The organism is Agrobacterium sp. CCNWLW155 (assembly GCF_036888815.1).
In the GTDB taxonomy this organism is placed as follows: domain Bacteria; phylum Pseudomonadota; class Alphaproteobacteria; order Rhizobiales; family Rhizobiaceae; genus Agrobacterium; species Agrobacterium radiobacter.
Genome location: NZ_JBAKFW010000001.1, coordinates 1,400,942 through 1,513,326, shown reverse-complemented (window position 1 = coordinate 1,513,326; position 112,385 = coordinate 1,400,942). Strand labels below are relative to the sequence as shown.

The following is a 112,385-nucleotide window of genomic DNA, read 5'->3' as shown; positions in this document are numbered from 1 at the left end:
ACCTTGCAAATCTTTAATATCCTTTTGGCATGATTGGAATGTTATGTTTTGAGAATGAAAGCGCGGTGCGTCCTTCCGGACGCCGATGCGCCGGGGTTGCGGAGGCGGGTTGATGCGGATCGGGCGGCGGAATTTTCTGGGTGGTGCGGCAAGCGCTGGCCTGCTGCATGCCGTGGCCGGCCCGGCCTTTGCCGCGCAGAAGAAAGCCACGATCAAAACCGCCCCATATGGCGCGGCCGTCTACCTGCCTGACCTCACCGCCGATAGCCGCATCGGCGAGGCGGTGGTGAAATATTGCTCGCGCATCACCCCCGTCACCGAAATGAAATGGGAGGTTCTGCGGCCTTCGGCTGAAGCGTTCGATTTCACCGCTGCGGATGCAATCGCCAACTTCGCGCGTCAGCACAAGCTTTCCATGCATGGCCATCCGCTGATCTGGTATGCCTCCAACGCGCCCTGGCTTGCGAGCATCGGCGGCGGCATGAAGGTCGAAAAGCTGATGGAGACCCATATCGTTACCGTGATGGAGCGATACAAGGACGTGATCCACAGCTGGGACGTGGTCAACGAACCGATCCCCGACGTGCCGGGCAATGTGCGTGCGCGGCGTGATGCCTGGTATTATGGCGCGGGGCCTGATGCCATCAAGAAGGCTTTCGAGATCGCCCATGCGGTCGATCCGAAGGCGCAGCTCGTGCTCAACGAATATGACGTCGAATTTGCCGCCGAGAAATCGCCGGCCAAACGCGCCGCTTTCCGCAATCTCATCCTCGAACTGCTCGAAAAGGGCGCGCCGATCAACGCGATCGGCCTCCAGGGGCATTTGCGCGGCGGCTGGCCGATCGCCAAGGACGAGCTTGCCGCCTTCACGACGGAAATGCGCAGTTATGGTCTTGCCGTTCTGGTGACGGAACTTGACGTGATGGACCAGACGCTGCCGGCGCCGGAGGCCGAGCGCGACATGCTGATCACCGGCCAGGTCCGCGAGTTTCTGGAAGCAGCTTCTGCAGGCGGCCCGCTTTCCTCCATCACCACATGGGGCATTTCGGATCAATATAGCTGGATCCGCTGGGCCTATCCGCGCCGCGACGGCACCGCCAACCGGCCGCTGCCGCTCGACTGGAGTTTCAACGAAAAACCCATGATGGCCGTCATCAATGAATTCCGGAACCGTGGTGCATGACTATGAATGCTGAAATGCCGCTTCCTCCCGTGCAAAAGGCGCTGCAAATCAACCTCCATCCCTTCGATGCTCCGCATGCGGCCCTGACCCTGCCGCATCAGCTCAGGGTCTGGGGCGGACAGGTGGATCGCATTCTCCTGACCGTCGATACGGGCCAGGTGGGGGCAGGCCGCTACAAGGGCAACGGTTTTGATGCGGCGCGCCAGCGTCTCTTCGACATGCTGGAGGAAATGCAGACCAACTATCCGCATCTGCATGTGGATATCGTCGATTACAGCGATGCGGCGCGCAGCGCGGTGACGCAGACCTTCTTTTCCCGCTCACCCATTCCCTATCCCGCCAAGGCTTTCGACGGCGGGCCCTTCCATGTCTATTTCCATGGTATCAAACGCGCCAATGCCCGTTATGTGCTGCATATGGACAGCGACATGATGTTCGGCGGCGGCAGCCAGAGCTGGTTCGCCGAGGCGATCGCGCTGCAGAAGGCCAATCCGGATGCGCTGTGCATCACGCCCTTTTCGGGGCCGCCGACGGTGCGTGGCGATCTCGATATTTCCCGCCATGTCGGCATGCCCGGCGTGAAGAACATCCCTGAGCCGCGCAAGTTGCCGTCACGCATTCCCACCTGGCGTTTCGCCACGGTGTCCACCCGCCTTTTCTTGATCGACATGGATCGTTTTGCGAAGCGGATCGGTTCGCTGGAGTTGCTGCGGCCCGATGTCAAACGGCGCATCCGCTCCTATGCCTATAACCAGCAGCCGGTCTCCATGCCCGCCGAGGAAGTGCTGAGCACCAACATGATGCGCAGCGGCGTCCACCGGCTCGATTTTCTCGGCACGGGCAAGGGCATGTATTCGCTGCATCCGCCCTATCGCTCGCCGGAATTTTATGCGGCACTCGCCTCCATCGTCGAGCGCATCGAAAAGGGCGATATTCCCGAGGGACAGCTCGGCGATTTCGATATCAACGGGTCGATGGTGGACTGGACCAGCGCGCTGGCTGCCAAGACGCGCTCCAAACGTTATGCGAAAGCGCTGCGCCATCTCATCTCGGCCAATGTCGGGCGGTTCAGCTAGGCTTGAGGGTGCCCGGTCGGCGCTCCGTCCCGTTGCCGGGTGGAGGCCTCAATAGTCTGTTATGAGCTTGCTCCAGCTTTCAGAGCACAGCCCGCCAATATAGATATCGCCGGCCAGCGCTTTTTCCCTCAGCTCGTCATCCCGGGTCGCCATGCAGAAATAACCGTCATGGCGGAAGCTCATGTGGTTCTGGCGGTAAAGCGCGTTGATGAGAAACGGCTGCGACATGCCGGTGACATGGGCATAGTTCTCGTCATCGAAATGGCGGAACAGGGTGTTGAGCACATCGTTTTCGCAGCCGGCATCGCAGACGAGATTGAGCACATAGGCCGTTCGTCCCCGCTGGCCGAAAAACAGCGCGGCGCCCATGGCATGGCCTTCGGCATTCTCGATCATCACGCCCTTCAGTTCACCGAGGCTTTCATTGGCCCTGCTCATCTCTATCAGCCAGTGGAATTCCTCGTGAGACCATTCCGGGCGAATGGAAAAACGCTCGATCATGGTGAGCGCCCTGCGGCGGAAGGTTTCGTAGTCAACGGTTTTTACCGTGGCGCCGGCCGCCTCCTGCGGTCTCAGACCTTTTTTCCAGCGTCTGAGGATTCCATCCACAAAACCGAGCGTGGTCAGGGCAAGTGTGGTTTTGGCCAGTTTGGAACGGCGCGGCATGCGCAGGGCAATGGTGCAGAAGGGCTTGAGCGCCTTGTGCCATTGCAGGCTTTCAATCGGCAACATGTTGCCCCCGGTCGCCACCCAGTGATCGGCGCTAACGGGTGAAGCCGTGTCCGAGAACAGCATGTCGTGTTTGGATGCCCGCATGCCCCGAGACAGGCGCGCCGCGCCGAGCGCACCCTGTTTCCCATCAGATGCGAAGGCGCAGAGCAGCCTTGCGGTAATGGTTTTCCCGTTCGCGACGAAACGCATGGGCACGGCGAGGATGACGCTTGTGACCCTGTTCTCCCCGGCGTCGTAGACAACGCTGCCGTTCTCCGGGCTGAAGGCGGGACTGCCGAAAAACAGTTTCTCGATATAGGAGCGGAAATTGAAGTTCCGTTCTTGCCCGTTCTTCTTGAAAGCGCTGTTGAGCACGGCCTCGACTGCGGGAACGTCGTCCCTGCGCATGGGGCGAACACCGGAGACACCTGGCTGAACCGGGCGTTGTGGCGACTGCCCACTATCGCCATCGCCCATATTGGTGTGTATCGGAACGTCCACCCTCGGCCTCCAGCTTTCGCGCATTGATGAAATCAACCATAGGAAGCGTATATTTGAATGTATTAATATAGATATAAAACCGGCAATCCACTTGGTCCGGAAATGTTCGTATTAAGATAAAATGTTATTATATCAGCCTGTTACTTTGCTGGCCCTGCCTCATTTGAGGTTAACAAAATATACTTAGTTAAGCAACCGAAGGATGAAATATGGACCAATTTTCGCGGACGCTTTTTTGGGTTTTGAAGTTTAACTTTTAAAAATGACTGTCTTGTCCTTTGCCTCCCGCTTTCGGTTTCCTGAGAAAAAAGCGGACGATCGCGGTGCTATTTGCCCGTGCATCACGGATAACTAAAAAATAGGATTTGCGGGGGATATTCGTATTATCGAATATGAGAAGCACGAGTTTTAATGCGGGTGGCTTCAGGAAAGAGGGAGAGAAAAACCCCTTATGGATGCAGCGCATGAAGAACAGCGGCGGGGCTATTGGCGGGACGCGTTGTTTTACGTGACTTTCCTGTATTTCACGGTCGGCTTTTCGCCCTATATCTCGCTCTCATCGACCTATCAGGGCTCCGCCATGGCGGCCGGGTCCAACCTGCTCAACCAGTTGACGGCGATCATCCTGTTTTTCAGTTTCCTGGCCTTCATGGCGAAGGAGCGGTCGTTTTCCATCCTCTTCATGCCGCGCCTGCTGATGGCGGCGATTTTCGGCTGGTTTGTCCTGACTTCGGTGGCGGGCGAAGCGCCGCTGTTTTCGCTCAGGCGGCTTGTCATGTGCGCCATTATCTGTGTGCTTGCCGGCGGTTTCCTGCAATTGCCGCGCACGGAGCGGCATTTCACGACGCTGCTCGCCACATGCGCGCTGATCATATTGTTCCTGTGCTATTTCGGAATCACCGTGTTGCCCTCGCGCTCGATCCACCAGGCAAGCGATGCGCTGGAACCGCTTCTGGCGGGAGACTGGCGCGGGGTTTTCCGCCACAAGAACGAGGCCGCCTCGGTCATGGCGGTGTTGATCATCGTCGGCATTTATCTCAGCAAGCGCTGGTCTTTCATCGGCGGGCTGTCGGTGCTGTTGCTGTCGCTGGTCTTTCTGGTCAAGTCCGGCGGCAAGACCGCGCTTGGGCTGATGCCGATCATCATTGCGACAGGCTGGTTCATCCTGCGCTGGCCCCGCTGGCGCTACCCGGTCGTAACCCTGTTTCTGGCGGTCTTCGCGCTGGTGACCGTCGGCACCACGGTTGATCCCGTCTTTTCGCAGATGCTGACGAAGCTGGGGCTTGATGCCAGCTTTACCGGCAGAAGGGATATCTGGACCGTCGCCATCGACTATATCAGGCAAAGCCCGCTCCTCGGATATGGCTATCAGGCCTTCTGGCGCAGCGACACCCTGATGTCGAGTTTTACCGAGAACAATACCTGGGCGACGACCGCGCCGGATTCGCACAATGGTTATTTCGACCTTCTGCTGGCCGGCGGCGTGCCGGGTCTGATGCTGGTGATGGTGTGGATCTATCTCCTGCCGCTGCAGTATCTCGGCAAAATGAATGACGCCACGCGCAACAGTCCGCTGACGCGGCTTTATGTCGGTGTATGGCTTTACGTGCTGCTCTACGGCTTTCTGGAAACGCTGTTTTTCCTCAGCACCGGGTTCGTCTGGTTCTTCCTCATCGTGGCGGTGATGGGCCTGCATCTGCAGGCCAATGCCAGCCTCGTGGAGGACGAGGCGGAGGGGGAACCGGACAGAACTGGGGCGGCCCCGATACCCCAACGGCGGCAGGTTTCCCCGGTTGTTCGTTCCAGGTGATATTTTGAAATGATTTTTCGTTGCGAATATGTAAAAGAGCCGATTGTTGCGCGCGTCTGTAGCTATTTTCGCTAAACATGCGCGGCTCAAGTCTTTGTTATTGTGCAAGTCGCATCGCAAACCCCGGGGGTATCGACGCGGCGGCACTAAAAAACGGATCGGCTAGGTCAATCGATGGCAGATACAGGCGCCTGCGCGCTCGAAGCGGATGACATCCACAAGAGCTTCGGCACGCATGAAGTTTTGAAGGGCGTTTCGTTGCAGGCCCATAAGGGCGATGTCATCTCGATCATCGGGTCTTCCGGTTCCGGCAAAAGCACCTTTCTGCGCTGCATGAATTTTCTCGAAACGCCGGATCGCGGCCGTGTCATCATCAATGGCGAGGAAATCGCCACAAAAACCGGCCGCGACGGCAAGGCCGTGCCGAAAAGCTGGCGGCAGGTGGAAAAATTGCGCACCGGTCTCGGCATGGTGTTCCAGAATTTCAATCTCTGGGCCCATCGCACCGTTCTGGAAAACGTCATCGAGGCGCCCGTTCATGTTCTCGGCGTCAAGCGGCAGGAGGCGGTTGAAAAGGCCGAAGCCCTGCTGAACAAGGTCGGGCTCTACGACAAGAAAAACGCCTATCCGGCATTCCTGTCCGGCGGACAGCAGCAGCGCGCCGCCATTGCGCGTGCTCTCTGCATGGAACCGGCGGTGATGCTGTTCGACGAACCCACCTCGGCGCTTGATCCGGAACTGGTGGGAGAGGTTCTGAAGGTCATCCGCGATCTGGCCGAGGAAGGCCGCACCATGCTGCTCGTCACCCACGAGATGCGCTTTGCGCGCGATGTGTCCTCCCAGGTCGTGTTTCTGCATCAGGGCCGGGTGGAGGAGGCGGGCCCGCCGGCGCAGGTGTTCGGCAACCCCACGAGCGCCCGTTGCCGGGAATTCACCGGCGCGCTGGCCAATTGACCCATTTGCCTGACAGTCCGTTTTAACAGGAGAGACTTGAATGAAATTCTTCGCCACGCTGCTTGCCGGAACGGCATTTGCGTTTTCCGCCTTCACGGCCAGCGCCGACGTGCGTTTCGGCATCATGAACGAAGCCTATCCGCCCTTCTTCGCCAAGGATGCCAGCGGCAAGTGGCAGGGCTGGGAAATCGACCTCATGGACGCCGTCTGCGCGGAAATGAAGGAAAAATGCTCGATCGTGGAACTGTCCTGGGATGGCCTTATCCCGGCGCTGCAGACAAAGAAATTCGACGTCATCTGGTCCTCCATGTCGAACACGGAAGAGCGTCAGAAGATCATCGATTTCACCGATAAATATTACAACACGCCGAGCAAGCTGATCGGCGCCAAGGGCGAAAAGGCGGGTGCGACGGCCGAGGACGTCAAGGGCAAGACCATCGGCATTCAGGTGGCGACGATCCAGTCCGAATATTACAAGAAATATTTCGCCGGTGTCGCCGATGAGAAGACCTACCAGACGCTGGACGAGGCGTTTCAGGATCTCGCGGCCGGCCGTATCGACTATGTCTTCGGCGATTCCATCGTCCTCGACGCTTTCGTGAAGAGCGATGCGGGCAAGGATTGCTGCGCCGACATGGGCGATGTCGCCGACGACAAGGAAATCCTCGGTCTCGGCGTTTCGGGCGGCCTGCGCAAGGAAGACACCGAACTCAAGGCCAAGCTGAATGCGGCAATCGCCGCCGTACGCGCCAGCGGCAAATATGACGAGATCAGCAAGAAGTACTTCAGCTTCAATATTTACGGGCAGTAATTCGATCTGATCGGTCACGCATATGGCAAGCCTTGAAACCACGTTGCAACTTCTGTCTCCCTATCCTCCGGGATGGGGCGGCACCCTGTTGAAGGGTGCGGCATCGACGCTTGCCATTTCCGCCGGCGCCTATCTGATCGGCCTTGCCATCGGCATGGCCGGGGCGCTCGGCAAGCTTTCGGGCAACAGGCCGCTTGGCCTGCTGCTCAACCTCTACACCACCGCGATCCGCGCCGTTCCCGAGCTGATCCTCATCGTCGGGCTTTATTATGCCGGTACTGACGGTCTCAACCGGCTGCTGCTGCTGGCTGGCATGCCGCCGCTGGAGGTCAACGGTTTCGTTGCCGCCGTTGCGGTTCTGGGTTTCGTGCAGGGCGCCTATATGACCGAGGTGCTGCGCGGCGCGATCCTTGCCATTCCGAGCGGGCAGATCGAGGCGGCGCGCGCCTTCGGCATGTCACCCGCCCTACGGTTCCGCCGGGTGGTCTTGCCGGCGCTTTTGCCCAACGCCTTGCCGGGGCTTGGCAATCTCTGGCTTGCGGTGACCAAGGACAGCGCCTTGGTGGCGGTCGTCGGTTATCAGGAACTGGCGCTCGCGACGCGGCTGGCCGGGGCCAGCACCAAGCAATATTTCCTGTTCTTCCTTGCCGCCGCCCTGCTTTACCTTGCCATCACGCTCGTTTCGAACCTCGTTTTTTCGCTGGTCGAACGCCGCGTGCGGCGCGGCCAGCCGGCCCTGGCCTGAGGAGGGGACGGCATGGATTTTTCATGGGTCGCGAAATATTGGCCGCTTCTTCTTTCGGGTGCATGGCAGACGGTGGCGCTGCTCGTCATCTCCGTCAGCATCGGGTTTCTTCTGGCCATCGGGCTCGCCTTCGCACAGGTGAGCGGCGGGCGGATGACGAAAATCCTGGCGCGGGCCTATTGCACCTTCTTCCGGGGCACGCCACTGCTCATCCAGCTCTGGCTGCTTTATTATGGCGTCGGCTCGCTTCTGCCGATGATCCCCGGCATCAGGCAAAGCTTCATGTGGCCGGTGCTGCGTGAAGGGTTCTTCTTCGCGGCCGTCAGCTTCACGCTGAATTATGCGGCTTATGAGGCGGAAGTTCTGCGCGGCGCGCTGCTGGCCGTGCCGAAAGGCGAGCTGGAGGCGGGCAGGGCTTTCGGCATGGGCCGCTTCACCCTCATTCGCCGCATCTGGCTGCCGCGCGCCATCCGCATCGCGCTGCCGACCATTGCCGGCGAGGTGGTGATGCAGCTGAAGGCGACGCCGCTTGCTTTCACCGTGACTGTCATGGATCTCTACGCCGTCGCCTACAAGGTGCGGCAGGACACGCTGCTCGTCTATGAGCCGCTGATCGTCGTCACCGTCTTTTATCTCATTCTCACCGCCATCATCGCCCGCTGTTTCGGTCTCGTCGAACAGCAGGTGCCCGTCCGGCGATAAATATTCAGGGAGTTATGACCATGAGCACAATCCGTATCCTCGACGGCGGTATGAGCCGCGAATTGCAGCGGCTCGGCGCCGTGCTGAAACAGCCGGAATGGTCGGCGCTGGCGCTTATCGACGCGCCTGAGATCGTGCGGCAGGTGCACCAGGAATTCATCGAAGCCGGTGCCGATGTCGTCACCACCAATTCCTATGCGCTGGTGCCCTTCCACATCGGCGAAGAGCGTTTCCAGAAGGACGGCGCATCGCTGATCGCCCTTTCGGGTAAGCTGGCGCGCGAAGCGGTGGATGCCTCCGGCCGCAAGGTGCTGGTGGCGGGTTCGCTGCCGCCGATCTTCGGATCCTATGAGCCGCAGAATTTCGATGCGGGCCGGGTGCAGGCCTATCTGACGGTGCTGGTCGACAATCTCGCGCCTCATGTCGATGTCTGGCTCGGCGAGACGCTCAGCCTGATCGCCGAGGGCGAGGCGGTGCGTGAAGCCGTTGCCGCGACTGGCAAACCGTTCTGGATTTCCTTCACGCTCAATGATGATGCGGCTGCGACCGGCGGCGAGCCTGCGCTTCGCTCCGGTGAAACGGTCAAGGCGGCCGCCGAATGGGCGGCGCAATCGGGCGCGGCCGCCCTTCTGTTCAATTGCAGCAAGCCGGAAGTCATGAAAGCCGCGGTTGAGACGGCCGCCGCCGTCTTCGCGGAAAAGGGTGTGTCACTGGAAATCGGCGTTTATGCCAATGCCTTTGAAGGCGAGCAGGGTGATTCCGCCGCCAATGAAGGGCTGCATGACACGCGCGCCGATCTGACAGACGATGTTTATTCCCGTTTTGCCTGCTCCTGGGCGGATGCGGGCGCGACCATGATCGGCGGCTGCTGCGGCATTGGTGCGGCGCATATCCACAAGGTTGCCACAGCGTTGCGGCGCGCGGCCGCCTGAAACGCCCGGCGTCGCATTTAACGCCACCATCATAAATCAAAGCGGCAGTTTCAAAACCTGCCGCTTTTTTTGTACGCGGCTATTGACCTCAACTATAGTTGAGGAATTATCAGGACATGGAACACTGTTGAAGGACGTTCCATGAGCGATGATACACTTTCCATACGGATCATATTTGGCAGCGCCCGCAACCCGCGCTTCTGCGATGTTGTCGGCCAATGGCTGCTTGACCAGCTGAGGGCTCTGCCGGGACTGGAGCTGGCGGTCATCGACCCGCGCGAACTCGATCTGCCGCAGGACCACGCGCCCGAGCGCGCCTCGGTGCGGCAGCTTCGGCAAAGCCTCGATGGCGCCGACGCCTTCATCGTCGTCACCCCGGAATATAACCGCAGTTACCCCGGCGCGCTGAAGGTGCTGATCGATTCCGCCTATGACGAATGGGGCGCCAAGCCGGTGGCCTTCGTGTCCTATGGCGGGATTTCCGGCGGCCTGCGCGCCACCGAGCAGCTTCGCCCCGTCTTTGCGGAACTGCATGCGGTAACGATCCGCGATGTCGTCAGCTTCGCCAATCCCTGGGATCGTGTCGATGCCGCCGGCCAGCTCGATGCCGGCGCGGCGGCGGCAGGCGCGCTGGAGACGATGATGAACAAGCTTGGCTGGTGGGCGCGGGCGCTGAAACAGGCGCGGTCCGCAACACCTTACAAGGGGGCGTGAGAATGACCGAAAAATCCTTCGCGTTGAAAGTGACGCTCCTGTTCGTCGCCACGCTCACCATTATGGCCGGAACCACGGTTGCACCTTCGCTGCCGGCCATCGAGCAGACTTTCCTGTCGACGCCGCATGTGGATATCATGAGCCGAATGGTGCTGACATTGCCCTCGGTTTTCGTGGCTTTCTGCGCGCCCATTGCAGGTGTGCTGGCGGATCGCTTCGGCCGCAAGCGGCTGCTGCTCGGCGCTATCCTGCTTTACAGCCTTTCCGGCATGTCCGGCCTTTTTGCCGAAAGTCTTGCCGGCCTGCTCGTCGGGCGCGCCTTTCTTGGTCTGGCGATCGGCGCCATCATGACGATCGGCACGGCGCTGGTGGGTGATTATTTCGAAGGCCCGGCGCGGGAGCGCTATCTCGGCCTGCAACAGGCCTTTACCCAGATCGGCGGCGTGGTTTTTGTGGTGGCGGGCGGTTTGCTGGCGGATCTGCACTGGCGCGCGCCCTTCGCGGTCTATGCCGTCGCCCTACTCATTCTGCCGGCGGCCGTGTTTTTTCTGACGGAGCCGGTGAGGAACGATGGCGGGATCAAAGCCGGTGGCGAACAGGAGTTTGCGGTCAACTGGCTGCTGGTGGGTGTGCTGGCGCTGGCAGTATTTCTCGTCAATGCCCTGTTTTACACCATCCCCTCGCAGCTGCCGTTTTTCCTGCGGGAGCTTGGGGTGTTTTCCGGCAGCATTGCGGGATACGCCATCGGCATTTTCAATCTGGCCGGGGCGTTGGCGGCGCTCAATTTCGGGCGATTGCGGGCAAGGGTCAGCGTGACCGCCATCATTGCCGCCGGGCTGGTATTGATGGCGGCGGGTTTTGCGCTGCTTGCCATGGCCGAGGGGCTGGTTGCCATGCTGTCATCGCTTGCGGTGGTGGGGTTTGGCCTCGGTGTGGTGATGCCGGGCATCATGTCCACGACCATCATGCTGGCGCCGCTCAGCCTGCGCGGGCGCATCGCCGGCATCGTCACCGCTTCGATGTTTCTCGGGCATTTCATCTCGCCGCTGGCAAGCCAGCCGTGGATTGCCCGGGTCGGTTTTGCAGGCGCCTATCGCGACATCGCCATGATATTCGCCGCCATGGCCGGGCTTGCCCTTGTCGCCCTGATCTTCCAGCGACGGAGCGACGCACGAAGATCGCGTTCTTTTGCCTCGAGCCGCTGACACGGGTGGTCGTGAAGGAATTATAAAGTTTTTGACTATAATCATTTTTCTGGAAAACAAACGGAAGGTGCACCGGCTGAAGAACCGGTTGATTTCATTCCCTTCCTCGAAATTCGGCGTGGCGTTTCCGCTTTGCTTGCGGAGCCGCCATGCCATCTAGGGCGGCGCGGCCTGTCCGTATTTGAAGGGACAGGCGGCTTTCCCGGCGCATGCATGAAGCAGATGCGTTGAGAGCCGATGATACGGCTAGCGGAGCTTCGATGATCGAGGCGCTTGACGTGCAATGTCAGTCTTGCCGAACACCTCCGGCACGGGGAAGGAGCGGTTTTTCAATGACCTGAGGTTCCCGTGTCTTTTCTTCAAAACGCCAGTATCCGCATCAAAATCCTGTCGCTCATTCTCCCGCTCTGCATTGTCGGCCTTGGCGCCACAGCCTTCATGTCCATGCACTACAAGCGGACGGACACGGCCTATTCGTATTTTATTGCCAACGACAACGCCGCTCTGGTGGAGCTTTCGCGGGCAAACCGCAACCTGCAGGCCATGGCTTATGGCGCCTATCAGGTCATGGCTTACGACACCAACATTCCTGACTTCAAGATCGTCAAGCACGAATACGAGACAGACAAGGTGGCTTTGATATCGCGCCTCAACCATGTCAAAACCATTTTTCCGGAGGAAGCTGCGGGGCTGGACAAGCTGTTGGGCCAGGCTCAGGGCATAATCACCTCGACCGACAAAGCCGTGGAATTCGGTTCGACCGATCGCAACAAGGAATCTGCCGCTGAACTTATGAAGGCCGACGCTTTGATCCGCTCGACCGGGAATGAAATCTCTGCCCTTCTGGACAAGCTTGCCAAGGGTGTTGTCAAGGGAAGCGACGATCTGACCGACAAGACCAATTCGACCATCTTCACTTCCCTGGTGGTTGTCGGCATTGCTTTTGCGATCGGCATCATTCTGGCGCTGTTCGTGGCGTCTCGTGGTATCACAACGCCGATTGCCCGTCTGCGCGAGCGCATGGTGTCGCTTGCCGGCGGTGAAACGGCCTCGGAGATTGACGGCACGGCGCGCCGGGATGAAGTGGGCCAGATGGCGAAAGCCGTTCAGGTGTTCCGCGAAAACGCCGTCGAGCGCATTCGTCTCGAGCAGGAAACCGAAGCCAATCGCAGCCTCTCGGAGAAAGACCGGATCGAGCGGGAGCAGCAGAAGGCAACGGAGGCGGCCGATGTCAAATTCGCCGTCGACAATCTCGCAGCCGGCCTCTCGAAGCTTTCGGAAGGCGATGTTTCCTATCGCATCGGCCAGCCTTTTACCGCGACGCTGGATGGCGTTCGCAACGATTTCAACACGTCCGCCGAAAAGCTGCAGGCGGCATTGACCAAGGTGGCGCAGAACGCCAGCGGCATCGGTGCGGGCGCGGACGAGATCAAGTCTGCCGCCGACGATCTGGCCAAGCGCACCGAGCAGCAGGCCGCAGCCGTGGAGGAAACAGCCGCTGCGCTTGAAGAAATCACCACGACGGTCAGGGATTCCACCAAACGCGCGCAGGAGGCGGGCCAGATCGTCAGCCGCGCCAAGGCGGGCGCCGAACAATCCGGCCAGGTGGTGCGCCGCGCCGTGGTCGCCATGGAGCAGATCGCCAAATCGGCCAATGAGATCAGCAACATCATCGGCGTGATCGACGAGATCGCCTTCCAGACCAACCTGCTTGCGCTGAATGCCGGTGTGGAAGCCGCCCGTGCGGGCGAGGCCGGCAAGGGCTTTGCCGTGGTGGCGCAGGAGGTGCGTGAGCTTGCCCAGCGCTCCGCCAACGCGGCGAAGGAGATCAAGGCCCTGATCACCACATCGAACGACCAGGTGCAGCAGGGCGTGCAGCTGGTCGGTGACACCGGAAAGGCGCTGGAGACCATCGTTTCTGAAGTGCAGGAAATCAACCGGCACGTCGTCTCCATCGTGGAGGCTGCGCAGGAACAATCCTCCGGCCTGCAGCAGATCAATACGGCCGTGAACCAGATGGACCAGGACACGCAGAAGAACGCGGCGATGGTGGAAGAAACCAATGCCGCGAGCCACAGCCTGGCCAAGGAAGTGGCGTCGCTCAACCAGCTGCTCTCCCAATTCAGGCTCGCCGATGGCGCTTATCAGCAAAAAAGCCAGCCTGCTCCGGTTCGCAGCGCCGCCGGCAACGACAAATATGTGGCATCCCCCGTCCGCGCGCTGGGTCGCAAGATCGCCTCGGCGTTTTCGGGCAACGCCGCTGTCGATACAAAGGGCGACTGGCAGGAGTTCTGATCGCTATTTCAGGGCGCTTCCATGGTCCTGGCGCCGGGTTGTGTATGACTGGGGTTGGCGGGCCTGATATCGCCCGCCCGCCTGAGAACGAAAAATGCCGCACGGGCCTGATCTCCCGCGCGGCATTTTTTGAGCGCTGCATGTCGGAATTATTTACTTTTCCGCAGACCGCCGTTCCTATCCGAAAGATTTGCCGGATCGGAAATTATCTGGCCTGCATGGCGCGAATAAAGGCTGGGCTTCCGCTATCCAAATCGTTGTATGTAATTCGCTTGCTTGCGATGGCGTCGATTAATCGCGTGCAGAAGATCATGTCGACGTTGCTGTTCGGGCTGACATTCATGGCTTCAGCCACGGCAATCTTGGAACTCTTGGACTTTTTCTTGGTTGTTTCATAGCAATTTTGAACCGCCCTGCGTTTGACGGCGGGACTTCCTCCTATGACTTCCTGATCCCTTTCGAAACTGGGGTTCGTCTGGCACCCTGAAAGGATGAGAACTGATACGGATACAGCAATAATTGCCTTGATTTTCATGGATTAACTTTCCCTTTTACCCCGCCAGATGGCTCATGCTGGAGCAACCCAACCAGACCCGTCGATCAGGAGTATTGCAGCCATATTGCGGCAAATACATCCGGGTGATTACAGGAATATGTTCACAGAACCCGCGCCGAAGGGGTTAGTCGCTTTGGAAGACAGGCATAAAGCTCTATGCAGCCTTCTAAGTGGAGGATTGCCATAAACGATGTCAGGGTAAGATAAATGGCGCACCCGACAGGATTCGAACCTGTGACCTTTGGAATCGGAATCCAACACTCTATCCAGCTGAGCTACGGGTGCAGCAGTCACGCTTGAATCGCGTGCAGCGGTTGGTTCATACCCCAGCTTTGTTTCCGCATCAACGTCTAAAAATCAAAGATTTGCGAAAGTTAGCCTGTTTTCGGGCGGGGCCGGGCGTGAGGGCGTGTTGTGAGGTCATCGCACGCTTTTCCGCGGCGGCGGGGCGTTACGTCGTTTGACGTATTGTGTTTTTACCGGAATAGATTTTCCCTTATAAGTAGTATGTTATCGCCGAGCCAGACCGTTGTCCTGCCCTATTATCGAAATGGTGGCCGGATTGCGGCAATGTCCTTCAAACACGGCGCAGGAGGCGATTTTAGCCCCTCAAAATTGGCGGGTAAATAGTCATACTTTTTCTGTTTTGCCAACCGCGATCCGGAGTCCGTGGTTGCTTCGCCGGCGATTAACTGTCAAATTATTATACAATATTAGTATCATCTACATTTATTTGGGATACAGTTTCGCAACGTTGTCGGTTATGATTTCGGCAAGGTAAAGGAACGAATCAGGCGGGGGATCGGATGGCTTTGCGATTGGCACACAGCAACGGGCCGCGAACGGAAAAGGCCGAAAGCGGCAGCGCGGAAGCGGCGCACCTCACGGCGATCGACTATGGGTTGCTGACGACTGCGATCAGCTATCACTTGCGGCACTCGCAACTTGCCGTGGCAAATGGCTTTGCCGATGTGCTGGCCGAGCAGGGATTGCGGCCCGCCGATTTTTCCGTGCTCGTCATCGTCGGCGGTAATCCGGGCCTCAAACAGAGCGATGTGGCTGAAGCGCTCGGCATACAGCGGGCCAATTTCGTCGCGATCGTCGACAGCATGGAAGAGAAGGGGCTGCTTGTCCGCCGCAAATCGGAAGAGGACAGGCGCGTTCATTTCCTCGACATGACGGAGGAAGGCAGCAGCCTTCTCGACCGGCTTTCCAATACCTGGCGGGACCGTGAGGAAAAGCTGATCGACCGGATCGGCGGCAAGAAGGCGCGCGATCAGCTTCTGGCTCTACTTGGACGCCTGCGCGACTGAACCGTCGAAGAGAGCGTCGGGCAATCAGAGTAGTGCCGGGCGGCTGCGGGGTGCGGCCTGCGCCCGGATGTTTCTGTCGTCCATTGTCTGCGACATCGGCACCATCTTCTTCCCGCTGGTCTTTCACGGCAGCCTGAGCGGCGGCGGGCCGAATTGCGTTGCAATTTTTCTGTGAAACCGCCAAGACGCATAAGCATCTTCACGTCTTGTGGCGCGGAGCCGCAATCATGCGATCGACTGGAAAGGCCCGGGACGGGAACGCCATGCTGAATATCGATACGAGTCATCCGCTTTATCGTCCCCTGTGGGTCCGGTTGCTCATTGTCGGCTTTTGCGCCGCCTGGGCCGTCATCGAATTCGTCAATCGCGAGTTTTTCTGGGGAACCATCGTAGCCGGCATCGGGGCTTATGCGGCCTATGAATTGCTGCTGAAGTTCAAACCCGCAAGCGATGCCGCCAAAAGCGGGAACGGCACGGATGAGCCCGCCGCCGAAAGCGCGCCCACCGATAAGAACGATGCGGGCTGAAGCGCCGCCTATCTTCCGTTTTATATATTTCCCGAGATAAATCGGCCCGGCATTTTCAGCGGAAATGCTCGCGCGTTCGCAACATCCGGATCGCCTGGTCGATCAGGAGATTGGCCGCCGTCATGCGCAGCGTCGCATTATGCCGGAATTGCGGCTTCACCCGGTCGGGATGATTGAGGCGGGCAAAGGCGCGGCGCTTTTCCGCAAGCGTTGCGGCCGTGTCGGTGTCGTGGATCGCCAGTTCCGCGGAGACATCGGCAAGCGAGGTCTTTTCGAGGTGGGCCGGCATCGCTTCCGGCTCGGGCTCCGGTTGAGGTTCCGCGGGTGGCGCGGGCTCAACCATGAAGGCGAGATAGGCATCGAGATTGCCGTTCGCCGGTGGCGGCGTTTCAATATGCGTATCGATGACAAAGCCCGAGCTGAAACCGGCAATACGATGACCGGCCGGCGGTGGCGGCTCCACGCTTTCTTCTTTTTCCAGTTTCAGTCGTTCAACAACCGACTGGAAGACGGATTGTCCGAAGAGCATGCGGCTTTTCCCTCGCCGGTCTGACTATCCGGCCTTTATGGATCATGAAGGTGGTGTCTGGCTTGCCGCCCTCACGGGCCGGTCAGCTTGCGGCTCTCATCCAGAACCAGATCGTAGAGCAGGCGGGCGCTGGGCGGCAAAACCCGGCCCTTGGTGGTGATGATGCTGTAGGGCTTCACGACGAGTTCGAAATCCGTCGGCAATATGCGGGTTCGGCCGATATCCGCCTGCTGGCCGGCAACGAATTCGGCCATGTCCTGGGCGATCGGCGCAATAGCATCGGTGTTGCAGATGAGGGCGAGCGTCAAAAGCATGGAGGGCGTGTTGATGATGTTGCGGGGCATGGTGACGCCGTGGGTCAGGAAGACATCCTCCATGGTTCTGCGCAAAAGCGCGCCGGGCGGCTGGAAAACCCAGTCGTAACCGGAGAGATCCTGCAGGGTCACGGGCTCGCCGCGCAGCAGGGGGTGGCCTTCGCGCACCACCAGACAGGCGCGCTCGATGCCGATTTCATGGATGGAGAAGAGGCCGGGGTCGAAATCATCGGGAATGCGGCCGATGATGAAATCGTGGCGCGCGGCCAGCAGTTCGCGCGCCAGCACGTTGCTGCTTTCCACCTGCACGTTGATTTCAATGCCGGGATAGGTGTCCATGGCGCGCCTTATGGCGGGAACCACGAGGCTGATGGCAGGCGCGGTGACGGCGCCGATATAGACCGAGCCGCCGCTGCCTGACTTCATCTGGTTGAGCTCGCGGCTCGCCTCGCGCAGTTCCAGCAGGATGGTGCGTGCCCGGCGCGCCAGCGCCTCGCCGAATTTCGTCAGCACGACGCCGCGCGAGGCCCGCTGACAAAGGGGTGATTTGACGATAGCCTCCATTTCCGAGAGCATGCGCGAGGCTGCAGGCTGCGTCATGTTCATGGCGGCGGCCGCTGCGCTGACCTGCCCGTGCTCTTCGATCATGACAAGCATGCGCAGGTGGCTCATCTTCAAACCGGCCCGCAGCAAAGGGTTGTCTTCAAAGACGAAAACTGCGTCCGTTGTTTGCGCCTGCTCATACACTTTTTGGTTGTTCATTCGTGGTTTTATACCCCTCATCGGTTTTTGTATCGATTTAATATATCATAATTGATATATGGAAACTGATTTATTCTATTTGACAGTTATATGGATTCAGAACAATTTGCGGAATGCCGGGGAGGAGCGGCAGCTGTTCCATTTCGCATGTGCGAAACGGAATGAGCGCAACGCGGCTTCTTCCTCTGACGGCATGAATTTCATGGTGCACCGCAGCATGCGGGCTCCAGAGAAGGGCTCAAGGGAGAGAGTTAATGAAGTCCATTATTTCGCTGATGGCGGCTTGTGCCATCGGTGCTGCTTCTTTCGCAGCGCCGGCTTTCGCGCAGGACAAGGGTTCCGTTGGTATCGCCATGCCGACCAAGTCGTCCGCACGCTGGATCGATGACGGCAACAACATCGTAAAGCAGCTTCAGGAAGCCGGTTACACGACCGACCTGCAGTATGCCGATGACGATATTCCGAACCAGCTTTCCCAGATCGAAAACATGGTCACCAAGGGCGTCAAGGTTCTCGTGATCGCATCGATCGACGGCACGACGCTGTCGGACGTCCTGAAGCAGGCTGGCGAGCAGGGCATCAAGGTCATCGCTTATGACCGCCTGATCCGCAACAGCGGCGACGTCAGCTACTACGCAACCTTCGACAACTTCCAGGTTGGCGTTCTGCAGGCGACTTCGATCACCGACAAGCTTGGCCTGAAGGACGGCAAGGGCCCGTTCAACATCGAGCTGTTCGGCGGCTCTCCTGACGACAACAACGCGTTCTTCTTCTATGACGGCGCAATGTCGGTTCTCCAGCCTTACATCGACAGCGGCAAGCTCGTCGTGAAGTCCGGCCAGACCGGCATGGACAAGGTCGGTACGCTGCGTTGGGATCCGGCAACGGCCCAGGCCCGCATGGACAACCTTCTTTCCGCTTATTACACCGACGCCAAGGTTGACGCTGTTCTGTCGCCTTACGACGGTCTCTCCATCGGCATCATCTCCTCGCTGAAGGGCGTGGGTTATGGCACGAAGGACCAGCCGCTGCCGGTCGTTTCCGGTCAGGACGCTGAAGTTCCCTCCGTAAAGTCGATCATTGCAGGCGAACAGTATTCCACCATCTTCAAGGACACCCGCGAACTCGCCAAGGTGACCGTGAACATGGTCAACGCTGTTCTGCAGGGCAAGGAGCCGGAAGTGAACGACACCAAGACCTATGAAAATGGCGTCAAGGTCGTTCCGTCCTACCTCCTGAAGCCGGTTGCCGTTACCAAGGAGAACTACAAGCAGGTTCTCGTCGATGGCGGTTACTACAAGGAAGACCAGCTGAAATAAGCTGAAGACACATGCGGGGATGACTTGGCGTCATCCCCGTTTTTCCATAAAAATAAAAACGCCGGAATTAATCGGGCGCTGGATTGCGATATGGCCAATACCATTCTCGAAATGCGGAACATCACCAAGACGTTTCCGGGCGTGAAAGCGCTTGAGAACGTCAACCTCAAGGTTAAGGAGGGTGAGATCCACGCACTCGTCGGTGAGAACGGCGCGGGGAAGTCGACCTTGATGAAGGTCCTTTCCGGTGTTTACCCCGCCGGCACCTATGAGGGCGAAATCCACTATGAAGGCGCAGTGCGGAATTTTCGCGCCATCAACGACAGTGAAGATATTGGTATCATCATCATTCACCAGGAGCTGGCGCTCGTGCCGCTTCTGTCGATTGCGGAAAACATCTTCCTTGGTAACGAGGTCGCCTCGAACGGCGTCATCAGCTGGCAGCAGACCTTCAACCGTACCCGCGAACTTCTAAAGAAGGTGGGGCTGAAGGAATCGCCGGAGACGCTGATCACCGATATCGGCGTTGGCAAGCAGCAGCTGGTCGAAATCGCCAAGGCGCTGTCGAAGAGCGTGAAGCTGCTCATCCTCGATGAGCCGACGGCTTCGCTCAACGAAAGCGATTCCGAGGCGCTGCTGAACCTGTTGATGGAATTCCGCAAGCAGGGCATGACCTCGATCATCATCACCCACAAGCTCAACGAAGTGCGCAAGGTGGCCGATCAGATCACCGTGCTGCGCGATGGCATGACGGTGAAGACGCTCGACTGTCACGAGGAAGAAATCAGCGAGGATGTCATCATCCGCAACATGGTGGGGCGCGATCTTGAAGATCGTTATCCGCCGCGCGATGTGCCGATCGGCGAGACCATTCTCGAAGTCAAGAACTGGAACGCCTATCACCAGCAGCATCGCGACCGTCAGGTTCTGCATGATATCAACGTCACCGTGCGCAAGGGCGAAGTGGTCGGCATTGCCGGTCTGATGGGGGCAGGGCGCACCGAATTTGCGATGAGCGTGTTCGGCAAGTCCTATGGCCACAAGATCAGCGGCGAAGTGCTGATCGACGGCAAGCCCGTTGACGTCAGCACCGTGCGCAAGGCGATCGATGCCGGTCTTGCCTATGTGACGGAAGACCGCAAGCATCTCGGTCTCGTGCTCAACGACAACATCCTGCACAATACCACGCTCGCCAATCTGGCCGGCGTATCGAATGCCAGCATCATCGACGACATCAAGGAAATGAAGGTGGCGAGCGATTTCCGCACGCGCCTGCGCATCCGCTCGTCGGGTATCTTCCAGGAAACGGTCAATCTTTCGGGCGGCAACCAGCAGAAGGTGGTGCTCTCCAAGTGGCTGTTCTCCAATCCTGACGTGCTGATCCTCGATGAACCGACCCGCGGTATCGATGTCGGCGCGAAATACGAAATCTACACCATCATCAACCAGCTCGCTGCCGACGGCAAAGGCGTTCTGATGATCTCATCGGAAATGCCCGAACTGCTCGGCAATTGCGACCGCATCTACGTCATGAACGAAGGCCGCATCGTCGCTGAATTGCCGAAGGGAGAGGCGAGCCAGGAAAGCATCATGCGCGCTATCATGCGCTCAGGGGAGAAGAACTCATGAGTTCGGCAAACACCACAAACGAAGAAAGCAACGTCATCTCGGTCGGGTCGTATATTCGCTCCAATATCCGCGAATACGGCATGCTGATCGCGCTCGTCGCTATCATGGTTTTCTTCCAGTTCTACACCGGCGGCATCCTGTTCCGCCCTGTGAACCTGACCAACCTCATCCTGCAGAACTCGTTCATCGTCATCATGGCGCTGGGCATGCTGCTCGTCATCGTGGCCGGGCATATCGACCTTTCGGTCGGTTCCATCGTCGCCTTCGTCGGTGCGATCGCGGCCATATTGACCGTGCAATGGGGCATGAACCCGTTTCTTGCGGCGCTGATTTGTCTCGTTATCGGCGGCATCATCGGTGCTGCCCAGGGTTACTGGATCGCCTATCACCGCATTCCGTCTTTCATCGTGACGCTGGCGGGCATGCTGGTGTTCCGCGGCCTGACGCTGTTCGTGCTGGGTGGCAAGAACATTGGCCCGTTCCCCACCGATTTCCAGATCATCAGCACCGGCTTCCTGCCTGATATCGGTGGTATCGAAGGTCTGAACACCACCTCGATGATCCTGACATTGCTGATTACGGTCGTGCTGTTCTATCTGGCCTGGCGCCGTCGCGTGGTGAATGTGAAGCATGGCATCGACGTCGAGCCGTTCGGTTTCTTCATTGTGCAGAATCTGCTGATATCAGGTGCTATCCTGTTCCTGGGTTACCAGCTGTCCACCTATCGCGGCCTGCCGAACGTTCTGATCGTGATGCTGGTTCTGATTGCGCTCTACAGCTTCGTGACGCGCCGCACGACCATTGGCCGCCGCGTCTACGCCATGGGCGGCAATGAAAAGGCGACCAAACTTTCCGGTATCAACACCGAACGCCTGAGCTTCCTCACCTTCGTCAACATGGGCGTGCTGGCCGGTCTTGCCGGCATGATCATCGCGACCCGCCTCAACTCGGCAACGCCGAAGGCAGGCGTGGGCTTCGAGCTCGATGTGATCGCGGCCTGCTTCATCGGTGGTGCTTCTGCCTCCGGCGGCGTTGGCAAGATCACCGGTGCGGTCATCGGCGCGTTCATCATGGGCGTCATGAACAACGGCATGTCGATTGTCGGCCTCGGCATCGATTTCCAGCAGATGGTCAAGGGCCTCGTGCTACTCGCCGCCGTGTTCTTCGACGTCTACAACAAAAACAAGGGCTGATCGGCCCCAACCCTATCGCAGTCAAAAAAGTGGCCGGTTTCCGGCCACTTTCATAAGATGCAGGCGTTATGCGCCGCGTAGAAGAGACAAGGCGCTTTGCGCCGGAGGAAGGAAATCCCGTGCTCATTTCACAGATCAAAGATGCCAGTGGCAAAATCACCGTAGCGGTTCGCGAAGAGGGCGGGCAGGCGCAGGCCGTCAAAGGTGCGGAGTCGGTTTATGCGCTCGCCATGGAAGCCGCCAATGGCGGCAAGAGCCTTGCCGATGTCATTTCCGCCCATGGTCTGGGCGATGCTGTCGATCTTGAAAAGGCCTATGCCGAAGGTCGCTTCCTGCCGCCGATCACCCATCCCGATCCGGCGCACCTGCATCTGACCGGTACTGGCCTTACCCATCTCGGTTCGGCTGCGACCCGTGACAGCATGCACAAGAAGACCACGGAAGCCGCCGAGGAAAGCCTGACGGATTCCATGAAGATGTTCCGCATGGGTCTCGAAAACGGCAAGCCCAAGGCCGGCGAAAAGGGCGTTCAGCCCGAATGGTTCTACAAGGGCAACGGCCATGTGGCGGCGGCACCGGGCGCGGCTCTCACCTCTCCTTCCTTCGCGCTTGATGGCGGCGAAGAGCCGGAAATGGCCGGCATCTACGTGATCTCGGACAAGGGTGAAGCGGTGCGCATCGGCTTTGCCGTCTCGAACGAGTTTTCCGATCACGTCACCGAGCGGATCAACTATCTCTACCTCGCCCATTCCAAGCTGCGCCCGGCAAGCTTCGGCCCGGAAATTCGCGTCGGCGCTCCGCCATCGGATATTCGCGGCACCTCGCGCATCCGTCGTGGCGACAAGGTCATTTTCGAAAAGCCGTTTGTTTCGGGTGAGGACAACATGTCCCACACCTTCGCGAACCTCGAATATCACCACTTCAAATACGGCCTGTTCCGCGCACCTGGTGACGTCCATGTGCACATGTTCGGCACCGCGACGCTCTCTTTTGCGGAGGGCATCAAGCCGGAAGCGGGTGACGTGTTCGAGATCGAGGCCGCCGGTTTCGGCCTGCCGCTGAAGAACCCGCTTGCGGTTGATGCGGAAGAAGAGATCATCGTTCGGCAGATTTGATCTGCGGGCTGTGTGTGGAATGGTCGGGGGTGGGTCATCCCTCCCTCGACGTCATCCTCGGGCTTGTCCCGAGGATCTGCGACCGATTGATTTTACGCGACGTGGATAGATCCTCGGGACAAGCCCGAGGATGACGCAAGATGATAGCTCTTTCATCCCATTGTCCCTTTCGCGTCGGGTAACTTTCAGGCGCTTGCCTTATCCGAACCCCCACAGCTTGCCTTCACCCACCTCCACCGAATTGCCCGCGGGATCGCGGATGTAGACGGAATAGCTGTCATTCGGCCAGCGGTGATAGTGCTCGACGGGAATTCCAAGCGCTTCGAAACGAGCCTTCCAGCCGTCCACTTCCGACTTGTCCTTCGCGTAAAAACAGAAATGGCCTTGCCCCACCGCACCGTGGCGGGGGATCGGATTGTCGGGGTCGGCCCGGCGGGATTGCTGCGGGTCGAAGATCAGCAGCATCTGCTGCCCGCATCTGAAGAAGATGAATTGCCCGGGCAGCCTGCGCACCACCTCCAGCCCGAAGACATCCCGATAAAAGGCCTCGGCGGCATCGAGATCGTCGGCGTAAATCGCGGTTTCCATAAGGGCGGCTGGTGGGCGCATGGTTTCCTCCGGTAGTCCATGGGCTGTCCGGCGCGGGGACAGACGGCTTTAAATTTTCGCGCTGTAGGTGAGCACCGTCAGATCGTGTTTGCCGACACCACGTTCCAGAACGGTCCAGCCGCAACCGGTGTAATAAGTTTCCAGATCGCGCTGGCAGCAGAGATAGCTGGTCTCGTGGCCGAGTTCGGCGGCCCTTTGTGTTGCCGCCTGCATGAGCGCCCGTGCCACGCCTGAGCGCCGGCGATCTTCCTCCACCCAAAGGGCGGCGACCCAGGGAAGATATTGCGGCCGCTCTTCCAGATCGCAATGGATGAGGAAGGCGGAGCCGACATAGTCGTCGCCGTCATGGGCAACGAAACCGGTGGGCAGCGTATGGGGGTTGGTCATGTCTTTCAGGTGTTCGGCGACGTCGCCCACCTGAAGACCGCTATCCTGCCACCATGCCGTCCAGATCCGCTTGGCGATGACGGGTCCATGCGACTGGCAGTCGCGATAGTCGGAAATGCTGTACAAGGCCGTCTCCCGGCCGGCTTTCCTCCCGCGGGCGGAAGCCGGATCATGCTTTCAAATCGATGCGGAGATTAAACCGGGTAGGAAGGGGTTTCGCAACCGCCAACTTGTCGCGCCGGATCAGGATTTCGTTGCAGTCACATGCAGCCATGCGGTCGGGAGATTGTCGTAACCGCTGCCCTGCCGCGCCTCAATCTCCACCGCCGTCCAGTCAAACTGTCCGTAAACGTCTTTCAGCCAAGGCTTCGAAGGATAATTGTAATAACGGCCGAACATGTCGCGTCCTTCCGTCTCTCCCGCCTTGAAGCTGGCATAAAAAACGCCGCCCTGTTTCAGCGCCGTGTGGATGCGGCCGATAATGCCCGGCAGGGCGGGACGGGGCACATGCAGCAGGCAGGCATTGGCCCAGACACCGTCATATCGCTCACGCTCATCGATATTCTCGAACAGCAATGTCCTGACGGGAATGCCGAGCCGGGTTTCCGCCGCTTTCGCGATGTCAGGCGTTCCATCGGTGGGATGAACGTCGAAACCGGCGGCCAGCATGAATTCGCTGTCCTGACCACCGCCGCATCCCAGTTCGAGAATGCTTGCGCCCTCTGGCAAGCGCGCCAGAAATGTCTCCAGATGCGGGCGGTCCGCCGCCTGTCCCCGTGATGTATAGGCTGCGGCGTTATCAGTATAAAAGCCGATTGTATCGTCGTCCTTGCCGGCCATCATCTCAGCTCTGTGACTGGCTCTGGCTCTGCGACTGCACGGTGACCGAAACGCTCAGCGTCTCGCCCGCCGGGCCGATGCGCATGCCTGATATCGGCGCGCAGTCGCGGTAGCAGAGACCGGATGCGATGCGCACATAACGGTCGTCGGGGCAGATATTGTTGGCGGCGTCGAAGCCCACCCAGCCCAGCCCCTGAAGGTGCACCTCGGCCCAGGCGTGGGTGGCGGTCTGTTCCTCCACCTCTTCCATCATCAGATAACCGGAAATATAACGCGCGGGCAGGCCCATCAGCCGGGCGGCGGAAATCAGGATATGGGCGTGGTCCTGGCAGACGCCCTTGCCCGCTTCCAGCGCCGTTTCCGCCGTGGTTTCGATGTCGGTCGAGCCGGGAACATAGTCCACCTTGTCGTGAATATTCTCCATGAGGTTATGCAGGCGGGCAAGCTCAGTTTCGCCCACGCTCACCTTCACCAGTTCACGCACAAGCTTTCCCGGTTTCGTGCGCGGTGTTTCCCGCAGGAACAGCCAGAGCGGTGCATTGCCGATGTGGTGCCCGACAACGCCGGCCTTGTCCTGCGTGCTCACCGTGCCGCTTGCCACGACCTTCACCCGCTTTTGCGGGCCTTCGGTTTCCACCAGCGCGACACGGTTGCCGAAATGGTCGTCATAGGTCACTTCGACGGTGGCGCCATCGACCGAGACATCCCAGTCCTCCACCGTCTGGCTCGGGCCGGTCTGCGGTGTCAGGCGCAGCCGCTGCAATGCATAGGGCATCGGCTCGTCATAGACATATTCCGTCGTATGGGTGATTTTCAGACGCATAAGCTGTCCCCGTCCACGCGCTTATTGATAGAAGCGGTAGCCTTCCGTGATTTCCTGTCCCAATTGTCCGTTGCGGTTGACAAATCTCTCCAGAAATTCGTGCAAGCCCTCATCCATCACCCGGCCGATGGTGGTCGTGCGCAGGCTGTCGCGAATGCTCTCGGCCGTGTCATGCGCCTTGTGCCTCTCGCTGTAATCCTCGGCGATGTAGTTGAGGTTGCTGGCGATCTTTTCATAACAATAAGCAAGCGAGCGCGGCATGCGGCCGTTGAGAATGAGGAAGTCGGCAATGTTGGACGGCTTGTATTCCGCATCATAGACCCAGCCATAGGAGCGGTGGGCCGAGACTGAGCGGAGGATGGATTCCCACTGCGCATTGTCGAGCGACGACCCCACATGCGCCACCGCCGGCAGCAGCACGTAATATTTGACATCGAGAATGCGGGCGGTGTTGTCGGCGCGCTCGATGAAGGTGCCGATGCGGGAGAAATTATAGAGATCGTTGCGCAGCATCGAGCCGTGGAAAGCGCCGCGCACCAGACCGGCGCGATGTTTGATGACATCGATGGTCTGCGGCAGCTCGGCGTGGCTGAGCTTGCGGCCGAGGATGTTCTTCAGCTCGATCCAGAATTCGTTGGTGGCTTCCCATGTCTCGCGCGTCAGCGCCGTGCGCACCATGCGGGCATTGTTGCGGCCCGCCTCGATGCAGGACATGACGCTGGAGGGGTTGGCCTTGTCCCGCAACAGATAATCGATCGCATTCGCCGCCGTCACCTTCTCGCGCGTTTCGAGAAATTCGTCGTGCACGCCGGCGCTTTGCAACACGCCGTCCCAGTCCTCATCGCCGCTGCCGCTGCGCGTCAATGAAACGCGCAGGCCCGCATCGATCAGCCGGGCGATGTTTTCAGCGCGCTCGATATACCGGAACATCCAGTAGAGCCCGTTTGCCGTTCTGCCCAGCATGGCTTAATCCTCCAGTACCCATGTATCCTTGGTGCCGCCGCCCTGGCTGGAATTGACCACGAGCGAGCCCTGCTTGAGGGCAACACGGGTCAGGCCGCCGGGAATGATCTGCACCTTGTCCGAGACAAGCACATAGGGACGCAGATCGACATGGCGCGGCGCGATGCCGTTTTTCACCATGATCGGCACGGTGGAGAGCGACAGTGTCGGCTGCGCGATGTAATTGGAGGGGCGGGCTTTCAGCTTTTCGGCAAAAAGCGCCCGTTCCTTTTTCGATGCGGTGGGGCCGACGAGCATGCCGTAACCGCCCGAACCGTGGACCTCCTTGACGACGAGATCGGCAAGGTTGTCGAGAACGTATTTCAGGCTGTCCGGCTCCGAACAGCGCCAGGTCGGCACGTTTTCGAGAAGCGGCTTGCGGCCGGTATAGAACTCGACGATCTCGGGCATGTAGGAATAGATAGCCTTGTCATCGGAAATGCCGGTGCCGGGCGCATTGGCAATGGTGATGTTGCCGGCGCGATAGACATCCATGATGCCGGGCACGCCGAGCGCCGAATCCGGCCGGAAGGTCAGCGGATCGAGGAAATCATCATCGACGCGGCGGTAGAGCACGTCGATGGCTTCATAGCCGCGCGTGGTGCGCATCTTGACCTTGCCGTCCATGACGCGCAGGTCGGAGCCTTCCACCAGTTCCACGCCCATCATGTCGGCGAGGAAGGAGTGCTCGTAATAGGCGGAATTATAGATGCCGGGCGTCAGCACCGCGACGCGCGGCTTGCCGGAACAGCCGGGCGGTGCGAGCGAAGCGAGCGACTGGCGCAGCAGATAGGGGTAATCCTCCACCCGGCGCACGCGGTTTTCGTGGAAGAGTTCCGGGAACATCTGCATCATCGTCTCGCGGTTTTCCAGCATGTAGCTGACACCTGAGGGGGTGCGGGCATTGTCTTCCAGAACGTAGAACTGGTCTTCGCCGGTGCGGACAATGTCAGTGCCGACAATATGGGTATAAACGCCGCCGGGCGGAGTGAAGCCGATCATTTCCGGCAGGAAGGCTTCGTTTTTCTCGATGATTTCGCGGGGAATGCGCCCGGCGCGGATGATTTCCTGCTTGTGGTAGATATCGTCGAGGAAAGCATTGAGGGCGAGAACGCGCTGTTCGATGCCCTGGGCCAGTTTGCGCCACTCGCGGCCGGAGATGATGCGCGGGATGATATCGAAGGGGATCAGTTTTTCTGAACTATCGGCATGGCCATAGACTGCGAAAGTAATACCGGTTTTCCGAAAGATGTTTTCGGCGTCTTTTGATTTCTGGATCAGGTGAGCCCTGTCCTGTCGGCTGTACCACTCGTTATAGTTTTCATATGGGCTTCGCGGCGTGTCGTCCGCATTTATCATTTCGTCAAATGCCAACTTCGATGTCCCCTTTTTTGCCATATGAATACAACGCCAAATGCAATGCAAGAACTATGCAGGCCTCCCCGAGAAGATTTTTTACCGCCCTAGAGTTTTAAAAAAGAAGCGTTTTTTCGGTTTCAGCCTATAAATGCGGCATCGGCAAATTGGTTGCGCGGTGACGAGGGGTGTAATTGGGTGGTGTCGCTGTGTGCGCCGTGGGCGAATGCATAAATTTTGTTCGTTCGCTTTCGGTTGATGAATATCCGGCGTCACATCAGAAAATCTGAAAGATGCGATCACGAAAACGCCTTTGACCTTGGGTCGGGATGCGGATACCGCCATGCTGATACCCGGTTCGATCATTCGCCGGTTTGCGTGAAGCCGCAGAAATATCAATTCGCCGCCTGTCCCGGTTACGGCATCATGCGGCACAGTGGATGTTCCCATGTCGCTCGACCGTCTGGCTCCGGCCATCTTCGTCTTTCTCTGGTCGACCGGCTGGGTCACCGCCAAATATGCGGTCTATTATACCGGGCCGCTGACCTTTCTCTGTCTGCGCTATCTTCTGGCGGGAGCGCTGCTGTGGGCGATCTGCCGCTTTTCCTCCATCCAGTGGCCGCAGCGGCGCGTCGACCTTTTCCGGGCGATCCTGTCCGGCGTCTTCCTGCACGGTCTTTATCTTGGCATGATCTGGTGGGCGATCGGGCAGGGCGTGCCGGCGGCGATCGGCGGCATCGTCGCCGGTCTGCAGCCGCTGATGACGGCGGTGGCTGCCCGCTACATGATCGGCGAGAAAATCTCGCCCTTGCAGCGCGCGGGCCTATTGCTTGGATTTGTGGGCATCGCCATTGCCGTGCTGCCGAAGGTCATGGCGACGGGCGCATTTGGCCTCTCCGTGCCGCTTTACGCCGTGGCGGTGAATGTGCTGGGCATGACGTCGGTTACCTATGGCACCCTCTACCAGAAGAAATATGTCCATGGCGGAAACATCATGGCGGTGGCAACGCTGCAATATGTCGGTGCGCTGCTGGTGACGGTTCCCTTCGCGCTTTTGCTGGAGGATGGACATGTGGACTGGAGCCTCGGCCTTGCTGCCACGCTCGCCTGGTCCGTGGGTGCGATCTCCATTGGCGCCGTAGCGCTGCTTCTTTATCTGATCCGGCGCGGGCAGGTCTCGCGGGCCGCTTCGCTGATCTATCTCGTGCCGCCGCTTGCGGCCGTGGAAGCTGCGCTGCTTTTCGGCGAAACACTGACGCCAGCCATGATTGCCGGCACTGTTTTGGCGGTGACGGGGGTCTATCTCGCCAACCGCAAACCTGCCGCAACGGTTGTTGTACGTTAATTACTACAACCGCATATTAGGGGTTTGTTAACCATAAAATTATACCTCTCGTTAATCCAAAGATTTGGCGGGGGTTACATGTCTATTTCACGTCGTGGTGTTCTGTTCGGATTGCCGCTGTTTCTGGCCGGCTGCGCCAATACGGGTATTGGCCAGCAAAGGCTGAATTATGGGGCAAAGCCGGAAGAGAAATTCCCGCTTCCCGCCATGCATCTCGATAAGGTCAAGCCGGAGCTCCGCCGGCAGGAAGTCACTTACGACACCAGACACCCGGCCGGAACGGTTGTGGTGGATACGCCGGCGCGGCGGCTCTATTACGTTCTGGGCGATGGTCGCGCCATGCGCTACGGCGTCGGTGTCGGTCGTCAGGGCCTTGCGCTGAAGGGCGATGCCTATATCGGCCGCAAGGCGGAATGGCCGTCCTGGACGCCGACCGCCAATATGATGCGCCGTGATCCGCGCAATCTGAAATTCGCAGCCGGCATGCCCGGTGGCCCCAGCAATCCGCTCGGCGCGCGCGCGCTGTACCTCTATCGCGGCGGCAACGACACCATGTTCCGCCTGCATGGCACCAACCAGCCGCAATCCATCGGCCACGCCATGTCGAGCGGCTGCATCCGCATGCTGAACCACGATATCATCGATCTCTACAGCCGCGTGCCGGTGGGTTCGAAGGTCGTCGTCTTGCAGGCGTGACGTAAAGGCGGATTTTTCCGCCTTTTCCACGCAAGAAAATGCCTGTACCCTTGGGTTGATTTTTTCGGCGGAAGGCCAATTTTATGCTGAAGAATCAACCATGTGTAGAATGCCTCCCTTTAGGTATTTAAGGGAGTTCTGCTATATCGGAAACGTGATTTCCGGTGTTCGAGACGTGTATCCATAAAGGCTTAAATGCGCTGTATCGAGCGCGGCACCACTTCAACGGGGACACATGACCATGGCAACTTTCGACTCTCTCTCTCGCTATCGCCCGCAGGCACTCGGGGCGCTGCGCATCATGACGGCGCTGCTTTTCATTGCGCATGGAACGCAGAAGCTGTTCGGTTTTCCGGCATCGCAGATGGATGGCTCCCTGCCGACGATGCTGCTGGTGGCGGCGCTTCTGGAACTCATCGGCGGCATTCTCGTGCTGATCGGCCTGTTCACGCGCCCGGTCGCCTTCATCCTGTCCGGCCAGATGGCGGTCGCCTATTTTATGGCGCACGCGCCCAGCAACTTCTTCCCGGCCCTGAACGGTGGTGATGCCGCCATCCTGTTCTGCTTCATCTTCCTCTATCTGTTCGTTGCCGGTCCGGGCGCCTTCTCGGTGGATGAGCGCCGGGCCTGATCTGCCCGACCTGTCATCGATCTCTTTTGCCGAAGCTCCGCATGGTCACGCCATGCGGAGCTTCTTTTTTTGAAAAGGGTTGAAACTTCGGCCGCGGCCGAAGCATCGAAGCTTGTTTTCGGGTTAGAACGCGCCATCCTGAACGCAGTAGGAAAATCGATCCGTGACCCCTCAGAACACCATCACCCGCGAATTGCTGCTTCTCGCCCTGCTGTCCACGCTGTGGGCTGCATCCTACACTTTCATCAAGATCGGGGTGGAGACGATACCGCCCATCACCTTCATCGCATCGCGCACGCTGATTGCCGGTCTGCTGCTCTACGTGGTGATCCGGCTGCGCGGGCTGCGCCTGCCCACGGATTTTGCGACGTGGCGGCTGTTCTTCATTCAGGCCTGTATCAACAGCGTTCTGCCCTTCACGCTGATTGCCTGGGCGGAGCAGAGCATCGATGCCGGTCTCGCCGTCATTCTCAATGCGACGACGCCGATCTTCACCTTTCTTCTCACAGCGCTTGTGATCCGGCACGAGCCGGTCAGCGGGCGCAAGCTGTTTGGCACCATTGCCGGCATGACGGGCGTGTGCCTCATCATCGGTGTCGAAGCCTTAAGCGGTGCGGGGGAGGCGATATGGAGCCAGCTCGCCGTGCTGACGGCAGCTTTTTCCTATGCCTGCGCGGCCATTTTCAGTAAAAATTTCAAAGGGCTTGATCCGGTCATGCCGGCCGCCGGTTCACTCATCTGCGGTGCTGTCCTGCTATTGCCCGTGAGCCTGATCGTTGACCGACCCTGGACGTTGTCGCCTTCGGCGGCGTCACTGACCGCACTGGTGTGCCTCAGCGTCTTTTCGACCGCGCTCGCCTTCATGATCTATTTCCGGCTGATGCAGACGCTTGGTTCGGTCGGCACCACCTCGCAGGCCTATCTCAGGGTGCCGGTCGGCGTCGCCATCGGCATGGCGTTTCTGGGGGAGATGCCGACGCCTGCCATGTGGGTCGGTCTTGTCTGCGTCATTGCCGGTGTGCTGGCCATGACCCTGCCGTCAAGGCGTCGTCCGGTCGCGCAGGGTGGGTGAGGGGAAACAAAGCCCCGTTAGCCGGGTGGCTTCTGCATGCGCTCCCTCATTCCTGTGCTTGTCACAGGAATCCAGTCGACGCGCGTCCGCGCGGCGAGAGGGTCCTTTCAGCCCAAGGACTTGGGCTGGCTGGATCCCTGTGACAAGCACAGGGATGAGGCCTATAGACACTAGGTCGAGACCGGACTTCTCCGCCTTACAGACGAAAAAGCCGGGCGAAAGCCCGGCTTAACGATTAACGTCTCTTAGCGGTTGCGGCCGCGATTGCCGTTGCCGGAAGCGCGCTTTTCCTGGCCGCTGCCGCCGGCAGGGGCGTGGCGGTTGGCGCCGCTGCCGCCGGGCTTGCGGGCCGGGCGGCGTTGCTTGCGCGGGCCGGCCGGGCGGCCTGCATCGCCTTCCGCTGTCTTGACGCGCTTGAAGTCGGAGGTGACTTCCAGATCGTTGTCGGCATCGCGCGGTGCATGGTGGCGGGACGGGCGGGATTCGCCATTGTGACGTCCGCCTTCACGCGGGCCGCGCTGCTGGCCACCATTATTGTTGCGGCCGCCACGGTTGTTGTTCGGGCGCGTCGGGCTGGCGAGACCGGCCGGACGTTCGCCTGATGCGACCGGAATATCGATCTTCATCAGCTTTTCGATATCGTGCAGCAGGCGGGTTTCGTCCGGTGCGCAAAATGCGATGGCGATGCCGTCGCGGCCGGCGCGGGCGGTACGGCCGATGCGGTGGACATAGGCGTCAGGCACTTCCGGCAGGTCATAGTTGAAGACATGCGTCACGGCCGGAATGTCGATGCCGCGGGCAGCGACGTCGGTTGCGACCAGTACCTTGATCTCACCATCCTTGAAGCCCTTCAGTGCCCGCTCGCGCTGGCCCTGGCTCTTGTTGCCGTGGATGGAGGCGACCTTGAAGCCAATATGCTCGAGATGCTTGTAGAGCTTCTCGGCGCCGTGCTTGGTGCGCAGGAAAACGATGGCGCGGCCATCCGGGTTCTCATTGAGCGACTTCTTCAGGAGGTCGGTCTTGTCGTTCTTGCCGGCGACGAAATGCACGTACTGCTCGACCTTGTCGGCAGCCTTGCCCGGAGGCGTCACTTCGACCTTGACCGGATCGGTCAGGTAATTATGCGACAGATCGGCGATCGCCTTCGGCATGGTGGCCGAGAACAGCAGCGTCTGGCGCTTGGCCGGGACCATCTTGGAAATCTTGCGCAGGTCGTGGATGAAGCCGAGATCGAGCATCTGGTCCGCTTCATCAAGCACCAGATAGGTGACCTTGGAGAGCGAGATGGCGTTGCGGGCGATGAGATCAAGCAGGCGGCCGGGGGTCGCCACCAGAATGTCCGTGCCCTTTTCGAGCTGGAGCTGCTGCTTGTTGATCGATGCGCCGCCGACCACCTGGTTGATGCGGAGCGGCGTCTTCTTCACGAAGGAGCGCAGGTTTTCACCGATCTGGTTCACCAGCTCGCGCGTCGGGGCGAGGATGAGGGTGCGGCAGGTGCGGTTTGCCGGGCGGTCCGCCTGCTTCATCAGCATTTCGATGATGGGCAGGCCGAAAGCGGCGGTCTTGCCGGTGCCGGTCTGTGCGAGGCCGATCAGGTCGCGGCCTTCGAGCAGCAGCGGAATGGCCTTTGCCTGAATGGGAGTAGGGGTCGTATAGCCAAGCTGGGTAACGCTGGCCACGATCTTTTCGGAGAGGCCGAGTTCGCTAAAACTGGTCAATATAATGCCTTTCGGGGCGCCAAAACAAACTCATCCGGAGCAGGGCTGCTGTCCGGTGGTCTCGGCGTCAAGAACCCCGCGTGAATTGGGAACTTGTGGGTTGGAATAACTTTCTGCGCATCAGTGCGGCACATGCCGTCTTCTGTATTCTTTGCGCTTTTCCTTCATGCGGGCCAGATTCCTTTTTTAAGGAAGTTTTTCTGGTCATACGCTGCAGCTCACGCGGCTGCCAAAGGTGAAAGCTTGAGGGGCATGTGGGCGTTTTGTGCGTCAAAGTCAAGCAATAGTTTTGTAACACGGCCGCAGGAGGGCGCATGGCAGCCATGCATCTCGGTGGCCGGCGAATACCGTGACGGCACAGGCGCAGGCGAAGAATTATGGTTAAAAAAGGGTAACGGCACCGTCGGATACATAGCAAAGATCGATTTTCTCACATAACGTTTTTGCGACGGCGTCCAGAACTATTTGATTCGACAAGAATGGACTGCAGGGTGTGGAGTATCGATTGACCGAAGGCTGCGGGTTGCTGGAAAAGGCTTGCAGGGCTGTGGCCGCCCTGGACCTGCCCGCGTGCATCAAGGACAGCGAGCTGCGCTATGTCGCGGTCAACGCCGCCTATGGCCGGGTCATGGGACGCCCGTCCGGAGCGTTCAAAGGATACACCAGCCTTTCCCTTTCCGCCGATATTCGCGATGCCGAGCGGGAGGACAGGGAGCGCCGCTCGCTGGTCTTCGCCACGGATGAGATGATCGCCTGCCATGGCGCGGATTCGTCCGGGCCATATACGCTTCGTTGCGAACGTTTCACCGGTGACGATGGCAATCTGTTCCTGTTCGAAGTGTTCGAGGACATGCCGTCCGCCGTCGTGGAGATTTTTCCTGACGCCGGCAGCGCTTCGGACCTGCTGTTTGACAGCGGCGTGATCGATCTCGTTGATGCGGGTATCGTCATTTATGACCGCGAAAACCGGCTGGTCTACTGCAACGCCCGGTTCAGGGAGTTCTACAGCGCCCTCGGTGTCGAACTGAAGGCCGGCGTCCCGCTCGAGACGCTGATGAGGGCCATTTATTTTTCGAGCGGCTACCGCGACGCGAAAGAAGACGATCCGGCATTCGAAGGGTGGATGCAGGAGCAGTTGCGGGAGTTTTCCCTGCCCTATCTCGAAAGGGTGGAGCAGTTTGCCGATGGCCGCTGGGTGCGCATGGTCAACAAGCGGCTGGAAAACGGCATGCTTGTCGGGCTGCGGGTGGATGTCACCGAGTTCAAGGCGCATGAGACGCTTCTGAGCACGCAGATCCGCGAGACCTGGCTTCTGCGCGCCGCACTGGAGCAATTGCCGGTCGGCGTGTTCCTGAGGGATCAGGACAGGCGGCTGACCTTTGCCAATGCGGCCTATGAGAAATATCTGGGCGGCAGCCTCGCCGACCATATCGGCAAGACCGAATGCGAGATGTTTCCGGAGGAAGGCCTGCAGTTCCAGCGGGAAAACGAGCATATTCTGCGAACCGGAGAGGCCGTTGAAAAGACGGGAAGCGTTCCGCTTTCGGATGGCAGGGTCGTTCCCGTCATCACAAGGCTCGGCCGGGTGGCGACGCCTGACGATGAATATTATCTGGTGGGCTCGGTCACCGATGCCAGCCTGTTGCAGGACCGGGAAAAGGCGCTGATCGCGGCGCAGGCCGAGGCTGAGGCGCTGCACCGCCAGCTCGAAGCGGTTCTCCATGCCCTGCCGGTGGGCGTGCTGCTGCTCAGCGCCGATCTCGTCATCGAATATGTCAATCCGTTCTTCTATGAGGTCTGGGGCGAGATCGGCGGCGAGAAGTCGCTGGTCGGCAAAAGTTATCGCGAATTCATGGAGATGAATTTCGACAGCGGCCTTTATGACTATGGCGACAGACCTTTCGATGAGGTCTATGGCGAGCGGGTGCAGCGGCTTCTGCAGGAGGAGGTCTTTGCGCCACGTGAGGTGCGCAGCAAAAGCGGCAAGGTCACCGTCATTTCGAAAACCCGGCTCGAAGGCGGGAAAATCCTCAGCACCTATGCCGATGTCACCGATGTGCGCATGCGCGATGTTGAGATCAGCAAGGCAAAGGCCGAACTGGAGCGGGTCGGCGAATATATGCAGGGCGCCACGCGCGCCATGGCGCAGGGGCTGGTGCTGGTCGAGCAGGGCACGATCATCATGTCCAACGAGGCGATGGCGCGCATGTTCGACGTGCCGCCGCATCTCCTGGAAAAGGGCTGCAACTGGTCGGGTTTCTTCGCCCATTGCGCCGGGCGCGGGGATTTCGGCACGGCTGACGAAGCGGCCGGGACGCTTGCCGCCTGGAGGGAGAATATCGCCGCCAACCGGCCGTTTTCCTGGCTCATCCATGTCGCCGGCAAAAGCTGGCTCAATCTGGAAGCCACCAACAGTTCCGGCAATTACTGGCTCATCATCGTCACCGATGTGACCGAGATGAAGCTGCGTGAAGAGGAATTGCAGCGGCTGCTGTCGCGCGCGGAGGCGGCGGATCGGGCCAAATCGGAATTCCTGGCCAATATGAGCCATGAAATCCGCACGCCGATGAATGGCGTTCTCGGCATGGCGGAGCTTCTGGCCAAGTCCAATCTCGATACGCGGCAGAAGACTTTTACCGATATCATCGTCAAGTCAGGCAACGCGCTTCTGACGATCATCAACGATATTCTCGATTTCTCGAAGATCGAGGCCGGGCAGATGAGGCTGCGCAGCGTGCCTTTCGATCCGGCGGAGGCGGTCGAGGATGTGGTGTCCCTCCTGTCCTCGGCGGCGCTGGAAAAGGACATCGAGCTGATCGTCCGTATCGATGCTTCGGTTTTCGGCAAGGTTATCGGCGATGCCGGGCGCTTTCGCCAGATCGTGACCAATATCGTTGGAAACGCCGTCAAGTTTACGGAAACGGGGCATGTGCTGGTCGAGCTTTCGGCGCGGTCGGCGGAAGCGTCCGAGGCCATCCTGTCGCTGCGCGTCGAAGACAGCGGCATTGGCATTCCGGCCGACAAGCTCGAAACCATCTTCGACAAGTTCAGCCAGGTCGATGGCTCCGCGACGCGCCGGCACGAGGGAACGGGGCTGGGCCTGGCGATCACGGTCGGCCTCGTCGGTCTGTTCGACGGCGCGATCAATGTCGTCAGCGGCGTCGGCAAGGGATCGACCTTCGAGGTCAATATTCCGTTTCAGGTGATCGAGAGACAGCGCGACCTCCCTCTTCTTTCCGTGGCGATCGACGATATCCGTGTGCTCGTCATCGACGATAACGATGTCAATCGCCGCATATTGACGGAGCAGCTGAGAAGCTGGGGCGTAGACGGCCATGCGGTGGAAGACGGGCCTTCCGGCATCGCCGTGCTGCAGGAGGCGGCATCGCTCGGCTTTTCCCTCGACGCCATCATTCTCGATTATCATATGCCCGTCATGAATGGGCTGGATGTGGTGGAGCGCATCCGGGCGGATGCGCGCTTTGACGACATCGCCATTGTTTTCCTGACCTCCATGGATGTCGTCGGTGACGAGACGCTCTTTACCGATCTCAACGTGCAGGCGCATCTGATGAAGCCGGCGCGGGCGCGGCTCCTGCGCTCCACCCTGTTCGATGTGGTGCGGGATGTGCGGCTGAAACGCGCCCGGCAGGCTCCGTCCCCGCGCGAGGCAGGCCGCGGCGAGGGCGCCATCCGGCCGGAAAACGGCGCCGTCGAGAGGAAACAGCGGGCCGATATATCAACGGCGATGCCGGCGCGGCATCGGCCCAGCCTTGTCGATGTGCTGGTGGCCGAGGACAATGACGTCAACCAGATTGTTTTCACCCAGATATTGCAGCAGGCGGGTCTGCGCTTTCTGATCGTCGGTAATGGCAAGAAAGCCGTACAGGCGTGGCAGGAGAATAATCCCGCCATCATCCTGATGGATGTCTCGATGCCGGTCATGAACGGGCATCAGGCGACGCAGGCCATCCGCGCCGCCGAACGGATGGCCGCCGATGGCAGGCATGTGCCGATCATCGGCGTTACCGCCCATACGCAGGAGGCGGATCGAGAACTATGCCTGGAGGCGGGCATGGATGATTATCTGTCGAAGCCCATCAGCCCGGAAACGCTTGAAGACAAGATCGCGCAATGGCTGGGCGAAAACATGCCGCGCCGCGACGCGCCGGGCGTCTGAGTTTCCAACTGGAACATGGTTCTGCCTGGCGTCAGTCGGAGGGTTTGGTGCCGCAGAGCATCTCGCGCTTCCCGGCAAATCCTTTCCGGCGTTCCAGCTCAAAACCGGCCGCGATGAGGTTGCGGCGAACGAAGCCGGCGGCGGCATAGGTGGCGAATGTGCCTCCCGGCGCCGTCTTAGCGAAAAGCGCCTGCATGATCTCCAGCGACCACATGTCCGGATTGCGCGCGGGCGCGAAACCATCGAGAAACCAGGCGTCGAAACTTTCCGCGCTGCCGGAAATGCCGGCGAGCGCCTCGCCGCAGACCACCGTCAGCTGCGTTTCCTCATCCAGCTGGATTTCGACCCGGCCTTTCGGCTCGGCAGGCCAGAGCGCGGTGAGCGCCTTGCGTTCGGCATCCACTTCCGGCCAGCGGGAAAGCGCCCGGTCGATTTCCTCCGCCTTCATCGGGTAGAGTTCGAAGGAGATGAAATGCAGCCTGGAGCGGCCGTTGCGGGCCTCTTTCCATTGGCGCCATGTCTCGCAGAGGTTAAGCCCGGTGCCGAAGCCGAGTTCGCCGATGCGGAAGACACCCTCCCGTTCGAGCCAGCGCTCTGGCAGGCCGTTTCCGGACAGGAAGACATGGCCGCATTCCAGCCTGCCGTCCGTCTGGCAATAAAAATGGTCGTCAAAGGCCAGTGAATAGGGCATATCCCCGTCACGCCAGTCGAGCGCGGTGTGGCTTTCTCCGGCCGGTGAACCGGTCGCAGCGCCGGTCTCTGGGCCAGTATCTGTGAAAGTGTCGTTGGAATGTTTCATGGCTAAAGCCGATAATCCCGGTTTCGAACAGGGTCAATCGCCAAGATTGCCGGCTTCCATGCCGCTCCTCATCATCGGCGGCGGCATTATGGGGCTGTGGGCCGCCGTCAAGGCGGAAAGGCTCGGCATCGATACATTGCTGGTGGAGGCGGAACGCCCCGGCGGCGGCGCCAGCGGCGGGCTGCTGGGCGCGTTGATGCCGCATATGCCGGATCGCTGGTCGGACAAGAAGCAGTTCCAGTTCGATGCCCTCGTTGCGCTGGAAAAAGAGATCGCCGGGCTGGAGGCGGAGACCGGGCTTTCCGCCGGCTACCGCCGCTCAGGCCGGATCATTCCACTGCCGAAGCCGCATCTGCGCGCCATTGCCGAGCGGCACGAACGGGATGCGCTGGAGAACTGGGTGTCGGGTGAGCGCCGGTTCCATTGGCATGTCGGCGACAGCCCTTCGGTCACGGGCTGGGTGGATGACGCGGCTGGTGAGGCGGGTTTCGTGTTCGATACGCTGGCGGCGCGGGTCTCGCCGCGTGCGATGATCGCCCTTCTTTCGGCTTTTCTTGGCAAGACGCGGCATGTGCGGCTGGCGCAGGGTTGCCGCGTCCTTTCGCTTGACGCTGAAGCCGGGCGGGCGGTGCTGTCGTCGGGCGACGAGGTTTCTTTCGGCCATGTCATCGTTGCCAACGGACATGATTCTTTCCCCTTGATCCGCGATGCTCTCGGTCTGGAGGCGGGCGTTACGCTCGGGCAGGCGGTGAAGGGACAGGCAGCGCTTCTCGACGCGGCGGCCGACCCGGCGATGCCGGTCGTGTTTCTGAACGGTCTTTATATCGTGCCGCATGAAGACGGCACCGTTGCGATCGGCAGTACCAGCGAAGATTGTTTTTCCGATCCCTTAAATACCGATGAAAAGCTCGAAAAACTGCTTGCCGACGCGTCTGCCGTTGTTCCCTCGCTTGCCGGTGCGCCGGTGCTGGAACGCTGGGCGGGGCTGCGCCCGAAGGCGGTGGGGAGGGACCCGATGGTGGGGGTGCTCCCCGGCCATCCGAAGCTCGTTGCGCTGACCGGTGGCTTCAAGGTCAGCTTCGGTCTTGCGCATTTTCTTGCCGATGCGGCATTGCAGACCGTGTGTGGTCACACGCCTGTCATCCCCTCAGGCTTTCGCCTTCAAGAACACGTGAGTATTGCCGTCGCGGACTTTAGAAAGTTCTGATCAGGCCGCCCACGTCGTTAATCTGTCACGCAAATCACTTATCTGCTGGCCTGCAAAGAGGCCGGTTTGTCCGCATTTGCGGCGAGGTGACAGCGCATGCGATACGCCATTCATTTCACGCCTTCCCCCAATGACCCCCTGACGCAGGCGGCCGCCGCGTGGTTGGGGCGCGATGTCTATTCCGGTCAGGCGGTGGAGCCTCCCGGCACGATCGACCTCGGCATGCAGGAGATTTCCTACCATACGGCCCTGCCGCGCCGGTATGGTTTCCATGGCACAATCAAGGCTCCTTTCCGCCTTGCCGAAGGCCATTCCGAAGCAGCGCTTTTGCGGGACCTGATGTATTTTTCCGGCAGGCAGGATCCTTTCACGTTGCCACAACTGGTGGTGGCAAGGCACGATAATGTCTTCAGTCTTGTTCCCGAGCGTCCCTGCGAAGTGCTGCATTTTTTTGCCGCCCGCGTGGTGCAGGAATTCGACCGCTACCGTGCGCCGCTTTCCGAGGCGGAAATCGAGCGGGCGGATCCGGACCGGCTTTCGGCCTCACAGCTCACCAATCTGCATCGCTGGGGCAGCCCGCATGTGATGGATGAGTTCCGGTTCCAGATGTCGCTGACGGGCGGTGTGGAAGCTTCCAGCAGCCAGAGGATAGAACGGGCCGTGCGCAAGGTTTTCGAGCCGTTGCTGACCCGGTCCCTGCAGTTCTCCAGCCTTGCGCTTTTCATCGAGGATGAACCGGGCGCGCCTTTCCGCGTACACTCGCTTCACCCCATGGGCCGCGTTTCCGCCCGCAAGATTGCCTGAAGAGCACATTGCGGCAATCGTATACAAAAAAGCATCGGAATGTCGGCAAGATTGATCTCGACATTCCGGATGCGGATGCTACCGTTCGGATATCGCATATCTGAAGCGTGTGTTGTGCCCTTTCCGGGTCGTCGCGTTTTGGAGGTCTGTTTTATGTCTCCCTAATCGGTTTCCGCTTTGGGAGAGATGTTCTGGGTGGCTGCATGATTTCCGAAAATTACTCCCGTAATCTGGTGGGCTACGGCCGCAATGTTCCCGATCCGAAATGGCCGGGCGGTGCGCGCATCGCCGTGCAGTTCGTCATCAATTACGAGGAGGGCGGCGAGAGCTGCATTCTCGACAATGACAAGGCGTCGGAATCGCTGCTGTCGGAAATCGTCGGTGCGCAGCCCTGGCCGGGTCAGCGCAACCTGAACATGGAATCGATCTATGAATATGGCTCGCGCGCCGGCTTCTGGCGGCTGTGGCGTATGTTCACCGGTCTCGGCGTCACCACCACCGTTTATGGCGTGACGGCAGCCATGGCCCGCAACCCCGAAGCCGTTGCGGCGATGAAGGAAGCGGGATGGGAAATCGCCAGCCACGGTTACCGCTGGCTGGAATACAAGGATTTTTCCGAAGAGGAAGAGCGCAAGCATATAGTCGAAGCCGTGCGTCTGCACACGGAGGTTACCGGCGAGCGTCCCTATGGCATGTATCAGGGCAAGCCCTCGGACAACACGCTGCGTCTTGTCATGGAAGAGGGCGGTTTCCTCTATTCGTCGGACTCCTATGCCGACGATCTGCCATATTGGGTGAAGGGCGTGAAGGACGAGCCTTTCCTGATCATTCCCTATACGCTTGAAACCAACGATATGCGTTTTGCCACGCCGCAGGGTTTCAATTCCGGCGACCAGTTCTTCACTTATCTGAAAGATGCTTTCGACGTGCTTTATCAGGAAGGTATTGAAGGCGCGCCGAAGATGATGAGCGTCGGCCTTCATTGCCGTCTTGTCGGCCGTCCTGGCCGCGCGGCAGCTCTTCGCCGTTTCATCGAATATGTGCTCGGCCACGAGAAAGTGTGGATCCCGCAGCGCATCGAGATCGCCCGTCACTGGCACGAACATCATAAGCCGGAGGCGCTCTGATGGTGACGCGTGAGGAATTTGTCGCCCGCTTCGGCGGCGTGTTTGAACATTCGTCCTTCATCGCCGAACGGGCCTACGATGCCGGCGGAGCGGGCCTGGAACTGACGGCGAAGGCGGTTCATGCCGCGCTTTGTGCGCAGTTTCGCGCCGCTTCCGAGGCGGAAAGGCTCGGCGTGTTGCGGGCGCATCCCGATCTGGCCGGCAAGCTGGCGATCGCGGGCGAGTTGACTGCCGACAGCCGCAACGAACAGGCCGGTGCGGGGCTGGACCGTCTTACCCTGGAAGAACATGCCCGTTTTACCGAATTGAACAGCGCCTATACCGAAAAATTCGGCTTTCCCTTCATCATCGCGGTCAAGGGGCTGAACAGGCAGGATATTCTCTCGGCATTCGAGACACGTGTCGGCAACGGCGAGGCCGAAGAATTTGAGACTGCGACGGCGCAGGTGGAAAAGATCGCCTGGCTGCGTCTTTCCGCGATGCTGCCGGAAGGCTGAATTGGCGAGTTGGGGTCGTTCTGCTAGAATCGCGCCTACTGGAGATGGAGATCATGAGACCTTCCGAGGTGCTGGAAAAGAACAGGGAAGCGATCCGCGAAGCGACAAAGCGCTTCAACGCGGCAAACCCGCGCGTGTTCGGCTCCGTCGCCCGTGGCGAGGACCGGCCGGACAGCGATCTCGATATTCTCGTGGATGCGCTGCCGGGGGCAACCTTGTTCGATCTGGGCGGCCTGTTGGAAGAGCTATCGGCCATCATGCGCGGCACGGAAATTCATCTGTTGACGCCGGGGGACTTTCCCGAGCGCGTCCGTGTGAAGGTTCTACAGGAAGCGAAGCCTGTATGAGCGCCGAGCGACTGCATGTTTATCTTCAGGACATCAGACAGATTGCTTCGGAAACCATCGACTTCGTTCGATTGAAGACAAAGGACGAATTTCTGGCTGACCTGGTCCGTCAACGGGCGGTGGCGATGAACCTTCTGATTATCGGCGAAACGACGGCGCGGATAATGGAAGAGTTTCCGGCTTTCGTGGCGGATTTTCCGGATATCCCGTGGGTCAAGATGCGCGGCATGCGGAACAGGATCGCGCACGGATATCTGAGCATCAATCTGGAAACCGTTTGGGATACGACACAGACGGCGATACCGGATCTTCTGGACAGACTCTTACTTCTGCAAAACTGGCATGCCCAAGGTGAATGACATTTGACCGATTTTCTCGACATAAAACCCCTCACCAAAGAGGCATTCGCATCCTTCGGCGATGTGATCGAAATCACGCCTTCCTCCATGCGGCACATCAATGGCGGCCAGACCGAACGGCATCATGCGCTTGCCGCACCCGAGGCTGCGGGCGAGGGCGCATGCATCATCCTCAACATCTTCCGGGGGCAGCCGCGGGTGTTCCCGCATAACATCGAGATGATGGAGCGGCATCCGCTCGGCAGCCAGAGTTTTTCGCCGCTGTCCAGCAGGCCTTTCCTCGTCGTCGTTGCGGAAGATGACGGAGGCCGTCCGGCGCGGCCGCAGGTATTTCTGGCGCGCGGGGACCAGGGTGTGAATTACCGCCGCAATGTCTGGCATTATCCGCTGATGCCGTTGCAGGCGGTTTCGGATTTTCTGGTTGCCGACCGTGAAGGGCCGGGGAACAATCTGGAAGAGTATTTTTTCGATGAGCCCTATATGATCGCGGAGCCCAGCCTATGACCGGTTTGACAACCCATGTGCTCGATGCCGCCCATGGCACACCCGCCGAAGGGCTGGTGATCGAGCTTTACCGGCTCTCCGGTGATCGCCGCGAGAAGCTGAAGACGGTGAAGACCAATAACGACGGCCGTGTTGATGGCGGGCCGCTGCTTGTCGGCGACAGTTTCAAGGCCGGCGAATATGAACTGGTTTTCCATGCCGGTGATTATCTGCGCGGTAGGGGCATCGCGCTTCCGGAGCCGGCCTTTCTCGATATTATCCCGATCCGTTTCGGCATTGCCGATGAGAGCGGCCATTACCATGTGCCGCTTTTGCTTTCGCCCTATAGCTATTCGACCTATCGAGGAAGCTGATCGCCATGATCTTTGCCGCCATTGCCGATATTCACGGAAACTGCGCCGCACTCGAAGCCGTGCTGGAGGATATCGCCAGGCTTGGCATCAAGGATATCGTCAATCTCGGTGATTGTTTCAGCGGTCCGCTGGAAGCGGGATTTACCGGCGATGTGCTTGTTGGCAACTGGATACCCAGCATTCGCGGCAATCATGATCGCGAGCTGATCGAGCGCGCGCCGGAGGAGATGGGGAGCTGGGAACGACCCGCGCATGCGCAGCTGAGCCCAGCCCATATGGACTGGCTGCAAACGCTGCCGTTCAGCATGGTGTTCAAGGACGTCGCCTATTGCTGCCACGGCTCACCGCGCGGCGATCTGGAATATTGGCTCGAGACGCTTTCGCCGGAAGGCGTTCTGAAACTGCGGCCGCTCGCCGAAATCGAAGCCATGGCTGATGGTATCACCCAGCCGCTGATGCTGTGCGGCCACACGCATATTCCCCGTGCCGTGCAGCTTTCCGATGGGCGGCTGATCGTCAATCCCGGCAGCGTCGGTTGCCCCGGCTGGAAAGACGACACGCCTTTCGATCATCACGTCGAGGTGGGTCACCCGCTCGCCACCTATGCCGTGCTGGAAGAGACCGGGCGCGGTTGGCAGGTCTATTTCCGGAATATCCGTTACGACAATCTGGCCATGTCCGAAATGGCGCGGGTCAACGGCATTCCCTATCTGGCCGATGCGCTGGAGAACGGCTGGCTGAAGCGCTAGGGATCACCCCTCGCTGGTCATCACCACGCAGGCATAGGATTGCGCCTTCAGTTCCTTGCACGCGGATACGGCCGAAGACTGGTCTTCGAAGCCGGTGAAGCGGGCGCGGTAGAGCGTCGCCGATCCGCTCCGCACGGCTTCGGTATAGGGAGCGATCCCGGCATAGCTGCCGATGTTGGAACGGGCATTGGCGAGCAGCGAGCGCGCGGCGGCTTCGCTGTCGGTTGCGGCAATCTGCACTTCCCAGCGGCTTCTCTGGCCCGTGGGCTGGCCAATGGCAGCGGCGGGTGCGGGTTTCGGAATGGCGGAGACCTGGATCATGTCGGCCATCTGGTTGTTGGCCGTGGCGATCTGCATGGCGACCGGGTCGGAACGGCGTTCGGCAAACATGGGGAGCGGCACGGCTGCGGGCGGCACATCGAAGGTGCGGCTGACACTGGCGCTGGCGACGAGCTGTTCGGTATTGCGGCTTCTCGATGCCTGCGGCACGGCCTTGTCGAGAAGGGCGGCCATCTGCGCATCGCGACTGCGCGCGGTCTTGCCGCCCAGCACGACGCCGACGACGCGGCGGCCATTGTGATTGATGGCGCTGACGAGGTTGAAGCCGGAGGCATTGGTATAACCGGTCTTGATGCCGTCCATGCCCTGATAACGATACATCAGATTGTTGTGGCCACGGATGCGTTTTCCCCGGAAACTGAAGGATTCCATGGCGAAGAGGCCATATTCCCTGGGAAAGTCGCGCTGCAGCGCAAGGCCGAGCTTGGCCATGTCGCGCGCGGTCGTCACCTGCGATTTGCTGGGCAGGCCGGAGGCGTTGCGGAACACCGTCTTGGTCATGCCGAGCTGGCGGGCCTTGCGGGTCATCATGTCGGCGAACCGCGCTTCGGAGCCGCCGAGGTGATCGCCCATACCTTCGGCCATGTCATTGGCGGATTTGACGATCATGCCATAAACAGCCTCGCGCACGGTGAAGGTCTTGCCCTGTCGCACATAGAGCTTCGAGGGGATAACGGCTGCACCATTCTTGGACATCGTTATCTTCTGGTCCCAGCGAAGCCGACCGGCGTGCAGCGCCTCGAAGGTCAGGTAAAGCGTCATCATCTTGGTGAGTGAGGCGGGGTGATTGAGCACATCGGCATTGCGGGCGGCCAGCACCTTGCCGGTATTGGCGTCCATGATGAAATGGGCATAGCCGGCCTGCGCAGGCGATGCCTGCAATGAGAGGATCGCGCAAAAGAAGGTGAGTGCGAAAACCCATGCACCCGCCATTCCCCGTTTGACCGTTCCCGACATAATCCACCCCTTTTTGTTCGATCGCCGCGATGGACGAAGTTTTACTGACACTTTCCGGCAACAAAACCGCTAAAACTTTAGAGATCGTTTTCATGCTTAATTAAGTATGAATTTCAACCCGATGGCTGCCCTCACAATTTTCTTGAAAAGAAACCAACCATCCGGTATGTTTATTATCATGACAAATGCACATGAACGCAAGAAGCAGCCTGATATCGTGCGCCGCAATCTTCTCGATTGCGCGGCGAAACTTGCTGCTGATCAGGGTGTTGCGGCGCTTTCCGTGCAGGCGGTGGCGGACGCGGCGGGAGTGACCAAAGGTGGGCTGTTCCATCATTTTCCTTCCAAGCAGGCGCTGCTGGAAGCTGTCATGGCGGACCTTCTGGCGGCATTGGACGCGGAAATCGATGTGCTCGTCTCACAGGATTGTGAAGCTTATGGATGCTTCACGCGGGCCTATGTGAACGCGGTTTTCGCTGATCGAGACCGGGATTCGGGCAGACAGTGGGCTGCACTATCGGTGTCGATGGTCGGTGAACCGTCGCTCAGGCGCATGTGGACCGGCTGGTTCGAGGGGTGCCTTGCCCGTCATAAAGAAACGGATGACGGGGTGGTACTGGAGATGGTGCGGCTTGCGGCTGATGGCATCTGGTTTGCCGATCTTCTGGCCGATGACGGCAGGGCAGGTGGCGACAGGGTGGCTCTCAAGGCCCGGATGATCGCCCAGACGAAAAGGGAAACGGAACGATGAACGCGGCAATCTTCACCTATGGGGCGCTCGTCGCGGCCATTGTCTGCGAGGTCATCGCCACCTCTTTCCTGCAGCAGTCGCAGCAATTCACCCGGTTGCTGCCGACAGTGCTGATGGCGCTGTTTTATGGCGCGGCCTTTTATCTTCTGTCGTTCACGCTGCGCGCGCTGCCGGTCGGTGTCGCTTATGCGATCTGGAGCGGGCTGGGCATCGTGCTGATTTCCGGCATTGGATATTTCGTGTTCCGCCAGACGCTGGATCTCGCGGCTGTCATCGGCCTCGGCTTCATCATCACCGGCGTGGTGATCGTCAACGTGTTTTCGAAGACGGTGGGGCATTGAGGGTGGTTATTTGCATGTGGGATTGGTGATAGAGGGCGATATACACACTCCGTCACCCCGGACTTGATCCGGGGTCCAGTGCGGTCAAGTCCTTGATCGCGAAAGGCTGATTTCTCACGGCGCAGACGCCCCGTGGCTGGATGCCGGATCAAGTCCGGCATGACGGAAGAGAGACTACCGCCCTCTGTCACCATCACGCCAGAATACTGCGATCCACATCCGTAATCAGCCGCTTGCCGCAAAGCGCCATGCTGACATCCATCTCCTTGCGGATGATCTCGAGCGCTGTCGTCACGCCCTGTTTGCCATCGGCACCGAGGCCATAAAGGAAAGGTCGGCCGATATAGGTGCCCCTGGCGCCGAGCGCGACCGCTTTCAGCACATCCTGACCCGAGCGGATGCCGCCATCAATATGCACCTCGACCTTATCGCCGACGGCGCCGACGATCTTCGGCAGCATGGCGATGGAGGAGTGCGCGCCGTCGAGCTGGCGGCCGCCATGGTTGGAGACGATGATGGCGTCGGCGCCGGTATCGAGAGAGGCGCGCGCATCTTCCTCGTCAAGAATGCCCTTGAGGATCAGCTTGCCGCCCCAGCGCTGCTTGATCCATTCGACATCCTTCCAGGACAGGCGCGGATCGAACTGTTCCGCCGTCCAGGAGGAGAGCGATGACAGGTCGGAGACATTTTTGGCGTGGCCAACGATGTTGCCGAAGCTGCGGCGCTTGGTGCGCAGCATGTCCATGCACCATTTCGGCCGCGTCGCCATCTGCCAGATATGTTTCGGGGTGAATTTCGGTGGTGCGGAGAGGCCGTTGCGCAAATCCTTGTGGCGCTGGCCAAGCACTTGCAGGTCGAGGGTCAACACCAGCGCCGAGCATCCGGCGGCCTTGGCGCGGTCGATCAGATTGTTGACGAAATCCCGGTCTTTCATCACGTAAAGCTGGAACCAGAACGGTTTCGAGGTGACGGAGGCGACATCCTCGATGGAGCAGATGCTCATGGTGGAGAGCGTGAAGGGCACGCCGAACTCCTCAGCAGCCTTGGCGGCCAGCATTTCGCCGTCGGCATGCTGCATGCCGGTGAGGCCGGTGGGGGAGAGTGCTACCGGCATGGACACCTTCTGGCCGACCATTTCGGTCGCCAGCGACCGGTCGGTCATATCCACCAGCACGCGCTGGCGCAGCTTTATCTTAGAAAAATCCTCCTCATTGGCGCGGTAGGTGCCTTCCGTCCAAGCGCCGCTATCGGCGTAATCGAAAAACATTTTTGGCACACGGCGCTGAGCCTGTTGCTTCAGGTCCGCTATGGTCAGGATTTTGCCCATGGATAAAGCCTTCACATTTGAATGATGGCTTCACATAACATGAATGGGATGGCTGCAACATCAAAATCGACGGGGTTGATCACCAGAAAGCCCGCAAAAACAGTTCGGCTCCCAATAAAAGCAGGCAGATGAGGAACCAGCGCCGGAATGTCGCAGGGCTGACGATGTTACGGATCTTCTGGCCAAGCCACATGCCGAGAAGCGCCGGCAGGATGGCGAGCGCGGACAGTGACAGATGCTCGACGTGGAAGGCGCCCTGCGAGGCGAGGCCTGCGGCGAGTGCGACGGTGGAAACGGTGAAGGAAAGGCCGAGCGCTTGCACGAGATCGTCGCGGGTAAAACCGAGCGACTGGATATAGGGCACGGCGGGCACGACGAAAATTCCGGTTCCGCCGGTCAACAGGCCGGTCGCCAGCCCAATGGTGGGAGAGAGCTTCGGTTCCAGTCTCGCAGGAATGGCGAAGGGCTTTGCGAAAAGGCTGTAGGCCGCATAAGCCGCAAGGCACAGGCCGAGCGCCGACGTGGTCCAGATGCCGGCGCCTGCCGTCATCAGCCGGACGCTGAGAAGCGTGCCGGCGGCGATGGCGATCATCATCGGCCAGAGCCGCGCCACGATAGCCCTGAAATCCGGGCCGGCCAGCAATTGCCAGATATTGGTGATGAAGGAAGGGAGGATGAGCAGCCCTGCGGCAACAACCGGCGGCATGAAGAGGCCGAGCACGCCCATGGCGACGGTGGGCAGCCCCATGCCGGTGACGCCCTTGACGATGCCTGCGACGGTGAAGGTGGCAAAAACCATCAGCATGGTGGTTGTGTCTAAATCCGGCACGGGCGCACTCCAGAGGTCATTCGCATTTTGGCCGGGGGTGCCAGCCAGACATAGAAAGCGAGCGGGTGCGGCACGGTTTCTTCTCCCCGCCGGGGAGAAGGTGGCCCGAAGGGTCGGATGAGGGGGCGACGTTGCCGTATCTCACCACCCTTGCCCCCTCATCCCGCTGCCGCGGACTTCTCCCCGGCGGGGAGAAGAAAGACGCGGCACCCGCTCGATTCAATATGTGACTGTGTAAATGAGTTTGTGGCTAAGTGCTTCGGCCCAAGCCGAACTATGCAAGCGTGCTTTTCATCGCCTTGCCGGCCACGTAGGTTTCGACGACGGTGCGGTCGTCGCCCATGGTGAGCATCAGGAACAGTTCTTCCGTCAGGCTTTTCACTACTTCCATCTTCAGCGCCATGGCGGGGGTGGAAGAGGCGTTGAGCACCGTGATGTCGGCGTCCGTGCCGGCTTCCAGGGTGCCGATGCGGTCGACCATGGAAAGCGCCTCGGCATTGCCGCGGGTCATCAGATACCAGCTTTCCAGCGGGTTCAGGCGCTCGCCCAGCAATTGCTGGATCTTGTAGGCCTCATCCATGGTGCGCAGCATGGAATAGCTCGATCCGCCGCCGATATCGGTCGCAACGGCGATCCGCACCGGCTTTTCGCGACGCTGCAGCTTCTTCATCGGGAACAGGCCGGAGCCGATGAAGAGGTTCGAGGTGGGGCAATGCACGGCCACCGCGCCGGTTTCCGACAGCACATCCGCTTCGCGCTCTGAGAGGTGGATGGCGTGGCCGAGCAGGGTCTTTTTGCCCATCAGGCCGTAACGCACATAGATATCGGTATAGTCGGTCGCTTCGGGGTAGAGTTCGCAGGTATATTTGATCTCGTCCAGATTTTCGGAGAGATGCGTCTGGATGAAAAGATCGGGAAATTCCTGCGCCAGCGCCTGGGCGGCTTCCATCTGCTTCGGCGTGGAGGTGATGGCGAAGCGAGGGGTGATGGCGACGTGGTTGCGGCCCTTGCCGTGCCAGTCGGCGATCACTTGCCGGGTCTCGTCGTAGGAGGTCTCGGGCGTGTCTAGCAGGCCCTGCGGGGCGTTGCGGTCCATCATCACCTTGCCGCCAACCATCAGCATGTCGCGCTTCATGGCTTCGGCAAAAAAGGCGTCGGCGGAGGTTTTGTGCACGGAGCAATAGGCGGCGGCAGTGGTGGTGCCGTGGCGCAGGAGTTCGTCGTAAAAATGCGTGGCGATGCGCTGGGCATGCGCGGTTTCAACGAAACGGCATTCTTCCGGGAAGGTATAGGTGTTCAGCCATTCCAGCAGATTGGCAGCGTATGAGCCGATGACCTGCATTTGCGGAAAATGCAGGTGCATGTCGATAAGGCCGGGCACGATGAGATGCGGCCGGTGATCCTTTTCCTCGATGTCATCAGGCGCTTGGCTGCGAATATCGGCATAATCGCCGATGGCGGCAATCTTGCCGTTTTCGAGAAGCAGGCCGCCATCTTCGATATAGAGATAGCTTTGCGTATCGTCGATCGAGAGCGGCGCGCGGCGGAAGCTCAGCAGGCGGCCACGCAGCAGAACCATGCTCATTCAGTCTTTCCTTCGGCTTTTCCTGTCCCGGACACCGCGCTTTCATACCAGGCGGTCAGCACCTTGCGCTCATCCGGGGTGATGGCTGTGATGTTGCCGGGAGGCATGGCATGGCTGCGCCCGGCTTGCAAATAGATTTCACGCGCGTGGGCGGCGATCTGTTCGTCGGTTTCGAGCTTCACGGATTTGGGCGTAAACGGCACGCCTTCCCCCACCGGCTCGGCGGCATGGCACATGGAACAGCGGCCCTGAACCACATCACGCGCCTTGGCGAAATGGGCGTCGCTGACGAATTGCTGCTGCATGGGGGAGAGGGTGGCGGCCTTCTGTTCCTCCTCGCCGGTCAGCACTTTCGGCACGGTGGAAAGCCACATGATGACGATGAAGATCAGCGCAGTCAGCAGCCAGGTCCATGTCGGCTTGCCCTTGCGGGCATGGGTGGTGTTGAACCAGTGGCGGATGGTGACGCCCATCAGGAAGACGAGTGCGGCGATGATCCAGTTGAACTGCGTGGCAAAAGCCAGCGGATAATGGTTCGACAGCATGAAGAAGATGACGGGCAGCGTCAGGTAGTTGTTGTGCAGCGAGCGCTGCTTGGCGATGCGGCCGTATTTCGGGTCCGGCGTGCGCCCGGCGATCAGATCGGCAACCACGATCTTCTGGTTGGGAATGATGATGAAGAACACATTCGCCGACATGATGGTGGCGGTAAACGCACCGAGATGCAGGAAGGCGGCGCGGCCCGTGAAAACCTGAGTATAACCCCACGCCATCGCCACCAGCGCGACATAGAGCACGATCATCAGGCCCCAGGTATTGTTGCCGAGCGGCGATTTGCAGAGGAAATCATAAAACAGCCAGCCGATGGCAAGCGAAGCGAGCGAAAGACAGATGGCCTGGAACTGGGTAAGCGCCAGTACCGAATGATCGATCAGGAAGAGATCCGCGCCGCCGTAATAAACGATGCAGAGCATGGCGAAGCCGGAAAGCCAGGTGACGTAGCTTTCCCATTTGAACCATGTCAGGTGCTCGGGCATCTGGGCGGGGGCGACCAGATATTTCTGGATGTGATAGAAACCGCCGCCATGTACCTGCCATTCCTCGCCATAGGCCCCCGGCGGCAGATGCGGCCGTTTGACCAGCCCGAGATCGAGCGCGATGAAATAAAAGGATGAGCCGATCCAGGCGATGGCGGTGATGACGTGGAGCCAGCGGACGGCAAAGGCCATCCATTCCCACGCAATGGCGTATTCGTACATTCGGTTCCCCTGATCCTTGTGCAGCGCACCTTGCGAGAAATTTGACCGTTAGGAAAGTGAAAAGCAAAGGTTCGAACGTGATTGTTCACAATCCGATGCCTTTGTGTCCGCAATCTCGTTTCGGTTCGCCCATGCACGCGGGGTGGCCCGGTAAAGTTGCAGCCGCTCATTCCTGTCGCAGTTTGTGCTTAGCTGGCTAACGCGACTCAGCTATTATCCTTTGTGCAGTCTGCTGATGTGCTAAAATATAAGGCTGCGGAGCCCTCGGGCGCGCCTCGTCGGAAATCCATTCCGGTTTTACGCCGATGCGCAGGGTTTCAATGACATGTTTCGCTGGCGGTTCTTCCGAAAGCGGGCGCTGCGAACCCTGGGTGGGGCAGATCAGGGGGCAGGTATCGCAGTTCCCGGTGCCGTTGTGTCCGGGTGGGTGTTGATGTGAAATTTGAATAAAGGGACGCAATGATCTTCCGGCGGCCGCCGTTGTTTCAACGGAGACCATGCCGATGCGCCTTGTTCTGACGGTCCTCTTCCTGCTTTTGGCATTCAGCGCCACCGCGCTTGCGCATGAATCCCACAAGGGGTTCAAATATGAAAGCTACTGCTGCAATGGTGACGCCGAGACCGGCGACTGCCAGATGATTCCCACGCGAAGCGTTCGTGTGACGCCTGACGGTTACGAGGTCTCGCTCGCACCCGGCGATCACCGCATGGTCACGCGACGCCACGTTTTCAGCTGGTCGCAGCGCGAGGCAAGACGATCCGAGGATGGCGAATATCATCTCTGCCTGTTTCCGGATGAGGATACGCCGCGCTGTTTCTATGCGCCGGATATGGGGTTTTGAGGCGGTTGTTGCTGCCGGCTTTCCTCGATCCGCTTCAGTATCCAGTCGCGAAACAGCCTGATCTTGCGGATGTTCCTGCGGTTTTCAGGATAGACCAGCCAGTAGTTCTTGCCTTCACTGCTGAGGTGCTCGAAGGGTTGATAAAGGCGGCCAAGCGCAATCTCATCGGCATAGAGTTCAGGGGTGAGCATGGCCACGCCCTGGCTGGCGATTGCCGCGGCGGCTTCGAAGGCCTGCACATTGAGGCGGCTGCGCGGATAACGGTCAAGGCCCGGATTTTCGACGCCCACTTCCTGAAACCACTGGCTCCACCAGACATCGCCGGGATCGATGATGCGCAGGCGCAGCAGGTCTTCCGGTTTGTGCAACCCGCCGATGCTTTCGGCGAGGCCGGGATGCAGCATCGGCGTATAAACGCCGCGCAGCAATTGATGGTAGATCAGCCCTTTGCCGTTGTCTTTGCTCCAGCGAATGGCGACATCGCAATCGGACTGGGAAAAATCGATCAATGTGCTTGATGTGTCGAGCCGCACCGCGATCGAGGGATGTTCGAGCTGGAAAGCACCCAGATGCCGGGAAAGCCAGCGTGATGCAAAAGTCGCGGTGGAATGGATTGTCAGGGTCGTGTCGGAGGTGTCGCGCACATTATCGACGGCCTCCCGCAAAGTGTTGAAGGCTTCCGCAACTTTCGGCGCCAGTTTCTGCCCGGCCTCGGTCAGCACAACCTGCCGCGCCTTTCTGATGAAGAGCGGCTCGCCAACATTCTCCTCCAGCAGTTTCACCTGATAGCTGACCGCCGTCTGCGTCATGCCCAGTTCCTCACCGGCCTTGGTGAAGCTCAGATGCCTTGCTGCGGCTTCGAACACGCGCAGGGCATTCAGGGGGAACTGGCGGGACATTTTCATGGATAAGCTCTCTTTATGCCAGCGGCCAAAGGTTTCATTGGTTTTTATTCGGAAAACAGAGCATTTTTAGCTCAATTCATCAACTGAGCTTCTGACATTTTTGAATGGAGACGAACATGCGCACAGCACTTTTGCGCGCGTGGTCCCGCCTGCGTGCGGGTCTGCGGACAGCGGAACGGTTTACCCTTGAAAGCCTTGCACCGGACAATCTGGCGGATGAAAGCCTGCCCGACGGGCTCAAGCGTGATCTTGGTCTTGAGGATGGCCGCGTTGATTTTCGTTGCGACGGGTTTCGGCAGCGGAAAATGCTTGCAGCAACTCGGCTGCCACAAGGGCCGCTATGATTGCAGGCCGCTTGTCCCTGACGCTGTTACCGCCGATGGGCAGGATGAGTTTTGTAAGCCGGGACAGCGGCTCTCCCTCCCGCCCCAGCCAATGGGCGAAGGTGGCGCGTTTGGTCTTCGAGCCGATCATGCCGACATAGGCGAGGTCGTCGCGGACAAGCGCCTCCTTCGCGATGAGGAAATCGAGTGCGTGATCGTGGGTGACGATGATGGCCGCCCCGTTTGCCGGGATTTTCGCGACGAGCGCCTCCGGCATGGGGGTCAACACGGATGCGACGTTCACTGGAAGATCGTGCAGCTCGTTTTCACGGGTTTCCACGATTGTCAGGGTCAAGGGCAGGAGCGACAGAGCCTGCGCCAGTGCCTTGCCAACATGGCCCGCCCCGAAAATGAAGATGGCGGGCTGTTGCTCGGCCTCGCCCTTCAGCCTTGCCTCGAGCGCTGCCGCGAGTTCCACTGTTACGCGCCGGAACCGGAGCAGGGTGCGCCCGCCGCAGCATTGGCCGATTTCCGGGCCGAGCGGAATATCCATGCGGTCTTCGGCGGCACCGCTCCTCAACATCGCGCGGGCGTGGTCTATCGCCATATATTCAAACTGCCCGCCGCCAATGGTTTCCCACATGCCGTCTTGCGAGACCAGCATGAAGGTGCCAGCCTCACGCGGCGATGAGCCTTTCACAGCCTCGATTTCCACGAGGATTGCGGGGACAAGGCGGGCGAGGAACGCGGACAGGGGGATATCAGGCATTGGCGCTGGCCCCCTCACACCTTCTTCAGCCGTTCCACCGCCATCAGCACCCGTTCGGGCGTTGCCGGCGCGTCAAGCCGCGGGCAGACCTTGTAATCGGCGACGGAGGCGACGGCCATGGAGAGCGCTTCGAGAACCGAGATCGCCAGCATAAAGGGCGGTTCGCCCACGGCCTTGGAGCGGCCGATGGTGGGTTCGGCATTTTCCGACCATTCCGCCAGCTTGACGTTAAAGCTCTTCGGCCGGTCGGAGGCGAGCGGGATCTTGTAGGTCGAGGGAGCGTGGGTGCGCAGCCGCCCCTTGCCGTCCCACCATAATTCCTCGGTCGTCAGCCAGCCCATGCCCTGCACGAAGGCGCCTTCTATCTGGCCGATATCAATGGCCGGGTTCAGCGACTTGCCGACATCGTGGAGAATATCGGTGCGTTCCATCATATATTCGCCGGTCAGCGTATCGATCGACACTTCCGAGCATGCCGCGCCATAGGCGAAATAATAAAACGGCGTACCGCGACCGGCGGCGCGATCCCAGTGGATTTTCGGGGTCTTGTAAAAACCGGCGGCGGAAAGCTGCACGCGGGCGAAGTAGGCCTTTTTGATGAAGTCGTTGAAGGCGATTTCCTCAAGCCCGATCCGCACCCGGTTCGGCAGGAAGACGACTTCTTCTTCCGGCACGTTCCAGTTCTCGGCGGCGAATTTGACGAGCCGCTCGCGGATCTGGCGGGCGGCGTCATAGGCCGCCATGCCGTTGAGATCGGAGCCGGAGGAGGCGGCGGTGGCCGAGGTATTCGGCACCTTGCCCGTGGTCGTGGCCGTTATCTTCACTCGGCCGATATCCACCTGGAAGGCATCGGCCACCACCTGCGCCACCTTGGTATAAAGGCCCTGGCCCATTTCCGTGCCGCCATGGTTCAGGTGGATCGAACCGTCATTGTAGATATGCACCAAGGCACCCGCCTGATTGAAGGCGGTCATGGTGAAGGAGATGCCGAATTTGACAGGGGTGAGCGCGATGCCCTTGCGGATGATCGGGCTCGTCCTGTTGAACTCGACGATTGCCTGCCGGCGCGCACGGTATTCGCTGGAAGCTTCCAGTTCCTCGACGATGCGGGCGATGATGTTGTCTTCGACCTCCTGATGATAGGGCGTCGTGGTGCGCTCGGAGCCGGTCTCTCCGTAGAAATTCAGCTTGCGGATATCGAGCGGGTCCTTGCCGACGGCATAGGCGATTTCCTCGATGAAACGTTCCGCCCCGAGCATGCCCTGCGGACCGCCGAAACCGCGAAAGGCGGTGTTGGAAACCGTATGGGTTTTCAGCGGCCGGGACGTCAGATGCACATGCGGATAGAAATAGCTGGAATCGGCGTGAAACAGCGCGCGGTCGGTTACCGGGCCTGACAGATCGGAGGAAAAACCGCAGCGTGCGGCATAGGTGGCGTCGACGGCGTGGATGCGGCCTTCCTCATCGAAGCCCAGTTCGTAATCGACGCGGAAATCATGGCGCTTGCCGGTCGCCGTCATGTCCTCGTCGCGATCGGGGCGAATTTTAACGGCTCGGTTCAGCCTCTTGGCGGCAATGGCGCAGAGGGCGGCAAACTGGTTGCCCTGCGTTTCCTTGCCGCCGAAGCCGCCGCCCATGCGGCGCACCTGCACCGTGACGGCGTTGGACGGCACCTGAAGGATGTGGCTGACGACGTGCTGGATTTCGCTGGGATGCTGGGTGGAGCTCCACAGCGTTACCTCGTCATCCTCACCGGGCACGGCCATGGCAATGTGGCTTTCGAGATAAAAATGCTCCTGCCCGCCGATCCGCATCGTGCCGGTGAGGCGGCGGGGCGCCACATCCATTTCCAGCTTGGCATCGCCGCGCGTCAGCGTCATCGGATCGATGACGAGCGCGCCGCCATTTTCAATCGCCGTGTCGATATCGGTGAAATGCGGCAGGTCCTTATAGGTGATCTTCGCCTTGCGGGCGGCCTTTCTGGCGATATCGCGGGTCTCGGCGAAGACTGCGAAAATCGGCTGGCCGTGGAACTCCACCTTTGTTTCGGCCAGCAGCGGTTCGTCGTGACGGCCGCCGGAAGATATATCGTTTTCGCCGGGCACATCCTTGCCAACCATCACCCAGAGCACACCCGGTGTGGCTTCTACCTCTGACAGGTCCATGGAGACGATTTCAGCATGCGCGCGGTCGGAAAGGCCGAGCGCGCCGTGAACGAGGCCGGCGGGTTCGGGAATATCATCGATATATTCGGCGCTGCCGGTCACATGCTTATGCGCGGAATCGTGCCGGAGCGAGGCATGCATCGGGCCGTCGATTTCGGTCTTCGTCTTGTCGAAGCTTGTGGTGTCCATGGTTCAAGCCTCCTCCAAAGTGAAGCGTGTTAGTTCCTGCTTCTCCCCTGAAGTCTCAAGGAAAAACCGCGTCAGCAGGTTCTTGGCCGTCAGTTGCCGGTATTCGGCCGTGGCGCGCCAGTCCGTCAGTGGCGTGAAATCCTCATCCAGCGCATCGCGCGCCGCATCGATCGTTTCCTGCGACCACTCTTTGCCGAGAAGCGCTGCCTCCAGATGTGCGGCCCGTTTCGGCGTGCCGGCCATGCCGCCGAAGGCGATGCGGATGTCTTTAACCGTGCCGTCGGTATCGAGCGTCAGGTAGAAGGCGGCGCACAGCGCGGAAATATCCTCGTCGCGCCGCTTGGAAATCTTGTAGACGGCGTAACGGCTTTCCGGCTTCCGGAACGGAATGAAGAGTTTTTCGACGAACTCGCCGCTCAGCCGGTCCTGTTTGCCGTAGTCGATGAAATAGCTTTCCAGCGGCAGGCTGCGGTTGCCGGAAGACGAGCGCAGGGTGAGCGTCGTGCCGAGTGCGATCAAGGCGGGGGGCGTGTCGCCAATGGGCGAACCGTTGGCGATATTGCCGCCGATGGTGCCCATATTGCGCACCTGCTCGCCGCCGAGCCGGTCAAACAGCCGGGCAAGCGGCGGAAAATGTTCTGCAATGGTCTTGAAGGCCTGGCTGTAGGTGACACCGGCACCGAGCGTGATACCGTTCTCATCCACAGCGATGGTCTGCAGATCCCCGAGATTGTTGATGAAGATGACAGGGTTCAGCGCCCGCATCTGCTTCGTCACCCATAGGCCGACATCGGTGCAGCCGGCAACGATGGTCGCCTTCGGCTCGGCAGCGTAAATCTCGGTCAGATCGGAAAGCGTTGCCGGAATGATGGTGCGATCCTCGCCTCTGACGACGGTGATCGTCTCGTTTTCGCGGATCGCCCAGAGCCTTGCCATGATGTCGGTGCGGTCGCGCTGCAGCGGGTCGAACAGCGCGCTTGGGCGCGCAGTGGCGATCTTTTCAGCGGCCTTCACGATCGGCTCATAGCCCGTGCATCGACAGAGATTGCCTTGCAGCGCCTTTTCGATATCGGCGCGGCCGGGGTTTTCGCTGGTAAGCCACAGGCCATAAAGCGACATGATGAAACCCGGCGTGCAGAAACCGCATTGCGAACCATGAAAATCCACCATGGCCTGCTGCACGGGGTGCAGCGTGCCGTCGCGGGCGGCCAGATGCTCAACGGTCACGATATGGGTACCGTGCAGCGAGCCCAGAAAGCGGATGCAGGCGTTGACGCTTTCATAACGCAGAGAACCATCAAGCAGCCGCCCGACCAGCACCGTGCAGGCGCCGCAGTCGCCTTCCGCGCAGCCTTCCTTGGTCCCGGTCAACCGCTTGCTGATGCGGAGGTAATCGAGAAGCGTGTCCGTCGGTCCGAAATCCTTCAACGAAACCGTTTCGTTGTTGAGGATGAAGCTGATCGCGTCCTTCATGCAATGCCCTGCTGTTTTGACCGGCTGCCGAGCCGGTTTCTTGTGATTATCTTGACGTATCTATGCACGCTCTTGCGCGTATATCGATTTCCGTTTTGGCAATTCATTGTTTCCATAACGGAAAGAAAATCTGGCAATTATTGCGCCGTCCAGCCGCCATCCACGGAAATATGGGTGCCGGTGATGTTGCTTGCGGCGTCGCTGGCCAGAAATATGGCGGCGGCGGCCACGTCATCGACGGTGACGAACTGCTTGGTCGCCTGCAGCTCCAGCATCACGTCGTTCTTCACCGCTTCTTCGCTGATGCCGCGCACCTTGGCCATCTCAGGTATCTGCTTTTCGACGAGCGGCGTGAGTACATAACCGGGACAGATGGCGTTCACGGTAACCCCGGTCTGGGCAAGCTCAAGCGCTGCCGTCTTCGTCAGGCCCATGATACCGTGTTTGGCCGCCACATAGGCCGATTTGAACGGTGAGGCGACGAGACCGTGGGCCGAGGAAATGTTGATGATGCGGCCCTTGCCGGCCTTCTTCATCAGCGGTATCGCGGCGCGCATGGTATGGAAGGAACTGGTCAGATTGATGGCGATGATCCAGTCCCATTTTTCCGTCGGAAACTCCTCGATGGGCGCGATATGCTGGATGCCGGCATTGTTGACGAGCACATCCACCGAGCCGAGTTTTTCGTGCGAGGACTGGATGAGGTCGGCGATCTCGTCCGGTTTCGTCATATCCGCGGGGTGGTAAAGCACACGCCCGCCGCTTTCGGCTTCCAGCAACAGCCGCAGTTTTTCGATCTCGTCCTCGTCGCCGAAGCCGTTCAGTACGATATTGGCGCCCTCCCGCGCAAATCTCTGCGCGATGGCAAGACCGATACCGCTTGTAGAGCCTGTCACGATAACTGTCCGATGCATGCTTTCCCCTTTTTGCATTACTTCGCACATGTTTAAGCAGCGTATGCCCAAAGGGGGCGGGCTGGCAATCGCGATTTCGGGTGAGGGTGACAGAGGGGTGAATCCGGCCGCGCCCATCCATTTTTTCGAAGCTAAGCATCCAGATTTTGCGCCAGATTTTGCATTTGCCTGCGGGGGCGTCGGCCCCTATCTCTGAGGCAAGCAAACAGAGGTATCGTTTATGGAACTCGGTCTTTACACATTCGCGGATGTCAATCCCAACCCCGCCGATGGCCGCGGGCCGGAAGGCGCGCGCCGTCTCAAACATCTGCTGGAGGAAATCGAGCTTGCCGATCAGGTAGGGCTCGATGTTTTTGGCCTCGGGGAACATCACCGTCCGGATTATGTCGTGTCCTCGCCCTCAACTGTGCTGGCGGCAGCCGCCGTGAAGACGAAGAACATTCGCCTGACGAGCGCCGTTTCGGTGCTGAGTTCGGATGATCCGGTGCGGGTGTTCCAACAATTCTCGACCGTCGATCTCCTGTCGAACGGCCGCGCCGAGATCATGGCCGGGCGTGGTTCCTTCATCGAATCCTATCCGCTGTTCGGTTACGATCTCGAAGATTACGACGTGCTCTTTGCCGAAAAACTCGATCTGCTTTTGGCGCTGCGCGAACAGGAAATCATCACCTGGTCCGGCACCAAGCACCCCGCCATCAATGGGCGTGGGGTTTATCCGCGTCCTTTGCAGGAGCGTCTGCCGGTGTGGATCGCCGTCGGCGGCACGCCGCAATCGGTGGCGCGGGCTGGCGCGATGGGCCTGCCGGTGGCGCTTGCCATCATCGGCGGTGAATATCGTCGCTTTGCGCCGCTGTTTGATCTTTACCATGAGGCTGCGCGCAGGGCGGGTCAGGAAAAGACCAAGCTGCGCACCAGCATCAACGTGCATGGTTTCATTGCCGACACCACCGACAAGGCGGCCGACCAGTTTTACGGCCCGCAGGCGGAGGTGATGAACCGCATCGGTCGCGAACGCGGCTGGGGGCCGACGAACCGTGCCCATTTCGATGCGGCGCGCGGACCGGAGGGCAATCTCTTCCTCGGCGAACCGGAGCTGGTGGCGGAAAAGATCATCAAGGCGCATGGCGTGTTCAGGAATGATCGCTTCCTGCTGCAGATGGCCATCGGCCTGATGCCGCACGACCAGATCATGCGCGGCATCGAGCTTTATGGTACGAAAGTCGCCCCGATCGTCAGAAAAGAATTGACGGGGAGCGCCGATCCGGTGAAAGCCACGGCCTGATTATTACAAGGCGGGCGCTTTCAGACCCGCCAGACAGAACGACGGACAGAGACATGGTCATTTCCACCGAAGAAGAACTGGTTCTGCTCAAGGATATCGGTCGCCTTTGCGCCGTGGCCATGCAGACCATGGCGGACGCGCTGGAACCCGGCATCACCACGGCCGAGCTGGATGCTATCGGCCGCAAGGTGCTGGAGGATAATGGCGCGCAATCGGCGCCGGAGTTCTGCTACAAGTTCCCCGGGGCAACCTGCATCAGCGTCAACGAGGAAGTGGCCCACGGCATTCCGGGACCGCGTATCATCAAGGCGGGTGACCTCGTCAATATCGATGTCTCGGCCGTGAAGAACGGTTTCTTCGGCGATACCGGTTCGTCTTTTGCCGTGCCGCCGGTGAAGAAGGAAATCGAGCGCCTCTGCCGCGATGGCAAACGCGCCATGTGGACGGGTCTTCAGCAGGTGAAGACCGGCAGGCCGTTTGCCGATATCGGCAATGCCATCGGCGCTTTCGCGAAAAAGAACCGCTATACGCTGATCACCAATCTGGCGAGCCACGGCATCGGCCGCTCGCTGCATGAGGAGCCGAAGGAACTGGCGACCTGGCCGGACAAGGACGAGCGCCGTATCATGCAGGAAGGCATGGTGTTTACCGTCGAGCCATTTCTCTCGACGGGAGCTTATTGGGCCGAGGATGGCGATGACGATCCATGGACGCTCTATAGCGATCCGAGCGCGCCGACGGTGCAGTATGAACATACGGTCGTGGCGACCAAGAACGGGCCGCTGGTGCTGACGCTGGCCGAGTGAGGGTGTGGGCTGTCGGGTTTCCATCTCCTCATCCCTGTGCTTGTCACAGGGATCCAGCCAGCCCAAGTCCTTGGGCTGAAAAGAGTCCTCTCGTCGCGCCGACGCGCGTCGGCTGGATTCCTGCGACAAGCACAGAAATGAGGGCTGGAGGGCGCGGCGCCGTATCCTTCACCTGAGGTCTCGCACCGATAACGACCGCTTATGACGCCGATCAAAATAACTCGCTTGTCCCTTATCTGCCCCGTTGCGATAAGCCATGCATGACCATCGACAAGCCACTTTCCGCCAAACATCTGACCGCACTCGGATTTTCCGGGGCGCTGATGATGGCCTCCGCCATGGGTTTCGGCCGTTTTTCCTTCACGCCCATCCTGCCCGGCATGATGGCGGATGTTCCGCTTTCGGCGGGGGATGCGGGGATCGTGGCTGCTGGCAACTTCGCCGGTTATCTGACGGGTGCGGTTCTGGCCGCCTATTCATGGGGGTCGGGGCGGGAGCGGCTGGTGGCCCTTTGCGGCCTGTTTTCCACCGCTGTGCTGCTTCTTGCCATGGCCGCTTTCAGTTCCGTCGCGGCTTTCACCGTCATCCGGTTTCTTGCCGGTGTCGCCAGTGCAATGACCATGATCTTCACCTCGCAAATCGTTATCGGCCACGCCATGAAGGCGGGCAGGGACACGATCCAGGCGCTGCATTATGGCGGCGTCGGCGCGGGTATCGCGATTTCTTCGCTTGCGGTCTATCTGATCGGCGTCGTTTTTGACGGCGGTGGTTCCTCGTGGAGAGAGGAATGGATTGCGGGCGCGGTCTTTTCCTTCGTCACATTTCTTCTCGTCTTTCGCGTGCTTCCCGCTGGCCCGCCGCGGCATGCATCCGCGGTGGCGGAGCCGCCGCTTCGCTGGACACGGCCGCTGGTTCTGACGACGCTCGCCTACGGGCTTTTCGGCTTCGGTTACGTCATCACCGCCACTTTCATCGTGGCGATAGCGCGCATGGCCGCCGCCGGTGCTTTCGTTGAGTTTCTCGCCTGGTTCATCACCGGTTGCGCCGCCGCGATTTCTCTTTTCCTCTGGAAACCGGTGCTGAAATCGCAGGGGCTGAAACGTGCTTTCGTGATCGTGCTGGCGCTGGAAGCCGTCGGTGTCTTCGCTTCCGTGATGCTGCCGCCCGTGCCGGGTGTTCTCGCCGGCGGCCTGCTTCTCGGACTGACCTTCATGGTCATCACCGCTTATGGCCTGCAGCTCGGCCGGGAATTTGCCGGGCCGAGCCCGCGCCGCGCCTTTGCGCTGATGACGGCCGCTTTCGGCACGGGCCAGATTGTCGGGCCGCTTGCCGCCGGCTGGATTGCTGAGGTGACGGGAAGTTTTACCGCGCCCAGCATTCTCGCTTCGGCCGTGCTCGTCATCAGCATTCTCCTGATGCTGCCAGTGCTCGCCACGGAGCGGCGGAGCTAGGCCGCGGGCCGTCTTTTCCTGCCTTTAATCTGGTGTTTCCCTTGGGGATTGTCCGCCGCGCACGCCTTACATCTTGTTAAGGTCAGCGCTTCTTCATTGCTGTGCACAAATTTCTGCCCTAGGTTCGGGCCATCTAGTGCTTCGCCAATAATGGCTGATTTCAAACGCGCGTGAGTTCGAAACGTGTTTCATTCCTTCTTTCCCAAACCGAAAATCTTCTTCACGTCGGCCGCGCTGTGGACAATCGTGTGCATCGTTGTCTGGTACAGTGTCGGCCCGCAGATCGGTGCGGCCATCGGCCTGCCGCCGCTGGCACCCGGACAGACCGCACCCATCGGGCTTGCCTATTTCTTCTCGCCCGACAATCTGTGGTTCTATCTCTATTTCACGATCTTCGTCGCCATATTCGGTATTACATGGCAGATGTTCGCCAAGGATCACCCCTGGACCGCATGGTCCATCTGGGGCTCGGCCTTCATCATCTTCATCGCCTATTTTGCGGTGCAGGTTTCCGTGGCGCTGAACAACTGGCGCGGCCCGTTCTTCGATCTCCTGCAGAATGCGCTTGCCAAGCAGGGCGATGTGACCGCCGCACAGTTTTACGACTATCAGCTGAAGTTCCTTGAGATTGGCGCCGTCGGCGTGGTGATGAATGTGGTGACCGCCTTCTTCACCAACCATTATGTGTTCCGCTGGCGCACGGCCATGAACAACTATTACATGTCGAAGTGGGACAAGCTGCGCCATATCGAGGGTGCATCCCAGCGCATCCAGGAAGATACGATGCGGTTTGCCAATATTCTCGAAGGGCTGGGCGTCACGCTTATAAATTCCGTGATGACGCTGGTGGTCTTCCTGCCGCTTCTGTTCCGCATGTCGGAACATGTCGGCGATCTGCCTGTCATTGGCGCCATTCCGCATGCGCTGTTCTGGCTGGCGATCGTCTGGTCGATCTTCGGTACGGCGCTGCTCGCGCTCGCCGGCATCAAGCTGCCGGGCCTCAACTTCCGCAACCAGCGCGTGGAGGCAGCCTATCGCAAGGAGCTGGTTTATGGCGAAGACCATGTCGACCGGGCCGATCCCGTAACGGTGCGGGAGCTGTTCGCCAATGTGCGGAAAAATTATTTCCGCATGTACTGGCATTACCTCTATTTCAACGTCGCGCGTTATTCCTACGGCCAGCTGGACGCGATCTTCCTGAACTTCATCCTCATCCCGACATTCGTTGCCGGGCGGATAACCATGGGCATCTGGCAGCAGATCGCCACGGCTTTCGGCGAGGTCAGCAATTCCTTCCAGTATCTGGTGAACTACTGGTCAACGATCATCGAACTGCTTTCCATCCACAAGCGTCTTGTGGCGTTCGAAGCCGCGATCGACGACAAGCCGCTTCCGGATATTGATGAGCGCTATCTGCGGCGCGAGGCCGAGGATGGCGAACTGGCGGCGAACCGCCCCTGAGCAAACAAAAAAGGCGGCCAATCGGCCGCCTTTTTCATGAACTGCAGGGCTTCAGCCCTCGGTTTTCTGCTTCTTGCGCGCCTCGATCATCGGCATGGCTTCGGCATAGCTCACACAGGCGACATCGGTCTTGTGGCAGATCTCGCGCAGCAGCCGCTCATAGGCATTCCAATAGGCGCCGCCATTCATCTTCACGAAGTGAAAGCCCATCTGCAGGGGAATGCGCTCGCCATTATACTGCCTGTCAAAAGCGGTGCGGAAGGCGGCATAGGCGCGTTCCTCGAATTCTTTCGAACGATCCGGCGTCTCGATGCCGATGGAGTGGCGGATGAAGAGATTGTAGTCCATGGCGATGATCGGGCGGTTGCCCGGTCCTTCGGGAACGAGGGGCAGGCCGAAATGTTCGATGCCTTCGCGCTCCACCGGCCATTCCGGTCCCTTGGTGATGCTGGTGGCGTCATAAACGAAGCCGTGTTTTTTCTGCGCGGCGGTCAGCGCCGGGCCCTGTGAGAGATAGGGCGCACGGAAACCGTTGATGTTCTTGACCATCTCGCGCCAGCCTTCGGGCTCTTCGCCCTTCTTGCCGATCATCTGCCAGGCGTTTTCCAGCGTGCTTGTGAAGGTGGTGAATTCGCCATCCCATTGTTCCGCGGTCCACTGGCCGCCATCGAAATGGCCGCAGGTGTGGTTGCCGATCTCGTGACCTTCGCGATAGGCGGCCCAGATGTTTCTAAGCCTTGTCTCCACCTCTTCCGGCGACTGGCCGAAACCGACATTGGAACGGCCGGCCTTCTGGCCGGGACCCTGATAGGTCTTGGCGCTGGTCTTCCTGTCCATCACCAGCGTGCAGGCGAGGAAATAGGTGAAATGCGCGCCGACCTCCTTCGCCGTCGCCCGGCTTCTTTCCCACAGCGTATTGTCGCCCGCACCGTCGAAGGACACGATGACGAGTTGCTTCGGCTTCTGCGCCTCTTCGGCAAATGCGGGAAGGGCGGCGAGAAACGACAGGGAAAAAGCGGTAAATGGGCGAAACATCAGTTATCCGTCATATGAAACACCGTGGCCTTTTGCGGGTGGAATAAGGCGAAGCTTTGAATAGTCTGGCGTTTTCATGACTTTCGGCCTAATTCCTGTTCTCACTTGCGGTGATAGGGCCGCTTCGTTCCACCGGGGGACCGTGTTCCATGCTTTTTCTCGCACTCTGTCTTGCCTTGTTCCTGCTGACGCATCTTTTGAAGGTGGTCGCACCGCAATTTCGCGCCCGCATGATCGCGACGATGGGCGAAGGCCCTTTCAAGGGCGTCTATTCCGTTGTCAGCCTCGTCACGCTCGGCCTTGTCATCTATGCCTTCGGCGAAGCGCGGCAGGAGACAGGCATGTTGTGGTATCCGCCGGTCTGGATGAGCCACATCGCCGTGACCCTGATGCTGCCCGCGATGATCTGTCTTATCGCCAGCCTCATCCCGGCTGGCCACATTGCGACGAAGACCAAGCATCCGATGGTCCTTTCCGTCAAGATCTGGGCGCTCGCCCATCTTCTGGCGAATGGCGAGACGTCTTCGATCCTCCTCTTCGCATCGTTTCTCGCCTGGGGCGTGGTGATGCGGATTTCGCTGAAGCGCCGGGAACGCGCGGGTGAAAAAGTGGTCCGCGACTTCGTTTCAAGCCGCTATGATCTGGTGGCCGTTGTCGGCGGCATCGTTCTCTGGGGTGCTTTCATCCTGAAACTGCACGAATGGTTGATCGGCGTTCAGCCCATCGCCATGTAGGAAATCAACGTTTCCCCCTTACATATCAGGCAAAATAGGCTAGAAGGCCGACCATGACCCGGTTGGCCTGACTTTCGCTGACCCGGGTAAGCGGCTTGGTATGTCCGCGAACGGATGGATCGGCGACGATCTCCGCGCGGGTAACGGAGAATTTGATGGCAAACGAAAATGATACCTTTATCCGCGAAGTGAACGAGCAGATCCGTTCCGAGCAGCTGTCGCGCTTCTGGGGCCGTTACGGTATCGTGGTCGTGGGTGCGGCCATTCTCGTGGTTGCGGGCGCCGCCGGCGCCGGTATCTACGAGTACTGGAACACCAGCCGCGCTTCCAACTCCGGCGACCAGTTTCTCGTGGCGCTGAAACTTGCTTCGGAAAACAAGACGGATGAGGCGCTGAAGGCCTTCGCCGATCTCGAAACTTCCGGTCACGGCAATTACCCTGTTCTGGCGAAGTTCCGCTCGGCCACGCTGCTTTCGCAGAAGGGCGACGCGGCCGGCGCCATCGCCGCCTTCACCGCCATCGGCAACGACACCTCCGCACCGCAGGTCTTCCGCGATACCGCCAAGGTGCGTGCGGCATGGCTGCTGGTGGACAACGGCACCTATGATCAGGTCGTCGCCCTTGCGGAGCCCTTGAGCACCGACGGCCAGACCATGCGGGCGTCTGCCCGCGAAGCGCTCGGTCTCGCCGCCTATAAGGCTGGCGATTTCGCCAAGGCCAAACAATGGTTCGAGCAGATCATCAGCGACACGCAGGCGCCGCGCAACGTGACGAACCGCGCGCAGATCATGCTCGACAACATCACCGCTTCGGGCAAGGCTGCTTAACGCCGCTTCGCCACGCAAGATCGCTCCGGCATTTCTTCGCATTGCCAAAGCGATCTAACTCTTTATTTTACGCATGTCTTTTGCCCAAAACAGGTAACGTTTTGGGCAGACTTGCTCTAGGGAACCAAGATCAATGAGCTTCACCGTCACCATAGTCGGGCGCCCCAATGTCGGCAAGTCCACGCTTTTCAACCGTCTGGTCGGAAAGAAACTGGCGCTGGTGGACGACACGCCGGGTGTCACCCGCGACCGCCGCCCCGGCGAGGCGAAGCTGGTCGACCTGCGTTTCACCATCATCGATACCGCCGGTCTGGAGCAATCCGGGCCGGAAACGCTTCAGGGCCGCATGTGGGCGCAGACGGAAGCGGCGATTGACGAAGCCGATGTGACGCTGTTTGTCGTGGACGCCAAGGCGGGCCTGACGCCGGCCGACGAGACGCTGGCCGAAATGCTGCGCCGTCGCGGCAAGCCGGTGGTGCTGGTGGCCAACAAGTCTGAAGCGCGCGGTTCCGATGCCGGTTTCTACGATGCCTTCACGCTGGGTCTCGGTGACCCTTGCCCGATTTCGGCCGAACATGGCCAGGGCATGATCGACCTGCGTGACGCCATTGTCGAGGCAATCGGCGAAGACGCCGCTTTCCCGCCTGAGGTGGATGAGGCGGAGACGGATATCGTTCTGCCACGCGGCGAGCCGGGCAGCGAGGACGAAGAAGACGAAGAGCCGGTTTATGACGAGACCAAGCCGCTGCGCGTCGCCATCATTGGCCGGCCAAATGCAGGCAAGTCGACGCTCATCAACCGTTTCCTCGGTGAAGACCGCCTGTTGACCGGCCCGGAAGCCGGCATTACCCGCGACAGCATCTCGGTCGAATGGGACTGGCGCGGCCGCACCATCAAGATGTTCGATACTGCGGGCATGCGCCGCAAGGCCAAGGTGACGGAGAAACTGGAAAAGCTCTCGGTCGCGGATTCGCTGCGTTCCATCCGCTTTGCGGAAACCGTCGTCATCGTGTTCGACAGCACCATCCCGTTCGAAAAGCAGGATCTGCAGCTGGTTGACCTCGTCATCCGCGAAGGCCGCGCCGCCGTGCTCGCCTTCAACAAGTGGGATCTGGTCGAAGACCCGCAGGCCTATCTTGCCGATCTGCGCGAAAAGACCGAGCGGCTTCTGCCGCAGGCGCGCGGCATCCGCGCCGTGCCGATTTCCGGCCAGACGGGCTATGGCCTCGACCGGCTGATGCAGAATATCATCGATACCGACAAGATCTGGAACCGCCGCATCTCGACCGCCAAGCTGAACCGCTGGCTGGATTCGCAGACGACGCAGCATCCGCCGCCGGCCGTTTCCGGCCGCCGCCTGAAGCTGAAATATATGACGCAGGTAAAGGCCCGCCCGCCGGCCTTCATGATTTCCTGCACGAGGCCGGAAGCCATTCCCGAGAGCTATACGCGTTACCTCGTCAACGGTCTGCGCAAGGATTTCGACATGCCGGGCGTGCCGATCCGGGTGCATTATCGCGGGTCGGACAATCCGTTTGAGAGCAAGGCGAAGAAGAGGCGGTAATCGGCCGCCGCTTTTGAAGCTCGGCGCTGCGGCGTATTTCTTCTCCCCGTGGGGAGAAGATGGCCCGAAGGGTCAGATGAGGGGGCAACCTCTCCGTATATCACGACCGTCGCCCCCTCATCCCACTGCGGCGACCTTCTCCCCGGCGGGGAGAAGAAACAAGGGGCACCAGCTCGCTCCAATTTCACTGTCCGGTTTTGAAGAGTAAAAACCATGTTGATCAAGCAGACCGACTATTTCAGGATTTACCGGGTCATCAACAGCCTGCTCCTCAGCCAGAATGCCGATCCTGCTTCGGCCTCCATGTATTTCAGCACCTTCGGCGCGTTCATCCTGCAGCAGCATTACAAGGTGAAGGCGGTGCCGAAGGGCGGGCTCGCGGCCTATAATCTCGGCGGAACGGTTTTGCTGTTCGCCGATCATCGCGAAGACGGTTATGTGACTGGCGCGGGCGAGAATTTCCACTGCTGGGTGGAGGCGGATGGATGGGCGATCGATTTCATGGCGCCCGCTTTTTCGCAAGGGGCCGATACGCTTGCGGTACCGGCAAAGATGTTCCAGCGGCCGCTCTCGGCCATGGCGGCCTCCATCAACGATCTCGGGCAATCCGGCGATTTCTTTTACCGCTCCGAGCCGGAAGCCACGGCCAAGCGCTTCGCCGACTGGCACAAACAGGCGATGATCGGCGATATGGCGAGCGTTGCCGCCAACTGGTTCCGCAAATCGCCCAAACAGATGGCGGCGTCGCTCTCGGTAACGGATCGGGATGGCAAGGCGCGGACCGTGCCGCTGTCCGGCCAAACGCTTGCCGGAGCATGGTGAAGGCAGGTTACGCGGTACGGCGTCGATCCCGAAGGTTTGGTAGGGAAAGGCCTTTTGATTTATAAGGGCGCCGGTGCTACGCAGACTGAGCTGCAACAGGAACGGGATCGACGTGCTCCTATGGCCGATGACACCATTTCAATAAGCTTCACGCCCGACCCGAAACATGTCCCTTCCTATGTCTACGGCTATCAAAATCAGGCTTATGAAAATTACAGCATGATTTTCGACAAGTCCTGGGCTCGCCATTTTTCCTCAGCGCGAGTCAAGCTGTCGATATTTGCGGGGCTGGCTGCGGCTTTCATCTATTCCATAAGCCTGCCGTGGTTTCCGGGCGTCTGGCCGGTGGTCGGTTATTGGGTGTTCGCCCCCGCACCGATCGTGGCTCTCGCCATCTGGTTTATTATCTGGCAGGGCGCGAGACGGGAGGCGAAATCCTATTATGAGGTTCTCGCTCACTGGAATATCGCCCACGAGCGAATGTATTCACCTCAAACGCAGATCGAGATCGGGCCTCAGGGCTACAAGCAGGTCACACGGCTGGACACCGTGCAACTGAGCTGGGCGCGCTATCATCTCGCAATCACGCCACCGGATAGTCTGGTGCTGGTTTTCCATGGGACGGTGGTCGTGATACCCAGCAGTGCCTTGCCGATCGCGCCAAAGGATGTTGTCGAGAAGATCAATCACTGGTGCGCTGCCCAGCAAAAAGAGCTTCTGCCCTTATCCTGAAGCGGCATCTCGAGGGATGTGGCGGGGTATCATCCGCAAAAAGGACGGCCAGCGTGTTCTCGCGGCAGCCGCCTGACGTCAATCAGCAGCCCGACCCCGTTCTAAAGATAACGGCAGTCGCGTCCTGATCGCCTTGTGACATTCCCGCTCGGTTTCGTCCACTGTTCCCAAAGAAAATCTCGGGGATTGCCTTCATGCAAGTTGGGAACGGGATAACAGCGGCAGCGATTTCCCGGCGGCGTGGATGACATTGTCGAGAAATTGCCTTGAAGCCTTTTCCCAGCTGTAGCTTTTGGAGAGCGCCAGCGCCGCCTGTGGCGAACAATGAAGCGCCGCCAGGCAGGCATCGCGAAGATTGTCGTCCAGCGCGCCGGCAGCGGGGTTGCCGCCGAGAATGTCGATCGGTCCGGTAACGGGGAAGGCGGCCACGGGCACGCCGCTTGCCAGCGCTTCCAGAATGGTGTTGCCGAATGTGTCGGTCTTCGAGGGGAAAACGAAGACATCGGCCTGCGCATAGGCGTCGGCTAGGTCCTCACCGGTCTTGACGCCGGTGAACAGCACATCAGGATATTTTTCCTGCAATTCATGGCGGGCCGGGCCGTCACCGATGACGATCTTCGAACCCGGCAGGTCGAGGTCGAGAAATTCCGGCAGGTTCTTCTCCACCGCCACACGTCCCACCGTCATGAAGATCGGCCTCGGCAGGTCGAAAGGCAGCTTTGCCTTCGGGCGGGGATGGAAAAGCTCGGCGTCGATGCCGCGGCTCCAGCGCTTCAGGTTGCGCACGCCGCGCGCTTCCAGCTCGGTCTCAAGGCTCGGGGTGGCCACCATGCAGGTGTTGCCGCCATTGTGGAACCAGCGCACGAAGGCGTAAAGCCAGCTTTCCGGGACGGGGAAACGCGCCGCCACATATTCGGGAAAGCGTGTGTGATAGCTGGTGGAAAAACGCATGCGGTTCTTCACGCACCAGCGCCGCGCCATGAAGCCCAGCGGCCCTTCCGTCGCGATATGCACGAAGGAGGGCTGGCTTTTTTCGATCTCCGCCGCCACACGGCGATAGCCGGCGACGGAGAGGCGAATTTCCGGATAGGTGGGGCAGGGGATGCTGTAAAAACTCTGCGGCGTGACCATGCGCACATCCACACCCAGCCGCGCCAGTTCGGTGTTGGTATTTTCTATCGAGCGAACCACGCCGTTGACCTGCGGGTGCCAGGCATCTGTGACAATCGTGATTCTCGTCATGAAACACTGATCCTGCTCATCTGCGCGCGGGCGAATCCCCATTGCCCGGCTTCTGTCCGTATATGCGGCGTGCGTGTTACAGGATCATGTCAGGGCTTTTGACGGCGGGGACGCGGCTGAGAGGAGGCTCTCCGCCGCGTAGACGCACGTCGGCCGGTTTCCGGTGACAAACACAGGAATGAGGGGCAGAGAAGGGTCTATCCCACCAGCGGAAGCAGCTCGGGGCTGATCAGCGCGCCGTGGTGACCGATGACGGTTGCCGCCGCCCTTGCGGCGAAGGTGGCCGCTTCCTCCGGGGAACTGCCGGTCACATAACGGGCGAGAAAAGCGCCGTTGAAACTGTCGCCGGCGCTTGTCGTATCCACCACGTCCACAGCCTTTTCCGCCGGGGCGTGGCTGCGGCTGCCGCCGAAATCGAGCGTCGCACCCTTGGCGCCGTCCTTGACCACGATGTTTTCGACGCCGAGTGAACGATAGCGGTCGATGGTCGCTTCAACGGAAGCATCGCCGAAATGGCTCGCCTCGTCATCGAAGCTCGGCATGACAAGCTTGGCGGCGCGCGCACCGTTGGAAATGGTCTCGAGCATGTTGTCCTTGTCCGCCCACAGGCGCGGGCGGATGTTGGGGTCGAACACCACGAGCTTGCCCGCCGCCTTGGCGCGGCGCAGTTCCGCCAGAAACGTATCGACATCATGCGCGGAGGCGAGAATGGCGAGCGTGATGCCGGAGAAATAGACAACATCGGCGCTTTCGACCGTTTTGCGCAGATGATCCGCGTCCGCGGCCAGCTGTCTTGCCGCGGCGGCGTTGCGCCAGTAGCTGAAGGTGCGCTCGCCATCCTTCAGGTTGATGAGGTAAAGGCCGGGAGTGCCGCCCTTGATACGGCGGATTTTTTCGGTGCCGATGCCGGCATCGGCAATGAAGGCCAGCATGTCTTCCGAAAGCGGATCGTCGCCGAGTGCGGTGAAATAATCGACCGACCAGTCTTCCGGCAGGCAGGCGCGGGCATACCAGGCGGTATTGAACGTATCGCCCGCAAAACCCTTGCGCAGCAGCCCGTCGCCGGCCTGCGACAGTTCCACCATGCATTCGCCAATCGACAGAAACCGTCCGCCCACGCTGTCATCCTCCCGTTTTTTCCAGCCATGCGGCTTACGACGAGTGCGCGCCGCTGACAAGGGCGGTTTTGGCCGTTTGTGCATGTGCGAAGTTCCGGTTTACGCGGCCGCGTCGGCTTTATATTCTCCGCTCAAACCATCAGGAGATCGCCCATGCCGCTAACCCATGCCCCGGTCCACAAACCCCAGGCGCAATCGGACTGGTGGAAGGGAGCGGTGATCTATCAGGTTTATCCGCGCTCGTTTCAGGATACGACCGGTGACGGATATGGCGATCTTGCCGGGGTGACGAAACGTCTGCCCTATATCGCCTCGCTCGGTGTCGATGCCATCTGGCTCTCGCCCTTCTTCACCTCGCCCATGGCCGATATGGGTTATGACGTTTCCGATTATTGCAATGTCGATCCGATGTTCGGCACGCTTGCCGATTTCGACGCCCTGATGGCCGAGGCGCACCGGCTGGGCTTGAAGGTCATCATCGACCAGGTCATCTCGCACACGTCAGATCAGCATCCCTGGTTCGTGGACAGCCGTGCCAGCCGCACCAACAGCAAGGCCGACTGGTATGTCTGGGCCAATCCCAAGCCGGATGGCACGGCGCCGACAAACTGGCTTTCCGTGTTCGGCGGACCGGCCTGGGAATGGGACGGCGTGCGCAAGCAATATTACATGCACAGCTTCCTCGCCTCGCAGCCGGACCTGAATTTTCACAATCCCGAGGTTCAGGATGCTCTTCTCGAAACCGTGCGCTTCTGGCTGGATCGCGGCGTGGACGGTTTCCGGCTCGATACCGTCAACCACTATTTCCACGACAAGCTTTTGCGCGACAACCCGCCGCTTTTCGACGAGGAAAGTTTTGGTCTCGATGCGTCCGACGTCAATCCCTATGGCATGCAGGATCATCTCTACGACAAGACACGGCCGGAAAACGTGGCTTTCCTGAAGCGTTTCCGCGCGCTGCTCGATGAATATGAAGGCCGCGCCACGGTGGGCGAGGTGGGTGACGGGGCTCGGTCGCTGAAGACGGTTGCGGCCTATACGTCCGGCAACGACAAGCTTAACATGTGCTACACCTTCGATCTGCTGGGACCGGATTTCAGCGCCAAACACTTACGCGGTTCGGTCGAGACCTTCGGCAAGGTGGTAACGGATGGCTGGGTCTGCTGGGCCTTTTCCAACCATGACGTGGTGCGACACCTCAGCCGGTTTTCCGAAGGTACTGAAGAACAGACACGGGTTGCGAAGCTCGCCATCTGTGTCCTCGCCAGCCTGCGCGGCTCCATCTGCCTTTATCAGGGCGAGGAGCTGGGTTTGACCGAGGCCGAACTTGCCTTCGAGGATTTGCGCGATCCCTACGGCATCCGCTTCTGGCCCGCCTTTAAGGGCCGTGACGGGTGCCGCACGCCGATGGTGTGGGAGACCGGCAAGCCGAATGCCGGCTTTTCAAGCGCTGAAAAGCCCTGGTTGCCGGTGCCCTATGTCCATGCCATGCAGGCCGTGGATGCGCAGGAGCGCAAGCCGGATTCGGTTCTGAACCACTATCGTGCGGTTTTGTCTTTCCGCAAAGGTCACGGCGCGCTGCGCGATGGGGACATGCACTTCATCAAGACCAATCTCGATGTGCTGGCCTTCACGCGCCAGAAGGGCGACGAAAAACTGCTGTTCGTTTTCAACCTGACGCGCGAGGCCCTGGAATTTCCGATACCGAAAGGCATGCGGGTCACGGATATCCTGCCGATGCCGGGTTTCGCGCCGCTGTTCGATGCGGGGATTGTCAAGCTCGATGGGCTGGATGTGTTTTGCGGGACAGTTGTATGAGCGGTCCATTCGTCATCGGAAACGCTGCCGACTATCGGGATGACTGGTGTCTTTTGCGACACCGCCTGTGGCCGGATACCACGCCTGACGAACATAGGGCGGAGTTGCAGGACGTCTCCGACGCCGGGGCTGGATTTATTGTCCACGATCCGGCGGGAGCGGCCATTGGTTTTGCCGAGGTCAGTCTGCGGCGGGATTACGTCAACGGCTGCGACACGTCGCCCGTGGCGTTTCTCGAGGGAATTTATGTCGAGGAGACGTTTCGCAGACAGGGCGTTGCCGCAGCGCTCGTGGTCGAAGTAACCCGCTGGGCCATCAGCCAGGGCGTCAGCGAATTCGCATCCGATGCCGATATTGCAAATGTCGATTCCCATCGCATGCATGCGGCGCTGGGATTTGAGGAAACGGAGCGGGTGGTTTATTTCCGCAAGCTTCTGCCTTCGGATTGAGGGGCAGAGGCACAGCAGATGCTTCCCTCATTCCTGTGCTTGTCACAGGAATCTAGCCAGCCCAAGTCGTTGGGCTGAAAAGACTCTCTCGCCGCGCAGACGCGCGTCGACTGGATTCCTGCGACAAGCACAGGAATGAGGCTGGCGTTTCATGCGTGTTTCCCGTCTTCCGCCGAGGCATTTTCCGCCAATCAGATCAGCGCAAACCGATCCACATCCACCATGCCCATATCCGAAATCTTCAAATGCGGAATGACGGGTAGCGGCAGGAAGGCCACTTGCAGGAAGGGTTCTTCCAGCGTCGTGCCGAGCGCATAGGCTGCTTTTCTGAGTGTGTGCAGCGTATCGCGAACGGTCTCATAGGGTTCGAGGCTCATCAGCCCGGCCACGGGCAAAGCGATCTCGCCGGTGACCCTGCCGTCTTCCACCACCACGAAACCGCCCTTGATTTCGCCGAGCCGGTTGGCGGCCAGCGCCATGTCGTCCTCGTTGACACCGACGACGCAGATATTGTGGCTGTCATGGCCGACGGTTGAGGCGATCGCGCCCTTCTTCAGGCCGAAGCCCTGAACGAAACCATTGGCGTGGTTGCCGTTCCTGCCATGGCGTTCGATGACGGCAACCTTGATGATGTCGTTCTCAAGATCGACGGTGGTCTGGTTGCCATCCGTCGGCAGCTTGTAGCGGCGGTGCTCGGTAATGATCTTGCCGGGAAGCACGCCCATGACCGGGCTTTCGCCCTCCGTGACCGGCACGCCGAAATGGGCCGCCAGCACCGGCCTTGCCTTGACGCTGTCGAGACCGACGGGTGCAACTGGTTTGCGCGTGGCAAACAGGGCGTCATCGACGATCCGGCCGCCGGAAAGCACCATGCTGGCCTTGCAGTTCTGCAGGCTGTCGACGACCACGAGATCGGCGCGCCAGCCCGGTGCAACGAGACCACGATCGCGCAGACCGAAGGCCTTGGCGGCGGAAATCGAGGCGGCGCGGTAGATGGCGAGCGGCTCGACGCCGCTGGCGATCGCCGTGCGGATCATATAGTCGAGATGGCCCTGTTCGGCGATATCGAGCGGGTTGCGATCATCGGTGCAGAGCGCCAGATAGGGCGACAGTCGCTCGGTTATGATTGGCATCAGGGCGTGCAGGTCCTTCGAGACCGAGCCTTCGCGCACCAGAATATGCATGCCCTTGCGGATTTTCTCCAACGCCTCCGGGGCGCTGGTGCATTCATGTTCGGTGCGGATGCCGGCGGCGAGATAACCGTTCAGCGCCGTTCCGGACAGAAGTGGCGCGTGCCCGTCGATATGCTGGCCCTGGAAGGCCTCGAGCTTTGCCATGCACACCGGGTCCTTGTGGATGACGCCGGGAAAATTCATGAATTCGGCAAGGCCGATGACCTTCGGATGATCGCGGAATGGCAGCAGCTTTTCGATCGGCAGATCGGCGCCTGATGTTTCCAGATGGGTCGCGGGCACGCAGGAGGAGAGCTGCACGCGAATGTCCATGATGGTTTCCATGGCGCTGTCGAGGAAGAACTGAAGCCCCTCAACACCGAGAACATTGGCGATCTCGTGCGGGTCGCAGATGGCGGTGGTAACGCCATAGGGCAGAACGCAGCGGTCGAATTCGTGCGGTGTCACCAGTGACGATTCGATGTGGAGATGCGTATCGATGAAACCCGGAACGACGATTTTTCCGGAAATGTCGATTTCCTGTCGGCCCTTGTAGTTCTCGCAGGTGCCGACGATGGTGTCGCCGCAGATGGCGATATCCGACGCGACGAGTTCTCCGGTAACAAGGTCGAAGAAGCGTCCGCCCTTAAGAACCATGTCCGCCGGTTCACGGCCCGTACCCTGATCGATGCGCGTTTCAAGTCTGGAATTCATGCGGGTTTCTTCGGCTCCTGGTTTGCGTCGTATGCGATAGTTTTCACTATTTACATTCTAAGGTTGTTTCTTGGTCTATTTGGATTGATTCTTTGGGTTTTAAATATATCCGGAGTAAAAAATTTTCATATTTGTGTTATCTAATCTTTCGAGGTTCAAGTTTAGGCAAATTGGGAAGGCTTGACTTCACCTTTGTAGTTTAACCGGTTACACGCCGGCATTTTTACGAATTACGGTTTCAGGCTATCATTCCCGGGAAGGAAAATAAAAGCATCTGATGCTCAAACGAATTTCCACCCAGCAACTGACGCTTGGCATGTTTATCGAAGCGGTCGAAGGAACGCTGTCGAACCAGGGATTTTTAAAGCGGCACCGCTTTCTTTTGCGGCACGAGGAATTAATGCGTCAATTGAAATTGAGCGGCGCCGAAAGCATTGTTATCAACACCGCCAAGGGACACGACACCGAAGGCGGCAGGCGTTCTGCGGCCGTTTCGCCGCCATTGGGCAATTGCCCGGAAACCGTCGCCGCCGTTACCCATGCCGTACGCTCGGCCGCCGATACCATTGCCGAAACCTTTGCCGCCGCCGAAGCTGGCGGCAATGTCTCGCTGAAGGGCATGGCTGCCGCGGCCGGCAAGATTTCCGATGCCGTCCAGTCCAACCCGGCGATATTCATCGGCGTCACCCGCCTGAAATCGAAAGACGAAACAACGTTTGTGCACTCGGTCTCCGTCAGCGGCCTGATGATTCTTTTCGGTAATTATCTCGGGCTCGACAGGGGAACGGTCAATCTGCTCGGCATCAGCGGGTTGCTGCACGATATCGGCAAGGTGGAAATCCCCTCTTCGATCCTCAACAAGGCGGAAGGATTGAGCGCCAGCGAGCGGGAGATCATCAATCTTCACCCGGCATTCGGCCGGGATATATTGTCACGCAACGCACAGATGCCCGAGATGGTGCTCGATGTCTGCTTCAATCATCATGAGCGGATGGATGGCGGCGGTTATCCGAGCGGCCGTGCAGGCAGCGAGATCAGCCTTTACGCCCGTATCGCGGCGGTCTGCGATGTCTATGACGCCGTGACCTCGGTCAGGCCCTACAAGAAGCCGTGGACGGCGAATGAAGCGCTGACGTGGATGCTGCGCCGGGAGGGGCACTTCGACATGCAGCTTCTGAAGAAATTCGCCCTGTGTATTTCGGCGTCGCTGCCGAGGGGTTAGCTGCCGAAGATGATCGCCATGTTGAGGCTGTCGATGTGACGCCCGTCGATCAGGACGGCGTCACGGCCCCGGCCTTCATGCACGAACCCGATCTTTTCATAAAGCGCAATTGCTCTCGCATTGTCCGCATGCACGTTTAGCTCGACACGGTGCAGCCCGCATTGACGGGCGGCATCGAGTGTCCGCCGCATCAGCCGCGCGCCAAGTCCCTTGTCACGATAGGCGGGCAGGATGCCCATGCCGAGCGTGCCGCAATGGGCGCGGGTTGCTCTGCTCTGGCGGCGAATATCGCACCAGCCGGCCACCTCGCCATCCGCAATCGCCACGAATTGCGGATGGTCGTTTTCGATCATGTCGAGAACGAAGGCGCGAACCGAATCGAGCGGCGGCGCCTCCAGGAAGCTCAGATATTTCCGCTCGCGCGATACCGCATCGAGAGCACGGTGAAAGCTTTCAACGTGCTCCGCCCGGATGGGTTCGATGCTGATGGCGTCGGTAGCCACCATCATGCCGCCTTGGTTTTCGCCTTGCGGGTCAGATGCACCACGACATTCTCGATCATGCGCATGCCGGCGTCCTGGCCGAGCGTCATGATCGATTCCGGGTGGAACTGAACGGCGGCCACCGGTTCCTTGGCGTGTTCGATGCCCATGATCGTGCCGTCCTCGCTTTCCGCGGTGATGATGAAATCACGCGGCAGGGTGGCGGGGTCGGCGAAGATCGAGTGGTAACGGCCGACGGTTACTTCCTTGCCGAGACCGGAGAAGACGAGGCCGGGTTCCAGCACGCGGATGCGCGAAGGCTTGCCGTGCATCGGCACCGCAAGCTGGCGCAGCTCGCCGCCATAGGCTTCCGCCAGCGCCTGAAGGCCAAGGCAGACGCCGAAGATCGGCAGGTCACGGGCGCGGGCGGCCTTGATTGTCGCCTTGCAGTCGAAATCCGTCGGGCTGCCGGGTCCGGGTGAAAGTACGACCAGATCTGGCTGGAAGCGATCGAACACGTCTGCGGCGACAGGCGTTCTGACGGTGGAAACCGTGGCACCCGTCTGGCGGAAATAATTCGCCAGCGTGTGCACGAAACTGTCCTCGTGATCGACGAGCAGGATCTTGACGCCGTTGCCAACCTTGGCGGCATCGCGCTTGGTGGCAGCGGAGTTGGTGCCCTTGGCATCGCGAATGGCTGATATCATGGCGGAGGCCTTGAGTTCGGTTTCTGCTTCTTCTTCCTGCGGATTGGAATCGTTGAGCAGCGTCGCACCGGCGCGCACTTCTGCGATGCCGTCCTTGATGCGGATGGTGCGCAGCGTCAGGCCGGTATTCATGTCGCCGTTGAAGCCGACCATGCCGATCGCGCCGCCATACCAGGCGCGCGGGCTCTTTTCATGGCCTTCGATGAAGCGCATGGCCCACAGCTTGGGTGCACCGGTGACGGTGACGGCCCATGCGTGGCTGAGGAAGCCGTCAAAGGCGTCCATATCGTCGCGCAGGCGACCCTCGATGTGGTCGACCGTGTGGATGAGGCGCGAATACATCTCGATCTGGCGACGACCGATGACCTTCACCGAACCTGGCTCGCAGACGCGGCTCTTGTCGTTGCGGTCCACATCCGAGCACATGGTCAGCTCGGATTCGTCCTTTTTCGAGTTGAGCAGTTTCAGGATCTGCTCGCTATCAGCAATCGGGTCGTCACCGCGCTTGATGGTGCCTGAGATCGGGCAGGTCTCGATGCGGCGGCCGGAGACGCGCACGAACATTTCCGGCGACGCGCCGACCAGATATTCCTGGTGGCCGAGATTGATGAAGAAGGAATAGGGCGAGGGATTGATCGCCTTCAGGCGGCGCGAAATCGCTGATGGATTGCTTTCGCAGCGCTCCATGAACTTCTGGCCGGGAACGACCTCGAACAGATCGCCGCGGCGGAAGCTTTCCTTGGCCTTCACGACAAGTTCGGAATATTCGCCGGGACGGTGATCGCCCTTGGGCGGGATCGTGTCGGTGGTCTTGAACGGCTCGGGTGTGATTTCGGAGGACTTGCCGTCCGTCGTCGCGCCGGCCTTTTCGAAATCGTAACGGTCGATCCAGGCCTTGGCGGAATAATGGTCAACGACGAGGATTTCATCGGGCAGGAACAGCACCATGTCGCGCTGGTCTTCCGGCCGCGCCAGCGACAGCTTGATGGCGTCGAACTGGAAAGCGAGATCGTAACCGAAAGCGCCGAACAGGCCGATTGCCGAATCCGCATTCGAATAGAAAAGGTCGACGATGGCGCGCAGCGCAGTGAAGACGGTCGGGATTTTCGAACGTTCTTCCTCAGTGAAGACGCGGTCCGGTTCGTTGACGGTGAGATCGAGGCGGCGTGTGGTGGAAGCGCCAAGCGTGAGATCGGGCGTCGCCTTCAGCTTTTCGGTGATGAAGCCAAGCAGCACTTCGCCACGGCCATTATAGGCCTCGATCCACATCTTGCGGCCAAAACAGGAGATACCGAGCGGCGGATCGATGATGGCCGTATCCCAGCGGGTGTAACGGCCGGGATATTCATAGTTGGACGAGAAGACCGCGCCGCGATGGGAATCGAGCTTTTCGATATAATTATCGATGGCGTTGGCATAATCGGCGGGCCGGCGCTTTCGGCTGACCTTGATGCCGCCTTTCGTCTCGTAGGTTTCCGCTCCGTCATCCTGAATGATTGTTACCATTTCTTTCGTACTTCCTGTTGTTCAGGCCCGATGACAGGCGGCAAAATAACAAAAAAGCCGCCTGAAAATTCGGGCGGCTTGGACTTTGTCTGAAGACATGACTGGTCAAGGCCGCGAAAAGCTGCCCCACCACCAGTTAGCAATGTTCTTAGACACGATATTCATGGGAAAATTGTTAGCGTGCACGATCCGCCTTGGCAAGCGGATTTCGGCAAGGGAGTGAACCTTACCGGCCGCCGCTGCGTTGCTCTCCTGCCGAAACGGTCAGGAGTGCCCCGAAAAATGCTTCATCGCCTGTGTCTTCTGGTAGCTACCTTCGCATTGATTTCCGCCTCTGAACCGCCGGCGCAGGTACCGGTGCCGCAGCCAAAACCGGGCGAGGGGCAATCCTCCACCCCCTCTGAAAAACCATCGGACGAGATGCCGCAAAGCCCGGCGGAAGCGCCGAAACCGACCCCTAAACCGCAGCGCCCGGAAGAGCAGAAACCGGACGCGAAGCCGCAGGCTTCGGAGGAGCAGAAAACGGATGATGAAAAGACACCCGCAGATAAAGGTTCCGATGACGCCAGAAAGGAAGGCGAGGGCAAGGACGACGGGGAGCGTAAGAAGCCCGGTGACGAGGCGGCCAAACCCGACGAGAAACCACCGGAGCCGGTGAAACCGGAAGATCCGGCCGCACTTCAGGCATGCCTTGGCGCGTTGAAGGAGATCGGCGCTGAGTTCAAGCAGCTTGAGCCGATCCGCGATGCGGAGCAGGGGTGCGGCATCGAAGCGCCTCTCGAGCTTTCCGTGGTCCTGCCCGGCATCAAGCTGGAACCATCGGGAACCATGCGTTGCGAAACCGCGCTTGCGCTTTCCCGCTGGACCAAGGAGATGATGTTGCCGGCGGCGGCTCTCGCTTTGCCGGAGAAAAAGGTGACGGCCATTGCCAATGCCTCGACCTATATCTGCCGCAACCGCAACAGCGCGGAAAACGGCAAGATTTCCGAACATGCCAAGGGCAATGCCGTGGATATTTCCACCATTTCCTTCGATAAGGGTGAGCCGCTGGTGATGAAGCCGCGGGTCGAGGACGGGACGCCGGAAGGCGCTTTCCAGCGCACGATTACGGCCGCCGCCTGCCTGTTCTTCCGCACGGTTCTTTCGCCCGGCAGCGACGCGACCCATCAGGATCACCTGCATCTCGACGTGCTGGAACGCAAGGGCAGCTATCTCTATTGCCGCTGACAAAAAAGGGGCGACCCGAAGGCCGCCCCGACTGGAGATGATATTTCCGCCCGGATTTAGAATTTCTGGGTCAGGGAGATTTTGAAGGTGCGGCCTGCTTCCGTATAGAAATCGACGGGCTGGTTGACGGTGCTGACGGAATTCGGGTTCACGTCGCGGACGCCGACCCCATTCCAGTATTTCCTGTCGAACAGGTTGTAGATACCGGCCTGGATGCGCAGGCCCTTGGTCTGTTCCGGCTCCCACCAGCCGGTCAGGTTGAACACGCCGTAGCCAGGGGCATCGAAGGTGTTGGCCACCCTGTCGTCACGCATGCCGGACGAGAAGACGCCGGTCAGTTCCGTACCCCAGACATCCTGCGCATAACCGACGCCGAGGACGGACTTGAACGGCGCGACCGTGCGAATGAACTCGTTGGTATCGGTGTCCTTGCCATAGGCGTAGGCAAGCGAGGCATGGGCGAAGAAGCCGTTTGCGAGATCCTTGCGGACCTTGGCTTCGACACCGGAGATTTCGACATTGTTGCGGTTGCGATAGGTGAAGAGCGATCCGTTGCCCCTGCCGCCGAAGCCGGGGAACAGGGTGGTCGAGGTCGTGTATTGCTCGATGAAGTTCTTGTACTTGTTGTGGAACAGCGTCAGGCTTCCCGTCAGGTCGCCGGAGGCATAGTTCGCGCCGATTTCGAAACCATTGCTGGTCTCGGGGTTGAGGGCGGAATTGCCGACAACAGCGTAACCGGAGCTGATGTTGGAGAAGTTCAGGTACAGTTCGTTGATCGTCGGGGCACGATAGGCCATCGACCATTGTGCGAAGAGCTGCAGTTCCGGGGTGATGTCGTAAGTTGCAAGAAGCTTTGGCGAGAAGCGCGAGCCGCTGTTGCCGCTCGGCAGGCCGAAGGTTCTGTAGCCGCCATTGCTGGAAACCGAACCGTCAGGGTCGTAGTCGTAGGAATCGAAGCGCAGGCCAGGGGTAAGACGGAAGCCGTTGCCGAAGGCGATTTCGTCATCGAGATAAAGGCCGAGGCTCTTGCCGCTCACGTCAGGCATGTCCGATTGCGAAGACGAGGTCGATCCGGCCGTATTGGCGAACAGTTCCTGGCTGAAATCGGTCGTCATGGCGTTGCCGCCGAAGCGGACTGTGTGCTGCACGCCGCCAAGCTCGAAACCGGATTCGAGGCCGCCGACGATGCCGAATGCGCTATTGCGCATGCTGTCTTCGCGAATATAGAGCGAATTGTTGGTCAGGCGGTCGCCCGCGCCGGACTCCTTGGAAAGGCGCGTCCAGTAAAGCGAAAGATTGGCGGCGTCGATCACGCCGTCGGTCGAGGGCGCCTCGTATTCATAGTCGAGCGATACGCGGTCACGCTCGGTATCCTCGTAACCCCGGTAGTCGCCGATTCGGTAGGTCGATCCCGATACGCTGACGCCCTGCAGGGTCTTCATGTCACTGCGGTCTCTCAGCGAATAACGCTCGGCCGTCAGCCCGATGCGGTGGCCACCTTCAAGATCCTGGCGGATCTTGAACATCAGGTTGCTTTCATAGGTATCGGCGGGGTTGGGCTTGGTGCGGCGCGTTCCGTAGACGTCGGCCGTACCCTTGTTGTCCGTCTCGTTGCCGCGCTTGTAGGAACCCTGGAACAGGACCGAGGTGTTCTCGATCTTTTTGGCGACGGCGATCGATCCGCCGACACTTCTGTCTTCGCTGTCATAGGTGGTCTTGGCCACACCACCCCAGTCCCTGCCTTCGCCGATCAGGTCTTCCGGCTCGAGCGTGCGCAGCACGAGCGCGCCGCCGAGAGCACCGGAGCCGATGCGGCTGGAATCGGCGCCGCGCACCACGTCAACAGTCGAAAGCGAGGAAAAATCGAAGCTCGAATTCGTATCACTGAGAGTGGTGGTGGCCTGGCCCTGGCGGGCGAAATTGTTGAAGTAGGGAACAGGAATATTATCGATCAAAGTGACGACGCGCGCGCCGCCGAGGCCGCGAATGAACAATCCGCCGGGCCTGCCGGGCTTGGCATCCACGTAATCGACGCCCGGTTCCGTGCTATTGCCGAGGTCCTTGATGCTGGCGATGTCCTTCTTGCGGATGTCTTCCGCTGTGGTCTGGCTTGCCAGCGGCGTGTCGGCGACGGCATTGGCGCTTTTGACACGCTTGCCCTTGACCACGATCTTTTCAAGCGTGGTGGTGCCGTCCGCCTGCGAAGCGGCATCCCGCGCCCGTGCAGGGCCGGCAAGCGGCAGGAGAGAGATGGCAGTGCACAGAAGCAACGCGGATTGCGTGCGCGAAATGGACATGAAGTACCCCCAGGTAGGCGCGCGAATGGGCCACGGCGTGCCAAAGCACGCCGCGTTTGCCGCCGCGGCTGAAACTGTTTTGATTGTTACGGGCGAGCCGATAAGCGAGGACTAAAAAACATGATGATAACTGTCAACATATTATATATGACTTTTTACATCATGTTTTAAAGCATAACGGTATGTTGCAAAAATACGACGCTTATCCCCAGCGGAGTCCGGCTGGTGAATGGGTGCGAAAACGCCGCGATACGGTCAAAGTCCCGACATTGCCGCTTGCTAGGATATTCGCAGCCAGTTTACATGGCGAAACAATAAACAGATTATTAATCGGATACGGAAATGAAGTCTCTTGAACTGCTCGTCGAGCGGATCATTCTCTCCAGCCGCTGGCTGCTTGTGGTCTTTTATCTCGGGCTCGTCGCGGCGCTCGCGGTTTATGCATTTTCCTTCATGCTCAAGTTTCTGAAGGTTGCAAAAAACGTCTTCACTTACGACGAAGCGGATATGATCCTTGCCATGCTCGGGCTGATCGATGCGGCGCTGGTCGCCAGCCTGATCGTCATGGTGATGATCTCCGGTTACGAGAACTTCGTCAGCCGCTTCGACGAGTCGGATGCCGAGGTTTCGTTTCTGGGCAAGCTCGACTCGGGCAGCCTCAAAATCAAGGTCGCGTCGTCGATCGTGGCGATTTCATCGATCCACCTGCTGCAGATATTCCTCAACGCCAGCCAGTATACGGACAGCCAGCTGATGTGGTTCACCATCATTCATCTGGCTTTTGTCGTCTCGGCGGTCATGCTCGGTTTCCTCGAAAAACTGATGGCAAAGCCGAAGGACAAATCCGAAAAGCCGGTGCTTTGATCAGGATGGTCCAGCCGATATGAAGGTCGCAATCCCGTCCTGGCCATGCTGCATGTTTCTCGCTCCGGGCAGTGCGTCCCGGCGCGGCGAGGGCGCGTGAATGGCGAAGACGGAGCGCCAGGCCAGACTTTGTGACGATCTGTCGGCGGCAGCCGACAAATCCCAATGGCTGGAGGCGCTGCGGGAGGTGATGCGCGCCTTCGGCTACGCTTATGTGACCCTGCTGCGCTTGCCCGGCGGCCAAAATGTCTATGCCCTGCCCACGGTCGTTGAAAGCAGCCTGCCGATCTGGGTTGTGAATGCGATGACCAAGGATGGCGCACTTGGGGATTGTCCCGTCATCAAGCGCGGCGCGTCATCGATGATGCCGCAATATTGGTCGCTGCAGGACCCGGATATTGCCGGTGGACCGCTGCTGCATGCGGCGGCCTCGCTAAGCAGCATGGGCATTACCTCCGGTCTCATGGTGCCGGTGCACGGCATGTACGGCAACCGGCATCTGATGAATTTCGCAGGCGATCGCGATGTCCTGCCGCAAGCCTCGCTGAACGAGCTGAGCATGATCGTGCAGCATGCGCTGGAGGTTTATGACCGCCTTTGTCGCGCCAATTCCAGGGGTCCCTCGCCACTGACGAAACGGGAACTCGACGTCGTGCGCTGGACGGCGCAGGGAAAGACCTCCGTGGAGATCGCCGAGCTTCTCTCCATCTCGGAACATACCGTCAATGCCTATATGAACAACGCCATCCGCAAGCTCGACTGCGTCAACCGCACCCAGCTCGTGGCCAAGGCTATACGCCTTGGCCTGATAGACTGATCGAACCTGTCGTCCGGGGGAGGCCTCTGCCTTACCGGTCGAGAACCGAGCGAAGCTCGACGAGATTCGAGCGCACTCGCAAAACGTAAAATCCCATGGTGGCGAGGTGCGACGGCATGATCCAGCCGCTTTCCTCACCATTGGAAATGATCGCCGGCTGGATGCGCAGCGCCGCGCGGGTTTGCAACAGCGTGTCGTTCCACAGGTTTGTCAGGTTACGCTCGCGGATGACCTGCGCGAAGTCCGATCCTGCGGCGGAAAGCACGCCATAATAACCGTAGAGCTGGCCATAAGCGAACCAGAAGCGGTCGTCGGCGCGGGTGTCGAACCAGCCGCCATTATAGTTTTCCGAACGCTCGCGAAGGATCGCCGAAGTCGAACCGATGTCGCCGGCGATACGATCGATGAACTGGATCAGGTTGTCGGCGCGGGTGTCAAAAACCGCCTTGCAGGCCGTGAGTTCGCCGTTGAAGGCCTGGAAGCTGCGGATGGCGGCGCGGTAATAGCTGGGGGTCGGCGTCTTCGGGCCGAAGGGATCGAGACCGAAATACCAGGAATATTCGCTGAACTGCATGTTGCCGCGCGCTTCCTGGAGATTGTTGTTGATGCCGGAGGTTCCGCGGACGCGGCCGAGCGTATCCACCAGTTCAACCGAGGTGCGGCGCACGGCCTGGTTTACGCCGCGCTGGAAGGAGGCCTTGTTGTCCAGAAACGGCGTGCTGTCCCAGTCCATGCCGAAGAGGCCGAGACGATAGAGCAGCATGGAGGAAATCCAGGCGTTCTGGTTGACGTTGAAATCGGTGAGATCGGCGGCGGCGTCGACAATGGCCGAACGCTGGCAAACAGGCGCGGATGTGTTGGCGGCGGCACCCGTTGCGCCGGCGGGCGAAGTCGGGCTGGCGGCCGGCAATTCCTGTCCTGGCGGCACGGTACGTTCGGCAAGCTTGTAGCGGGAAATGTAATCCGGATCGAAATTGCTCCAGACCTGCGTTTGCCAGACGAAATATCCGTAAAAGCCGGCAAGCAGGATGAGGACCAGAGCGATCGGGCCCTTGATGATCCAGTTGCGGCCTTGATACCAGCCATGGGCGGCCATGAAGGGCCACAAAAGCCAGGCGACGAGAAGACCGGCGGCCCTGCCGATGGCGCTGAAGGCTGCCTGAATCCAGGCGGTGATCCGGTCGATCATGTCGTCATAGTCTCCTCTGCCCGTGGGGCTGGACGCCGGAAGAAAGAACCTCGGTCCGGCCGAACCCTTCGGCGCTTCGTATAAACCGCGGTCATTTACTGTCTTCCAGATATGTCCCGGTCAACCGGGATACAACATGATTGCGAAACTTTTCTCAACCTGCGGTCCGCGCCGGCCGTTATGGCTTTCCACACCGATTGTGGAACAACGGCCGCCGCGGAACCGAAGGGATATGCGGTTAGAGGCCGAGCTTGGCGATCTCGTCATTCAGCCGGTCGCGCGCCTTTTTCGGCAGTTTGCCGTTCTTGACGGCGTCCAGATTGGCCGGTGCCGCATCGCCAACGACGACGAGCGCGATCATGCCCATGCCGAGATGCGGTGTGCATTTGACGACGTAGGCGCCTTCCTTCTCGACCGTCACCTTCACCGTCTCGTTCATCTTGCCCTTGAAGTCGGCGACACCCTCAGGGATCATGTCCTTCACGGCTGCCGCATCATGACCCTTGTCGACCGGGACGAAGGTGATGACGTCGCCGACGGCGGCCTTGACGGTCGCGGGTTCGAAGACCATCGCCTGGCCATCGCTGCCCTTGTTGAGCATCTTCACTTCGATTTCGGCAGAAAGGGCGGGAAAGGCGAAAAGACCTGCGAGAATGGCGAGGCCGGCGAATTTGGCAGTTCTGTTCTGCATAATTTTGCTCCTGAGAGAAAGCACATCCACGCGAATGTGTCGCTGTCGTCTTAGCCCGGGAGCAGGGCAGCCATCTTTGCGGAAAATCAAATGCGGCAACCGGACGCAGATGCTCACTCGCCCTTGAACGTCTCCACCCAGTGGCGGCGGCAGAAGGAAACATATTTCTCGTTGCCGCCGACATCGATCTGTGCGCCTTCCGTCACGACCTTTCCTTCATTGTCGAAGCGGGCCACCATCGTTGCCTTGCGGCCGCAATGGCAGATGGTGCGGATTTCGCGAAGCTCGTCGGCAATGGCGAGGAGTTCTTTCGAGGCCGGAAAAAGCTTTCCTTGGAAATCCGTGCGCAGGCCGTAGGTCATGACCGGAATGTTCAGTTGGTCGACAATCTCGGCAAGCTGCCAGACATGGTGTTCGGAGAGGAAATTGGCCTCGTCGACGAAAACGCAGGCGACCGGCCCTTCGGCATTGTGGGCCGATACCTCGGCGAACAGGTCGGTATTTTCATCGAAGGTCAGGGCGTCGGAGGACAGGCCGATGCGCGAGGCAACGCGGCCGACGCCCGCCCGGTCGTCAAAGGCCGCCGTGAAGATCAGCGTGCGCATGCCGCGTTCGTGATAATTATAGGACGCTTGCAGCAGCATGGTCGATTTGCCGGCATTCATCGTCGAATAATTGAAATAGAGTTTTGCCATTATCCACTCCCGGAGCACCGTTGCATCTTTCCGACGTGCGTATGAATGCTCCAACCTCTTCAATCGGCACACCGCGCCTCACAAACCGGTTCCGGTTCTCCAGCCGATGTTGCATACAGCGTCTTTTGACGAGGAAGACGCGGATTGAAAAGTATGGCCGTGGGAAAAACACAGATTTCTACGGCCTGCCCTTTTTCGACATTGCACCGCTGAATACCGACATTTTCACCATTTTGTCGCAAACGGTGGGCCAAAGCACGCAAATGCACGCGAGTTGATTGTGTCCGGCAGATATTGATAATGGCAAGGGAACGAAAAAACAGGGAGCAAGCGATGTTTGCAAATAGAAGTCGCTGTCTGGTCTTGGCCGCAGCAATCTCCTCCATGACGTTCAGCGCGGCCAGCGCCGCCGAACCGGCAAGTTGCGGCACAGTGCGTTTTTCCGATGTGGGCTGGACCGACATCACCGCCACAACGGCGACAGCCACCGTCCTTCTGAAAAGCCTTGGCTATGAAACGGACGTCAAGCTTCTCTCCGTCCCCGTTACCTACACATCCCTCAAAAACAAGGACATTGACGTCTTCCTCGGCAACTGGATGCCGACCATGGAAGGCGATATTGCGCCTTATCGCGAAGACAAGTCTGTCGAGACGCTTCGGGAAAACCTGACCGGCGCCAAATACACGCTGGCGACCAACGCCAAGGGCGCCGAACTCGGCATCAAGGATTTCAAGGATATCGCCGCCCACAGTGCTGATCTCGGCGGCAAGATCTATGGCATCGAACCCGGCAATGACGGCAACCGCCTGATTCTCGACATGGTGGCCAAGGACAGTTTCGGACTGAAATCATTCGAGGTGGTCGAGTCGTCCGAGCAGGGCATGCTCTCCCAGGTGGCGCGTGCGGAAAAATCCGGCGAGCCGATCGTCTTTCTCGGCTGGGAACCGCATCCGATGAATGCGAATTTCAAGCTGACCTATCTGACCGGCGGCGACGAGGTCTTTGGCCCCAACCTCGGCGGCGCGACGATCCATACCAATGTCCGCAAGGGTTACGTCGAGGAATGCCCGAATGTCGGCGCTTTCCTCAAGAACCTGCAATTTTCCCTGCCCATGGAAAACGAGATCATGGGCAAGATCCTGAATGACGGCCTTGAGGGCGAGGCGGCTGCAACCGCCTGGCTGAAGGCCAACCCGGCGGCGATCGAACCCTGGCTCGCCAACGTCAAGACCAAGGACGGCAGCGCCGACGCCCTGCCCACCGTAAAGAAGGCTCTCGGCCTTTAAACCGCAAGACTATGCATGACTGCATCCGGCCTGCATGGCAGGCCGGATCAGCGGGAAATAACGATGCCCATGCATGACCTTGCCTGTGAATTTTCAGACATTGAAGGTCATGCGCCAGCACCGCGTCCGGCAGTTTTATTGCCGGCCGTCATTTCTGCATTGGAGCAATTCCGGTAAAACGGGATGACGATGCTCCATTCCTTTGTTGTCTGCGCAATTCCGGACGCAAAACCGCTACGCATTTTTGCTGGAATTGTTTTAATTCACGAAAGGTCTTTTCTTACCGTGGAATGGCTCAGCGCTCCTGAAAACCGCCTGCCCGTCGGCCGATATGCCAAGGAGGCCATTGACTGGCTGACCGGCAATCTCGCTTTTTTCTTCGATTGGCTTTCCTTCATTTTCCAAAGCGTCATCAACGCCCTGCTTTATGTGCTGCAGGCGCCGCATCCGCTGGTCATCGTCGTGATCTTGACGGCGCTTTCGGCCTGGACGCGCCGCTCCGTCGGCATGCCCATCTTTACCGCGCTCGGGCTGCTGCTCATCATCAATCTCGGCTACTGGAAAGCGACGACGGAAACGCTGGCGCTGGTCATCGCCGCCAGCGCCGTGTGCATGATCATCGGTATACCGCTCGGCATATTGGCGGCCCGACGCAAGTGGATCTATGCCGGCATGCGCCCGGCGCTGGATCTGATGCAGACCATCCCCACTTTCGTCTATCTCATTCCGGCGCTGGTGCTGTTCGGTCTCGGCATGGTTCCGGGCCTCATCGCCACCGTCATCTTCGCCATTCCGGCTCCCGTGCGCCTCACCCGCCTCGGCATCGTCTCGACGCCGCCGTCGCTGGTCGAGGCGGCCGTCGCCTTTGGTGCGACGCCTTCGCAAGTATTGCGCAAGGTGGAGCTTCCCTTCGCCGCACCGCAGATCATGGCCGGCCTCACCCAGACGATCATGCTGTCGCTGTCGATGGTGGTCATTTCCGCGCTGGTGGGCGCCAATGGTCTCGGGGTGCCTGTCGTGCGCGCCTTGAACACCGTCAATATCGCCATGGGCTTCGAAGCGGGACTGTGCATCGTCATCCTGGCGATCGTTCTCGACCGGCTTTTCCGCCTTCCCGGCGCGGAGGATGATCTATGAGTGACGCCATCATCTTCGGAAATGTCGATATCGTTTTCGGCGACCGGCCCGATGCGGCGCTGCCGCTGATCGACAAGGGCAGCACGCGGGACGAGATCAATACCGAAACCGGACTGGTTCTCGGTGTCGCCAATGCCTCGCTCTCGGTCAGCGAAGGCGAGATACTCGTGCTGATGGGGCTTTCCGGCTCCGGCAAATCGACCCTGCTCAGGGCCGTCAACGGGCTTGCGCCCGTGGTGCGCGGCAATGTCGGCGTGAAGACCAAGTCCGGCTATGTCGATCCCTATCGCTGCCCGGCGAAATCGCTCCGCGATCTGCGCATGCACACGGTTTCCATGGTCTTCCAGCAGTTCGGTCTTCTGCCCTGGCGCAATGTGGCCGACAATGTCGGCTTCGGGCTTGAGCTTTCCGGCGTGCCGGAAGCCGAGCGCAAGCGCATGGTGGCCGAGCAGCTGGAACTGGTCAATCTCTCCGCATGGGCCGACCGCAAGGTGGGAGAGCTTTCCGGCGGCATGCAGCAGCGTGTGGGGCTGGCGAGAGCGTTTGCCACCGGCGCGCCGATCCTGTTGATGGACGAGCCGTTCTCGGCGCTTGACCCCCTCATCAGAAGCCGCCTGCAGGACGAGCTTCTGGAATTCCAGAGCCGGCTGAAGAAAACTATCCTCTTCGTCAGCCACGATCTGGACGAGGCCTTCCGTATCGGCAACCGTATCGCCATGATGGAAGGCGGACGCATCATCCAGTGCGGAACGCCGCAGCAGATCGTCAAGCAGCCGGCCACGCAATATGTCGCGGATTTCGTGCAGAACATGAACCCGATTTCCATGCTGACTGCTGCCGATGTGATGAAGCGGGGCGTGGACGAACGCAACGGCCAGATGAACGTCGCCGCCACCGCCCGTCCATCATCGCCGCTGATCGATATTCTCGATGCGCTGTCAAAAAACTCCGGAGCGATCGGCGTCGTCGACAATGGCGCGATCATAGGCACGATTTCCGCAGATGAAGTCGTGGCAGGGCTGACGCGTCACCGCAAAAAATAGTGATTCGCCCGTCTGAAAAAAGAAAGGGCCTTCATGGAGGGCCCTTTTTCTGTTTCTACAAGATCTTTGCAGCGCAAGTTATACCTTCCCACGGTAGCAAAGAATATTTTTGATATCCCAAGTTATGCATGAAAATAATTACTAATAAAAATCATATTGCAAACTTAGAGAAAATTGCGCAAAGTTAATCTAGATTCTTTAGCTCGCTGCTAAATTTAAGGTGGTAATAGATTGTCACCCCAAAATCCGGCGCCGGGTGTTAAGATTGAAGCGCTCAAATTTTGATCGTTTATTGCTTATAAATACTGCTGCTAATACATGTTTTTATCCTTAGACTGTGAAAAAACGAGCAAAAAGCTGATAATTTTATCACAATATCTTAAGTAAATAACCGATGAAGAATAGTCTTTGAAAGGGACACGATATAAGCAAGATTTAGGTATATACAACGTATCAACTGAATTATAAAAACACCTTTTGGAACACCTATAATAGCCACCATGACCGTCTTTTTCGACTGTCATCAGGAGACTTGAGCGTATGGATAACCAATCTCTGTCGGAACATAGCATCGCCGCTGCAGACTTGCTCTCAGCTATGGCGAATCCAAAGCGCCTGATGATCTTGTGCACGCTGGTGGATACGGAAGTGCCGGTTGGTGTTCTCGCTTCACAGGTTGGTCTCAGCCAGTCCGCTCTCTCGCAGCATCTTTCGAAGTTGCGTGCCCAGCGACTAGTGAAGACACGACGCGATGCGCAGACCATCTACTATTCCAGCAACTCCGAATCCGTGAAAAAAATCCTCGCCTCCCTCGAGGAAATTTACTGCCAGGCGCAGAAGAGCAGCAAGACCGCAGCCTGATCCCACGGCCGTGTTAAGGTCCGGCAGCATCACTCCATTGAAACCGGCGCACGACGCCGGTTTTTTCTTTTCGTCGGCTTTCGCTGTAGTGCATCCAGGCACAGAGATTGAGGGCTGGTATCGGCGTGGTATTCAGCCCGTCGCAGCAGATTGTATCTGCTGCTTGAGGCGGCTTGCCGCAGCCGCATATCCGCCGTCCGCGCCATCCACGAAATGCATATGGTCCCTGGAAAGCGGGGACGGCACGATACAGGTCATCAAGGCGGCATCCTGTTCGTGCAGGCCGTAATAACAGCTTCCCGATAGGCGACCCTGTTCGAGCCGCGTGCGGATTTTTTCGAGCCGTGAGGCGTCGATATCCACCGTCATCTTCAGTCCGTCATCAAATTTTCTGAAATCAGTATTGCTTGCGACCGAGCGCCGATAGCGCACCGCATTGAACGGTCCGAACGACAGCCCCGTCACGCTGAGAAGATTGACGAGCAGGGACTCGCCGAGAATGCGAAACGAGCGGCGCATCTTGCCCCAGACATCGTGATAGGCAGCCCCGGCCCGGGCTTCCAGACCGAGACCCTCACCCACGAAACCGAGTTTTGGGCCATCCTCCGGCACGGGATGGCCGTGTCTTGCGTCCTGCTCGGCGAGATCGACGAGATCGATGACCAGCTGGCGGAATGCAGGCATGTCCCGCGACGGCCCCGGCACGGCAATGATCGATACCACCTTGCCGCGGGTGGCGGGAATGGGGTTCCAGCGACAGGAAAGTCCCGTCAGGTCCGGGCGCTCGCCTGCTTCGGCTGCGGGCAGGGCATATTGTCCCTCCTTCATCCGGGCTTCCGCCCAGCTGTTACCGCCGCCCGAAAACATGGCGTAGGAAACATCCTCGCTTGCCTGAAAGCGGGCGACGCGAATATCGAAACCATTCTTGCGGATATCTTCGACGGGGACCAGGGCCACGCGCATTGCAAGATCGAGGTCATCCTTCACCCAGCGCTGCACATTCGAAAGTGCTGCACGCGCCACAGGCAGCCCCTGGGGCGGTACGGCAACGGCGGCGCCGTCGCCGCCGAAAACGAAGGGCAGGTCGTGACGTCCGAGACTGTTCGAAACGCCTGAAATGACCGCCGCACCAGCCATGTTGACGGCCTTGTATCGGCCAGTACCGATCGCCGCGGTCGAATCAACGATATCGGCGATGGCCAGCCCCCATCCCGGCGGCAGGGCGCGATAAAGCGCCGGGTCGGCCACGTCTTCAAAATGCCGGAAGACGGGAAGGCCCGCCAGAAATTCTTCATCTGCTGCGATCATGGCGTATTATCCTCCAGCGGCGGCCAAACGCCAAGCGTTTACGGAAGGTCGATTTGTCCGTTCAGACGGCGCAATCACGGCCGATCCGGCGAATGATTTACCGCTAATAGACCTAAACCAGCAAAGTGACTTGCATAAATCATCAAACCTTCCGTATGAGTTGAGTGGAAGGCTCGGAATTCAAAAATGGAACGAGTTTTCGCCGGGAGGCGTCCGATAGTTTCATTCGGTCGGCGCCCATGGCGCTCACCGGGTCCGCGACCCCCTTTAAGGAGACACCAGGATGAAACTGAAGACATTGACCAGCGTGACGCTCGCAGCGTCCTTCGCATTCGCACCCCTTGCTCATGCCGAAATCGTCATCGGCCTGATTGCGCCGCTCACCGGTCCTGTCGCCGCCTATGGCGACCAGGTCAAGAACGGCGCCCAGACGGCAGTCAATGAAATCAACAAAAAGGGCGGCATCCTCGGCGAACAGGTCGTGCTGAAGCTCGCTGATGATGGCGGCGAGCCCAAGCAGGGCGTTTCCGCTGCCAACCAGCTGGTTGCCGAAGGCATCCACTTCGTCGTCGGCCCGGTGACGTCGGGCGTCGCCATTCCGGCATCGGATGTCTTTGCCGAAAACGGCGTGCTGATGGTGACGCCGACGGCGACCGCACCGGGTCTGACCAACCGCGGCCTTGCCAACGTCTTCCGCACTTGCGGTCGTGACGACCAGCAGGCCGAGGTTGCGGCGAAATATGTTCTTTCCAACCTCAAGGACAAGAAGATCGCCATCATTCACGACAAGGGCGCTTACGGCAAAGGTCTGGCGGACTCCTTCAAGGCGACGCTGAATGCCGGTGGCGTGACCGAAGTTCTCTATGATGCGCTGACACCAGGCGAAAAAGATCTCGGCGCGCTGACGGCCCGTCTGAAGTCCGACAATGCCGACATCGTCTATTTCGGCGGTTACCACCCGGAAGCAGGTCTTCTGGTGCGCCAGCTGAAGGATATCGGCTCCAAGGCTGCCGTTATCGGCGGTGACGGCCTGTCGAACAGCGAGTTCTGGAACATCGGTTCGCAGGCTGGCGAAGGCACGATCTTCACCAACGCTTCCGACGCGCTGAAGAACGACGACTCCAAGGCTGCTGCCGAAGCGCTGAAGGCCGCCAACATTCCGGCGGAAGCCTTCACGCTCAACGCTTACGCTGCCGTTGAAGTCCTGAAGGCCGGCATCGAGAAGGCCGGAAGCGCCAAGGATTCCGAAGCGGTCGCCACGGCCCTGAAGAGCGGCGACGCTTTCCCGACGGCAATCGGCAAGGTCACCTATGGCGAAAACGGCGACCTGACGTCGCAGGCCTTCTCGCTGTTCAAGTGGCAGGACGGCAAGATCGTCGCAGCCGAATAAGCTGACTGTACCGGCCGCACCTGTTGCGGCCGGTTTCATTTTATGGGGCCGAAAAGAGGTTGAGGCAGCATGGGTGATGCCGGGACACAAAACGCTGGAGACATTGGCTTCGAGCGGATATTCCCGATCGTCAGGATATTCGACGAAGCCAAGGCGCGGGAGTTCTATGTCGATTTTCTCGGTTTCGAGGTCGATTGGGAACACCGCTTCGGCGATAATTTCCCGCTCTACATGCAGGTTTCACGGGCCGGAATGGGCCTTCATCTCAGCGGTCATCACGGTGATGCGACGCCGGGCTCCAACATTTTCGCTACCATGCGCGGCGTTCACGCCTATCAACAGGAACTGGCGGCGAAGGATTATCGCTTCCTGAAACCGGGTGTTGAAGAACTGCCCTGGGGCGATGTGATGGAAGTGACCGATCCATTCGGCAACCGCATTCGTTTCTGCGAGCAGAAGAGCGAAGAGTGATGCTTTTGGCGTGAGCGCAATGCCCTTGACCTTGTGCTCCGTTTGAACGATAGAACGCTCAAATAGCGAACCGCGCGCACGGAGACCCCGTGCGCGCGGTTCGTGCGTTTTGGCAGTCGGTCATGCAATTCGTTCGCATCCGCACGGGGGCAAAAATGAACAGTGAAGGCAATGCGCTGGTAAGGAAGCTCGCATTCTGGAGCATTCCGCTTTCTTTCGGTGTGCTGGGCCTCAAACTCGTGGCCTGGTGGGTCACGGGCTCGGTCGCGCTTTTATCTGACGGTCTGGAATCGACCGTCAATGTGGTCGCGGCCTTCATCGCCTATTTCGTCATTCGCTATGCGCAGAAGCCGGCCGATGATGATCACCAGTTCGGTCACCACAAGGCGGAGTATATTTCCGCCGTCGTGGAGGGTGTGCTGATCGTGGTTGCCGCGCTCCTGATCGTGCAGGAGGCGTGGGGCGCCCTTTTCAATCCAAGGCTGCCGGAAGCGCCGGTTCTCGGTCTGGTCATCAATGCGGCGGCGGGTGCGATCAATGCTGTCTGGGCGACGATCCTCATCCGTGTCGGCAAGAAATATGCCTCACCGGCGCTCGCGGCTGACGGCCATCACATCATGTCTGACGTCGTGACGTCGGCAGGCGTTCTCGTCGGCCTCGTTCTGGCGCTTTTTACGGGTTACGCCATTCTCGATCCGCTGCTCGCCATTCTCGTGGCCATCAACATCCTCTTCCAGGGCTCGAAAGTCATTCTGCATTCACTTGGCGGCTTGATGGACCGGGCGGTGGAGCCGGAAGAGGACGAGGCGATCAAGAAGGCGATTGCGGAAAATTCCGGCGGCGTCATCGGGGTGCATGATCTCAGAACCCGCCGCGCCGGTTCGGCGGCCTTCATCGATTTTCACGTCGTTGTTCCGGCCGTCATGACGGTGCGGGAGGCGCATGATATTTGCGACCGCCTTGAAGATGCCATAAGGGACGTCATACCGGGCGCCAGCCTTGCCATTCACGTCGAGCCGGAAGGCGAAAAGGCGCATGGCGTCAAAGTGATTGTTTAAATAAACAGGAGTTTTCCATGTCCGTGACGGATGTTTCCGGCCTGTCGCAGCTGGGCACGAAGGTCGATACGCCAGAGAGCCCGGAGAAGGCTGTTCTCGAAAAAGTGCCGAACGGCAATGCCGGCACCGATTATGTCGTGCGCTTCACCGCGCCCGAATTCACCTCGCTTTGCCCGATGACCGGCCAGCCGGATTTCGCCCATATCGTCATCGACTACATTCCGGGCGATTTCCTGGTGGAATCGAAGTCTCTGAAGCTGTTTTTGCAGTCCTTCCGCAACCACGGCGCATTCCACGAGGATTGCTCGGTCTATATCGCCAAACGGCTGGTAGAACTGCTGCAGCCGAAATGGCTGCGCATTGGTGCTTACTGGTATCCGCGCGGCGGCATTCCGATCGACGTGTTCTGGCAGACCGGACCGGCGCCTGAAGGCGTGTGGCTGCCGGATCAGGGCGTTGCCACCTATCGCGGCCGCGGCTGATCCGGCTGTTTATGTGATGCAAGGTTCAGGCGAACGAACCGTCGTCGCCTGAATCAGCATCCGCATCATCGGCGCTGTCGTCGTAATCGGCCTGCTGGATATCGTCATCGTCGTTATTCTGCGGGCTTGCGCTGTCGCCGTAATAGTTGTTGACGACGGTTTCCTCGACGGGTGCGTTGCCAGCGGCATTGCCGCCGCTGAAGGGCGAGCCAAGGCCGAGCGACGACATGTGGCTGCCGAAAATGCCGCTCAGCGAATTGGCTAGCAGCATGCCGCCCGCCACACCGGCAGCGGTGCCGAGCGCGCCTTGCAGAAAACCACCGCCTGAACGTCCACCTGCGGCGGCCTGGCTCCATGGGCCACCGGGCTGCTGCTGATTGGCTGCCGCTCCCCAAGGGCCGGCCGTCTGGCCGGCGGTATCGTTGCGCCATGAGCTCGGCGCGGCCGCAGGGGCTCGTGCGGGTGGTTGGGGCTGGCCGGTGCCGAAGATGGAGCTGAGGAAACCGCCCTGCGCCGCCGCCTGAGGGGCGCTATTACCGCTTTCCAGTGCGTGGATGCGGTCTTCGAGCTGTTTGATATGGGCTGCTGCCGCTTCCAGACCTTTTTCCTGAACGATCACCGCCTGGGCGAGATAATAGGGGGCTGCGGGTTGATCGCGCACGGCGTCTGCGATCAAAGTTTCCGCCTCGCGGTCACGCGGGGTGGCGGATGCGGTTTTGGTCCTGTCGAACAGGGCCTTGAGAAGCTGGCTTTCTTCCGGTGACATATGCTGCCTCCTTACCGTGAAGCGTAAATCCACGATAAGGAGGTAGGCCAGAATTCAGGCTTTTCAAAGCGGTCCAAATTTTAAATTTCGGTAATGATCTTCAGCCGCCAAAGGCGAGCGAGAGACCCGCAATCGCCGTCAGCGCGCCGACGGTGCGGCTTGCGGCTGAGCCGAAACGGGCAATGCCGAGGCCGAGCGCGATGCCGGCCGCATGCAGGATGGCGGTGGCGATCATGAAGCCGATGCCGAATTGAAGCGCGCCGGCGCTACCGAGTTCACCGCCATGGGCATGGCCGTGGAAAAGCGCGAAAGCGCCGACAACGGCCGCTGCCGCTGCCGTGGGAAGCCTCGCCGCCATCGCAACCAGCAGGCCAAGGCCGATGACGGAGGCGAGAATGGCGGGTTCGACGAAGGGAAGGTCGATGCCGTAAACCGCCATCAGGAAGCCTGCGGCCATGGTGCCGACGAAAGCGGCGGGCACGATCCACAGCGCCTTGCGGTCGTTTCGGGCAAAGGCGATCTGCGAGGCCCAGATGCCGACGGCCACCATCGCCAGAATGTGGTCCGCGCCGAAAAACGGGTGGGAGACGCCGGCCATGAAGGAACCGTGTTCTTCCGGGTTCAGATGGGCGAAAGCGGGCAGGGTGGTGAGGCAGAGCGCGGCGGCGGCGAGGCTTAGTCTTTTCAGCATGGTTCCCTCTTGAAATTGTTGCCGTCAGCGGCGGGATCTTGGGCTTCCCGCGGCGGGCGGCGCTGCAATGAGGCGCTGACGATATCGCGAAGGCCAAGAGGCTGTCCATGCGTCATCTGCCGGGGGTGGTGTTTATTGTTGGCGGGCAAACCTTGCCTTTTTCTCTCATTGCCTTACGTAACAAGTCGCACTATGTCCGAAGGGCATGCACGAATTTTGCTGGAGAGAGCCGTTGATGAACGAAGACGAAGACGACAAGAGCAAGGAACTGCCGATCGGCAAGGAAACGGAAGCGAATCTTTTCAAGTCGCGTTCGATCTTCATCTATGGCGGCATCACGCAGGAACTGGCGCAGAAGGTCTGCACGCAGCTCGTGGCTCTTGCCGCCGCCAGCGACGACGACATTCGCGTTTACGTCAATTCGCCGGGCGGCCATGTCGAATCGGGTGATTCCATCCACGACATGATCAAGTTCATCAAGCCGAAGGTCTACATCATCGGCACGGGCTGGGTCGCCTCCGCCGGTGCGCTGATTTACGTCTCGGTGCCGAAGGAACGTCGCCTTTGCCTGCCGAACACCCGCTTCCTGCTGCATCAACCCTCCGGCGGCACGCGCGGCATGGCATCCGACATCGAAATCCAGGCCCGCGAAATCATCAAGATGAACCAGCGCCTGATCAAGATCTTCTCCAAGGCCACCGGCCAGAGCGAAGAAAAGATCGCCAAGGACATCGATCGCGATTACTGGCTCGGAGCGGAAGAGGCCAAGGATTACGGCCTCGTCGGCAAGATCGTCGAAAGCCAGTCGGAACTCTGAGTTTTCGATTTTCATTTGAGAAAGCCCGCATCGGTCAAAACCGGTGCGGGCTTTTTTCGTTCAGGCCGGCCTTACTTCATCGTGTCGCAGGCCTTCATCATGTCGGCCTTTTTCATCTTGTCCATTTCCATACCGGCCTTGTCCATGCAGTCCTTCTTGCTGGCCATGGACATGCCATCCTTTTTCATGGTCTCGGCCTTCATGGCGTCGCTATGCATGGTGTCCTTCTTCATCGTATCGGTTTTCATGCTGTCGGCATGGGCGATGCCTGCGAAGGAAAGAGCGGAGAACAGGGAAGCGGCGGCAATGGCGGTAAGAATGCGGGTCATGAAGGGTCTCCTCTGGACGTCGTTGCATGTCCGCCGGCATTGTGCCGGGGCTCACGATTGTCCATTCGGGCGCGACCCGCCGCCCGTTACATCTTCACGCGCTTGTGACGACAAGTTCGGGCGAGATTTTTTTAAAGCCACTATGTAACAATATCCTGCCGACTGCGAATAACCCGATAGTGACGATGACAGGCAGCCCTTCGGAAGAGACATTAAAAATGCTGATGCTGCGTTCCCTCGATGGGGACGAAGGCGCCTACCGGCATTTGCTTCATGCCCTGAGGCGGCTGCTGATCGCCTATTTCAGCCGGCGCATGGCGGCCGCCTCCAGAGGCGATGTCGAAGATCTTGTGCAGGAAACCCTGTTGTCGCTTCACGCCAAGCGGGAGACCTATGACCGTGCAAGACCTTTCACGGCGTGGTTCTTCTCGATAGCGCGCTACAAGCTCATCGATCATTATCGGGGCAGGGGCGCCCGAATGCTGGCGCAAGTCGAACTCGATGAGACGCTGGAGGCGGAACCCTCCGTCGATGCGGTCATGGCCCGCATGGATGTGGAGCGGCTGCTCGACGACCTGCCGGAGCGGCAACGCGATCTCATTCGAAGAGTGAAACTCGAAGGCCAGTCAATTGCCGAAGCGGCGGAAAAATCCGGCCAGACCGAGCTTGCGGCAAGGGTCGGCATTCACAGAACGCTGAAAGTCCTGGCGGCGAAGTTGCGGGGGGACAGGTGAGGAAAACGGAAGACATCATCGAACAACTGGCGGGTGATCTGAAACCTGTCCCCGCTTTCGCGCTGGAGCGCAGGCTGGCATTCGCGGCATTGCCCGCGCTCGGCCTTTCGCTCGTGCTGATGGTCGTCATTCTGGGGCTTCGCGTCGACATGAGCGAGGCCATGACCGAGCCGGGTTTCTGGGTCAAATCCGCCTATAATGCCCTACTGGCCCTCATTGCATTTTTTGCCGTCATGCGTCTTGCGCGGCCGGAAGGCGAGAGGGGTTGCCTGTTTGTGTGGCTTGCGCTGATTTTTGCCGCCATGGCGCTGATCGCGCTCGTCCAGCTTGGATTTGCCGTGCCCAGCACCTACAGCACCCTCATTCTCGGATCGTCGGCGCTGCATTGCCCGTTTTTGATCGTTGCTTTCGCGCTGCCGCTGTTTCTGGCGAATTTCGCGGTTCTCAGGCGGTCGGCCCCCGCTGATCCCACGCTTGCGGGTTTTGCCGCTGGCATCGCCGCAGGTGCGGCCGGGGCGTGGGTCTATTCGTGGTTCTGCACCGAAAACGGCATGGCTTTCGTGTTGATCTGGTATTCCCTGGGCATTCTCTTGACCGGTATCATTGGCGCTTTCGCCGGTTCACGTCTGCTCCGCTGGTAAAGCAGGCATCCGTCTCGGTTGCCGATGCCGGCCCGGACATTGTCCAGAGCCGGCATTCTGTTTCGGTGGATTTCACTGACCCAGATTGGCGGGAATTGCGAATGCCGCAAACTGGGTGAACTGCTTGCCCGTGTTGAAATTGTCGTCGGAGGCGATGACAAAAAGCTGCTTGCCATCCACCACAGGGCCGAAGGCGAAGCTCTCGATATTGTCGATATCGAGGCCGAAATCGCCTTCGTTGATTTCAAACCAGAGTGATTTCGATACGGTAGCCACGGAAGCCGGATCGATCTTGTCCTTGCCGAGAATATTGTCGGCGCGGGACATGTCGGCGATGAAGAAGCGGATGTGGTTGCCGACGCCGGAGGCGAAATTGCGCTCGACGGCGACGAAACGGCCATCCGGCAGGGCTGCAATGGCGGAAAGGCCGTTGTCGTTATATTTCGGCTCGGCGGCGGTTGGGGTCTTGGAGATCGCCTCGGTGACATAGACATGCTCGGCGACCGGCTTCAGCGTCGCCGTGTCGATGACGAGGATACGGGCCGGGCTGCCCGCCTGCGGCGTTGCCTTGGGGCCGTCCTGGATGAGAGCGTTTTCGGTGGCGGCGATCAGCCGGCCGGGCATCAGCGTCAGGCCTTCGAAAGCGAGGTTGTTCTGTACGCCCTTGGTCTTCGCATCGTCGACGAGATAGGCGTCCGGCAGTTCCAGCCGCTTCACATTGCCGCCGTCGATGTCCGAGACGTAAAGCGCCGGCTGGTTCTTCAGGTCGCGTTCGGAGGACCAATAGAGCTTGCCGCCCTTGCGGTCGAGCGCGATGCCTTCCGCATCGATGTTCTTCGGCGCAAAGGCCGCGCCGGTCTCGTCTTTCAATTCATGGGTGGCGGCGATGTTGAGCGTGGTGGCGCCTTCCGTTACGGCGAGCTCCAGCTCGTAATAGCGGGCCGGACCTTTTTCCACGCGATCATCGGAAATTGCGAAATAACGGCCCGTTTCGCTGTCGAAGGCGAGATCGGAAATGCCGCCGAAGGTAACGCCATTGATGGAGAGGCCCGAAGGCACGACGATCTGGCCGAGGAAGGCCGGCGCAGGCGGGGTCTGGGCAGCGGCGGGAAGAGCCGCAAAACAGCAGGCGGCAATGGTGACGATGCGGAGCATGGCGAGGGTCCCTCTCGTGGCGGATGACCTGTTGTGATGCGGGCAGGATTAGCGCCTCGCCGCTAAACTTTGATGACGTTTTCCATGCCGCCGTACCTGAAGTCTGGTGGCCCATCTTGCCAAGTCGCGTCTTTTTTGATCCTGAATATAACCACGCTTCATCCAAGGCGTGTCGCCATCCCCGGATTCGCGCATCACGCTTCAATTTTTCTGCCTGTCGCCAATGCGGCCCGCTGCGGTTGTTTGCGACAGGCCGCAGGCCGCAGAGTGCTTCATGCTGAAAGATTTTTCCGTCCAGAGCCTGTTCATGGGCTGCCTTACCGCCTTTGTCGGTTTCGCCAGCTCCTTCGCTGTTGTGTTGCAGGGACTGAAAGCCGTCGGTGCGACGGATTTCGAAGCGGCGTCGGCGCTGATGGCGCTTTCGGTGGCGATGGGGCTTTGCGCCATCGCTCTTTCAGTCACAACCCGGCTTCCCATCAGCATCGCGTGGTCGACGCCGGGCGCCGCGCTGCTTGCCACCACCGGCGTCATTGAGGGTGGCTTCCCGGCAGCCGTTGGCGGGTTCGTCATCTGCGCCATTTTGATCATCATCGCAGGCCTGTTCAGGCCACTTGGAAAGGCGGTCGCCTCCATTCCCGCGCCGCTTGCCAATGCCATGCTGTCAGGCGTCATCATCGGCCTGTGTTTCGCGCCGATCAAGGCAATCGGCTTCAACCCGGCGCTCGGATTACCCATCATTCTCGCCTGGATCGTTATTGGAGCCTTTAAACGGCTGTTCGCCGTGCCCGCGGCCCTTGCCGCCTTCGTGCTTGTCATGATCTTCGGTGTCGATATTCCCGAGGGCGCGCTCGATAGCGTGGCGCAATCGCTGACACCGCCGATTGAGTGGGTAACGCCCGTCTTCAGCCTGCACGCCGTCGTTTCCATCGCGCTGCCGCTCTTCATCGTCACCATGGCTTCGCAGAATATTCCCGGTATCGCGGTGCTGAAGGTCAATCACTACGACCCGCAGCCCGGACCACTTTTTGCAGCGACCGGCTTTTTCTCGCTGCTTTCCGCGCCCTTTGGCGGCCATGCGGTCAATCTTGCCGCAATCACGGCTGCGATGTGCGCGGGCGAGGATGCTCATCCTGATCCGAAGCGGCGTTACTGGGCGGCGATCATCGCCGGTATCGGCTATATCATCTTCGGCCTGCTGGCCGGCGTGGTCACGGCCTTCGTGGCGCTGGCGCCGCCCATCCTCATTCAGGCGGTGGCGGGGCTGGCACTGGTCGGCGCCTTTTCCGGTTCCGCAGTGGCGGCCTTCAAGGAGCCGGAAACCCGCGAGGCGGCGGCCATCACTTTCCTCATCACGGCCTCCGGCCTCTCCTTCGGCGGCGTTTCCGGTGCCTTCTGGGGGCTGATCGGCGGCGGGCTGATGATGGCGTTGCAGCGGGTGGTAAAGCGTGGTTAGGCAGAAAGGCTTGAGAGCGGCAGGCAGGGAAAATAACCAGCGCGCAGCACAAGATCACTTGTCAGACCGCCAGCCGCTGTTTATACACGACGCCATGAGCAACAGCATCGCAACCATTTACGGCATGAGCGCGCAGATTTCTGCGAAGGCCTCGCCGTGCGGTGCACTCTCGCTTCTTAGCCTCGACCTTACACGCGGTTGCCGGGTCCAGTGAGGAGCGCCCGGCGGCCGAAAGCCCGCTGGCGCAAACGCTCCTCATCTCGAAATCTCATTTTATACTGGATTTAGGCCCTTGAGGGCCGCGCATCCGCCGATGGCTCGAGAAGCCCGCGGACTGCGCAAGGAGGAAGCGAAATGGACGGCAAGATCACCAATATTTCCAAGGGCATGTCGGACGCGAGCGTGAAGTATCGCCCTTACCCGACCATCAATATTCCTGACCGCACTTGGCCGGGCAAGACCATCGACAAGGCGCCGATCTGGTGTTCGGTGGACCTGCGCGATGGTAACCAGTCGCTGGTCAACCCCATGGGTCACGACCGCAAGGCCCGCATGTTCAAGCTGCTGCTGGAAATGGGCTTCAAGGAAATCGAAATCGGTTTTCCTTCCGCCTCGCAGACGGACTTCGATTTTGCCCGCTGGTGCGTGGAAGAAGGCAATGTACCTGACGATGTTTCCTTGCAGGTGCTGGTACAGTGCCGCCCGGAACTGATCACCCGTACCTTCGAGGCGCTGCAGGGCGCCAACAAGCCGATCATCCACTTCTACAATTCCACCTCGGAATTGCAGCGTCGCGTGGTGTTCGGCAAGGATGTGCATGGCATCAAGCAGATTGCCGTTGATGCCGCCAAGATGATCACCGACATGGCCGCCAAGGCCGGCGGCGGTTTCCGCTTCGAATATTCGCCTGAGAGCTTTACCGGCACCGAGCTGGAAGTGGCGCTGGAAATCTGCAACGCCGTTGTTGAGGTGGTGAAGCCGACGGCGGACAACAAGCTGATCCTGAACCTGCCCTCGACGGTGGAAATGGCGACGCCGAACATCTATGCCGACCAGATCGAATGGATGTGCCGCAATATCGACAACCGCGAAAACGTCATCATCTCGCTGCATCCGCATAACGACCGCGGCACGGGCATTGCGGCGACCGAGTTGGGCCTGATGGCCGGTGCGGACCGCGTCGAAGGCACGCTGTTCGGCAATGGCGAGCGCACGGGTAACGTCGACGTCGTGACGCTGGCGCTGAACATGTACACGCAGGGCGTTGATCCGGAGCTGGATTGCCGCGATATCGAGCGTATCAAGGCCGTGTACGAATATTCCAACGAGATGACGATCCCCGAGCGTCACCCTTATGTCGGCGAACTGGTCTACACGGCGTTTTCCGGCTCGCATCAGGATGCGATCAACAAGGGAATGAAGGCGATCAAGGTCGCCAATCACCCCGTCTGGGAAGTGCCCTATCTGCCGATCGACCCGAAGGATGTCGGCCGCTCCTATGAGGCGATCATCCGCATCAACTCGCAATCCGGCAAGGGCGGCATCGCCTATATTCTGCAGCAGGATTACGGCATCAACCTGCCGCGCAACCTGCAGGTAGAGTTCCGCGAGGATATCCAGCGCATCACCGATGAAGAGGGTGTGGAACTGCCGGCCAAGCGCATCTATGAGCGCTTTATGGAGCGTTATGTGACGCAGCCGAATGCGCGCATCAAGTTCGTCGATCACCACACCTATCCGGCCGGCGATTTCAAGGGCGTGCGCATTGTGGCCGCCGAGATCACCGATAATGGCGAGGTGAAGCGCATCGAGGGCAAGGGAACCGGTCCGATCGACGGGTTCATCAATGCGTTGTCGGTCTATCTCGGCATCGACCTGTCGGTGAACGATTATTCCGAGCATTCGCTGCAGCATGGCTCGAATGCTTCGGCCATTGCCTATGTCGAGATGGAGCATCCGGGCGGCAAGCTGTTTGGCGCCGGGGTTAACACGAATATCGTCGGTGCGTCGCTGGAAGCGATTGTTTCGGCGGCCAACCGGGTGCTGGAAGAGCGGGCTAAGTAAGCTTGCTTTGAGGGTGGGGGAGGCCCCCCTCTGTCCTGCCGGACATCTCCCCCTCAAGGGGGGAGATCGGCAAGACGCTTTCCCGCAGCTTCATTCTCGGGCTTTGATATGGGCAAGACCTAGCCTCAGGTCGATCTCCCCCCTTGAGGGGGAGATGCCCGGCAGGGCAGAGGGGGGTAAAGCCCTCCTCCGCTCCACGCACGCGGGTTTTATTCCCTCGGTAGAGAAAACCCCAGCGGTCGCCCGTTTTCATAAAACACCCGCACATCTTCCAGCGCCACACCCGTCGCCGTCTCATCGAGGCTATGGCGTTCGCAGGCGACATTCCATGTGCCGGGCCCACCGGAAATATGGAAGAGATTATAGGCCGCGCGCGGTTTTTCACCGCCCGGCCCCTGGCTGGCCGAGGAAATGCCGACGACCGGGATGTGGTCCTCTCCGTGGTGGGTATTCAACCAGTAAACCGTGTTGAGATGGGTATGACCGTGCAGCACGAGTTCCGCACCGCCGACGCCGAGTGCGGCCGCGAAACGGCGAATGCCGATCATGCGTTTGTGGGTGGGGGAAGCGCCCCGGATGGGCGGATGATGGATCATCACCACGCGGAACAGCCCCTGTTCACCGGCTTTTTTTAAGAGTTCCGCCGTGGCGCGCGCCTGCCGGTTGCCGAAATAGCCGGTGGCCGAAAAGGGTGGTGTCGCAATCGAGGTGGAGCAGCCGATCAGCGCCACGGGGCCGCGCACGCGCATATAGGGGAAAATCTTGCGGTCGTCGTCCCATTCCGCCGGGTCGCCATCGCCACGCACGTATGGATACCAGGCCTGCATGGCCTTGTCGTGCGCGCCGGAAACATAGGCGTCGTGATTGCCTGGCACCACCGACGTTCTCTCAGGGTCGCCCACTTCCTCAAGCCAGTCGGCGGCGGCGCGGATTTCGATGCCCGTCGCAAGATTGACGAGATCGCCGGTAATAGCCAGATGATCCGGTGATTTTGCCTCGAGATCGTCGAGCAGCTTTTCCAGTGTATCGGTAAAGAGATGCTTGCGGCGGTTGCGGTGCCAGTTGACGAAACCGGTAATCCGTTTCGATGCAAGTTCCCGGAAAGTGAGTTTTGGCAGTGGCCCTAAATGGACGTCTGAAATATGGGCGAGTTTGAACATGGCGGCAGAGATAACCTATGATATGCCGCGCGTCCAATAAAAGCCGGCAGGCGGGGAGAAACCAGGGTGAATGACGAAACAACCGGGCGGCAGGCCCGTCCGTTCCATATGCGTGTCTTCACCCGCTTTCTGCATTTCGTTTTTCTGTTCACGCGCGGCGCAACTCTTGGTGTGCGTGCGGCTTGCTACGATGAAAAGGGCAGGATTTTTCTCGTGCGGCACACCTATCTTCCGGGCTGGTATCTGCCGGGCGGCGGGGTGGAGCGCGGCGAAACCCTGCTCGCGGCGCTGCACAAGGAAATCCGCGAGGAAGGCAATCTCGAAGCGGCCTCAAAGCCGGAGCTTTTCCACGTTTACCTTAATCTGGAAGGCAGCAATCGCGACCATGTCGCGCTTTATCGGCTTGATGTCACCCAGACCAAACCGAAAAAGCCGGATCATGAGATTGCCGAGAGCGGCTTTTTCGATCTTTCAAATCTGCCCGAAGGGGTGACGGCGGCAACCCGCCGCCGCCTTGCCGAACTTGCCGGCGAAGCGGCGATTGCCGACTACTGGTAGCGGCGTATTTCGTCAGACCAGCGTCTCGCGTCCATGCGCCATGGTCAGGTCCAGCTCCGGACCGACGGGCACGATGCCGGTCGGGTTGATGGTGCGGTGGCTGCGGTAATAATGTTCCTTGATGTGGCGCATGTCGACCGTGTCAGGCACGCCTGGCGTCTGGTAAAGATCGCGCAGGTAACCCGTCAGGTGCGGATAGTCGTGGATGCGGCGGATATTGCACTTGAAATGGCCGACATAAACGGGATCGAACCGCACCAGAGTGGTGAACAGACGCCAGTCCGCTTCCGTCTGCTCCGCGCCGAACAGGAAACGGCGGTCCTTCAGGCGATCTTCCAGCATATCGAGCGTTTCGAAGACCTTCACGGCATTCTGCTGATAGGCGTCCTGTGTCGTGGCGAAGCCGGCCTTGTAGACGCCGTTATTGACGGTGTCATAGATCACGTCGTTCAGCGCATCGATCTCGGCGCGCAACGCTTCGGGATAATAATCCTCCTGCGAGCCGGTGAGATCATTGAAGGCGGAGTTGAACATGCGGATGATTTCCGCCGATTCATTGGAAACGATGGTGCCGCGCTTTTTGTCCCAGAGCACCGGCACGGTGACGCGCCCGGAATATTTGGGGTCCGCTTTGGTATAGACCTGCCAGAGCGTGGAGGAGCCGAACAGGTGATCCTCGGTCGCGCCCGGCGTGCGTTCGCCCTGCGGCTTGAATTCCCAGCCGTTTTCCAGCATCAGCGGATCAACGACGGAGACCGAGATCAGGTCGTCCAGCTTTTTCAGCTTGCGGAAGATCAGGGTGCGATGCGCCCAGGGGCAGGCGAAGGAGACATAGAGGTGGTAACGATCTTTCTCCGCCTCGAAACCGCCTTCTCCGGAAGGGCCGGGTGCGCCATCCGCTGTGATCCAGTTGCGGAATTGCGAGGCGCTGCGCTTGAAATGCCCCTTGGTTTCCTTGGTGTCGTACCAGACGTCCTTCCACACACCTTCCACCAGCATGCCCATGATGATCTCCTTGATTGTTTCCTTGACGGCGATACTACCGGTTTCGCTCAATCCCGCGAACCCGCACGGCATTGAACAATGCGTTTCCGGTCCCGCACAAGCTGAAAGGAGGAGCGTCGAGATTTGTTCTGGACGGGGGGTGATTTTCCTGATAATTGCGATTTTCACAAATCTGAGGAAATTGCAGGCTATGATCGAACCACGGATGCTCCGACGACGCTGACGCTCCTGAACGCCCTTACCGGCGCAGCCGTCATCTATTGTCGCATCCGCATTCTGGAAGTTTCGGTCTCTTCATGTCCAAGCACGATCTTGTCTACCTCACCGAGGACGCGTCGCACGACGCCATCATCGAAGTCATCAACGAAGAAGCATTTGGTCCCGGCCGGCACACCCGTGCGGCGGCGCGCATCCGTGAGCAGGGTCCGCATGACCGGTCGCTGTCCTTCGTCTGCGCTGATGATGGTGAGACGATCGCTTCGGTGCGCATGACGCCCGTCCTGGCCGGCGGGGTGAAGGGCCATATGCTTGGCCCGCTTGCGGTTCGGCCTTCGCACAAAAACAAGGGCATAGGCCGGGAACTCGTCCGGATCGCCATTGCGGCCGCAAGGCGGAAGGGCTCCGAGGCCGTCATCCTCATCGGCGATCCGCCCTATTACATGCCGCTCGGTTTTGAGAAGGTCGCTTATGCGGCGCTCGATTTTCCGGGACCGGTTGATCCGAACCGGGTGCTGGTGGTGCCGCTTGGCGACGACGTTCATCAGCGGTTGAAGGGCAAGATCGGCTGGCGCAACTGCGAGGCCGTGATGCCTGCCGCAGCTGCGGAAGATGAGGGTTTTGAGGAGCCTCTTCGGGTTTACGGCTGAGGGTCTTTCTGCAAGGCAGCTTTGCCTTTTCTCGCCAGCGCTTCTGTCTTCCCTCATTCCTGTGCTTGTCACAGGGATGAGAGTGGAGGCGCAAGGGTTCGCCTATCGTTGCGCCGAGCCTTTCGTACCAACCGTGCGCACCCTTCCTCAGAATTCAATTCCGTTTCCTCCCCCCATGCGATAGCAAGTGAAAGTCGATTTCTGCAGAGGGACGGGGCATGACGGCAATCACCATGAATGATGCGCTGGAGCGCGCAGGCGCAGGCGCCTATCAGCGCAGGCTGATGGGTATTTTCGGCCTCGTCTGGGCGGCGGATGCCATGCAGGTTCTGGCCGTCGGCTTCACAGCCGCCTCGATTGCCGCAACCTTTGGCCTGACGGTGCCGCAGGCGCTGCAGACCGGAACGGCGTTCTTTTTCGGCATGCTTCTCGGCGCTGCCGGTTTCGGGCGGCTGGCGGATCGTTACGGGCGTCGCCGGGTGCTGATCGTCACCGTGGCCTGTGATGCACTGTTCGGTGTGCTTTCGATATTCTCGCCTGATTTCACCATTCTGCTCGTCCTGCGCTTTCTCACCGGGGCCGCCGTGGGCGGCACGCTGCCGGTGGATTATGCGATGATGGCGGAATTCCTGCCCGCCAAGAATCGCGGGCGCTGGCTGGTCTTTCTGGAAGGCTTCTGGGCTGTCGGGACACTGATCGTGGCTCTTGCGGCCTGGGGCGCCAGCCTTGCCGGTGTCGCCGATGCCTGGCGTTACATTTTTGCCGTGACGGCCTTTCCGGCCGTCCTCGGTCTCGGCCTGCGCTTTCTGGTGCCGGAATCGCCGCTTTACCTCTTGCGCAGCGGTCGGTCGGAAGAAGCAAAGACTGTCGTCAACCGTATGCTGGTGACGAATGGCCGTGCGCCGCTCGATGCCGGAACCGGGCTTTTCCAGCCTGACGTGGCCAAGGGGCAGGGGATATTTTCACCGGCGCTCCGGCAGCGCAGCATCATGATCCTTGCCATCTGGTTCCTCGTTTCGGTCTCCTATTACGGTGTCTTCACCTGGATGCCGGCGAAACTGGCCGGAGACGGTTTCGGCTTCGTGCGCGGTTATGGTTTTCTGGTGCTGGTGGCGCTGGCGCAGATCCCCGGTTATGCGCTTGCCGCCTATGGCGTTGAAAAATGGGGCCGCAAGCCGACACTGATCGGCTTCTGTCTGCTCTCCGCGCTCGGATGCCTTCTCTTCACGCTTGCCACCGGTGGCGCGATGATCGCCGCCTCGCTTCTTATCATGAGTTTTGCGCTGCTTGGCACCTGGGGCGCGCTTTATGCCTTTACGCCGGAGCTTTACCCAACGGAGTCGCGGGCGACCGGCATGGGGGCCGCAGGCGCCATGGCAAGGCTCGGTGGCCTGCTGGCGCCCTCATTGCTTGGTTACGCCATAGCGCAGGGTTTCGGTGTCGCGATCGGCATTTTTGCCGGTCTACTGGTGCTTGCCGCCATCGCCGCGACGATGATCAATGCGGAAACGCGGCAGGTGGCGCTGACCTGATTGCCGCTCAGGGGCATGGCCTGACCGTCAAGGATCAGGCCATGCTGTTTGCGGTTAAAGCGTCGTGTAATTGACCGGCAGCCAATCGTAATTCGTGCTGTCGGTGCGCACATGGCCTATGCCGGGGAAGGCGATATGGGCGCCTGCCACCAGATATTTGCCTTCCACCGCCTGCCGGAATGCCAGATCGCGGGCGGCGACGGCAGCCTTCTGGTCGACGTCAAATTCGATCGCGACATCAGGTTCATCGAACTGGAGGATATCGCCATGGGTGATATCGCCCCAGAAGACGATTTTCTGGCCGTCGCTTTCCAGAACGATGCCGCTGTGGCCCGGCGTATGGCCGGCATAAAGGATCGAGCCGAGGCCGGGAACCGGCGCGGCACTATCACCGAATGTCTCGAACTTGCCGGCATCGATATAGGGCTGGATGCTTTCCTTCGCTTCGGCATAACCCTTCTTCAGCGCTTCGGGCGCCGCTTTGGCCTTTGCCTCATCAAGCCAGAAAGCGGCTTCGCGCTTGTTGACGTGCAGGGTCGCATTGGCAAAGACGCGTTTGCCATCCGCAGACAGCCCGCCGGAGTGGTCGGTATGGATATGGGTGAGGATAACATCGTCTATCTCCCCCGCCTTGTAGCCTGAGGCCTCGATATTGGCGACGAGCCGGCCGAGGCTTGGGCCGAGATAGGTGCCGGTGCCGGCATCAATCAGCACCAGCCTGTCGCCGGTGTTGACGAGAAACGCGTTGACCGAGGTGGGCGTTTCTTCCGGCAGGAAGGCATCCTGCAGCACCTTTGTCGCATGTTCCGGTGTGGTGTTGGTGTAGATTTTGGCAAGCGGCAGCGCGATGACGCCGTCCGAAAGCGCGGTGACTTCCACCTTGCCGACCATCAGCCGGTAAAAGCCGGGTGCCTGTGTGGCGGCGAGCGGCGCCTTGGCGAAGGCGAGGGAGGGTGCAACGAAGGGGGCGGCGATGATGGCGCTGGCGGCGCCTTTGAGAAGTGAGCGACGTGACGGCATTGAGGGCTCCTGGGTTGGGGAACGTCTTGAAACTTTCCGTACTCCAGCTAAGTGTAGAGAGGTCAGCAATCAAATCGATGTGACTTATGCAAACTATCGATCATTTCAATCTTCGTTCTTTCGACCTCAACCTTCTCATCGCCTTCGATGCGATGATGGAGGAAATGAATGTCACGCGCGCCGCGCGGCGGCTGAAAATCCAGCAGCCGGCCATGAGCCATAATCTCTCCACCCTGCGGACCCTGTTTCAAGACGAGCTTTTCATCCGCGTGGGGCAGGAGATGAAGCCGACGGCGCGGGCGCTCAATCTGGCCGGGCCGGTGAGACAGGCGCTCAGGCAGGCGCAGGCGGCGGTGCTGACGGC

At 59.7% G+C, this 112,385-nt stretch carries 108 protein-coding genes and 1 tRNA gene (1 of these 109 cut by a window edge); 66 read left to right on the top strand and 43 right to left on the bottom strand.

The window, feature by feature from the left end; genetic code table 11:
- Positions 1-112 precede the first annotated feature (112 nt).
- A complete protein-coding gene (gene uppI / locus V6S97_RS07605; RefSeq protein WP_003509427.1) occupies positions 113-1,183 on the top strand; it encodes a polysaccharide biosynthesis UDP-hexose transferase UppI in 1,071 nt (356 codons plus the stop codon).
- Positions 1,184-1,185: 2 nt separating this feature from the next.
- Positions 1,186-2,259, top strand: coding sequence for a polysaccharide biosynthesis glycosyltransferase UppG (uppG, locus tag V6S97_RS07600; protein WP_060725221.1), 1,074 nt, complete (start codon positions 1,186-1,188; stop codon positions 2,257-2,259).
- Between the two features lie 48 nt (positions 2,260-2,307).
- Here uppG and V6S97_RS07595 read toward each other — a convergent pair whose 3' ends face one another.
- Positions 2,308-3,378, bottom strand: a complete 1,071-nt coding sequence (locus tag V6S97_RS07595; RefSeq protein ID WP_060725220.1) for a hypothetical protein — start codon at positions 3,376-3,378, stop codon at positions 2,308-2,310.
- Between the two features lie 544 nt (positions 3,379-3,922).
- Between V6S97_RS07595 and uppW the strand changes: the two genes are divergently transcribed.
- From uppW to V6S97_RS07550, 9 genes are all read left to right on the top strand, one after another.
- The gene (gene uppW, locus V6S97_RS07590; protein ID WP_003509433.1) at positions 3,923-5,281 is read left to right on the top strand and encodes a Wzy-type polysaccharide biosynthesis protein UppW; all 1,359 of its coding nucleotides are present in this window, start codon (positions 3,923-3,925) and stop codon (positions 5,279-5,281) included.
- A gap of 174 nt (positions 5,282-5,455) precedes the next feature.
- Entirely contained in the window at positions 5,456-6,235 is a 780-nt protein-coding gene (locus tag V6S97_RS07585; protein WP_060725219.1) for an ABC transporter ATP-binding protein, read from the top strand.
- A 40-nt stretch (positions 6,236-6,275) separates the two neighbouring features.
- The gene (locus V6S97_RS07580; RefSeq protein ID WP_003509438.1) at positions 6,276-7,046 is read left to right on the top strand and encodes a transporter substrate-binding domain-containing protein; all 771 of its coding nucleotides are present in this window, start codon (positions 6,276-6,278) and stop codon (positions 7,044-7,046) included.
- 22 nt (positions 7,047-7,068) lie between these two features.
- Positions 7,069-7,791, top strand: coding sequence for an ABC transporter permease (locus V6S97_RS07575; RefSeq protein WP_107675888.1), 723 nt, complete (start codon positions 7,069-7,071; stop codon positions 7,789-7,791).
- A 12-nt stretch (positions 7,792-7,803) separates the two neighbouring features.
- Positions 7,804-8,493, top strand: coding sequence for an ABC transporter permease (locus V6S97_RS07570; protein ID WP_187772513.1), 690 nt, complete (start codon positions 7,804-7,806; stop codon positions 8,491-8,493).
- A gap of 20 nt (positions 8,494-8,513) precedes the next feature.
- Positions 8,514-9,425, top strand: a complete 912-nt coding sequence (locus V6S97_RS07565; protein ID WP_107675938.1) for a homocysteine S-methyltransferase family protein — start codon at positions 8,514-8,516, stop codon at positions 9,423-9,425.
- 141 nt (positions 9,426-9,566) lie between these two features.
- A complete protein-coding gene (locus tag V6S97_RS07560) occupies positions 9,567-10,139 on the top strand; it encodes an NADPH-dependent FMN reductase (protein ID WP_003509456.1) in 573 nt (190 codons plus the stop codon).
- Positions 10,140-10,141: 2 nt separating this feature from the next.
- The gene (locus V6S97_RS07555) at positions 10,142-11,344 is read left to right on the top strand and encodes an MFS transporter (protein ID WP_112293355.1); all 1,203 of its coding nucleotides are present in this window, start codon (positions 10,142-10,144) and stop codon (positions 11,342-11,344) included.
- A 348-nt stretch (positions 11,345-11,692) separates the two neighbouring features.
- A complete protein-coding gene (locus V6S97_RS07550; RefSeq protein WP_060725216.1) occupies positions 11,693-13,639 on the top strand; it encodes a methyl-accepting chemotaxis protein in 1,947 nt (648 codons plus the stop codon).
- Between the two features lie 205 nt (positions 13,640-13,844).
- On the opposite strand, the gene V6S97_RS07545 is transcribed toward V6S97_RS07550, so the two are convergent.
- Entirely contained in the window at positions 13,845-14,174 is a 330-nt protein-coding gene (locus V6S97_RS07545) for a hypothetical protein (protein WP_060725215.1), read from the bottom strand.
- A gap of 229 nt (positions 14,175-14,403) precedes the next feature.
- Positions 14,404-14,480: transfer RNA gene (locus V6S97_RS07540), tRNA-Arg, on the bottom strand.
- A 521-nt stretch (positions 14,481-15,001) separates the two neighbouring features.
- Here V6S97_RS07540 and V6S97_RS07535 point away from each other — a divergent pair.
- Positions 15,002-15,508, top strand: a complete 507-nt coding sequence (locus V6S97_RS07535) for a MarR family winged helix-turn-helix transcriptional regulator (RefSeq protein ID WP_020809385.1) — start codon at positions 15,002-15,004, stop codon at positions 15,506-15,508.
- A gap of 263 nt (positions 15,509-15,771) precedes the next feature.
- Complete coding sequence (locus tag V6S97_RS07530; RefSeq protein WP_003509467.1) at positions 15,772-16,035, top strand: hypothetical protein; 264 nt, start codon at positions 15,772-15,774, stop codon at positions 16,033-16,035.
- A gap of 55 nt (positions 16,036-16,090) precedes the next feature.
- On the opposite strand, the gene V6S97_RS07525 is transcribed toward V6S97_RS07530, so the two are convergent.
- Together V6S97_RS07525 and V6S97_RS07520 are read right to left on the bottom strand one after the other, a co-directional pair.
- Positions 16,091-16,564, bottom strand: a complete 474-nt coding sequence (locus tag V6S97_RS07525; RefSeq protein ID WP_099085979.1) for a hypothetical protein — start codon at positions 16,562-16,564, stop codon at positions 16,091-16,093.
- A 71-nt stretch (positions 16,565-16,635) separates the two neighbouring features.
- Entirely contained in the window at positions 16,636-17,640 is a 1,005-nt protein-coding gene (locus tag V6S97_RS07520) for a LysR family transcriptional regulator (RefSeq protein WP_099085980.1), read from the bottom strand.
- Positions 17,641-17,894: 254 nt separating this feature from the next.
- Here V6S97_RS07520 and chvE point away from each other — a divergent pair, with 254 nt between their 5' ends.
- The 4 genes from chvE to araD1 all read left to right on the top strand — a co-directional run bounded on the left by chvE (position 17,895) and on the right by araD1 (position 22,896).
- Positions 17,895-18,959 (top strand): sugar ABC transporter substrate-binding protein ChvE, encoded by a 1,065-nt coding sequence (gene chvE, locus V6S97_RS07515; RefSeq protein ID WP_003509472.1) that lies wholly within the window; start codon positions 17,895-17,897, stop codon positions 18,957-18,959.
- 90 nt (positions 18,960-19,049) lie between these two features.
- The gene (gene gguA, locus V6S97_RS07510) at positions 19,050-20,588 is read left to right on the top strand and encodes a sugar ABC transporter ATP-binding protein GguA (RefSeq protein WP_020011472.1); all 1,539 of its coding nucleotides are present in this window, start codon (positions 19,050-19,052) and stop codon (positions 20,586-20,588) included.
- Positions 20,585-21,781 carry a sugar ABC transporter permease GguB gene (gguB, locus tag V6S97_RS07505; RefSeq protein WP_020809403.1) on the top strand — a complete coding sequence of 399 codons (1,197 nt, stop codon included), beginning with the start codon at positions 20,585-20,587 and terminating at the stop codon, positions 21,779-21,781. Before gguA ends, gguB begins: the two co-directional genes overlap by 4 nt.
- A 119-nt stretch (positions 21,782-21,900) precedes the next feature.
- Positions 21,901-22,896 (top strand): 2-keto-3-deoxy-L-arabinonate dehydratase AraD1, encoded by a 996-nt coding sequence (gene araD1, locus V6S97_RS07500; protein ID WP_334426446.1) that lies wholly within the window; start codon positions 21,901-21,903, stop codon positions 22,894-22,896.
- A 198-nt stretch (positions 22,897-23,094) separates the two neighbouring features.
- Here the strand turns inward: araD1 and V6S97_RS07495 are convergent, their stop codons facing one another.
- From V6S97_RS07495 to V6S97_RS07470, 6 genes are all read right to left on the bottom strand, one after another.
- Positions 23,095-23,505, bottom strand: coding sequence for a VOC family protein (locus tag V6S97_RS07495; protein ID WP_003509483.1), 411 nt, complete (start codon positions 23,503-23,505; stop codon positions 23,095-23,097).
- Between the two features lie 48 nt (positions 23,506-23,553).
- Positions 23,554-24,018 carry a GNAT family N-acetyltransferase gene (locus V6S97_RS07490; protein WP_334426445.1) on the bottom strand — a complete coding sequence of 155 codons (465 nt, stop codon included), beginning with the start codon at positions 24,016-24,018 and terminating at the stop codon, positions 23,554-23,556.
- 117 nt (positions 24,019-24,135) lie between these two features.
- On the bottom strand, positions 24,136-24,732 hold the full coding sequence (locus tag V6S97_RS07485; RefSeq protein ID WP_087745007.1) for a class I SAM-dependent methyltransferase: 597 nt from the start codon (positions 24,730-24,732) through the stop codon (positions 24,136-24,138).
- Positions 24,733-24,736: 4 nt separating this feature from the next.
- Positions 24,737-25,555 carry a transglutaminase family protein gene (locus tag V6S97_RS07480; protein ID WP_087744814.1) on the bottom strand — a complete coding sequence of 273 codons (819 nt, stop codon included), beginning with the start codon at positions 25,553-25,555 and terminating at the stop codon, positions 24,737-24,739.
- 21 nt (positions 25,556-25,576) lie between these two features.
- Positions 25,577-26,518, bottom strand: coding sequence for an alpha-E domain-containing protein (locus V6S97_RS07475; RefSeq protein WP_003509488.1), 942 nt, complete (start codon positions 26,516-26,518; stop codon positions 25,577-25,579).
- A gap of 3 nt (positions 26,519-26,521) precedes the next feature.
- Positions 26,522-27,931: a circularly permuted type 2 ATP-grasp protein gene (locus V6S97_RS07470; RefSeq protein WP_020809408.1), complete on the bottom strand. Its 1,410-nt coding sequence runs from the start codon at positions 27,929-27,931 to the stop codon at positions 26,522-26,524.
- A gap of 430 nt (positions 27,932-28,361) precedes the next feature.
- Here V6S97_RS07470 and V6S97_RS07465 point away from each other — a divergent pair, with 430 nt between their 5' ends.
- The 4 genes from V6S97_RS07465 to V6S97_RS07450 all read left to right on the top strand — a co-directional run bounded on the left by V6S97_RS07465 (position 28,362) and on the right by V6S97_RS07450 (position 31,657).
- Positions 28,362-29,258, top strand: coding sequence for a DMT family transporter (locus V6S97_RS07465; RefSeq protein WP_334426443.1), 897 nt, complete (start codon positions 28,362-28,364; stop codon positions 29,256-29,258).
- Positions 29,259-29,336: 78 nt separating this feature from the next.
- Positions 29,337-29,954 (top strand): L,D-transpeptidase, encoded by a 618-nt coding sequence (locus tag V6S97_RS07460; protein WP_003509494.1) that lies wholly within the window; start codon positions 29,337-29,339, stop codon positions 29,952-29,954.
- Between the two features lie 241 nt (positions 29,955-30,195).
- The gene (locus tag V6S97_RS07455; protein WP_031233598.1) at positions 30,196-30,585 is read left to right on the top strand and encodes a DoxX family protein; all 390 of its coding nucleotides are present in this window, start codon (positions 30,196-30,198) and stop codon (positions 30,583-30,585) included.
- A 163-nt stretch (positions 30,586-30,748) separates the two neighbouring features.
- Complete coding sequence (locus tag V6S97_RS07450; protein ID WP_334426442.1) at positions 30,749-31,657, top strand: DMT family transporter; 909 nt, start codon at positions 30,749-30,751, stop codon at positions 31,655-31,657.
- A gap of 245 nt (positions 31,658-31,902) precedes the next feature.
- Here V6S97_RS07450 and V6S97_RS07445 read toward each other — a convergent pair whose 3' ends face one another.
- Positions 31,903-33,375 (bottom strand): DEAD/DEAH box helicase, encoded by a 1,473-nt coding sequence (locus tag V6S97_RS07445; RefSeq protein WP_003509499.1) that lies wholly within the window; start codon positions 33,373-33,375, stop codon positions 31,903-31,905.
- Between the two features lie 505 nt (positions 33,376-33,880).
- On the opposite strand from V6S97_RS07445, the gene V6S97_RS07440 reads away from it, so the two are divergent.
- On the top strand, positions 33,881-37,555 hold the full coding sequence (locus V6S97_RS07440; protein ID WP_334426441.1) for a PAS domain-containing hybrid sensor histidine kinase/response regulator: 3,675 nt from the start codon (positions 33,881-33,883) through the stop codon (positions 37,553-37,555).
- Positions 37,556-37,586: 31 nt separating this feature from the next.
- Here the strand turns inward: V6S97_RS07440 and mnmD are convergent, their stop codons facing one another.
- Positions 37,587-38,354 carry a tRNA (5-methylaminomethyl-2-thiouridine)(34)-methyltransferase MnmD gene (mnmD, locus tag V6S97_RS07435; protein ID WP_020809252.1) on the bottom strand — a complete coding sequence of 256 codons (768 nt, stop codon included), beginning with the start codon at positions 38,352-38,354 and terminating at the stop codon, positions 37,587-37,589.
- Here mnmD and V6S97_RS07430 point away from each other — a divergent pair.
- The 9 genes from V6S97_RS07430 (at position 38,353) to V6S97_RS07390 (ending at position 44,301) form a co-directional block, all read left to right on the top strand.
- Entirely contained in the window at positions 38,353-39,561 is a 1,209-nt protein-coding gene (locus V6S97_RS07430; RefSeq protein WP_162727531.1) for an NAD(P)/FAD-dependent oxidoreductase, read from the top strand. The genes mnmD and V6S97_RS07430 overlap by 2 nt on opposite strands.
- Before the next feature lie 96 nt (positions 39,562-39,657).
- Positions 39,658-40,365, top strand: coding sequence for a DUF1045 domain-containing protein (locus V6S97_RS07425; protein ID WP_080866361.1), 708 nt, complete (start codon positions 39,658-39,660; stop codon positions 40,363-40,365).
- 203 nt (positions 40,366-40,568) lie between these two features.
- A complete protein-coding gene (puuE, locus tag V6S97_RS07420; protein WP_022556760.1) occupies positions 40,569-41,492 on the top strand; it encodes an allantoinase PuuE in 924 nt (307 codons plus the stop codon).
- The gene (uraD, locus tag V6S97_RS07415) at positions 41,492-41,989 is read left to right on the top strand and encodes a 2-oxo-4-hydroxy-4-carboxy-5-ureidoimidazoline decarboxylase (protein WP_112978201.1); all 498 of its coding nucleotides are present in this window, start codon (positions 41,492-41,494) and stop codon (positions 41,987-41,989) included. Before puuE ends, uraD begins: the two co-directional genes overlap by 1 nt.
- Positions 41,990-42,042: 53 nt before the next feature.
- Positions 42,043-42,336: a nucleotidyltransferase family protein gene (locus tag V6S97_RS07410; protein ID WP_003509513.1), complete on the top strand. Its 294-nt coding sequence runs from the start codon at positions 42,043-42,045 to the stop codon at positions 42,334-42,336.
- A complete protein-coding gene (locus V6S97_RS07405; RefSeq protein ID WP_111792579.1) occupies positions 42,333-42,695 on the top strand; it encodes a HepT-like ribonuclease domain-containing protein in 363 nt (120 codons plus the stop codon). Before V6S97_RS07410 ends, V6S97_RS07405 begins: the two co-directional genes overlap by 4 nt.
- Before the next feature lie 3 nt (positions 42,696-42,698).
- Positions 42,699-43,199 (top strand): ureidoglycolate lyase, encoded by a 501-nt coding sequence (locus tag V6S97_RS07400; protein ID WP_111784878.1) that lies wholly within the window; start codon positions 42,699-42,701, stop codon positions 43,197-43,199.
- Positions 43,196-43,552 carry a hydroxyisourate hydrolase gene (gene uraH / locus V6S97_RS07395; RefSeq protein WP_111784877.1) on the top strand — a complete coding sequence of 119 codons (357 nt, stop codon included), beginning with the start codon at positions 43,196-43,198 and terminating at the stop codon, positions 43,550-43,552. Before V6S97_RS07400 ends, uraH begins: the two co-directional genes overlap by 4 nt.
- 5 nt (positions 43,553-43,557) lie before the next feature.
- Entirely contained in the window at positions 43,558-44,301 is a 744-nt protein-coding gene (locus tag V6S97_RS07390) for a metallophosphoesterase family protein (protein WP_003509517.1), read from the top strand.
- A 3-nt stretch (positions 44,302-44,304) separates the two neighbouring features.
- On the opposite strand, the gene V6S97_RS07385 is transcribed toward V6S97_RS07390, so the two are convergent.
- Entirely contained in the window at positions 44,305-45,573 is a 1,269-nt protein-coding gene (locus V6S97_RS07385) for a D-alanyl-D-alanine carboxypeptidase (RefSeq protein WP_334426574.1), read from the bottom strand.
- A 190-nt stretch (positions 45,574-45,763) separates the two neighbouring features.
- Between V6S97_RS07385 and V6S97_RS07380 the strand changes: the two genes are divergently transcribed.
- Both V6S97_RS07380 and V6S97_RS07375 read left to right on the top strand, forming a co-directional pair.
- Positions 45,764-46,348 carry a TetR/AcrR family transcriptional regulator gene (locus V6S97_RS07380; protein WP_334426436.1) on the top strand — a complete coding sequence of 195 codons (585 nt, stop codon included), beginning with the start codon at positions 45,764-45,766 and terminating at the stop codon, positions 46,346-46,348.
- Positions 46,345-46,689: a DMT family transporter gene (locus tag V6S97_RS07375; RefSeq protein ID WP_087744791.1), complete on the top strand. Its 345-nt coding sequence runs from the start codon at positions 46,345-46,347 to the stop codon at positions 46,687-46,689. Before V6S97_RS07380 ends, V6S97_RS07375 begins: the two co-directional genes overlap by 4 nt.
- 193 nt (positions 46,690-46,882) lie before the next feature.
- On the opposite strand, the gene V6S97_RS07370 is transcribed toward V6S97_RS07375, so the two are convergent.
- The 5 genes from V6S97_RS07370 to V6S97_RS07350 form a co-directional block, all read right to left on the bottom strand.
- The gene (locus tag V6S97_RS07370; RefSeq protein WP_334426435.1) at positions 46,883-48,016 is read right to left on the bottom strand and encodes an alpha-hydroxy acid oxidase; all 1,134 of its coding nucleotides are present in this window, start codon (positions 48,014-48,016) and stop codon (positions 46,883-46,885) included.
- A gap of 79 nt (positions 48,017-48,095) precedes the next feature.
- Positions 48,096-48,815, bottom strand: coding sequence for a sulfite exporter TauE/SafE family protein (locus V6S97_RS07365; RefSeq protein WP_080866617.1), 720 nt, complete (start codon positions 48,813-48,815; stop codon positions 48,096-48,098).
- A 304-nt stretch (positions 48,816-49,119) separates the two neighbouring features.
- A complete protein-coding gene (gene guaD / locus V6S97_RS07360) occupies positions 49,120-50,430 on the bottom strand; it encodes a guanine deaminase (RefSeq protein ID WP_003510342.1) in 1,311 nt (436 codons plus the stop codon).
- Entirely contained in the window at positions 50,427-51,689 is a 1,263-nt protein-coding gene (gene puuD, locus V6S97_RS07355) for a urate hydroxylase PuuD (protein ID WP_334426434.1), read from the bottom strand. Before puuD ends, guaD begins: the two co-directional genes overlap by 4 nt.
- Before the next feature lie 196 nt (positions 51,690-51,885).
- On the bottom strand, positions 51,886-52,188 hold the full coding sequence (locus tag V6S97_RS07350) for a hypothetical protein (RefSeq protein WP_128286789.1): 303 nt from the start codon (positions 52,186-52,188) through the stop codon (positions 51,886-51,888).
- Between the two features lie 4 nt (positions 52,189-52,192).
- Between V6S97_RS07350 and V6S97_RS07345 the strand changes: the two genes are divergently transcribed.
- Positions 52,193-52,531, top strand: a complete 339-nt coding sequence (locus V6S97_RS07345; RefSeq protein WP_003510346.1) for a hypothetical protein — start codon at positions 52,193-52,195, stop codon at positions 52,529-52,531.
- On the opposite strand, the gene V6S97_RS07340 is transcribed toward V6S97_RS07345, so the two are convergent.
- The 5 genes from V6S97_RS07340 to V6S97_RS07320 form a co-directional block, all read right to left on the bottom strand.
- Positions 52,507-53,436, bottom strand: a complete 930-nt coding sequence (locus V6S97_RS07340; protein WP_112295777.1) for a LysR substrate-binding domain-containing protein — start codon at positions 53,434-53,436, stop codon at positions 52,507-52,509. The two genes, V6S97_RS07345 and V6S97_RS07340, sit on opposite strands and share 25 nt — an antisense overlap.
- 237 nt (positions 53,437-53,673) lie before the next feature.
- Positions 53,674-54,528, bottom strand: coding sequence for a xanthine dehydrogenase accessory protein XdhC (xdhC, locus tag V6S97_RS07335; RefSeq protein WP_162690744.1), 855 nt, complete (start codon positions 54,526-54,528; stop codon positions 53,674-53,676).
- A 14-nt stretch (positions 54,529-54,542) separates the two neighbouring features.
- Entirely contained in the window at positions 54,543-56,882 is a 2,340-nt protein-coding gene (gene xdhB / locus V6S97_RS07330) for a xanthine dehydrogenase molybdopterin binding subunit (protein WP_334426433.1), read from the bottom strand.
- Positions 56,883-56,885: 3 nt separating this feature from the next.
- Positions 56,886-58,355, bottom strand: a complete 1,470-nt coding sequence (gene xdhA, locus V6S97_RS07325) for a xanthine dehydrogenase small subunit (RefSeq protein ID WP_334426432.1) — start codon at positions 58,353-58,355, stop codon at positions 56,886-56,888.
- Between the two features lie 137 nt (positions 58,356-58,492).
- Positions 58,493-59,269: a 3-hydroxybutyrate dehydrogenase gene (locus tag V6S97_RS07320; RefSeq protein ID WP_003510356.1), complete on the bottom strand. Its 777-nt coding sequence runs from the start codon at positions 59,267-59,269 to the stop codon at positions 58,493-58,495.
- Positions 59,270-59,489: 220 nt separating this feature from the next.
- Here V6S97_RS07320 and V6S97_RS07315 point away from each other — a divergent pair, with 220 nt between their 5' ends.
- The 4 genes from V6S97_RS07315 to sbmA all read left to right on the top strand — a co-directional run bounded on the left by V6S97_RS07315 (position 59,490) and on the right by sbmA (position 64,269).
- Positions 59,490-60,551, top strand: a complete 1,062-nt coding sequence (locus tag V6S97_RS07315; RefSeq protein WP_003510358.1) for an LLM class flavin-dependent oxidoreductase — start codon at positions 59,490-59,492, stop codon at positions 60,549-60,551.
- A gap of 53 nt (positions 60,552-60,604) precedes the next feature.
- On the top strand, positions 60,605-61,357 hold the full coding sequence (gene map, locus V6S97_RS07310) for a type I methionyl aminopeptidase (protein WP_003510360.1): 753 nt from the start codon (positions 60,605-60,607) through the stop codon (positions 61,355-61,357).
- A gap of 260 nt (positions 61,358-61,617) precedes the next feature.
- The gene (locus tag V6S97_RS07305) at positions 61,618-62,808 is read left to right on the top strand and encodes an MFS transporter (RefSeq protein ID WP_265613016.1); all 1,191 of its coding nucleotides are present in this window, start codon (positions 61,618-61,620) and stop codon (positions 62,806-62,808) included.
- Between the two features lie 183 nt (positions 62,809-62,991).
- Positions 62,992-64,269: a peptide antibiotic transporter SbmA gene (gene sbmA, locus V6S97_RS07300; RefSeq protein ID WP_003510363.1), complete on the top strand. Its 1,278-nt coding sequence runs from the start codon at positions 62,992-62,994 to the stop codon at positions 64,267-64,269.
- Positions 64,270-64,320: 51 nt separating this feature from the next.
- Here the strand turns inward: sbmA and V6S97_RS07295 are convergent, their stop codons facing one another.
- A complete protein-coding gene (locus V6S97_RS07295; RefSeq protein ID WP_060725188.1) occupies positions 64,321-65,304 on the bottom strand; it encodes a polysaccharide deacetylase family protein in 984 nt (327 codons plus the stop codon).
- Positions 65,305-65,453: 149 nt separating this feature from the next.
- Here V6S97_RS07295 and V6S97_RS07290 point away from each other — a divergent pair, with 149 nt between their 5' ends.
- The 5 genes from V6S97_RS07290 to V6S97_RS07270 all read left to right on the top strand — a co-directional run bounded on the left by V6S97_RS07290 (position 65,454) and on the right by V6S97_RS07270 (position 69,983).
- On the top strand, positions 65,454-66,038 hold the full coding sequence (locus V6S97_RS07290; RefSeq protein ID WP_060725187.1) for an NnrU family protein: 585 nt from the start codon (positions 65,454-65,456) through the stop codon (positions 66,036-66,038).
- Between the two features lie 155 nt (positions 66,039-66,193).
- On the top strand, positions 66,194-66,865 hold the full coding sequence (locus V6S97_RS07285) for a tetratricopeptide repeat protein (protein ID WP_020011428.1): 672 nt from the start codon (positions 66,194-66,196) through the stop codon (positions 66,863-66,865).
- Between the two features lie 133 nt (positions 66,866-66,998).
- Positions 66,999-68,429: a ribosome biogenesis GTPase Der gene (gene der / locus V6S97_RS07280; protein ID WP_334426431.1), complete on the top strand. Its 1,431-nt coding sequence runs from the start codon at positions 66,999-67,001 to the stop codon at positions 68,427-68,429.
- 213 nt (positions 68,430-68,642) lie between these two features.
- Positions 68,643-69,251: a DUF2026 family protein gene (locus V6S97_RS07275; RefSeq protein ID WP_111834688.1), complete on the top strand. Its 609-nt coding sequence runs from the start codon at positions 68,643-68,645 to the stop codon at positions 69,249-69,251.
- A 120-nt stretch (positions 69,252-69,371) separates the two neighbouring features.
- Positions 69,372-69,983: a hypothetical protein gene (locus tag V6S97_RS07270; RefSeq protein WP_004430076.1), complete on the top strand. Its 612-nt coding sequence runs from the start codon at positions 69,372-69,374 to the stop codon at positions 69,981-69,983.
- Positions 69,984-70,175: 192 nt separating this feature from the next.
- Here the strand turns inward: V6S97_RS07270 and V6S97_RS07265 are convergent, their stop codons facing one another.
- Positions 70,176-71,225: a bifunctional monoglucosyl/glucuronosyl diacylglycerol synthase gene (locus V6S97_RS07265; RefSeq protein ID WP_004430079.1), complete on the bottom strand. Its 1,050-nt coding sequence runs from the start codon at positions 71,223-71,225 to the stop codon at positions 70,176-70,178.
- Positions 71,226-71,422: 197 nt separating this feature from the next.
- Positions 71,423-72,343 carry a sugar kinase gene (locus V6S97_RS07260; RefSeq protein WP_004430082.1) on the bottom strand — a complete coding sequence of 307 codons (921 nt, stop codon included), beginning with the start codon at positions 72,341-72,343 and terminating at the stop codon, positions 71,423-71,425.
- Positions 72,344-72,496: 153 nt separating this feature from the next.
- Between V6S97_RS07260 and bglA the strand changes: the two genes are divergently transcribed.
- A complete protein-coding gene (bglA, locus tag V6S97_RS07255; protein ID WP_080866350.1) occupies positions 72,497-74,161 on the top strand; it encodes a beta-galactosidase BglA in 1,665 nt (554 codons plus the stop codon).
- On the top strand, positions 74,158-74,610 hold the full coding sequence (gene aac(6') / locus V6S97_RS07250; RefSeq protein WP_111793478.1) for an aminoglycoside 6'-N-acetyltransferase: 453 nt from the start codon (positions 74,158-74,160) through the stop codon (positions 74,608-74,610). The genes bglA and aac(6') overlap by 4 nt, the downstream gene beginning before the upstream one ends.
- 191 nt (positions 74,611-74,801) lie before the next feature.
- On the opposite strand, the gene ade is transcribed toward aac(6'), so the two are convergent.
- Positions 74,802-76,496, bottom strand: a complete 1,695-nt coding sequence (gene ade / locus V6S97_RS07245) for an adenine deaminase (protein ID WP_004430092.1) — start codon at positions 76,494-76,496, stop codon at positions 74,802-74,804.
- Between the two features lie 277 nt (positions 76,497-76,773).
- Here ade and V6S97_RS07240 point away from each other — a divergent pair, with 277 nt between their 5' ends.
- On the top strand, positions 76,774-77,718 hold the full coding sequence (locus V6S97_RS07240; RefSeq protein WP_020011419.1) for an HD-GYP domain-containing protein: 945 nt from the start codon (positions 76,774-76,776) through the stop codon (positions 77,716-77,718).
- Here V6S97_RS07240 and V6S97_RS07235 read toward each other — a convergent pair.
- Both V6S97_RS07235 and V6S97_RS07230 read right to left on the bottom strand, forming a co-directional pair.
- The gene (locus V6S97_RS07235) at positions 77,715-78,227 is read right to left on the bottom strand and encodes a GNAT family N-acetyltransferase (RefSeq protein WP_020011418.1); all 513 of its coding nucleotides are present in this window, start codon (positions 78,225-78,227) and stop codon (positions 77,715-77,717) included. The genes V6S97_RS07240 and V6S97_RS07235 overlap by 4 nt on opposite strands.
- Positions 78,224-80,413, bottom strand: coding sequence for an anthranilate synthase (locus V6S97_RS07230; RefSeq protein ID WP_129565613.1), 2,190 nt, complete (start codon positions 80,411-80,413; stop codon positions 78,224-78,226). Before V6S97_RS07230 ends, V6S97_RS07235 begins: the two co-directional genes overlap by 4 nt.
- A gap of 282 nt (positions 80,414-80,695) precedes the next feature.
- Here V6S97_RS07230 and V6S97_RS07225 point away from each other — a divergent pair, with 282 nt between their 5' ends.
- A complete protein-coding gene (locus V6S97_RS07225; protein WP_060727448.1) occupies positions 80,696-81,640 on the top strand; it encodes an extensin-like domain-containing protein in 945 nt (314 codons plus the stop codon).
- Between the two features lie 56 nt (positions 81,641-81,696).
- Here the strand turns inward: V6S97_RS07225 and V6S97_RS07220 are convergent, their stop codons facing one another.
- Positions 81,697-83,937, bottom strand: coding sequence for a TonB-dependent hemoglobin/transferrin/lactoferrin family receptor (locus tag V6S97_RS07220; RefSeq protein WP_334426430.1), 2,241 nt, complete (start codon positions 83,935-83,937; stop codon positions 81,697-81,699).
- Between the two features lie 342 nt (positions 83,938-84,279).
- On the opposite strand from V6S97_RS07220, the gene V6S97_RS07215 reads away from it, so the two are divergent.
- The gene (locus V6S97_RS07215; protein ID WP_004430114.1) at positions 84,280-84,801 is read left to right on the top strand and encodes a TIGR00645 family protein; all 522 of its coding nucleotides are present in this window, start codon (positions 84,280-84,282) and stop codon (positions 84,799-84,801) included.
- Between the two features lie 100 nt (positions 84,802-84,901).
- Positions 84,902-85,618, top strand: coding sequence for a helix-turn-helix transcriptional regulator (locus tag V6S97_RS07210; protein ID WP_334426429.1), 717 nt, complete (start codon positions 84,902-84,904; stop codon positions 85,616-85,618).
- A 31-nt stretch (positions 85,619-85,649) separates the two neighbouring features.
- Here the strand turns inward: V6S97_RS07210 and V6S97_RS07205 are convergent, their stop codons facing one another.
- The 4 genes from V6S97_RS07205 to V6S97_RS07190 form a co-directional block, all read right to left on the bottom strand.
- Entirely contained in the window at positions 85,650-86,807 is a 1,158-nt protein-coding gene (locus tag V6S97_RS07205) for a DUF2333 family protein (RefSeq protein ID WP_004430117.1), read from the bottom strand.
- A gap of 238 nt (positions 86,808-87,045) precedes the next feature.
- Entirely contained in the window at positions 87,046-87,498 is a 453-nt protein-coding gene (locus tag V6S97_RS07200) for a pseudoazurin (protein WP_004430118.1), read from the bottom strand.
- A gap of 113 nt (positions 87,499-87,611) precedes the next feature.
- Positions 87,612-88,193 (bottom strand): thymidine kinase, encoded by a 582-nt coding sequence (locus V6S97_RS07195; protein ID WP_004430120.1) that lies wholly within the window; start codon positions 88,191-88,193, stop codon positions 87,612-87,614.
- A 59-nt stretch (positions 88,194-88,252) separates the two neighbouring features.
- The gene (locus V6S97_RS07190) at positions 88,253-88,579 is read right to left on the bottom strand and encodes a hypothetical protein (RefSeq protein ID WP_162686233.1); all 327 of its coding nucleotides are present in this window, start codon (positions 88,577-88,579) and stop codon (positions 88,253-88,255) included.
- Here V6S97_RS07190 and V6S97_RS07185 point away from each other — a divergent pair.
- The 4 genes from V6S97_RS07185 (at position 88,527) to V6S97_RS07170 (ending at position 92,521) form a co-directional block, all read left to right on the top strand.
- Positions 88,527-89,480, top strand: coding sequence for a choline ABC transporter substrate-binding protein (locus V6S97_RS07185; RefSeq protein WP_004430127.1), 954 nt, complete (start codon positions 88,527-88,529; stop codon positions 89,478-89,480). The genes V6S97_RS07190 and V6S97_RS07185 overlap by 53 nt on opposite strands.
- A gap of 285 nt (positions 89,481-89,765) precedes the next feature.
- Positions 89,766-90,617, top strand: coding sequence for a choline ABC transporter permease subunit (gene choW / locus V6S97_RS07180; RefSeq protein WP_035212696.1), 852 nt, complete (start codon positions 89,766-89,768; stop codon positions 90,615-90,617).
- Positions 90,614-91,660: a choline ABC transporter ATP-binding protein gene (gene choV / locus V6S97_RS07175; RefSeq protein WP_004430131.1), complete on the top strand. Its 1,047-nt coding sequence runs from the start codon at positions 90,614-90,616 to the stop codon at positions 91,658-91,660. Before choW ends, choV begins: the two co-directional genes overlap by 4 nt.
- A 540-nt stretch (positions 91,661-92,200) precedes the next feature.
- Positions 92,201-92,521 (top strand): ArsR/SmtB family transcription factor, encoded by a 321-nt coding sequence (locus V6S97_RS07170; RefSeq protein ID WP_003524068.1) that lies wholly within the window; start codon positions 92,201-92,203, stop codon positions 92,519-92,521.
- Between the two features lie 132 nt (positions 92,522-92,653).
- Here the strand turns inward: V6S97_RS07170 and V6S97_RS07165 are convergent, their stop codons facing one another.
- Positions 92,654-93,829, bottom strand: coding sequence for a DUF3095 domain-containing protein (locus tag V6S97_RS07165; RefSeq protein ID WP_004430138.1), 1,176 nt, complete (start codon positions 93,827-93,829; stop codon positions 92,654-92,656).
- Between the two features lie 283 nt (positions 93,830-94,112).
- Between V6S97_RS07165 and V6S97_RS07160 the strand changes: the two genes are divergently transcribed.
- The 4 genes from V6S97_RS07160 (at position 94,113) to queF (ending at position 97,230) form a co-directional block, all read left to right on the top strand.
- Positions 94,113-95,219 carry a branched-chain amino acid ABC transporter substrate-binding protein gene (locus V6S97_RS07160; protein WP_060725172.1) on the top strand — a complete coding sequence of 369 codons (1,107 nt, stop codon included), beginning with the start codon at positions 94,113-94,115 and terminating at the stop codon, positions 95,217-95,219.
- Positions 95,220-95,288: 69 nt separating this feature from the next.
- Entirely contained in the window at positions 95,289-95,690 is a 402-nt protein-coding gene (locus tag V6S97_RS07155; protein WP_020808585.1) for a glyoxalase superfamily protein, read from the top strand.
- Between the two features lie 155 nt (positions 95,691-95,845).
- Entirely contained in the window at positions 95,846-96,748 is a 903-nt protein-coding gene (locus V6S97_RS07150; RefSeq protein ID WP_031233356.1) for a cation diffusion facilitator family transporter, read from the top strand.
- 17 nt (positions 96,749-96,765) lie between these two features.
- Positions 96,766-97,230, top strand: a complete 465-nt coding sequence (queF, locus tag V6S97_RS07145; RefSeq protein ID WP_004430149.1) for a preQ(1) synthase — start codon at positions 96,766-96,768, stop codon at positions 97,228-97,230.
- Positions 97,231-97,255: 25 nt separating this feature from the next.
- Here the strand turns inward: queF and V6S97_RS07140 are convergent, their stop codons facing one another.
- Positions 97,256-97,996 (bottom strand): DUF2076 domain-containing protein, encoded by a 741-nt coding sequence (locus tag V6S97_RS07140; protein ID WP_334426428.1) that lies wholly within the window; start codon positions 97,994-97,996, stop codon positions 97,256-97,258.
- Positions 97,997-98,096: 100 nt separating this feature from the next.
- Complete coding sequence (locus V6S97_RS07135; RefSeq protein WP_060725171.1) at positions 98,097-98,687, bottom strand: HupE/UreJ family protein; 591 nt, start codon at positions 98,685-98,687, stop codon at positions 98,097-98,099.
- Between the two features lie 235 nt (positions 98,688-98,922).
- Between V6S97_RS07135 and V6S97_RS07130 the strand changes: the two genes are divergently transcribed.
- Positions 98,923-99,504, top strand: a complete 582-nt coding sequence (locus V6S97_RS07130; RefSeq protein WP_003523060.1) for an ATP-dependent Clp protease proteolytic subunit — start codon at positions 98,923-98,925, stop codon at positions 99,502-99,504.
- A 71-nt stretch (positions 99,505-99,575) separates the two neighbouring features.
- On the opposite strand, the gene V6S97_RS07125 is transcribed toward V6S97_RS07130, so the two are convergent.
- Positions 99,576-99,833: a pentapeptide MXKDX repeat protein gene (locus V6S97_RS07125; protein WP_004430156.1), complete on the bottom strand. Its 258-nt coding sequence runs from the start codon at positions 99,831-99,833 to the stop codon at positions 99,576-99,578.
- A gap of 218 nt (positions 99,834-100,051) precedes the next feature.
- Between V6S97_RS07125 and V6S97_RS07120 the strand changes: the two genes are divergently transcribed.
- Complete coding sequence (locus V6S97_RS07120) at positions 100,052-100,567, top strand: sigma-70 family RNA polymerase sigma factor (RefSeq protein ID WP_004430158.1); 516 nt, start codon at positions 100,052-100,054, stop codon at positions 100,565-100,567.
- On the top strand, positions 100,564-101,208 hold the full coding sequence (locus V6S97_RS07115) for an NrsF family protein (RefSeq protein ID WP_004430161.1): 645 nt from the start codon (positions 100,564-100,566) through the stop codon (positions 101,206-101,208). Before V6S97_RS07120 ends, V6S97_RS07115 begins: the two co-directional genes overlap by 4 nt.
- Positions 101,209-101,280: 72 nt before the next feature.
- On the opposite strand, the gene V6S97_RS07110 is transcribed toward V6S97_RS07115, so the two are convergent.
- Positions 101,281-102,363: an esterase-like activity of phytase family protein gene (locus V6S97_RS07110; protein ID WP_334426427.1), complete on the bottom strand. Its 1,083-nt coding sequence runs from the start codon at positions 102,361-102,363 to the stop codon at positions 101,281-101,283.
- A 274-nt stretch (positions 102,364-102,637) separates the two neighbouring features.
- On the opposite strand from V6S97_RS07110, the gene V6S97_RS07105 reads away from it, so the two are divergent.
- A complete protein-coding gene (locus V6S97_RS07105) occupies positions 102,638-103,816 on the top strand; it encodes a benzoate/H(+) symporter BenE family transporter (RefSeq protein WP_087744742.1) in 1,179 nt (392 codons plus the stop codon).
- Positions 103,817-104,170: 354 nt separating this feature from the next.
- The gene (gene leuA / locus V6S97_RS07100) at positions 104,171-105,880 is read left to right on the top strand and encodes a 2-isopropylmalate synthase (RefSeq protein WP_080866340.1); all 1,710 of its coding nucleotides are present in this window, start codon (positions 104,171-104,173) and stop codon (positions 105,878-105,880) included.
- A 209-nt stretch (positions 105,881-106,089) separates the two neighbouring features.
- On the opposite strand, the gene V6S97_RS07095 is transcribed toward leuA, so the two are convergent.
- The gene (locus V6S97_RS07095; protein WP_004430171.1) at positions 106,090-107,040 is read right to left on the bottom strand and encodes a metallophosphoesterase family protein; all 951 of its coding nucleotides are present in this window, start codon (positions 107,038-107,040) and stop codon (positions 106,090-106,092) included.
- A 66-nt stretch (positions 107,041-107,106) separates the two neighbouring features.
- Here V6S97_RS07095 and V6S97_RS07090 point away from each other — a divergent pair, with 66 nt between their 5' ends.
- The gene (locus tag V6S97_RS07090) at positions 107,107-107,598 is read left to right on the top strand and encodes an NUDIX domain-containing protein (protein WP_080864181.1); all 492 of its coding nucleotides are present in this window, start codon (positions 107,107-107,109) and stop codon (positions 107,596-107,598) included.
- A 12-nt stretch (positions 107,599-107,610) separates the two neighbouring features.
- Here the strand turns inward: V6S97_RS07090 and V6S97_RS07085 are convergent, their stop codons facing one another.
- Positions 107,611-108,603, bottom strand: a complete 993-nt coding sequence (locus V6S97_RS07085; protein WP_004430174.1) for a glutathione S-transferase family protein — start codon at positions 108,601-108,603, stop codon at positions 107,611-107,613.
- Between the two features lie 296 nt (positions 108,604-108,899).
- Here V6S97_RS07085 and V6S97_RS07080 point away from each other — a divergent pair, with 296 nt between their 5' ends.
- Entirely contained in the window at positions 108,900-109,469 is a 570-nt protein-coding gene (locus V6S97_RS07080; protein WP_020808572.1) for a GNAT family N-acetyltransferase, read from the top strand.
- Positions 109,470-109,687: 218 nt separating this feature from the next.
- The gene (locus V6S97_RS07075; RefSeq protein ID WP_153315562.1) at positions 109,688-111,001 is read left to right on the top strand and encodes an MFS transporter; all 1,314 of its coding nucleotides are present in this window, start codon (positions 109,688-109,690) and stop codon (positions 110,999-111,001) included.
- Positions 111,002-111,055: 54 nt separating this feature from the next.
- Here V6S97_RS07075 and V6S97_RS07070 read toward each other — a convergent pair whose 3' ends face one another.
- Positions 111,056-112,021, bottom strand: coding sequence for an MBL fold metallo-hydrolase (locus tag V6S97_RS07070; protein ID WP_004430178.1), 966 nt, complete (start codon positions 112,019-112,021; stop codon positions 111,056-111,058).
- A gap of 86 nt (positions 112,022-112,107) precedes the next feature.
- Between V6S97_RS07070 and V6S97_RS07065 the strand changes: the two genes are divergently transcribed.
- Positions 112,108-112,385 carry the beginning of a LysR substrate-binding domain-containing protein gene (locus tag V6S97_RS07065; RefSeq protein WP_004430180.1) on the top strand. Its footprint extends 676 nt past the window's final position, so the window shows 278 of its 954 coding nt (coding positions 1-278); it begins with the start codon at positions 112,108-112,110; its stop codon lies beyond the right edge, outside the window.

Excerpts from the sequence above, each read along its gene's own strand:
- uppI (WP_003509427.1), top strand. The coding sequence starts at position 113 with ATGCGGATCGGGCGGCGGAATTTTCTGGGTGGTGCGGCAAGCGCTGGC.
- uppG (WP_060725221.1), top strand. The coding sequence starts at position 1,186 with ATGAATGCTGAAATGCCGCTTCCTCCCGTGCAAAAGGCGCTGCAAATC.
- V6S97_RS07595 (WP_060725220.1), bottom strand. The coding sequence starts at position 3,378 with ATGCGCAGGGACGACGTTCCCGCAGTCGAGGCCGTGCTCAACAGCGCT.
- uppW (WP_003509433.1), top strand. The coding sequence starts at position 3,923 with ATGGATGCAGCGCATGAAGAACAGCGGCGGGGCTATTGGCGGGACGCG.
- V6S97_RS07585 (WP_060725219.1), top strand. The coding sequence starts at position 5,456 with ATGGCAGATACAGGCGCCTGCGCGCTCGAAGCGGATGACATCCACAAG.
- V6S97_RS07580 (WP_003509438.1), top strand. The coding sequence starts at position 6,276 with ATGAAATTCTTCGCCACGCTGCTTGCCGGAACGGCATTTGCGTTTTCC.
- V6S97_RS07575 (WP_107675888.1), top strand. The coding sequence starts at position 7,069 with ATGGCAAGCCTTGAAACCACGTTGCAACTTCTGTCTCCCTATCCTCCG.
- V6S97_RS07570 (WP_187772513.1), top strand. The coding sequence starts at position 7,804 with ATGGATTTTTCATGGGTCGCGAAATATTGGCCGCTTCTTCTTTCGGGT.
- V6S97_RS07565 (WP_107675938.1), top strand. The coding sequence starts at position 8,514 with ATGAGCACAATCCGTATCCTCGACGGCGGTATGAGCCGCGAATTGCAG.
- V6S97_RS07560 (WP_003509456.1), top strand. The coding sequence starts at position 9,567 with ATGAGCGATGATACACTTTCCATACGGATCATATTTGGCAGCGCCCGC.
- V6S97_RS07555 (WP_112293355.1), top strand. The coding sequence starts at position 10,142 with ATGACCGAAAAATCCTTCGCGTTGAAAGTGACGCTCCTGTTCGTCGCC.
- V6S97_RS07545 (WP_060725215.1), bottom strand. The coding sequence starts at position 14,174 with ATGAAAATCAAGGCAATTATTGCTGTATCCGTATCAGTTCTCATCCTT.
- V6S97_RS07535 (WP_020809385.1), top strand. The coding sequence starts at position 15,002 with ATGGCTTTGCGATTGGCACACAGCAACGGGCCGCGAACGGAAAAGGCC.
- V6S97_RS07530 (WP_003509467.1), top strand. The coding sequence starts at position 15,772 with ATGCTGAATATCGATACGAGTCATCCGCTTTATCGTCCCCTGTGGGTC.
- V6S97_RS07525 (WP_099085979.1), bottom strand. The coding sequence starts at position 16,564 with ATGCTCTTCGGACAATCCGTCTTCCAGTCGGTTGTTGAACGACTGAAA.
- V6S97_RS07520 (WP_099085980.1), bottom strand. The coding sequence starts at position 17,640 with ATGAACAACCAAAAAGTGTATGAGCAGGCGCAAACAACGGACGCAGTT.
- chvE (WP_003509472.1), top strand. The coding sequence starts at position 17,895 with ATGAAGTCCATTATTTCGCTGATGGCGGCTTGTGCCATCGGTGCTGCT.
- gguA (WP_020011472.1), top strand. The coding sequence starts at position 19,050 with ATGGCCAATACCATTCTCGAAATGCGGAACATCACCAAGACGTTTCCG.
- gguB (WP_020809403.1), top strand. The coding sequence starts at position 20,585 with ATGAGTTCGGCAAACACCACAAACGAAGAAAGCAACGTCATCTCGGTC.
- V6S97_RS07495 (WP_003509483.1), bottom strand. The coding sequence starts at position 23,505 with ATGCGCCCACCAGCCGCCCTTATGGAAACCGCGATTTACGCCGACGAT.
- V6S97_RS07485 (WP_087745007.1), bottom strand. The coding sequence starts at position 24,732 with ATGGCCGGCAAGGACGACGATACAATCGGCTTTTATACTGATAACGCC.
- V6S97_RS07480 (WP_087744814.1), bottom strand. The coding sequence starts at position 25,555 with ATGCGTCTGAAAATCACCCATACGACGGAATATGTCTATGACGAGCCG.
- V6S97_RS07475 (WP_003509488.1), bottom strand. The coding sequence starts at position 26,518 with ATGCTGGGCAGAACGGCAAACGGGCTCTACTGGATGTTCCGGTATATC.
- V6S97_RS07465 (WP_334426443.1), top strand. The coding sequence starts at position 28,362 with ATGTCGCTCGACCGTCTGGCTCCGGCCATCTTCGTCTTTCTCTGGTCG.
- V6S97_RS07460 (WP_003509494.1), top strand. The coding sequence starts at position 29,337 with ATGTCTATTTCACGTCGTGGTGTTCTGTTCGGATTGCCGCTGTTTCTG.
- V6S97_RS07455 (WP_031233598.1), top strand. The coding sequence starts at position 30,196 with ATGGCAACTTTCGACTCTCTCTCTCGCTATCGCCCGCAGGCACTCGGG.
- V6S97_RS07430 (WP_162727531.1), top strand. The coding sequence starts at position 38,353 with ATGGCTAAAGCCGATAATCCCGGTTTCGAACAGGGTCAATCGCCAAGA.
- mnmD (WP_020809252.1), bottom strand. The coding sequence starts at position 38,354 with ATGAAACATTCCAACGACACTTTCACAGATACTGGCCCAGAGACCGGC.
- V6S97_RS07425 (WP_080866361.1), top strand. The coding sequence starts at position 39,658 with ATGCGATACGCCATTCATTTCACGCCTTCCCCCAATGACCCCCTGACG.
- puuE (WP_022556760.1), top strand. The coding sequence starts at position 40,569 with ATGATTTCCGAAAATTACTCCCGTAATCTGGTGGGCTACGGCCGCAAT.
- uraD (WP_112978201.1), top strand. The coding sequence starts at position 41,492 with ATGGTGACGCGTGAGGAATTTGTCGCCCGCTTCGGCGGCGTGTTTGAA.
- V6S97_RS07410 (WP_003509513.1), top strand. The coding sequence starts at position 42,043 with ATGAGACCTTCCGAGGTGCTGGAAAAGAACAGGGAAGCGATCCGCGAA.
- V6S97_RS07405 (WP_111792579.1), top strand. The coding sequence starts at position 42,333 with ATGAGCGCCGAGCGACTGCATGTTTATCTTCAGGACATCAGACAGATT.
- uraH (WP_111784877.1), top strand. The coding sequence starts at position 43,196 with ATGACCGGTTTGACAACCCATGTGCTCGATGCCGCCCATGGCACACCC.
- V6S97_RS07390 (WP_003509517.1), top strand. The coding sequence starts at position 43,558 with ATGATCTTTGCCGCCATTGCCGATATTCACGGAAACTGCGCCGCACTC.
- V6S97_RS07385 (WP_334426574.1), bottom strand. The coding sequence starts at position 45,573 with ATGGCGGGTGCATGGGTTTTCGCACTCACCTTCTTTTGCGCGATCCTC.
- V6S97_RS07380 (WP_334426436.1), top strand. The coding sequence starts at position 45,764 with ATGTTTATTATCATGACAAATGCACATGAACGCAAGAAGCAGCCTGAT.
- V6S97_RS07375 (WP_087744791.1), top strand. The coding sequence starts at position 46,345 with ATGAACGCGGCAATCTTCACCTATGGGGCGCTCGTCGCGGCCATTGTC.
- V6S97_RS07370 (WP_334426435.1), bottom strand. The coding sequence starts at position 48,016 with ATGGGCAAAATCCTGACCATAGCGGACCTGAAGCAACAGGCTCAGCGC.
- V6S97_RS07365 (WP_080866617.1), bottom strand. The coding sequence starts at position 48,815 with ATGGTTTTTGCCACCTTCACCGTCGCAGGCATCGTCAAGGGCGTCACC.
- guaD (WP_003510342.1), bottom strand. The coding sequence starts at position 50,430 with ATGAGCATGGTTCTGCTGCGTGGCCGCCTGCTGAGCTTCCGCCGCGCG.
- puuD (WP_334426434.1), bottom strand. The coding sequence starts at position 51,689 with ATGTACGAATACGCCATTGCGTGGGAATGGATGGCCTTTGCCGTCCGC.
- V6S97_RS07350 (WP_128286789.1), bottom strand. The coding sequence starts at position 52,188 with ATGGTCTCCGTTGAAACAACGGCGGCCGCCGGAAGATCATTGCGTCCC.
- V6S97_RS07345 (WP_003510346.1), top strand. The coding sequence starts at position 52,193 with ATGCGCCTTGTTCTGACGGTCCTCTTCCTGCTTTTGGCATTCAGCGCC.
- V6S97_RS07340 (WP_112295777.1), bottom strand. The coding sequence starts at position 53,436 with ATGAAAATGTCCCGCCAGTTCCCCCTGAATGCCCTGCGCGTGTTCGAA.
- xdhC (WP_162690744.1), bottom strand. The coding sequence starts at position 54,528 with ATGCCTGATATCCCCCTGTCCGCGTTCCTCGCCCGCCTTGTCCCCGCA.
- xdhB (WP_334426433.1), bottom strand. The coding sequence starts at position 56,882 with ATGGACACCACAAGCTTCGACAAGACGAAGACCGAAATCGACGGCCCG.
- xdhA (WP_334426432.1), bottom strand. The coding sequence starts at position 58,355 with ATGAAGGACGCGATCAGCTTCATCCTCAACAACGAAACGGTTTCGTTG.
- V6S97_RS07320 (WP_003510356.1), bottom strand. The coding sequence starts at position 59,269 with ATGCATCGGACAGTTATCGTGACAGGCTCTACAAGCGGTATCGGTCTT.
- V6S97_RS07315 (WP_003510358.1), top strand. The coding sequence starts at position 59,490 with ATGGAACTCGGTCTTTACACATTCGCGGATGTCAATCCCAACCCCGCC.
- map (WP_003510360.1), top strand. The coding sequence starts at position 60,605 with ATGGTCATTTCCACCGAAGAAGAACTGGTTCTGCTCAAGGATATCGGT.
- V6S97_RS07305 (WP_265613016.1), top strand. The coding sequence starts at position 61,618 with ATGACCATCGACAAGCCACTTTCCGCCAAACATCTGACCGCACTCGGA.
- V6S97_RS07295 (WP_060725188.1), bottom strand. The coding sequence starts at position 65,304 with ATGTTTCGCCCATTTACCGCTTTTTCCCTGTCGTTTCTCGCCGCCCTT.
- V6S97_RS07290 (WP_060725187.1), top strand. The coding sequence starts at position 65,454 with ATGCTTTTTCTCGCACTCTGTCTTGCCTTGTTCCTGCTGACGCATCTT.
- V6S97_RS07285 (WP_020011428.1), top strand. The coding sequence starts at position 66,194 with ATGGCAAACGAAAATGATACCTTTATCCGCGAAGTGAACGAGCAGATC.
- der (WP_334426431.1), top strand. The coding sequence starts at position 66,999 with ATGAGCTTCACCGTCACCATAGTCGGGCGCCCCAATGTCGGCAAGTCC.
- V6S97_RS07275 (WP_111834688.1), top strand. The coding sequence starts at position 68,643 with ATGTTGATCAAGCAGACCGACTATTTCAGGATTTACCGGGTCATCAAC.
- V6S97_RS07270 (WP_004430076.1), top strand. The coding sequence starts at position 69,372 with ATGGCCGATGACACCATTTCAATAAGCTTCACGCCCGACCCGAAACAT.
- V6S97_RS07265 (WP_004430079.1), bottom strand. The coding sequence starts at position 71,225 with ATGACGAGAATCACGATTGTCACAGATGCCTGGCACCCGCAGGTCAAC.
- bglA (WP_080866350.1), top strand. The coding sequence starts at position 72,497 with ATGCCGCTAACCCATGCCCCGGTCCACAAACCCCAGGCGCAATCGGAC.
- ade (WP_004430092.1), bottom strand. The coding sequence starts at position 76,496 with ATGAATTCCAGACTTGAAACGCGCATCGATCAGGGTACGGGCCGTGAA.
- V6S97_RS07240 (WP_020011419.1), top strand. The coding sequence starts at position 76,774 with ATGCTCAAACGAATTTCCACCCAGCAACTGACGCTTGGCATGTTTATC.
- V6S97_RS07235 (WP_020011418.1), bottom strand. The coding sequence starts at position 78,227 with ATGATGGTGGCTACCGACGCCATCAGCATCGAACCCATCCGGGCGGAG.
- V6S97_RS07230 (WP_129565613.1), bottom strand. The coding sequence starts at position 80,413 with ATGGTAACAATCATTCAGGATGACGGAGCGGAAACCTACGAGACGAAA.
- V6S97_RS07225 (WP_060727448.1), top strand. The coding sequence starts at position 80,696 with ATGCTTCATCGCCTGTGTCTTCTGGTAGCTACCTTCGCATTGATTTCC.
- V6S97_RS07220 (WP_334426430.1), bottom strand. The coding sequence starts at position 83,937 with ATGTCCATTTCGCGCACGCAATCCGCGTTGCTTCTGTGCACTGCCATC.
- V6S97_RS07215 (WP_004430114.1), top strand. The coding sequence starts at position 84,280 with ATGAAGTCTCTTGAACTGCTCGTCGAGCGGATCATTCTCTCCAGCCGC.
- V6S97_RS07210 (WP_334426429.1), top strand. The coding sequence starts at position 84,902 with ATGGCGAAGACGGAGCGCCAGGCCAGACTTTGTGACGATCTGTCGGCG.
- V6S97_RS07205 (WP_004430117.1), bottom strand. The coding sequence starts at position 86,807 with ATGATCGACCGGATCACCGCCTGGATTCAGGCAGCCTTCAGCGCCATC.
- V6S97_RS07200 (WP_004430118.1), bottom strand. The coding sequence starts at position 87,498 with ATGCAGAACAGAACTGCCAAATTCGCCGGCCTCGCCATTCTCGCAGGT.
- V6S97_RS07195 (WP_004430120.1), bottom strand. The coding sequence starts at position 88,193 with ATGGCAAAACTCTATTTCAATTATTCGACGATGAATGCCGGCAAATCG.
- V6S97_RS07185 (WP_004430127.1), top strand. The coding sequence starts at position 88,527 with ATGTTTGCAAATAGAAGTCGCTGTCTGGTCTTGGCCGCAGCAATCTCC.
- V6S97_RS07190 (WP_162686233.1), bottom strand. The coding sequence starts at position 88,579 with ATGGAGGAGATTGCTGCGGCCAAGACCAGACAGCGACTTCTATTTGCA.
- choV (WP_004430131.1), top strand. The coding sequence starts at position 90,614 with ATGAGTGACGCCATCATCTTCGGAAATGTCGATATCGTTTTCGGCGAC.
- V6S97_RS07170 (WP_003524068.1), top strand. The coding sequence starts at position 92,201 with ATGGATAACCAATCTCTGTCGGAACATAGCATCGCCGCTGCAGACTTG.
- V6S97_RS07165 (WP_004430138.1), bottom strand. The coding sequence starts at position 93,829 with ATGATCGCAGCAGATGAAGAATTTCTGGCGGGCCTTCCCGTCTTCCGG.
- V6S97_RS07160 (WP_060725172.1), top strand. The coding sequence starts at position 94,113 with ATGAAACTGAAGACATTGACCAGCGTGACGCTCGCAGCGTCCTTCGCA.
- V6S97_RS07155 (WP_020808585.1), top strand. The coding sequence starts at position 95,289 with ATGGGTGATGCCGGGACACAAAACGCTGGAGACATTGGCTTCGAGCGG.
- V6S97_RS07150 (WP_031233356.1), top strand. The coding sequence starts at position 95,846 with ATGAACAGTGAAGGCAATGCGCTGGTAAGGAAGCTCGCATTCTGGAGC.
- queF (WP_004430149.1), top strand. The coding sequence starts at position 96,766 with ATGTCCGTGACGGATGTTTCCGGCCTGTCGCAGCTGGGCACGAAGGTC.
- V6S97_RS07140 (WP_334426428.1), bottom strand. The coding sequence starts at position 97,996 with ATGTCACCGGAAGAAAGCCAGCTTCTCAAGGCCCTGTTCGACAGGACC.
- V6S97_RS07135 (WP_060725171.1), bottom strand. The coding sequence starts at position 98,687 with ATGCTGAAAAGACTAAGCCTCGCCGCCGCCGCGCTCTGCCTCACCACC.
- V6S97_RS07130 (WP_003523060.1), top strand. The coding sequence starts at position 98,923 with ATGAACGAAGACGAAGACGACAAGAGCAAGGAACTGCCGATCGGCAAG.
- V6S97_RS07125 (WP_004430156.1), bottom strand. The coding sequence starts at position 99,833 with ATGACCCGCATTCTTACCGCCATTGCCGCCGCTTCCCTGTTCTCCGCT.
- V6S97_RS07120 (WP_004430158.1), top strand. The coding sequence starts at position 100,052 with ATGCTGATGCTGCGTTCCCTCGATGGGGACGAAGGCGCCTACCGGCAT.
- V6S97_RS07110 (WP_334426427.1), bottom strand. The coding sequence starts at position 102,363 with ATGCTCCGCATCGTCACCATTGCCGCCTGCTGTTTTGCGGCTCTTCCC.
- V6S97_RS07105 (WP_087744742.1), top strand. The coding sequence starts at position 102,638 with ATGCTGAAAGATTTTTCCGTCCAGAGCCTGTTCATGGGCTGCCTTACC.
- leuA (WP_080866340.1), top strand. The coding sequence starts at position 104,171 with ATGGACGGCAAGATCACCAATATTTCCAAGGGCATGTCGGACGCGAGC.
- V6S97_RS07095 (WP_004430171.1), bottom strand. The coding sequence starts at position 107,040 with ATGTTCAAACTCGCCCATATTTCAGACGTCCATTTAGGGCCACTGCCA.
- V6S97_RS07085 (WP_004430174.1), bottom strand. The coding sequence starts at position 108,603 with ATGGGCATGCTGGTGGAAGGTGTGTGGAAGGACGTCTGGTACGACACC.
- V6S97_RS07080 (WP_020808572.1), top strand. The coding sequence starts at position 108,900 with ATGTCCAAGCACGATCTTGTCTACCTCACCGAGGACGCGTCGCACGAC.
- V6S97_RS07075 (WP_153315562.1), top strand. The coding sequence starts at position 109,688 with ATGACGGCAATCACCATGAATGATGCGCTGGAGCGCGCAGGCGCAGGC.
- V6S97_RS07070 (WP_004430178.1), bottom strand. The coding sequence starts at position 112,021 with ATGCCGTCACGTCGCTCACTTCTCAAAGGCGCCGCCAGCGCCATCATC.